General features: G+C 68.7%; 93 protein-coding genes and 2 tRNA genes. 37 read left to right on the top strand and 58 right to left on the bottom strand.

Going from position 1 to position 107,885, the window contains the following annotated elements:
- Nucleotides 1-17 precede the first annotated feature (17 nt).
- Genes DEIPH_RS19440 through DEIPH_RS17475 form a run of 3 tightly spaced genes read right to left on the bottom strand, consistent with a single transcriptional unit; the run spans nt 18 to nt 3,022 of the window.
- On the bottom strand, nt 18-290 hold the full coding sequence (locus DEIPH_RS19440; RefSeq protein ID WP_200868193.1) for a type II secretion system protein: 273 nt from the start codon (nt 288-290) through the stop codon (nt 18-20).
- Nucleotides 291-752: a pilus assembly FimT family protein gene (locus DEIPH_RS17480; RefSeq protein ID WP_034360723.1), complete on the bottom strand. Its 462-nt coding sequence runs from the start codon at nt 750-752 to the stop codon at nt 291-293.
- A complete protein-coding gene (locus tag DEIPH_RS17475) occupies nt 752-3,022 on the bottom strand; it encodes a hypothetical protein (protein WP_034360721.1) in 2,271 nt (756 codons plus the stop codon). Before DEIPH_RS17475 ends, DEIPH_RS17480 begins: the two co-directional genes overlap by 1 nt.
- Nucleotides 3,023-3,195: 173 nt before the next feature.
- Here DEIPH_RS17475 and DEIPH_RS17470 point away from each other — a divergent pair, with 173 nt between their 5' ends.
- On the top strand, nt 3,196-3,408 hold the full coding sequence (locus DEIPH_RS17470) for a hypothetical protein (protein WP_034360718.1): 213 nt from the start codon (nt 3,196-3,198) through the stop codon (nt 3,406-3,408).
- Nucleotides 3,409-3,462: 54 nt separating this feature from the next.
- Here DEIPH_RS17470 and DEIPH_RS17465 read toward each other — a convergent pair whose 3' ends face one another.
- The 11 genes from DEIPH_RS17465 to DEIPH_RS17415 all read right to left on the bottom strand — a co-directional run bounded on the left by DEIPH_RS17465 (nt 3,463) and on the right by DEIPH_RS17415 (nt 18,145).
- Nucleotides 3,463-4,173 carry a M48 family metallopeptidase gene (locus tag DEIPH_RS17465; protein WP_034360717.1) on the bottom strand — a complete coding sequence of 237 codons (711 nt, stop codon included), beginning with the start codon at nt 4,171-4,173 and terminating at the stop codon, nt 3,463-3,465.
- A 30-nt stretch (nt 4,174-4,203) separates the two neighbouring features.
- On the bottom strand, nt 4,204-5,076 hold the full coding sequence (ypfJ, locus tag DEIPH_RS17460) for a KPN_02809 family neutral zinc metallopeptidase (protein WP_034360715.1): 873 nt from the start codon (nt 5,074-5,076) through the stop codon (nt 4,204-4,206).
- A gap of 309 nt (nt 5,077-5,385) precedes the next feature.
- Nucleotides 5,386-8,808, bottom strand: coding sequence for an efflux RND transporter permease subunit (locus DEIPH_RS17455; RefSeq protein ID WP_081790989.1), 3,423 nt, complete (start codon nt 8,806-8,808; stop codon nt 5,386-5,388).
- Nucleotides 8,805-10,109, bottom strand: coding sequence for an efflux RND transporter periplasmic adaptor subunit (locus tag DEIPH_RS17450; protein ID WP_034360713.1), 1,305 nt, complete (start codon nt 10,107-10,109; stop codon nt 8,805-8,807). The genes DEIPH_RS17455 and DEIPH_RS17450 overlap by 4 nt, the downstream gene beginning before the upstream one ends.
- 5 nt (nt 10,110-10,114) lie before the next feature.
- Nucleotides 10,115-11,152: a TolC family protein gene (locus tag DEIPH_RS17445; protein WP_034360711.1), complete on the bottom strand. Its 1,038-nt coding sequence runs from the start codon at nt 11,150-11,152 to the stop codon at nt 10,115-10,117.
- Complete coding sequence (locus DEIPH_RS17440) at nt 11,149-12,645, bottom strand: TolC family protein (protein WP_034360709.1); 1,497 nt, start codon at nt 12,643-12,645, stop codon at nt 11,149-11,151. Before DEIPH_RS17440 ends, DEIPH_RS17445 begins: the two co-directional genes overlap by 4 nt.
- An 80-nt stretch (nt 12,646-12,725) precedes the next feature.
- Nucleotides 12,726-13,319, bottom strand: coding sequence for a TetR/AcrR family transcriptional regulator (locus tag DEIPH_RS17435; RefSeq protein ID WP_034360707.1), 594 nt, complete (start codon nt 13,317-13,319; stop codon nt 12,726-12,728).
- A 106-nt stretch (nt 13,320-13,425) separates the two neighbouring features.
- On the bottom strand, nt 13,426-14,397 hold the full coding sequence (csaB, locus tag DEIPH_RS17430; protein WP_034360705.1) for a polysaccharide pyruvyl transferase CsaB: 972 nt from the start codon (nt 14,395-14,397) through the stop codon (nt 13,426-13,428).
- Entirely contained in the window at nt 14,394-16,301 is a 1,908-nt protein-coding gene (locus tag DEIPH_RS17425; protein WP_407636521.1) for a DUF5693 family protein, read from the bottom strand. The genes csaB and DEIPH_RS17425 overlap by 4 nt, the downstream gene beginning before the upstream one ends.
- A gap of 97 nt (nt 16,302-16,398) precedes the next feature.
- Nucleotides 16,399-17,013: a uridine kinase gene (gene udk / locus DEIPH_RS17420; protein WP_034360703.1), complete on the bottom strand. Its 615-nt coding sequence runs from the start codon at nt 17,011-17,013 to the stop codon at nt 16,399-16,401.
- A gap of 97 nt (nt 17,014-17,110) precedes the next feature.
- On the bottom strand, nt 17,111-18,145 hold the full coding sequence (locus DEIPH_RS17415) for a Glu/Leu/Phe/Val dehydrogenase family protein (RefSeq protein WP_034360701.1): 1,035 nt from the start codon (nt 18,143-18,145) through the stop codon (nt 17,111-17,113).
- A 244-nt stretch (nt 18,146-18,389) separates the two neighbouring features.
- On the opposite strand from DEIPH_RS17415, the gene DEIPH_RS17410 reads away from it, so the two are divergent.
- The 4 genes from DEIPH_RS17410 to DEIPH_RS18950 all read left to right on the top strand — a co-directional run bounded on the left by DEIPH_RS17410 (nt 18,390) and on the right by DEIPH_RS18950 (nt 25,243).
- Nucleotides 18,390-19,931: an E3 binding domain-containing protein gene (locus tag DEIPH_RS17410; RefSeq protein ID WP_034360699.1), complete on the top strand. Its 1,542-nt coding sequence runs from the start codon at nt 18,390-18,392 to the stop codon at nt 19,929-19,931.
- 423 nt (nt 19,932-20,354) lie between these two features.
- Nucleotides 20,355-21,569: an adenylosuccinate synthase gene (locus DEIPH_RS17405; protein WP_034360697.1), complete on the top strand. Its 1,215-nt coding sequence runs from the start codon at nt 20,355-20,357 to the stop codon at nt 21,567-21,569.
- 286 nt (nt 21,570-21,855) lie between these two features.
- Nucleotides 21,856-22,467 (top strand): GTP cyclohydrolase I FolE, encoded by a 612-nt coding sequence (gene folE, locus DEIPH_RS17400; RefSeq protein ID WP_034360696.1) that lies wholly within the window; start codon nt 21,856-21,858, stop codon nt 22,465-22,467.
- An 82-nt stretch (nt 22,468-22,549) separates the two neighbouring features.
- Nucleotides 22,550-25,243 (top strand): HD domain-containing phosphohydrolase, encoded by a 2,694-nt coding sequence (locus tag DEIPH_RS18950; RefSeq protein ID WP_081790987.1) that lies wholly within the window; start codon nt 22,550-22,552, stop codon nt 25,241-25,243.
- 15 nt (nt 25,244-25,258) lie between these two features.
- Here the strand turns inward: DEIPH_RS18950 and sufU are convergent, their stop codons facing one another.
- Both sufU and DEIPH_RS17385 read right to left on the bottom strand, forming a co-directional pair.
- The gene (gene sufU, locus DEIPH_RS17390; protein ID WP_034360694.1) at nt 25,259-25,702 is read right to left on the bottom strand and encodes a Fe-S cluster assembly sulfur transfer protein SufU; all 444 of its coding nucleotides are present in this window, start codon (nt 25,700-25,702) and stop codon (nt 25,259-25,261) included.
- Nucleotides 25,703-25,707: 5 nt separating this feature from the next.
- On the bottom strand, nt 25,708-26,901 hold the full coding sequence (locus DEIPH_RS17385) for a M20 family metallopeptidase (protein WP_034360692.1): 1,194 nt from the start codon (nt 26,899-26,901) through the stop codon (nt 25,708-25,710).
- A gap of 144 nt (nt 26,902-27,045) precedes the next feature.
- On the opposite strand from DEIPH_RS17385, the gene DEIPH_RS17380 reads away from it, so the two are divergent.
- Both DEIPH_RS17380 and DEIPH_RS17375 read left to right on the top strand, forming a co-directional pair.
- Nucleotides 27,046-27,261, top strand: coding sequence for a hypothetical protein (locus tag DEIPH_RS17380; RefSeq protein WP_034360690.1), 216 nt, complete (start codon nt 27,046-27,048; stop codon nt 27,259-27,261).
- 157 nt (nt 27,262-27,418) lie between these two features.
- Nucleotides 27,419-28,624: an NAD(P)/FAD-dependent oxidoreductase gene (locus DEIPH_RS17375; RefSeq protein ID WP_034360688.1), complete on the top strand. Its 1,206-nt coding sequence runs from the start codon at nt 27,419-27,421 to the stop codon at nt 28,622-28,624.
- A gap of 144 nt (nt 28,625-28,768) precedes the next feature.
- Here DEIPH_RS17375 and DEIPH_RS17370 read toward each other — a convergent pair whose 3' ends face one another.
- The 5 genes from DEIPH_RS17370 to DEIPH_RS17350 all read right to left on the bottom strand — a co-directional run bounded on the left by DEIPH_RS17370 (nt 28,769) and on the right by DEIPH_RS17350 (nt 33,521).
- Complete coding sequence (locus tag DEIPH_RS17370) at nt 28,769-29,230, bottom strand: GNAT family N-acetyltransferase (RefSeq protein WP_235183287.1); 462 nt, start codon at nt 29,228-29,230, stop codon at nt 28,769-28,771.
- Between the two features lie 338 nt (nt 29,231-29,568).
- A complete protein-coding gene (locus DEIPH_RS17365) occupies nt 29,569-30,783 on the bottom strand; it encodes an erythromycin esterase family protein (RefSeq protein WP_034360684.1) in 1,215 nt (404 codons plus the stop codon).
- Between the two features lie 164 nt (nt 30,784-30,947).
- Nucleotides 30,948-32,174: a vWA domain-containing protein gene (locus tag DEIPH_RS17360; RefSeq protein ID WP_034360682.1), complete on the bottom strand. Its 1,227-nt coding sequence runs from the start codon at nt 32,172-32,174 to the stop codon at nt 30,948-30,950.
- Complete coding sequence (locus DEIPH_RS17355) at nt 32,171-33,049, bottom strand: AAA family ATPase (protein WP_051517491.1); 879 nt, start codon at nt 33,047-33,049, stop codon at nt 32,171-32,173. Before DEIPH_RS17355 ends, DEIPH_RS17360 begins: the two co-directional genes overlap by 4 nt.
- A 7-nt stretch (nt 33,050-33,056) precedes the next feature.
- Nucleotides 33,057-33,521 (bottom strand): SRPBCC family protein, encoded by a 465-nt coding sequence (locus DEIPH_RS17350; protein WP_034360681.1) that lies wholly within the window; start codon nt 33,519-33,521, stop codon nt 33,057-33,059.
- Nucleotides 33,522-33,608: 87 nt separating this feature from the next.
- Here DEIPH_RS17350 and DEIPH_RS17345 point away from each other — a divergent pair, with 87 nt between their 5' ends.
- Nucleotides 33,609-34,238 carry a nucleotidyltransferase family protein gene (locus tag DEIPH_RS17345; RefSeq protein ID WP_034360679.1) on the top strand — a complete coding sequence of 210 codons (630 nt, stop codon included), beginning with the start codon at nt 33,609-33,611 and terminating at the stop codon, nt 34,236-34,238.
- Between the two features lie 432 nt (nt 34,239-34,670).
- On the opposite strand, the gene DEIPH_RS17340 is transcribed toward DEIPH_RS17345, so the two are convergent.
- From DEIPH_RS17340 to DEIPH_RS17325, 4 genes are read right to left on the bottom strand one after another with little or no spacing between them, the layout of a single operon-like run.
- Entirely contained in the window at nt 34,671-35,561 is an 891-nt protein-coding gene (locus tag DEIPH_RS17340) for a cation diffusion facilitator family transporter (protein WP_034360677.1), read from the bottom strand.
- Complete coding sequence (locus DEIPH_RS17335) at nt 35,558-36,316, bottom strand: CHAD domain-containing protein (protein WP_034360676.1); 759 nt, start codon at nt 36,314-36,316, stop codon at nt 35,558-35,560. The genes DEIPH_RS17340 and DEIPH_RS17335 overlap by 4 nt, the downstream gene beginning before the upstream one ends.
- Nucleotide 36,317: 1 nt before the next feature.
- Nucleotides 36,318-37,136: a metallophosphoesterase gene (locus tag DEIPH_RS17330; protein WP_034360674.1), complete on the bottom strand. Its 819-nt coding sequence runs from the start codon at nt 37,134-37,136 to the stop codon at nt 36,318-36,320.
- Nucleotides 37,133-37,396, bottom strand: coding sequence for a hypothetical protein (locus tag DEIPH_RS17325; protein ID WP_034360672.1), 264 nt, complete (start codon nt 37,394-37,396; stop codon nt 37,133-37,135). Before DEIPH_RS17325 ends, DEIPH_RS17330 begins: the two co-directional genes overlap by 4 nt.
- A gap of 136 nt (nt 37,397-37,532) precedes the next feature.
- On the opposite strand from DEIPH_RS17325, the gene DEIPH_RS17320 reads away from it, so the two are divergent.
- Nucleotides 37,533-38,423 carry a metallophosphoesterase gene (locus tag DEIPH_RS17320; RefSeq protein ID WP_034360747.1) on the top strand — a complete coding sequence of 297 codons (891 nt, stop codon included), beginning with the start codon at nt 37,533-37,535 and terminating at the stop codon, nt 38,421-38,423.
- A gap of 19 nt (nt 38,424-38,442) precedes the next feature.
- Here the strand turns inward: DEIPH_RS17320 and DEIPH_RS17315 are convergent, their stop codons facing one another.
- The 4 genes from DEIPH_RS17315 to DEIPH_RS17300 form a co-directional block, all read right to left on the bottom strand.
- Nucleotides 38,443-39,558, bottom strand: a complete 1,116-nt coding sequence (locus DEIPH_RS17315; protein WP_034360670.1) for an HD-GYP domain-containing protein — start codon at nt 39,556-39,558, stop codon at nt 38,443-38,445.
- An 87-nt stretch (nt 39,559-39,645) separates the two neighbouring features.
- Complete coding sequence (gene glyA / locus DEIPH_RS17310; RefSeq protein WP_034360669.1) at nt 39,646-40,884, bottom strand: serine hydroxymethyltransferase; 1,239 nt, start codon at nt 40,882-40,884, stop codon at nt 39,646-39,648.
- A gap of 68 nt (nt 40,885-40,952) precedes the next feature.
- Complete coding sequence (locus tag DEIPH_RS17305; protein ID WP_051517490.1) at nt 40,953-41,471, bottom strand: hypothetical protein; 519 nt, start codon at nt 41,469-41,471, stop codon at nt 40,953-40,955.
- A 47-nt stretch (nt 41,472-41,518) separates the two neighbouring features.
- Nucleotides 41,519-42,976 carry a potassium/proton antiporter gene (locus DEIPH_RS17300; RefSeq protein WP_034360667.1) on the bottom strand — a complete coding sequence of 486 codons (1,458 nt, stop codon included), beginning with the start codon at nt 42,974-42,976 and terminating at the stop codon, nt 41,519-41,521.
- 225 nt (nt 42,977-43,201) lie between these two features.
- Here DEIPH_RS17300 and pheS point away from each other — a divergent pair, with 225 nt between their 5' ends.
- The 3 genes from pheS (at nt 43,202) to DEIPH_RS17285 (ending at nt 47,309) form a co-directional block, all read left to right on the top strand.
- Nucleotides 43,202-44,221 carry a phenylalanine--tRNA ligase subunit alpha gene (gene pheS / locus DEIPH_RS17295; protein ID WP_034360743.1) on the top strand — a complete coding sequence of 340 codons (1,020 nt, stop codon included), beginning with the start codon at nt 43,202-43,204 and terminating at the stop codon, nt 44,219-44,221.
- A 61-nt stretch (nt 44,222-44,282) separates the two neighbouring features.
- Nucleotides 44,283-46,742, top strand: coding sequence for a phenylalanine--tRNA ligase subunit beta (locus tag DEIPH_RS17290; protein WP_034360665.1), 2,460 nt, complete (start codon nt 44,283-44,285; stop codon nt 46,740-46,742).
- Between the two features lie 300 nt (nt 46,743-47,042).
- Complete coding sequence (locus DEIPH_RS17285) at nt 47,043-47,309, top strand: hypothetical protein (protein ID WP_034360663.1); 267 nt, start codon at nt 47,043-47,045, stop codon at nt 47,307-47,309.
- Between the two features lie 115 nt (nt 47,310-47,424).
- Here the strand turns inward: DEIPH_RS17285 and DEIPH_RS17280 are convergent, their stop codons facing one another.
- Complete coding sequence (locus DEIPH_RS17280; RefSeq protein WP_034360661.1) at nt 47,425-48,426, bottom strand: NUDIX domain-containing protein; 1,002 nt, start codon at nt 48,424-48,426, stop codon at nt 47,425-47,427.
- A 40-nt stretch (nt 48,427-48,466) separates the two neighbouring features.
- Here DEIPH_RS17280 and DEIPH_RS17275 point away from each other — a divergent pair, with 40 nt between their 5' ends.
- Nucleotides 48,467-49,759 (top strand): O-acetylhomoserine aminocarboxypropyltransferase/cysteine synthase family protein, encoded by a 1,293-nt coding sequence (locus DEIPH_RS17275; protein WP_034360659.1) that lies wholly within the window; start codon nt 48,467-48,469, stop codon nt 49,757-49,759.
- A gap of 23 nt (nt 49,760-49,782) precedes the next feature.
- Here the strand turns inward: DEIPH_RS17275 and DEIPH_RS17270 are convergent, their stop codons facing one another.
- A complete protein-coding gene (locus DEIPH_RS17270) occupies nt 49,783-50,469 on the bottom strand; it encodes a TM2 domain-containing protein (RefSeq protein WP_034360657.1) in 687 nt (228 codons plus the stop codon).
- A gap of 76 nt (nt 50,470-50,545) precedes the next feature.
- Complete coding sequence (locus DEIPH_RS17265; RefSeq protein ID WP_034360655.1) at nt 50,546-51,394, bottom strand: methyltransferase domain-containing protein; 849 nt, start codon at nt 51,392-51,394, stop codon at nt 50,546-50,548.
- A gap of 73 nt (nt 51,395-51,467) precedes the next feature.
- Between DEIPH_RS17265 and DEIPH_RS17260 the strand changes: the two genes are divergently transcribed.
- Complete coding sequence (locus DEIPH_RS17260; RefSeq protein WP_034360741.1) at nt 51,468-52,136, top strand: cysteine hydrolase family protein; 669 nt, start codon at nt 51,468-51,470, stop codon at nt 52,134-52,136.
- Between the two features lie 57 nt (nt 52,137-52,193).
- Here DEIPH_RS17260 and DEIPH_RS17255 read toward each other — a convergent pair whose 3' ends face one another.
- Nucleotides 52,194-53,276 carry a bifunctional nicotinamide-nucleotide adenylyltransferase/Nudix hydroxylase gene (locus DEIPH_RS17255; RefSeq protein WP_051517489.1) on the bottom strand — a complete coding sequence of 361 codons (1,083 nt, stop codon included), beginning with the start codon at nt 53,274-53,276 and terminating at the stop codon, nt 52,194-52,196.
- A gap of 107 nt (nt 53,277-53,383) precedes the next feature.
- On the opposite strand from DEIPH_RS17255, the gene DEIPH_RS17250 reads away from it, so the two are divergent.
- The 11 genes from DEIPH_RS17250 to DEIPH_RS17200 all read left to right on the top strand — a co-directional run bounded on the left by DEIPH_RS17250 (nt 53,384) and on the right by DEIPH_RS17200 (nt 69,931).
- On the top strand, nt 53,384-53,881 hold the full coding sequence (locus DEIPH_RS17250; protein ID WP_034360653.1) for a YbjN domain-containing protein: 498 nt from the start codon (nt 53,384-53,386) through the stop codon (nt 53,879-53,881).
- 81 nt (nt 53,882-53,962) lie between these two features.
- Nucleotides 53,963-55,018, top strand: a complete 1,056-nt coding sequence (locus DEIPH_RS17245) for a PP2C family protein-serine/threonine phosphatase (RefSeq protein ID WP_034360651.1) — start codon at nt 53,963-53,965, stop codon at nt 55,016-55,018.
- A 74-nt stretch (nt 55,019-55,092) separates the two neighbouring features.
- Nucleotides 55,093-55,470: a RidA family protein gene (locus DEIPH_RS17240; RefSeq protein WP_034360650.1), complete on the top strand. Its 378-nt coding sequence runs from the start codon at nt 55,093-55,095 to the stop codon at nt 55,468-55,470.
- Between the two features lie 122 nt (nt 55,471-55,592).
- On the top strand, nt 55,593-56,378 hold the full coding sequence (locus DEIPH_RS17235) for a PSP1 domain-containing protein (protein ID WP_051517488.1): 786 nt from the start codon (nt 55,593-55,595) through the stop codon (nt 56,376-56,378).
- 446 nt (nt 56,379-56,824) lie between these two features.
- Nucleotides 56,825-60,208, top strand: a complete 3,384-nt coding sequence (locus DEIPH_RS17230) for a helicase-related protein (protein ID WP_034360646.1) — start codon at nt 56,825-56,827, stop codon at nt 60,206-60,208.
- 30 nt (nt 60,209-60,238) lie between these two features.
- A complete protein-coding gene (locus tag DEIPH_RS17225; protein WP_081790986.1) occupies nt 60,239-64,219 on the top strand; it encodes an Eco57I restriction-modification methylase domain-containing protein in 3,981 nt (1,326 codons plus the stop codon).
- 66 nt (nt 64,220-64,285) lie between these two features.
- Complete coding sequence (locus tag DEIPH_RS17220) at nt 64,286-66,067, top strand: GmrSD restriction endonuclease domain-containing protein (RefSeq protein WP_034360644.1); 1,782 nt, start codon at nt 64,286-64,288, stop codon at nt 66,065-66,067.
- A gap of 154 nt (nt 66,068-66,221) precedes the next feature.
- Entirely contained in the window at nt 66,222-66,458 is a 237-nt protein-coding gene (locus DEIPH_RS17215) for a hypothetical protein (RefSeq protein ID WP_034360642.1), read from the top strand.
- Between the two features lie 427 nt (nt 66,459-66,885).
- Complete coding sequence (locus tag DEIPH_RS17210) at nt 66,886-67,821, top strand: hypothetical protein (protein ID WP_034360640.1); 936 nt, start codon at nt 66,886-66,888, stop codon at nt 67,819-67,821.
- Complete coding sequence (locus DEIPH_RS17205) at nt 67,818-68,582, top strand: ATP-binding protein (protein WP_034360638.1); 765 nt, start codon at nt 67,818-67,820, stop codon at nt 68,580-68,582. The genes DEIPH_RS17210 and DEIPH_RS17205 overlap by 4 nt, the downstream gene beginning before the upstream one ends.
- Nucleotides 68,579-69,931: a P-loop NTPase family protein gene (locus DEIPH_RS17200; protein WP_034360636.1), complete on the top strand. Its 1,353-nt coding sequence runs from the start codon at nt 68,579-68,581 to the stop codon at nt 69,929-69,931. Before DEIPH_RS17205 ends, DEIPH_RS17200 begins: the two co-directional genes overlap by 4 nt.
- A 113-nt stretch (nt 69,932-70,044) precedes the next feature.
- On the opposite strand, the gene DEIPH_RS20360 is transcribed toward DEIPH_RS17200, so the two are convergent.
- Nucleotides 70,045-70,392 (bottom strand): helix-turn-helix domain-containing protein, encoded by a 348-nt coding sequence (locus DEIPH_RS20360; RefSeq protein ID WP_152545015.1) that lies wholly within the window; start codon nt 70,390-70,392, stop codon nt 70,045-70,047.
- 111 nt (nt 70,393-70,503) lie between these two features.
- Between DEIPH_RS20360 and DEIPH_RS18945 the strand changes: the two genes are divergently transcribed.
- From DEIPH_RS18945 to DEIPH_RS17175, 4 genes are all read left to right on the top strand, one after another.
- Nucleotides 70,504-71,112: an HNH endonuclease gene (locus DEIPH_RS18945; protein WP_161636092.1), complete on the top strand. Its 609-nt coding sequence runs from the start codon at nt 70,504-70,506 to the stop codon at nt 71,110-71,112.
- Between the two features lie 172 nt (nt 71,113-71,284).
- On the top strand, nt 71,285-71,506 hold the full coding sequence (locus tag DEIPH_RS17185) for a helix-turn-helix domain-containing protein (RefSeq protein WP_034360634.1): 222 nt from the start codon (nt 71,285-71,287) through the stop codon (nt 71,504-71,506).
- Between the two features lie 53 nt (nt 71,507-71,559).
- A complete protein-coding gene (locus tag DEIPH_RS17180) occupies nt 71,560-72,762 on the top strand; it encodes a tyrosine-type recombinase/integrase (RefSeq protein WP_034360632.1) in 1,203 nt (400 codons plus the stop codon).
- A gap of 69 nt (nt 72,763-72,831) precedes the next feature.
- Nucleotides 72,832-73,056, top strand: coding sequence for an aldo/keto reductase (locus tag DEIPH_RS17175; protein ID WP_034360630.1), 225 nt, complete (start codon nt 72,832-72,834; stop codon nt 73,054-73,056).
- Between the two features lie 43 nt (nt 73,057-73,099).
- Here the strand turns inward: DEIPH_RS17175 and DEIPH_RS17170 are convergent, their stop codons facing one another.
- The 8 genes from DEIPH_RS17170 to DEIPH_RS17135 all read right to left on the bottom strand — a co-directional run bounded on the left by DEIPH_RS17170 (nt 73,100) and on the right by DEIPH_RS17135 (nt 85,409).
- Nucleotides 73,100-75,712, bottom strand: coding sequence for a right-handed parallel beta-helix repeat-containing protein (locus DEIPH_RS17170; RefSeq protein ID WP_034360628.1), 2,613 nt, complete (start codon nt 75,710-75,712; stop codon nt 73,100-73,102).
- The gene (locus tag DEIPH_RS17165; RefSeq protein ID WP_034360626.1) at nt 75,705-78,293 is read right to left on the bottom strand and encodes a variant leucine-rich repeat-containing protein; all 2,589 of its coding nucleotides are present in this window, start codon (nt 78,291-78,293) and stop codon (nt 75,705-75,707) included. The genes DEIPH_RS17170 and DEIPH_RS17165 overlap by 8 nt, the downstream gene beginning before the upstream one ends.
- Before the next feature lies 1 nt (nt 78,294).
- A complete protein-coding gene (locus DEIPH_RS17160) occupies nt 78,295-78,900 on the bottom strand; it encodes an OmpA/MotB family protein (protein ID WP_034360623.1) in 606 nt (201 codons plus the stop codon).
- Between the two features lie 16 nt (nt 78,901-78,916).
- Entirely contained in the window at nt 78,917-80,152 is a 1,236-nt protein-coding gene (locus DEIPH_RS17155) for a hypothetical protein (protein WP_034360621.1), read from the bottom strand.
- A 3-nt stretch (nt 80,153-80,155) separates the two neighbouring features.
- Complete coding sequence (locus DEIPH_RS17150; protein ID WP_034360619.1) at nt 80,156-83,368, bottom strand: tubulin-like doman-containing protein; 3,213 nt, start codon at nt 83,366-83,368, stop codon at nt 80,156-80,158.
- Between the two features lie 4 nt (nt 83,369-83,372).
- Complete coding sequence (locus tag DEIPH_RS17145) at nt 83,373-83,699, bottom strand: hypothetical protein (RefSeq protein ID WP_034360616.1); 327 nt, start codon at nt 83,697-83,699, stop codon at nt 83,373-83,375.
- Between the two features lie 3 nt (nt 83,700-83,702).
- Nucleotides 83,703-85,043, bottom strand: coding sequence for a hypothetical protein (locus DEIPH_RS17140; protein WP_235183286.1), 1,341 nt, complete (start codon nt 85,041-85,043; stop codon nt 83,703-83,705).
- 289 nt (nt 85,044-85,332) lie between these two features.
- Nucleotides 85,333-85,409, bottom strand: a tRNA-Pro gene (locus DEIPH_RS17135).
- Nucleotides 85,410-85,476: 67 nt separating this feature from the next.
- On the opposite strand from DEIPH_RS17135, the gene DEIPH_RS17130 reads away from it, so the two are divergent.
- A complete protein-coding gene (locus DEIPH_RS17130; protein ID WP_034360614.1) occupies nt 85,477-86,727 on the top strand; it encodes an aminopeptidase in 1,251 nt (416 codons plus the stop codon).
- Nucleotides 86,728-86,778: 51 nt separating this feature from the next.
- Here the strand turns inward: DEIPH_RS17130 and mgsA are convergent, their stop codons facing one another.
- The 4 genes from mgsA to DEIPH_RS17110 all read right to left on the bottom strand — a co-directional run bounded on the left by mgsA (nt 86,779) and on the right by DEIPH_RS17110 (nt 89,015).
- Nucleotides 86,779-87,189 (bottom strand): methylglyoxal synthase, encoded by a 411-nt coding sequence (gene mgsA, locus DEIPH_RS17125; RefSeq protein WP_034360611.1) that lies wholly within the window; start codon nt 87,187-87,189, stop codon nt 86,779-86,781.
- Nucleotides 87,186-88,112 carry an ROK family protein gene (locus DEIPH_RS17120; RefSeq protein ID WP_034360609.1) on the bottom strand — a complete coding sequence of 309 codons (927 nt, stop codon included), beginning with the start codon at nt 88,110-88,112 and terminating at the stop codon, nt 87,186-87,188. Before DEIPH_RS17120 ends, mgsA begins: the two co-directional genes overlap by 4 nt.
- A gap of 118 nt (nt 88,113-88,230) precedes the next feature.
- Nucleotides 88,231-88,515, bottom strand: a complete 285-nt coding sequence (locus DEIPH_RS17115) for a hypothetical protein (RefSeq protein ID WP_034360607.1) — start codon at nt 88,513-88,515, stop codon at nt 88,231-88,233.
- Entirely contained in the window at nt 88,512-89,015 is a 504-nt protein-coding gene (locus DEIPH_RS17110; RefSeq protein WP_081790983.1) for an acyl-CoA thioesterase, read from the bottom strand. Before DEIPH_RS17110 ends, DEIPH_RS17115 begins: the two co-directional genes overlap by 4 nt.
- 52 nt (nt 89,016-89,067) lie before the next feature.
- Here DEIPH_RS17110 and DEIPH_RS17105 point away from each other — a divergent pair, with 52 nt between their 5' ends.
- Together DEIPH_RS17105 and cutA are read left to right on the top strand one after the other, a co-directional pair.
- On the top strand, nt 89,068-89,448 hold the full coding sequence (locus DEIPH_RS17105) for a cell division protein FtsB (RefSeq protein WP_235183285.1): 381 nt from the start codon (nt 89,068-89,070) through the stop codon (nt 89,446-89,448).
- Nucleotides 89,449-89,534: 86 nt separating this feature from the next.
- Nucleotides 89,535-89,855, top strand: coding sequence for a divalent-cation tolerance protein CutA (gene cutA / locus DEIPH_RS17100; protein ID WP_034360603.1), 321 nt, complete (start codon nt 89,535-89,537; stop codon nt 89,853-89,855).
- A 94-nt stretch (nt 89,856-89,949) separates the two neighbouring features.
- Here cutA and DEIPH_RS17095 read toward each other — a convergent pair.
- Together DEIPH_RS17095 and DEIPH_RS17090 are read right to left on the bottom strand one after the other, a co-directional pair.
- Nucleotides 89,950-90,025: transfer RNA gene (locus DEIPH_RS17095), tRNA-Trp, on the bottom strand.
- Nucleotides 90,026-90,114: 89 nt separating this feature from the next.
- Nucleotides 90,115-90,336 (bottom strand): hypothetical protein, encoded by a 222-nt coding sequence (locus tag DEIPH_RS17090; RefSeq protein WP_034360600.1) that lies wholly within the window; start codon nt 90,334-90,336, stop codon nt 90,115-90,117.
- An 83-nt stretch (nt 90,337-90,419) separates the two neighbouring features.
- Here DEIPH_RS17090 and nth point away from each other — a divergent pair, with 83 nt between their 5' ends.
- The 5 genes from nth (at nt 90,420) to DEIPH_RS21000 (ending at nt 97,194) form a co-directional block, all read left to right on the top strand.
- Nucleotides 90,420-91,091 (top strand): endonuclease III, encoded by a 672-nt coding sequence (gene nth / locus DEIPH_RS17085; protein ID WP_034360597.1) that lies wholly within the window; start codon nt 90,420-90,422, stop codon nt 91,089-91,091.
- A gap of 34 nt (nt 91,092-91,125) precedes the next feature.
- Nucleotides 91,126-92,355: an MFS transporter gene (locus DEIPH_RS17080; RefSeq protein ID WP_034360596.1), complete on the top strand. Its 1,230-nt coding sequence runs from the start codon at nt 91,126-91,128 to the stop codon at nt 92,353-92,355.
- 35 nt (nt 92,356-92,390) lie between these two features.
- A complete protein-coding gene (locus tag DEIPH_RS17075; RefSeq protein ID WP_034360593.1) occupies nt 92,391-93,107 on the top strand; it encodes a zinc ribbon domain-containing protein in 717 nt (238 codons plus the stop codon).
- Nucleotides 93,108-93,432: 325 nt separating this feature from the next.
- Complete coding sequence (locus tag DEIPH_RS17070) at nt 93,433-96,483, top strand: adenosylcobalamin-dependent ribonucleoside-diphosphate reductase (RefSeq protein WP_034360590.1); 3,051 nt, start codon at nt 93,433-93,435, stop codon at nt 96,481-96,483.
- Nucleotides 96,484-96,486: 3 nt separating this feature from the next.
- The gene (locus tag DEIPH_RS21000) at nt 96,487-97,194 is read left to right on the top strand and encodes an SLATT domain-containing protein (RefSeq protein WP_152545014.1); all 708 of its coding nucleotides are present in this window, start codon (nt 96,487-96,489) and stop codon (nt 97,192-97,194) included.
- A gap of 159 nt (nt 97,195-97,353) precedes the next feature.
- Here the strand turns inward: DEIPH_RS21000 and DEIPH_RS17065 are convergent, their stop codons facing one another.
- The 10 genes from DEIPH_RS17065 to DEIPH_RS17020 all read right to left on the bottom strand — a co-directional run.
- On the bottom strand, nt 97,354-98,598 hold the full coding sequence (locus DEIPH_RS17065; RefSeq protein ID WP_034360587.1) for a DUF790 family protein: 1,245 nt from the start codon (nt 98,596-98,598) through the stop codon (nt 97,354-97,356).
- Nucleotides 98,585-99,988, bottom strand: a complete 1,404-nt coding sequence (locus tag DEIPH_RS17060; RefSeq protein WP_034360585.1) for a DEAD/DEAH box helicase family protein — start codon at nt 99,986-99,988, stop codon at nt 98,585-98,587. Before DEIPH_RS17060 ends, DEIPH_RS17065 begins: the two co-directional genes overlap by 14 nt.
- A 69-nt stretch (nt 99,989-100,057) precedes the next feature.
- Nucleotides 100,058-101,191: a PQQ-dependent sugar dehydrogenase gene (locus DEIPH_RS17055; protein ID WP_034360581.1), complete on the bottom strand. Its 1,134-nt coding sequence runs from the start codon at nt 101,189-101,191 to the stop codon at nt 100,058-100,060.
- Between the two features lie 240 nt (nt 101,192-101,431).
- The gene (gene der, locus DEIPH_RS17050) at nt 101,432-102,757 is read right to left on the bottom strand and encodes a ribosome biogenesis GTPase Der (RefSeq protein WP_034360579.1); all 1,326 of its coding nucleotides are present in this window, start codon (nt 102,755-102,757) and stop codon (nt 101,432-101,434) included.
- A 228-nt stretch (nt 102,758-102,985) separates the two neighbouring features.
- Nucleotides 102,986-103,786: a class I SAM-dependent methyltransferase gene (locus tag DEIPH_RS17045; protein WP_051517485.1), complete on the bottom strand. Its 801-nt coding sequence runs from the start codon at nt 103,784-103,786 to the stop codon at nt 102,986-102,988.
- A 171-nt stretch (nt 103,787-103,957) separates the two neighbouring features.
- Nucleotides 103,958-105,799, bottom strand: a complete 1,842-nt coding sequence (locus DEIPH_RS17040; RefSeq protein WP_051517484.1) for an ABC transporter ATP-binding protein — start codon at nt 105,797-105,799, stop codon at nt 103,958-103,960.
- Between the two features lie 140 nt (nt 105,800-105,939).
- Nucleotides 105,940-106,665: a c-type cytochrome gene (locus tag DEIPH_RS18940; protein ID WP_152545013.1), complete on the bottom strand. Its 726-nt coding sequence runs from the start codon at nt 106,663-106,665 to the stop codon at nt 105,940-105,942.
- Between the two features lie 62 nt (nt 106,666-106,727).
- Nucleotides 106,728-107,120: an MGMT family protein gene (locus DEIPH_RS17030; RefSeq protein WP_235183284.1), complete on the bottom strand. Its 393-nt coding sequence runs from the start codon at nt 107,118-107,120 to the stop codon at nt 106,728-106,730.
- A complete protein-coding gene (locus tag DEIPH_RS17025) occupies nt 107,110-107,595 on the bottom strand; it encodes a DinB family protein (RefSeq protein WP_034360574.1) in 486 nt (161 codons plus the stop codon). The genes DEIPH_RS17030 and DEIPH_RS17025 overlap by 11 nt, the downstream gene beginning before the upstream one ends.
- On the bottom strand, nt 107,592-107,885 hold a 294-nt coding region (locus DEIPH_RS17020), incomplete at its 5' end, for an MqnA/MqnD/SBP family protein (protein WP_034360572.1). The genes DEIPH_RS17025 and DEIPH_RS17020, both read right to left, overlap by 4 nt.

The following is a 107,885-nucleotide window of genomic DNA, read 5'->3' as shown; positions in this document are numbered from 1 at the left end:
TGCGGCTCCGTGTCGTCTTAGCGGTGCTCGCCCATAACCTCACCAGGCCCTAAACGGCGTTTGTAGTTGGTCTGGACTGACCAGGCATTGCGGACATTTTCCATAACCTGCTGGGCATTAGAAGTCGTGTCCAGTTGTTTCTGGGCCTGCCGGTTGAGACTCAGGGAGCCTGTCAATGTCGCGGTCAGGACCGACGTTAAGATTCCCAGGAGTGCAATAGCGACCAGAATCTCAAGGATGGTAAAGCCCTGCTCTGTGTATTTAGATTGCCTTGCGTTGCCGATTGCCATTCAGGAACCCGCCTTGGTTAAGATGACCTTGCCCGTCACACCGACAATCCTGACTTCAAGATCGCCGATGCCATTTGTAGGACTCTTGATGGTGAAGACGCTCCCTGTCGCGCCCAATTCGCCGTAAGGCGCCTGATAGGTGATGGTCGTCGTTGCGCCACTGCCACAGTTGGTCTTGCAGACCATAGTGACATTGCTGGGGAGCGTTTTGGCTACGCCACTGGCCGTGTATGCCGCACTGGCGGTGCTTGTTGGAAGGATGAGCGAGGTATCTGCGCTCCCCCGCTGCGCCTGCGAACGCGCCCGCCGGAAATCGGTGGCGACCTGGGTAGCGGCCTCACGCAGTTCGGCGGTGCGAATGCTGCGGACAAGGCCCCACCCGAAGATGCCCATGAGAATACCGACAATGGCAAGGACGACGAGGACTTCGAGCAGAGTGAAACCAGTCTGGGCACGGCGCATCAGAAGGCCGTCGCCTTCACGTTGATGGGAATAATATTAAACAGGCGGTTGCTTGAAATCTCGGAGGCTGCCTGAATGTCCCAACGCGGCGAGACAGGGAAGAAGGGTGGCGTGATCCCACTGTTCAGACGGCTATCGTACGTGAAGTCTCTTCCGTACCCGGTATCACCACCATTGCCACCATAGGTGCCGAAAGCGCCGTACCAGTTTTCGATCAGGCTGCCGATCAGTTTAATATTACCGTTCTGAGTACGCGTATTGTAATTCTCGACAGTGGCCTGCCCGGTGCTGGTAATCATGGCGGCATGGATATTCAGGTTTTTGGGTGCCGGATCCCTGAAAATGATGTCGCCGCCCTGGCTGTAAATGCCAAGAACATTGGCAGGTTTACGGGTGCAAGGTGGAGTTGCCTTTGTTTCGGAGAAGGTGCAGGGGGTTTCCGACATGGTGAGGTCCGAGGAAATGCTGATGTCATCTGAGGCGGCCAGTGTGATTTTGGAAAAGGAGGCCAGCGCAGGCGGGGCCTTACTGATGGCACCCGTGGTATCATTGCCGCTTCGGGCGGGGCCTGACACATTGGAGAGATTGGGCGCATAGATCACGCCATTGAAATTGGTCCTCACGGTAGTTGCACTGCTCCAGCTTCCGTTGGCGGGCTTCTTCTTGAGAACCATGTCGGGTCCATAACGGTACTCTTCGCTTACTAGAGTTTCGGAAGGCACATTATAACAGTTGACTGATCTTGTTTGATAACGAGTTTTTCCCGAGACTTTGACGGTTTGCCTAGCGAGATTGCCTTCTATGTAATCGGGTGTGTTATTATAGATAGCAGTGGGGACATACTTGCTGCCTGATTTCTTGTCTGCGTAAGACCAAGAGCCAGTAGTGCATTTCCGAGTGGTGCTGATCTCCTTTCTGGTTAATGTGATGTATTGGTAAATGTTTCCAGAGGTTTCGGTCCATTTCCCGTTGGCGTAAGTGCTGAGTGTGTTTCCACTCGCGTCGGCCGCCTTCATGGTCAGGGACTCAACAGAAGCAGCGAAATAAAGCCCATTTTCCTTGGCCGCCGCGATCTGGTCGTTCTCATTCTCTGGCAAGGGCTTGTAGGCCGCCGTAAAGTCCGTCTTGGCGTAGTTGATCTTGGTGGCGTCCTCCGTGCTCTTGACAAAGTTGACCGTTCTTGGCGACGCTGCGACAAGATTGGCAATAGCTTTGTCGCGTTCCTCATCACTATCGGCCGAGCTGGGGGGTGTCTGTGGGCCAGACAGGCCCCTGATATAAACGCCTGGTGTCTTACTACAGTCGCCGCTGTCTGGTCGGCCATTCTCTGGCAAATCAGTACATCCGACGCTGCTCACCTTATCGAGGAAAGTCGCACTGGAACTGCCATCAAACAGAAATTTCTCGTTGGTATGAATCGAGCCGTCGAAACGTTGGCTTGTGAAGTTCACGCCTGGTGCCCCTGCCGCGACATATGTCTCGTTGGCATCCGGTTTGGCACGGTGATGGTTGGTCATCAGCACATCTTCAAGCAGGTTGGGCAACTGAACTTCGATCCACCAGATCCCGTCACTGGCACGCGAAGCCGCCAGAACGCGCTGCGCAGCATTTTCCTGACCTTTTGCTTTGGCATTCAGGACACCGAAGTAGAAACGGTAACGGGCGGGCGTCAATTGGACAGCGCGCAGGGCACGGATATTCAGTTTCCAGTTTGTTCCGCTTTGCTCTGTGGTCAGGAGTGCCGTCCACCAGGCCTTTAGGACATCTTCGTCGTCAGTATCGGAGGGTCGGTCCCCTGAAAGTTCCAGTGTTTCATAAGCTTCTGGTGTCACAATATCCGCCAGCAGCTGGAACTGATTTGGGTTATTCACGTTGGCGTTGACCGTACACTGCTTGGCATCAGTGAAGGTTTCCGCGTCTTGGTCGGAACGTGCTGTGTTGAATTCTGTAATTGATGTCCAGGGATTTGTGGAAGCATTGTAATTGCAGAACTGCTCGGCGTAGGTCTGTAACTCTGCCTTGGTGGTGGCTGGAGCAACAAGGATATTTGTAATAGTAGTTCCATTTGGTCCAGGGCGGGTTGGACTCAGAATGGTCTGATAATCACGCAGCCGGCGCGTGATCACCGCCATTTGTGACTCCGCTGCATACTGCGCCTTCAACGTGGCCGCCTGATCGGCTGTGTTCTGCCGGCTGCTCAGGCCCAGGCGCAGCGTGGCGGCCAGAATGCCTGCCAGCAACAGCAGGGTGAACAGGACGACAATGATCATGGCCGCCCCTTCTGTAGAACGTGAGCCTCTCATACAGCCCAGTTTGCGGGGGCGGGGGGCCGGGGCCTATCCCCTGAATTGGGGTGCGGGTGAAGACCCCTTCACGCTGTTCACGTGTCCTCCGGACCAATTCGGGCCAGACTGCCCCCATTCCCACCCCAGGAGGTGCCCCCATGACCGGACCCTACGACCGTCCCCCCGCCCCCGCGTCCGAACCGACCGACACGCCCGCCCCGCTGCCCGAACGCCTGCCGGGCGGCACCGAACCCGGTCCCATCATGGACCCGCCCATGAATCCGGACCTGCCGGGCATGCCGGTGCCGACGCCGACCGACAACCCGGATACGCCGGGCCTGCCGAGTCCGACCCCGATGCCCGCAATGTAGACCGGGAACAGGAGCAGAGAACTGTCGGTTGCACAGTTCTCTGCCCTTCTGTTTTTACAGGCGTACCAGTGTCTGCCCGTGTTCCCGCAGCCAGCTGCGCCACCTCGTGTGGTCAGGCATGTGGCGGGCGACATGTGCCCAGTAGCGGGGCGAGTGGTTGAGTTCGAGAAGGTGCGCGGCCTCGTGCAGGGCGACGTAGGCGGCGACCTCGCGGGGAGCGCGGGCGAGTGCCCAGTGCAGGCGGATGTCACCCCCGGCAGTGCAACTGCCCCAGCGGGTGCGAGCGCCGGTCAGTCGGACCTGCCCCAGCCGGTCACGGGCACCCAGGGCATCCGCGTAGCCCTCCGTCAAGGCGCGCAGTTCAGGGAGGGCGGCGCGGCGATACCACACCTCGACCTGACGGGCAATCCCGGTGGGGTCGGCGGGGGGCAACTGCACCTCTGACCCGCAGCGGGTCGGTGTGCGCAGGCCGGGTGTCAGGCGCAGCGTCAGTGTTTCGCCCAGAAAGGGGAGTGGCGAGCCGTCGGTCAACGGCGGTGGGACCACCGTCCGCGCCGCGTAGGTGGTCAGGTGTTTTTCCGCCCAGCCCCGCTTCGCCTCCACGAACTCGTGGATCAGGGCCAGCGGGGTCCGGGCCGGTGCATAGACGGTGACGCTGCCGGTCTGGACCCGCAGGGCCAGGGTGCGCCGCCGGGGGCTGCGTTTCAGCTCCACGGGCACGCCCCCGACCGTCCAGTGGGGTCGGGGGCGCGTGGGGGCCGTCATGCGCGTATAAAAGCCCAGCGGGAAGCCGCGTTACAACTGCCCGTAGTTCTGGTTGAAGGTGTCGCAGTCGTTGGGGTTGCCGCTCTTGAAGCCCTTTGTGAACCAGCTCACGCGCTGCTGGCTGCTGCCGTGGGTAAAGGAGTCGGGCACCACCCGGCCCTGCCCGGCGCGCTGAAGGGTATCGTCCCCGATGGCGGCGGCGGTGTTGATGGCCTCGCGCACATCGGTCTGGGACAGGTTGGCGAGGCTGGAGACGTGGTTGCCCCACACCCCCGCAAAGCAGTCGGCCTGGAGTTCCAGCCGCACGCTGTAGGTGTTCGCCTCGGCCTCGCTGCGCGCCTGCTGCTGCGCGCGCGTCACCTGATCCGCGATCCCGAGTTCGTTCTGGACGTGGTGCCCGACCTCGTGCGCGATCACGTAGGAGTAGGCGAAGTCGCCCCCGCCGCCGAGCTTGCGGGTCATCTCGTTGAAGAAGCTGGTGTCGAGGTACACCTTCTGGTCGGCCGGGCAGTAGAAGGGGCCGACGGCGCTGCTGGCCTGACCGCAGGCCGTGTTGATGTAGCCGCTGTACAGGTGCAGTTTGGGCGGGGTGTACGTGCGGCCCGCCTCCCGGAAGATGCCTGCCCAGACCTGATTGGTGCTGCCCAGAATCCGGTCCACGAAATCAAATGTCTCGTCGGGCTGTCCTGATGCGGCCCCGGATTGGGCCGGGGTCTGATTCTGGCTCTGGGTCGTGGTGTCGCCTCCGCCCAGGATCGCGCCGGGGTCGATGCCGAAGAACAGGGCGATCAGGGCGATCACCAGACCGCCGATGCCGCCCACCGCGATGCCACCGCCGGGCAATCCCCCACCCCGGCCGTCCTCGACCCCGCCCCCACTGCTGGGAAGGTTTTTCCAATCCATAGTGCCCTCACTCCTTCTGCTGCCCGGTTGCCCCGGCGCGGCCCTCTGTTTCCCGGTCGTCTGGCTGCATTCTAGGGGCGAGGGTCTGACCCGGTCTTGAGCGAAGCTGCACCAAAGGTCAATGGAAAACCGCTCCTGCCGGGGGAGGCAGAAGCGGTGGGAAGGCGGTGGGTTCATACGGATTCCGGCCATTCCGTTAGCCTTCGGTGTTTTCCCGAAGGCTAACGGAATGGCCGGAATCCGTAGTTTTTCCTTCTCCCTCCGGTCAGGTTGAACAGTTATGCAATAACTGTTCAACCGGAATTCGTATCAGTCCCCGGCGGGCGCGAGCGTGGGCGCGGCTTCCGGCTCGCGGGGCTGCTGACGGCGCCGCTCGAACTGGTAGAAGACGCTGGGTACTACGTAGAAGGTGAGCAGCGTGGACGTGATCACCCCGCCCAGAATCACGATGCCCAGGCCCCGGCGGAACTCGGCCCCGTCGCCCTGCCCGAACACCAGCGGGATGCTGATAACCAGCACGGTCAGGGTGGTCATGATGATCGGGCGGAAGCGCAGCTCGGCGGCCTCGATCAGTGCCTCGCGCAGCGGCAGCGACCGCATCCGCTCGGTCACGAACTCCAGATAGAGAATCGAGTTCTTGGTGGACAGGCCCAGCAGGATCACCATGCCCAGCACCGTGATCACGTCGAGATCCACCCGGAAGAGGTGCAGCGTCCACAGCGCCCCCACGATGGCGAGCGGCACCGGCAGCAGCAGATAGACCGGGTAGCGGAACGAGTTGAACTGCGACCCCAGCACCAGATACGTCAGCAGCACGGCCAGCACCAGCACGATGGGGCCGTAGAACACCAGATCGGCGGTCAGCCCGGAGCTGCCGAAGGAGCTGGCATTGCCCAGCGTCACGTTGTCGGTCAGTAAGCCCGCCTGCTGCACCCGGTCGGTGATGGTCTTCTGGTAGGCGAAGGGGTTGGGGCCGCCCTTTTTCAGGTTGATGTTCAGGGTGGCAGTGTAGGCCTTGTTCAGGCGGCTGAGGGTGGCGGGGGCCTGCCGGAGCTGGAAGCTGCCCAGACTCGCCAGCGGCAGGTTCGCGCCCAGGGCCTGCGAGTACACCGTCTGCGACAGCAAGCTCTGCTCGCCCTGCACCTGCGCGGGGTCGAGCCGCACCACGATGTCCACACTGCGGTCGGCGTCGCGCAGGGTGCCCGCCGTGGTGCCCTCGTTGTAGGTGCGCAGGGCCTGGGCCACGTCGCCCGCGCTCAGGCCGCTGCCCGCCAGACGGCCGGGGTCGGGCACGAAGGTGCGTTCCTGGCGGGTGGCGCTGAGACTGCTTTCCAGCGTGGTGATGTTGGGATCCTGCGAGAGCAGGCGCACCACCGCGCGGTTGCGTTCGGCCAGGAGCGCCTGGTTGGGGGCCGTCAGCGCGAGGCTGAGGTCGTAGCTGCCGCCGGGGCCGGTCTGCTGGGTCGCCACCCGCACCTCCGCCCCCGGAACGGTCGCCGCCAGCCGTCCCAGATCGGCGGCGTAGCGCGCCGTCAGGGTCTCGATGCCGGGGCGCTGCTCCTTGGGCACCAGCGTCAGGGTCAGGCTGGCCGTGTTGGCGTTCGTGCCGCCCAGCACGCCGCCCGCACCCACGCTGGTCTGCACCAGTTTCACTTCCGGGCGTTTCAGCAGGTTTGCCTCGATGCGCGCGGTCAGGGCGTTCGTGCGGGCCAGGTCGGTGCCGGTGGGCAGTTCCACGTCCACCATCAGGATGCCGCTGTCGCTCTTGGGCACGAAGGCGAACCCGAGGCCGCGCATCGCCAGCGGCACGCTCAGCAGGAACAGCCCCGCGATCAGCATGACCACCCAGGGCCGCTTGAGCGCCGTGCCCACGCTGCGGGCGTAGGCGCGGGCAGTGCCCATCACCGCGCGGTTGGTCAGGCCGTGCAGCGTGCCCGTCACGGCTTCCAGCAGGGCCAGCAGCACCGTCAGGAGGTAGCGGACCAGGGTGAGCAGCACGGGCGCGAGCAGCACGGCCAGGAGGGCCACCGCCGGGGTCGGGAGAGCGGTGGCCCGGTCCAGCGCCAACCACCCGGCGGCCCCCGCCAGCGCCAGCAGCAGCAGGCCCGGCAGCGTGCGGACGCCGGTCAGCGCCTCGCGGAAAAAGCGCGGCAGACGGGCCAGCACGCCCGGCACCTGTGCCCAGCGCAGCGGCTCGGGGTCGCGGGTGTAGGCCATGCGGACGGTCAGGAACAGCAGGCTTTCGAGCCAGCTCATGGTGATCGCGGCGGCCAGCCCCAGCCCGAACTGGCTGAAGAACTGCCCCAGGATGCCCGGCATGAAGCTGAGCGGAATCAGCACGGCCAGCAGCGAGAAGGAGGCGGCGGTGACGGCGGAAAAGACCTCGGAGCCGCCCAGCAGCACGCTCCGCAAGAGGCTGTACCCCATGTCGCGGTAGCGCTGCACGTTCTCGGCGACCACGATGGAGTCGTCCACCACGATGCCGATGGCCACGATGATCGCCAGCAGCGACACGATGTTGAAGGTGAAGCCCAGCAGGCCGTACAGCAGCGGCGCGGCGCTGATCGAGATCGGAATCGCCAGAATCACCGCGAACACCGTGTTCAGGCGGCCCAGGAACAGCAGCACGATCACGCCGACCGCCGCGATGGCGATCAGGAACTCGCGGAAGGTGTCGTTGACGGTGGCGAGCGTCTCGCGGGTCGTGTCGCTGGCGAGGGTCAGCGTGTACCCAGCGGGGAGCGGCTGCGCGGTCATCGCCTGGCGAACCGCGTCGGCCACCGCCACGCTGTTCGTGCCGCTGGCCTTGCGGACATTGAGCAGCACGGCGGGCTGCCCGTTCACGCGGGCGTAGCTGGTCGCGCGGGCGGTCGTGTCACGCACGCTCGCCACGTCCGAGACGCGCAGGCCGGAGGCGGGGTCCACCACGATCCGTTCCACGTCACTCAAAGAGGTGGGCGTGTTGCGGGTGGAAAAGCCCACCGTGTTCCCGTCCTGCGTGAGGCTCCCGGCGGGCAGGTCGAGCGCCGACGCCTGGATGGCCCCGGTCACGCGGGCGGGCGCGAGGTTGTACGCCTGGAGCCGGGCGGGATCGAGCAGCACCTGAATCTGCCGCTCGGGGCCGCCCGACACGCTCACGTCGGCCACGCCCGTCACACGCTCCAGCCGGGGCACCAGCGTGTCCTCGGCGTAGGTGGTCACGTCGGCGGCGCGGCCACTGCCGCCCAGCAGCGCCAGCGTCAGGATCGGGGTGGCGTTGGGGTCGAACTTCTGCACCACCGGGGCCTCGGTGCCGTCGGGCAGGGTCGCGCGGATCGCCGCCACCGCCTGCGAGACGCTGTTGGCCGCCGAGTCGATATTGGTCTTGTCGGCAAAGGTGATCACGACCGCCGACTGGTTGCTCACGCTGGTCGTGTTGATGTCCACCACGCCGCCCAGCGTGCTGACCGCGTCCTCGATCCGGCGGCTGACCTCGCGGTCCACCTGGTCAGGCGTAGCGCCGGGATAGGCCGTGCTGACCGCCAACACCGGCACCTCGAAATTGGGCAGCAGTTCCACCCCCAGCCGCGAGGCCGAGATCAACCCGAACAGCACCGCCATCACAAAGATGCCGATGGAAAAGACGTAGTTGCGGACGCTGAAGCGGACCGCCGGATGCACGGCGGGTTCGGGCGTGCCGTCGGGCAGGGTGCCGCGTGGGGCGCTGAATTCCGGAGGATCGTGGGTGCTCATGAGCTTCCCCCCGCCGCTTCCCGGATGCTCGCGCCGTCTTGCAGGCTGGCGGGTACCGGTGAGATGACGTGCGCCCCGGCCTCCACACCGCGCACCGCGACCCGCCCCTGGGACTCCGCCACGACCGTGACGGGCACCCGGCGGGCCACCCCGTCCGCAGCGACGTACACGGCGTTCTCGCCGCCGTCCACCTGAATGGCGGCGGTGGGCACCAGCACGCCGCCCCCCAGTGTGGCGCGGTAGCGGACCTGTGCCGTGCCCCCGACCGGCAGCCCCGCGCCGCCCTGCACCCGCGCCGTCACCGGCACCAGCCGGTCGGTACCCGCCACGCCGCTGACGTCCTGCACGGTGGCGACGTAATTCACGCCGCCGTAGGTCAGGTTGAGTTTGGTGCCGGGCGTCAGCGCGCCCGCGTCGGCAGGGGACACATTGAAGGTGGCCTTGAGGCTGCCCTCCTCCACCAGCCGGAAAACGGGGCTGCCCTGCCCGGCGAACTCCCCGACCTCCACCGCCAGCGACACGATCACGCCCGCGAAGGGGGCCTTGACGGCGGTCCGCGCCAGATTCTCCTCGGCCTGGCGCACCCCGGCCTGCGCACTGTCGAGTTGCGCCTGAAGCAGCGCCACGCTGCCCTGCCCGCCCTTGCCGTTCTGCGCGAGGGTGTTGCGGGCCTGCGCGAACTGGCTCTCGGCCTGCGCCTCCGCGCTGCGGGCGGCGGTCAGGTCGGCCTGGCTGATGCCGCCCAGGGCATAGAGGTTCGCGGCGCTGGCGGCGTCCTGCCGGGCTTTCTGGAGGTTGGCCGCCGCGGCGTCCACGGCCGCCTGGAGCGAGCCGGTCGCCTGGGTGGTATTGGTACGGGTCTGGTCGAGGTTGATCTGGGCCTGCCGCACCTGCGCGCGGGCATTGTCGAGCGCCTGCCGCTGCTGCGTGTCGTCGAGCTGCACCACGACCTGCCCGGCCCGCACCTGTTCGCCCTCGCGGGCCAGCACGCGGGTCACGGTGCCGCCCGTCTGCGCGGCCACGTTGCTGTCGCGGTCGGCCTTCAGGGTGGCGGTGGCGGTGCGCGTCACGGTCAGGGTGCCGGTGCGCGCCGGGGTGGTCTGCACCGCGAGCGCGGTGGTCTTGGCGGGCGCGGCGTCGAGGTTGTTCTGGGCCGCAGGCTTGGCCACCTGGCCCTGTTCCTGCTGGGTCTGCCCCTGCTGAGTCTGGCCCTGCTGGCCCTCCTGTTTGCCCCCCGGCGAGCAGGCCGCGAGCAGCAGCAGGGTGAGGGGCAGGGCCGCCCGGAAGGTGAGGCGCGGCATCCCCCTCACCGCACCAGTCCGGTCACGTCGGTCCCGGAGGCGACGGAAAGGGCGGCCAGCGCGCGCCAGAGGTTGTCCTGCGCCTGCGTCACGCCGAAGGCGGCCTGCTGCGCCTGCACCTGCGCCTGCTGCACGTCCACGGCGGCGGCGGTCCCGGCCTTCAGGCGGGCCTGCGCCTGCATCAGCGTGCTCTGCGCGTTGGTCACCTGCTGGCGGGCGAGGTTCACCCGTTCCTGGGCGTCCTGCACGCTGCGGAAGGCGTCACGGACCCCGGTGGCCGCGCCGCGCTGGGCGGTGTCGAGGTCGCGGCGGGCGTTGTCGAGCGCGGTGCGGGCATCCTGGAGGGTGCGGACCGGGGTGTAGTCGTTGTCGGCGATGCGCACCTGAAGCGTCGCGAACTCGGCCCCCTGCGCGGCCTGGACCAGCGTGGGCAGGCGTTTTTCCAGCCCGCTTTGCAGGGTCGCCAGCGTCACGCTCAGCTTGGGTGGGGTGGGTGGCGCGGCCAGGCGCAGGTCCGTCCCCACATTCAGGCCCAGCGTGCGCGCCAGCTGCGCTTCCAGCACGGGCAGCTGCGCGCGGGCGTCGGAAAGTTCCTGGCGGTTCTGGTTCAGGCTGGTCTGTGCCCGGTTCACGTCGAGCTGGGTGGCGACCCGGGCTTGCAGGCGGGCGCGGGCAATCTGGAGGCTCCGCTCGTCGAGGTTGACCTGCGCCTGGTTCAGGGTGATGCGGCCGTCCGCCTCGTAGGCCGCGAGGTACTGCGTGATCACCGTCTGCGCGACGTTCAGTTTGGTGCCGGCCAGGGTGGCCTCGGCGGCAGCCGCTCCCTGCTGCGCCTGCGTCAGGGTGGTGATGATGCTGCTGGGGTCGGCCTGCGCCGAACGCAGCGTGGCCTGGGCCTTCTGGAGGTTGGCGCGCGCGGTGGTCACGTCGGGACCGCTCGCCAGCGCGCGGCTGACGGCGTCGGGGAGGGTGAGGCTCACGGTCTGCGCCGAGGCGAGGGGAGCGGCGAGGGCCAGGATCAGGGTCAGCGGGAGATGGTTCATGGGCGGGCCTCCGGGGCGGGGGTCGGTGTGAGAGGTGCGGGTGTGAGAGGGGCAGGGGTCAGCAGGGTGGGATCGAGTTCGCCGTTGGCCTGGCTCAGGCGCAGCGAGGCGAGGGTCGCCTGTACGCTGGCGTTCTCCAGCCCGAGTTGCGCCTGGGCCGCGTTCAGTTCGGCGCTCTGCACGTCCAGTTCAGTCGCCAGTCCGGCGGCCAGCCTGGCCCGCGCGGTGGTCAGCGCCGCCTGGGCACGGGTGAGCGCGTCCCGCTGACTCTCCAGGGTGTCGAGCGCACTTTGCAGGTCGGCATACCGCTGCCGCACCTCCAGGTCCACACTCTGCCGGGCCGTCTCCAGCGCCACCTGCGCGAGGTCCACGCCTACCCCGGCGGAGGCGAGCGCGGTGCGTTTTCCGCCGCCGACCACCGGGAAGTTGCCGCTGAGGGTCAGGGCCACGCCGCTGGGCCGCTCGCCGGGGTCACGCAGCGGCACGCTGACCTGCCCGGCCAGCACGCCGGTCTTCACGTTCAGGCTGCCGCCGATCACGCGGCCCGCCTGGCTCTGGGTGCCGGTGGTGGCCAGTTCCCCGTACTGCACGCTGGCGGTCAGGTCCGGCAGCCGGGCGTCGAGCTGCGCGGCCTGCTGCTGCGCCCGCGCGTCCGCGAGGTCGTTCTGGGCGCGGGCCACTTCCGGGCGGGCGGTCAGGGCGCGGGCGATCAGGGGGTCGAGGGGGCCGGGCGTCTGTGGCGCGGCGGGTAGGGAGCCGAAGGCGGCGGCGCCCTCAGGCAGCGTGACCGACTGGCCCAGCAGGTTCGCCAGTCCGCGCGCGGCGAGATCCACATTCGCGCGGGCCTGCCGCTGCGCCGCCTGGGCCTCGCGGAGGGCATCCTGGCGGGCCAGCAGCCCTTCGGCAGTCAGCACGCCCGCCTCGCGCTGGGCCTGGGCGGCGGCGAGCTGCCGCTCGGCCAGCGCCAGTTGCGCCCCGGCCAGCGCGAGGCTCGCCGCGGCGTTCCTGGCCCCGTAGTAGGCCTGCACCGCGTTCACGCTGGCGCTCAGGCGGGCGGCCTGAAGATCGGCGGCGGCGCGGTCCAGCGCCCGTTCGGCGCTGCGGACGGCTTCCCGCGCGGGCGACCAGGGCAGCACACTGGCGGACGCCTGCGCGGTCACGGTGGTGCCCAGCGTGGTGTTGCCGGAGGCCAGCGGAAAGTTGACGGCGCTCACGTCCGCGCCCACCGTCACGTTCAGCCCGGCGCGGGCACGCGCACTCTCCAGCGCGAGCTGCGCGCTGCGGTACTGGAGATCGGCGCTGCGCCAGCCGGGACTGGCCCGCAGCCGCGTGAGCGTCTGCGCCAGGGTGAGGGGGGCCGGTGCGGCGGGTGCCGCCGCAGCGGGTGCCGCCGCAGCGGGCGCTGGGGCAGGCGGTGTCCCCTGGGCGGCGGCGGCGGGAGAACCGAGCAGCGCCAGCGAGAGCAGTAGAAAGGCGGGCGGGGGAGAACGCATAGAGAACCTCGGGAGGACAGCGGGAGAACGGGTTAAGGAGTGGACACTTACTTATTCAGTCTGAGTACGAGAGTCGCGGCTCAGGGTTCCAGGCCGGGCCACAGCACGTCCAGCAGGCTGCGGACGAAGCGCCCGGCGTCCAGCGGTTCGCGGCCCGCCTCGGGTGTCATCAGTTCGCGGTGGACATAGTGCGTCAGGGTGCCCATCAGGGTCAGGGCGGTCACGTCGGCGTCAATGGGCCGGACCCTTCCCAGGGCGACCTCCGCGCGCAGGTAGGCGGCCAGGGCGTCCGCGTCCTGGCGCATGGGGTTGCCCAGGCGTTCGAGCATCGGGTTATGGGCGGGGGCGTGGCCGCGCGAGAAGATCAGCATCAGGTTCGGCACGATGCGCCCGGCGGTGTCCAGAAAGCGTTGCGCGGCCCGTTCCAGATTGCGCCGCACGTCGCCCCTGCCGACCAGCCCCGGCAATTCCTCGCGCCAGGCCGCGTAGTCGCGCAGGCCGACGACCTCCTCGAACATGTCCTCCTTGGTGGCGAAGCGTTTGAACAGCGTGCCTTCCGAGATGCCGGCGCGGCGGGCGATCTCGGCGGTCGTGGCCGAGAAGCCCTGCTCCAGAAACACCTCGCGGGCCGCCGCCACGATCTGTTCGTCGGTGATGGTGCGGGGGCGGGCCATAAGTGAGTAAATACTCGTTAATCAGGGCGGACTGCTGTGGGGCAGGACACAGTAGGCGGGACGCGGGCAGCGGGAGGAGGACGGGACCTGCCCGGCGCCCCACCTCCTAAGGGGCCAGGGCGCGCGTGAAGCTCTGCCGCGCCCGCGCCTTCATCGCGGCCACCGCGTCCCAGTCTGGAGCGGTGCGGGCCAGAGCCTGCGTGGAGACGGCTTCCGGATTCAGGGCCGTGGGGTGCGTGGGGGCGGCGGCGTCCGCACAGAACCCCTGCACCTTGGGGTCGTAGCTGACGCCCGCGAAGGGCACCCCTGCGGCGGCGGCCAGAATCAGCGCGTGCAGACGCACGCCCACCACGAAGCCGGCCCCGGCGATGGCGTCCAGAGCCGCCTGCGGGTCGCGCGGACTCAGCACCTCGTCCGCGCCCAGGCTGCGGGCCGCCGCGTCATCGTGGTCGGGCATGAAGGCCAGGGCCGTGACGTGGCGGCCCTCGGCCCGCAGCCGGGCGGCGACGGCCTTCAATCCCCCCATCGCGTCTGTCACGTCCCCCCGTGGGGCGAGGATCACGCGGTCAGGGTCGCGGTTCAGGCCCGGTGTGGGCGAGAGGAGCAGGGCCGGGTCACCGCCCAGCTCGCCCTCCAGTCCCAGCGCGCGCAGCGTCTCCAGGCTGCCCCGGTCACGGACGATCACCCGGACGCCTTTCAGGGCCGCCGCCACCCGGCGTCCCCCCGCCTCCGACAGCGGGCCGATACTCTGGTTGAAGACCACCACGCGCTTGCCCAGCAGCCGCGCGGCGCGGATCACGCCCAGGTAGTAGCTCAGGGTGCGGGCGCTGGTCCGGTCCTGCAAGAGGCCCCCACCTCCCGACAGCACCACCTGCGAGCGGGAGAGCGCGCCCAGCAGCGCGGCGGGCTGCATCCGCGCGGCGCTTTCGCAGCCGTAGGCGTGGGCCGTCTCGGCAGGCGTGTTCGACAGCAGCAGCGGCACGGCCCCCTGTGCCCGGAGTTCGCGCGTGATCGCCAGGGCGATCGCCTCGTCGCCGGCGTTGCCGAAGCCGTAGTAGCCACTGACGGCGACCCTCACGCCTGGGCCTCGTGGGCGCGGCGCGTGCCGAAGGTGGTCCAGAACTTCAGCAGGAACTTCACGACCGGGATGGCGATCAGGCCCAGCAGCAGGCCCGCGCCCAGGCCGATAAAGCAGCGGGCGGCGCTGATCAGCAGCGGCGTGTGGAAGTGCGAGAAGGTGTTGAGGATGCTGGCCTGCCCGACCACGCCGCCCAGAATGAGCAGCAGGCTGAAGTAACCCGGCAGCACGCCGCTGAGGCCCACCAGCGCCAGTGGGTGCCCGGCGAGTTCCTTGAAGCGCGGGCGGATGATGGAATCCTGAAGTTCCTGGCGCACCTGCGCCTCGGTGCTGCTGACGCCCAGGCCGGTGCTGTTGCCGCGCCGCAGGAAGACCAGCGCGAAGACGCCCAGCCCCAGCGCCATCACGCCGATGTCGCCCAGCCGCAGGGGCGTGCTGTACAGGTCGCGGGCCGTCTTTCGGATGTCCTGGCGCGGCAGGAAGCTCAGGCCCACGAACAGCAGCGGCACCAGCAGCGTCAGGCCCACGCCCCGGAAGGGTTCCAGCCCCAGCACGCTGTCCCGGTTGGCCCCCAGCGCCGAGACGAACAGCACGCCCGCCAGCGAGAGGCCCGTCGCCAGGAACCAGTCGGTCACGCGCGAGCGGCGCAGCACCAGCCCCAGCGCCGGGAAGGTGATCGCGGCGATCAGGGCGAAGCCCTCAAAGGGCCGCAGCCCGTTCAGGCCCAGCGCCGCCAGCCCCGCCAGCCCCGCGACCACCAGCCCCAGCCGGGGCAGCGGGTAACTCAGGCCCAGCAGCAGCAGCGCCGCCAGCGGCCCGAACAGGCACAGGGCGCGGAGCGTGTCGTTCGGCGCAAAGGCCGTGACCACCGGCATCCCGACCTGCACGCCGGAATGCTGAAGCAGCTCGCCGGTGCGCTTCAGGAAGGCTTCCGTCTCGTACACGGTGGGGAAGGGCCGCAGGTACAGCAGGCGCTGGCTGCGCTCGCGGGCGGCCAGGCCGTACTTGCTCGCCACCTCGTCCGGCCCCAGGCGGTTTTGCCAGCTGGGATTCAGGGCGAACATGCGCGCGCCGCCGTGCGTCTCGACCAGGGTGTCCAGGCCGCGCTGGGGCGAGCCTTCGATCAGGGCGGGCAGGCGGTTGCCCAGCCGCTCGTCGATCTTCGCCAGGCGCTCGGGGGTCCGCGCCCCGATCACCTCGTCGCCCGTAAAGGCCACGAAGGGCACGTCGGGCCAGTCGGCCCCCGGCTCGCGCACGGCCTCGTCGTCGTAGGGGCGGTAGACCACGACCAGGCCCTGCGCCTTGAGTTGATCGATCAGCGCCCGGTTCGGTCCGGCGGGCAGGAAGTCCGGGTCGGTGGGCCAGGCCAGCCACGTCTGCCCGGCCACCGTGGCCGTGCGGGTGGGGATGGTGTAGCGTCCGGGCAGGGTCCGCAACGCCGCCTGCCCCTGCGGCGTCAGCGCCCGCAGATACACCCACTGCGGGTTCACGCCCGCGCCGGGGTTCTCGGCGGCCAGGTCCGACCCCCGGCGCTCGTACAGGTCGCCGCGCTGCACCAGGTTGCCGATCACGTCCTCGTAGACGGCCACGCCGTTCACGCCCAGCGCCTTGTATTTGTCCAGCAGCGCCTGGGGCGTGAGGCCCACCCGCTGCGCCTGCACCGCCATCGCCGGGTAGTCCATCACCAGCGCGGCCGTCTTCTGGGCCTGCTCGAACTGCACCCGTTGCCAGGCCAGCACCAGTGCCGGCAGTAGCGCCAGCAGAATCACCGCCAGCAGCGGCGCCGTCAGCCGGTGGCGGGTGGGGGGCGGCGCGTCGGGTGCGGCGGCGGCAAGCGGGCCGGGCGCGGCCCCGGGGGACAGGTTGGACGGACGGGACGGATTCGGGTCGGTCACGGAAGACATCCTAAGAGGGGAGGGGAAGGGGAAGGGCCGGGGGAGCGTGCTGCGCCAGCCTGAGCGCCGGGGCCGGGGGCCGTCGTCCTCCAAAAGAAGGAAGCCCTCAGATGGTGGTGCGGATCCGCGCGGCGAGCATGTCGAGCGCGGGTTCGTTCATGCCGCCGTGCGGAATGATCACGTCGGCGTAGCGCTTGGTGGGCTCCACGAAGCTGAGGTGCATGGGCCGCACGAACTCCAGATACTGCGTGATCACGCTGTCCAGCGTGCGCCCGCGCTCCTGCGTGTCGCGCATCAGGCGGCGGATAAAGCGCACGTCGGCGTCGGCATCCACGAAGACCTTGAGGTGCATCCGCTCGCGCAGTTCCGGGTCGTACAGCGCGAAAAAGCCCTCCAGCACCACCACGGGCGCGGGCAGCACCGTGGCCGCCTCCCGCGAGCGCGTGTGCTGCGTGAAGTCGTACTCGGGCATCTCGATGGGCACGCCCGCCAGCAGCGCGTCCAGATGCTCGCGCAGCAGCACCCAGTCGAAGGCCGCCGGGTGGTCGTAGTTCGTCTTCAGCCGCGCCTCGAAAGGGATGTCGTCTTGCGCCCGGTAATAGTTGTCCTGGTTCAGCACCGCCACGCCGCCCGCGCCCACCGTCTCGATCACCCGCCGCGTCACGGTGGTCTTGCCGCTGCCCGAGCCGCCCGCCACGCCGATCACGAAGGGGGAGGTCATGCGCGCCTCGCGGCGGGGTTGTGGGCTGTGGGCTGTGGGGTGTGGGAAAAAATGGGGGGTCTCCCTACAACCCACAACCTCCGACCGACAACCCCCCTCATGCCCCCCGCCCCAGGCTGCCGATCAGGTCGATCCGCCGCTCGGCCATGCGCCGCGCGACGAGATGCGGCGGTTTGCCGACCTGTTCCGCGACGCCCGTGATGCGGGCAACCGTGGCGTACACGCGCTCGGCGGCCTGCTCGGGGGTGAGGGTGGTCGCGGCGGCGATCAAGCCCGCCGCGTTGATGGCGAAGTCGGGGATGTACATGATCCCGGCTTCCTTGACGGCCGCCTCGCCCCGGCGCGAGAGGGGGTGGTGTTCGCCGCCCGCGATCAGGCGGCATTGCAGCCGGGGCACGTCCACGCTGTGGATGCTGTGCCCGTACCCGCAGGGCGCGAGGATGTCGCAGGGCACGTCGAGCAGTTCGCCGACCCCCACGACCGTCACGCCGCCCTGTTCGTCCGCCAGTGCCTGCGCGCGCTCTGGCCGCTCGTCCGCGACCGTGAGGCGGGCGCCCTCGCGCTGGAGGTGTTCGGCCAGCGTGCGGCCCACGGCGCCGACGCCCAGAATCGCCACCCGCACGCCGCGCATGCTCTCGCTGCCCAGGGCCGAGCGGGCGGCGGCCTTCATGCCCCGGTAGACGCCGTAGCCGGTCACACTGCTGGTGTCGGTGTTCACGCCCAGCGTGGCGGGCGTCTCCTGCGCCACAAAGGCGATGTCGGCGGGCGTCACGCCGATGTCCTCAGTCAGCACCACCTGCGACTCCAGCGGGCGGACCTTGCGGCCCAGCGCGCGGAACAGCGCCTCGCGGGCATGCGGGTCGTCCACCCCGGCTTCCGGCATCAGCAGCACGCAGGCCCCGCCGCCGTAGTTCAGGCCCGCCAGCGCGGCCTTGAGGGTCAGGCTCTCGCTGAGGGCCAGCGCCCCCTTGAGCGCCTCCTCCTCGGCCATCGGGCGCAGCCGCACCCCGGCGATGGCCGGTCCCAGCACGGTCGAATGCACCGCCAGGGCCGCTTTCAGGCCGCTGGGGGCGTGGTGGAGTAACGTCAGGGCCTCGTGCCCGCGCGCCTGCATCTCCTCGAATATCTGCATCGTTCTCCCTGGCACACGGCCGCCCTTTCAGAGGGCCATGTGGCAACCTCCCGAGCCTACCACCCGGCCGCCGGAGCAGAACGCGGGGTGCGCCGCCTTCCCGCGTCCGCCCCTTGAAAGAAGCCTGTCAGGGCCGAAGCGTCACTCTGACACCCATGCCACAGCGCACCCGCGTAAGACGGAAAGACCGCTCCGGCGACGGGCACATGACCCCGACCAGGGGCGCGCAAAGGGGGAAATGAAGATGGAACGAATTGCTCCGCTCGCCAAGATTCTGGCGGAAGCGAACGGGATCGACTGGCGGCACCTGGACGGCAGCGGCGAAAGCGGCATGATCGTCGAACAGGACATCCTGAATTACCTGTCGCGCGTGATGAGCGGCGAGGAAGAACCCCCCTCCACCCCGGTCGACGCCCCGCCCCCCGAGTGGACCGGCACCGAGCTGCCCGCCGGGGCCGGACTGCTCGCGCCGGGCATGCCCAGCATGGACATGCTCAGCAGCGCCGGCGTGGATTCGGACCTCGCCGCGCTGGTCGGTCAGCCCCAGGCTCAGGTGGCCCAGGCCGCCCCCGCCAGCCTTGACGACGACCTGGAGTTCGAGCTGGAAGAAGACGAGGACCCGCTGGCCGCAGCCCCCGCCGAGATGCCGACCGCATTTCAGCCGGCCCCGGTTCAGCCCGTGGCTGTCCAGGCCGACCTTGCCGCCCCTGTGGCCGAAGTGGCCCCGGCGCCCCGCCCGGCTCCGGAAGTGGTGCCCCCCGCCCCCCGTCTGGAGGAGAGCACCCCCCTGCCCAGCGTGGCCGCCAGTGTGGGCCGCCCCGACGTCGTTCCGGCAGCGCGGCCAGAACCGGTCGCGGCCCAGGCCCCGGCTGCCGGCGGCGTGATGGCGGGGCTGGGCAGCCTGCTGTCACGTCTGTATCAGCAGCCCGCCGCCCAGCCCGCTCCGGCCCCCACCCCGGCGCCCGCCGAGCCGGTGCAGCCCGCCCCGATGCCTGCGGCGTCCATGCCTGTTGCGCCGGTGCCCGCCGTACCGGAGACGCCCCTCACGGCGCAGGCCCCTGAAGTGGTGGCTCCCGAAGTGCTGGCCCCCGAGCTTCCGGCGGCTGAGCTTCCGGCCACCGAGGTTCATGACGTGACCGAGGTGACGGAGGAGGAACTGGCCCTGTTGGTGCCTGCCGCCACCCCGGAACCCGCGCCCGCCCCGTCGCAGACCCCAGAACAGATGCCGGCCCCCCAGATGCCGGCGCCCGCAGCGGAGGCAGTGGAGGAACCCGAGGCTCCGGCCCCCGCCCCACTGCCCCTCGTGGCCGGCGAACGTCCGCGCGAGGCCGTGTGGTTCGGCACCTACCTGCGCCGCGACGCGAACCTGGCCCCCGCCACCGAACTGCGCCGCCAGCTCGCCGCCGCGCTCGGCCAGGAGGTGCCCCTGGCCCTGCTGGTGGCCCGCGCCGCCCAGCGCTATGCGGACAGCCTGGGCCTGGACACGGTCGCCGTGCAGGACCTCGCGGCGAACCGCGCCCGCACCGTGCAGCCGGGCAGCCTGCGCGACGCCCTTTCCGCCCTCGCGACCGACCATGAAGGCACGTCGGGCCTGCTGGTCACCGATGCGGGGGCACTCGACCTCGACGACCTGCACCTTCCGCACACCGTCACGCTCAGCGTGGGCCGTGTGCAGGACGGCTGCGCGGCCCTGAGCCTCAACGGTGATGTGGACGCCGCCCAGGCCGCGCGGTTCCTCGCGAACGTGGCCGGAACGCTCGAAGAGCCGATCATTCTGGTGATCTGATCCGGGTTCCGGTTGAGCAGATTGGGACCCTGTTCAATCCGGCTGGCCTCGGAGCGTTGCGGGGCGGTCCCTCAGCCTCCACCCGTGGGCAAAAAGCAGGAAGCTTCGGCTGTGGCCGGGGCTTCCTTTGCCGTGGGCTGTTGCTGTGACTTGAGAGCTGAAAACTGGCCGCGTTCTGGACAGGTCAGGCCCCCTGGCTCTGCGCGCCGGGGTACACTCAGGTACGGTGCTGCGCGCCGTGCTTTTTTTTGCCTGCGGGCAGGGAAGGGCCAGTCTGGGCGCGCGGCGGGAGGCTGACGGAATGGACTCCGGTTCCTGAGCAGTTTCGGAAAAACACCTCACTGTTCATCCACCTCCGTCCACTCCGTTGGAGTGACACTCGCTTCGCTCGGCTGGCCTAGAAGCCCAGCATCAAGGAGAATCATGCCTGGAATTGCAATCATCGGCGCGCAGTGGGGGGACGAGGGCAAGGGGAAGATCACGGATTTCCTGGCCCCGCAGGCGAACTATGTGGTGCGCTATCAGGGCGGCGCGAACGCCGGGCACACCGTCACGGCGAAGGGCCAGACCTTCAAGCTGAACTTGCTCCCCAGCGGCGTGCTGCATCCCGGCACCGTCAGCGTGCTGGGCGACGGCATGGTGATCGACCCCGAGAAGTTCCTGGCCGAGCGCCAGAACCTGCTGGACGGCGGCCTGAATCCGGAATTGCGGATCAGCGACCGCGCGCACCTCGTTCTGCCGCATCACAAGTTCGTGGACGGGCGGAGGGACTTCGTGGGCACCACCGGGCGCGGCATCGGCCCCGCCTACGCCGACCGGGCGCGGCGCGTGGGCATCCGCTTCGGTGACCTCGCGGATGAGGGCGTGCTCCGCGAGCGCGTGGAGCGGCTGCTGGAAGCCAAGCCCAACTCCACCCGGGACGCGGGGTGGACCAGCGTGACGGACGCCCTGGGCTACCTGCTGCCCATCCGTGACGCGCTGCTGCCCTTTGTGCAGGACACCGGCGCGCAGCTCCGACAGGCCATCAATGACGGCGAGAACGTGCTGTTCGAGGGCGCCCAGGCCACCCTGCTCGACCTCAACTACGGCACCTATCCCTTCGTGACCAGCAGCCACCCGACCGTCGGCGGCATCCTGGTCGGTGCGGGCGTGAACCACAAGGCGATTGGCAAGGTGTACGGCGTCGCCAAGGCCTTTAATACGCGCGTCGGCCACGGTCCCTTTCCCACCGAGGTGTTCGGGGAGATGGAAACCCGCTTGCGCGGCGACGGCACCAAGCCCTGGGACGAGTTCGGCACCACCACCGGCCGCGCGCGCCGGGTGGGCTGGCTGGACCTTGAGCTGCTGCGCTACGCCGCAGACGTGAACGGTCTGGACGGCCTGGTCATCAACAAGATGGACATCCTGGCGGGTCTGGACACCGTGAAGGTCTGCGTGGCCTACGACGCGGCGGGGGGGCCGGTCTACCGGGAGCTGCCCGGCTGGGCCACCACCGACGGGGCCGACAGCCGCGAAGCCCTGCCGAAAGAAGCGCAGGCGTATCTCGACCTGATCGAGGAAACCGTGAACTGCCCGGTCGTGATCTTCTCCTGCGGCCCGGCCCGCGAGCAGACCTACGGCGCCGTGAGCTGGGCGTGAGCGAAGCTGTCCCTGTCCGTTCCCGGGCATCAGCTGCCAGCGGGAAGGCTGACGCGGATGGCCGGGCACTGACGGCTTTGTCCCACAGTCCCGCGCCCCTGCGCCCTCTAGAGCATTTGTCAAAAAGAGACCTACTTTTTGACCGAGCGGAGCGAGTGAAAGAGGAAGAGCGTTTGGGAGAATGGAACCGCTGGAGGCGCTTTCCCTCCAGCGGTGTAATTCGGACAAATGCTCTAGACTCGGCCTGATTCACTCGTGCTCTGCGGCACGGGAAGGAGCTGCCCCCTTGACTGTCCCCCCCACCATCAGCGCCGCTGAGGAGAAGCAGGAAGTGCCGGGCCTGAGTGGCCTGACCTACGACTGGCTGAGCGCCATCGGCGAGGACCCCGAGCGCGAGGGCCTGCAAAAGACGCCCCACCGGGTGGCGAAAGCCTGGGGCTTTCTGACGGCGGGCTATCACAAGTCGCTGGCGGACGCTGCCGGTGACGCCGTGTTCGAGGCCGAGGGCAGCGAGATGGTGATCGTGAAGGACATCGAGTTCTATTCGATGTGCGAGCACCACATGCTGCCCTTTTACGGCCGCGCCCATATCGCCTATATCCCCGACGGCAAGATCCTGGGCCTCAGCAAGTTCGCCCGGATCGTGGACCTGTACTCGCGCCGCCTGCAGGTGCAGGAACGCATCACCACGCAGATTGCCGACGCGGTGGGCGAACTGCTGGCCCCCAGGGGCGTGGCCGTCCTGATGGAGGGCGTCCACCTGTGTATGGCGATGCGCGGCGTGCAGAAGCAGAACTCCAGCACCACCACCAGCGCCATGCGCGGCCTCTTCAAGGAGGACGCCCGCACCCGCGCCGAATTCATGAGCGCCGTGCAGAACACGTTGCGCAGCCGCTGACGCCTCCGGCCCGCGCATTTCAGGAAGAATAAGGGCCTGACCACCGCTCCCTTTTCCTTTCTGCCGCCCGGGGTGTCCCTGAATGCTGCTCAATCTCTGTTTGCTGGTCAGTTGTGCGTTTCTCCTGAGTCTCACGTTCCGCGAGTGGCCGGTGCGCCCGCGCCTGAGTGAGGACGCGCTGCGGGTGGTGCTGGCGGCGGTGATCATCTGCCTGCTGATGGTCTATTCCGCGCCGTTCGGCCCCTTCAGGGTGGACCTGCGCTTCGTGGTGGTCGCGCTGGTCACGCTGCGCTACGGCGTGGGCGTGGGCGTTCTGGCGTTCCTGCCGGCCCTGGCCCTGCGGTTTCTCGAAGACCGGACGGCGGCTGGCGTGGCGGCCGTGAACGGCCTGAGCGTGGTGCTGCTGACCGGCTGGCTGCGCCCGCACTTGTCGGTGCCGCGCCTGACCCTGCGTCAGCTGTGGCTGGCGCCGGTCCCGTTCCTGGGGCTGAGCCTGGCGCTGCTGCTCACGCCGCAGGGCCGGGGCGTGTTTCCCGTGGTGTATCCGCTGGGGCTGTCCTTCAGCGCGCTGGGTCTGGTGATCGCGCTGGGCATTTTCCAGTCGCGGCTGCGGCTGCTGCGCCTGACGCACCGGCTCCGGGCCGAGGCACTTTCCGACCCCCTGACCGGCCTGGGCAACCGGCGGCGCTTCGACGCCGACCTGATGGCGTTGCCGGCGGGGCGTCAACTGGTCCTGCTCGACGTGGACCACTTCAAGGCCGTGAACGACCTGTACGGTCACGCGGCCGGGGACCGTGTGCTCGAACAGATGGGGCGGCTGCTGCGCGAGCAGGCCCCGGCGCACCTGCGCGCCTACCGCATCGGCGGCGAGGAATTCGCGCTGCTGGCCGACACGGGGGGCGAGGAACAGACCCGCGCCCTGGTCGAGGAGGTGCGCCGGCGCGTGCCGCAGATGTTGGTGGGGCACATCGGGGGCGTCACCCTGTCGGCGGGCATGAGTACCCGCCGCCCGGACGACACGCCGAGCGCCCTGTTTCAGCGTGCGGATGAGGCGCTCTACCTCGCCAAGACGAACGGCCGCGACCGGCTGGTGACCAGTGAGGCGGTCACGCGCGCCCCGGCCCCGCTGGAGGCGGCAGAGCCCGGGTCGGCGGGCACACCGCTGCAACCCCTGCAACCCCGCCATTCGCTGTGGCGCGCCCTGAGAACCACCATCGCCCTGCTGGGCGAGCGGCGCACCCTCGGGGACGAGGACTGGCAGGAACTGCTGCACCTGGCGGTCGCGGCGGTGGACGGGGCCGAGGCCGGTTCACTGAATATTCGCGAGGGCCGGCGCTTTCGCATCTGTGCGGCCGAGGGCTTCGCGCCCGGGCTGCTGGGCGTGCGCATCGAGGAGGCGGCCCAGCTCGACTGGTATGGCCGTTCCCGCGAGGAGTGGCAGGCCGGGGCTGCCCGCGTCCTGAAAACCGATGAGCTGCGGCGGGTCTATGCCAGCACCGACCCCGTGTTGCGGGACGCCGGTTCCGTGTTCGAGCGGGCCGGTCAGCGCAGCGAGATCCGCGCGGACCTCTGCTTCCCCGTCGTTCTGCGCGGCGACGTGGTCGCGCACCTGAACTTCGACAGCTTCACCTCGGAAGACGCCTTTACCTGGCAGAGCGTGGAGATCGCGGGGCTGTTCGCGCAGCAGTTCGCGGCGCTGCTGCACCTTCAGGAACGCTGGCGGGAACTGGACCTGCTGGGCCAGCTCCACGCGAAGGTCGGCACGGACCCGCAGGGCCGGTCCGCCGAGGTTCAGCTGACCGAGACGGCCGTGGACCTGTTGCAGGCGGCCCAGGCCACCCTGCTGCGTTACGACGCGGCCGGGGACCAGCTGGTCTCGGCCGCCACCGAGGGGACCTACCGGGAGCTTGGCCCGGTGTGTCTGCCCCGGGGCCAGGGCGTGTCCTGGGAGGCGCTCGCGACGGGCCGGGTGGTGCGCGTGGCGAACACGCGGGGTGACGGGCGCGTGTACCGCCGGGACCGGCTCGCGGGCGACGCCATGATGGCGGTGCCGCTGCTGGACGGCGACCATCAACCGCTGGGGGTTCTGGTCCTGACCCGTGACGCGTCCCGTCCCTTCCTGCCGGACGACGAGAGCCTGGCCCTGCTGCTCGCGAGCGTCGCGGCCCGGATGTTCGAACGGATGGCCTACCTGGCGGGGCTGCGGGCCACGCTGGAAGCGGCCCTGACGACCCTGGGGGTCGCCCTGGAAGCCCGCGATTTCGAGACCCAGGGCCACACCGAGCGGGTGCTGCGCTACGCCGAGCGCTTCGGGACCGAACTGGGCCTCTCCGAGGACCGCCTGACGGCCCTGCGTCACGGGGCCATGCTGCACGACATCGGGAAGCTGGGCATTCCCGACGCGGTGCTGCTCAAGCCGGGTGCCCTGACCCCCGGGGAGCGCGAGGTGGTCGAGGGCCACGCCGTGATCGGCGCGGCGCTGGCCGACCGCATTCCGTTTCTGCACCCCGAGGCCCACGGCGTGATCCGCTCGCACCATGAACGCTGGGATGGCCGCGGCTACCCTGGCGGCCTCGGCGGCGAGGACATCCCCCTGCTGGCCCGCCTGTTCGCGCTGTGCGACGTGTACGACGCGCTGGTCAGCACCCGCCCCTACAAGCAGGCCATGCCGCCCGAACAGGCCCTCGGCATCCTGCGCGCCGGGCGCGGCACACAGTTCGACCCCGAGCTGACCGATCTGTTCGAGCAGCTGTGGCACGCGGGCGCGTTCCGCTGAGGGCGGGCGGCGCGCTTACACGGTTCCCGTCGCCTCGCCCGGCAATCCTTCGCCCAGCGCCGCTTCCAGCGCCCGCCACGCGAGCAGCGCGCATCTGCGCCGCGCGTGCAGGCGGCTGACACCCGCCAGCGCCAGCAGGTCGCCCAGGGCCGGGTCGGGCGCGGCCTCGCCCAGCACCATCGCGCGGTAACGGGCGGCGAGGGCGCGCGCTTCCTCCAGGGGCTTGCCGGTCAGGGCCTGGGTCATCAGGCTGGCGCTGGCCTGACTGATCGCGCAGCCGCGCCCGGTGAAGCGCACATCCAACAGCCGCCCGCCCTCCACCCGCGCCCAGACCGTCACCTGATCGCCGCAGCCGGGGTTGTCGAGCGCCGCGTGGGGCGCGCCCGCGATCTCGCCCCGGCCACGCGGGTGCCCGGCGTGGTCGCTGATGATCTGGCGGGCGAGGGCCTCGGGGAGCATGGGGCCTACGCCTGCTGGCCCGACTCCGGCACCGTCAGGCGCAGGGCGGCGGCGTGCAGCATCCGCGCGCCCGTCTCCAGGCTGGCCTCGTCGAGCGTGAAGCGGGGGTGGTGGTGCGGCCAGCGGCTGTCGGCGGGGTCGCTGCCCGAGCCGACGTTGAAGTACGCGCCGGGAGCCTTTTCCAGGTAGGCGCTGAAGTCCTCGCCGCCCATGGTGGGCTGGGCGTCCTGGTAATGCTCTTCGCCCACCGTCTCCAGCGCGATCTCCTTGAGCTGCGCGGCCACCCAGTCGGTGTTGATGACGGGGCGGTAGCCGAACTCGTACTTCAGGTCGTAGGTCGCGCCGTGGGCCTCACACACGCCCTTCACGACCCGCTCGATCAGCCCCGGCGCGCGCTGGCGCAGTTCGGGGTCGAAGGTCCGCACCGTGCCCTGGAGGACCGCCGTATCGGGAATGACGTTGTGGGTGGTGCCGCTCTGGAAGGTGGTGATGGAGACCACCAGCGCGTCGAGCGCCGCCACATGACGGCTGACCACATGCTGAAGGTTGGTGACGACCTGCGCGCCCACCGCGATGGGGTCCACCGCCTGCTCGGGGTGCGCGCCGTGCCCGCCCTTGCCCTTGATGGTGAGGCTCAGCGTGTCGGGCGCGGCCATGAAGGCCCCCGGCTTCACCACGACCAGTCCGGCGGGAAGCTGGCTGTTGAGGTGCAGGCCCGTCACCACGTCCACGCCCTGCATCAGGTCCGTGGCCATCACCAGTTCCTCCGCGCCGCCCGGCCCGATCTCCTCGGCGTGCTGGAAGATCATGCGGACCTCGCCCGGCACCTCCTCCGGGTGTTCGGAGAGCAGCCGCGCCACGCCCAGCAGAATGGCGGTGTGCCCGTCGTGCCCGCAGGCGTGCATCACGCCCGCCCTTTGCGAGCGGAACTCGAAAGTGTTCTCCTCCTGGATGGGCAGGGCGTCGATGTCGGCGCGCAGCAGGACCGTCCGGCCCGGCTTGCCCCCCTTCAGCACCGCCAGCACGCTGGTCGCGGTGGGGCGCGTCACCGTCAGACCGAGCATCCGGCGCAGCTCGGCCTCGATATAGGCCGCCGTCTCGTGTTCCTCGAAGCCGACCTCGGGGTGCATGTGCAGGTGCCGCCGCCACGCGACGAGCTGGTCACGGAGGGCCGTCACCCGGTCCACGGTCTGTGTCATGCCTCAGTGTAGGCGCTGGCCGCCTGTCCGGCACAGGCCCAGGTCGGCCCTGCCGGACAGCCCCGCGAACGGTGAACGGGCCGCAGCCGCGCCCCCGGCAACTTTTCTGCCCGAAGTGGCGTAATGGCAGGTATGAAAGCAGGTATGAAAAAGGCCCGTTCCCGCAGCAGCGGCAAGCTCGGCAAACTGATGCTCTATGCGCCCCTCGCGCTGGAACTCCTGACGCTGGTGCGCCGCAACCAGAAGGCCAAACGCGGCAAATACACCAAACTCCGCAAACGCGACCGCGCCTTCGATTTCCTGCTGGGGCAGGCCGAGCGCCGACTGGGCGGCAAGAAGACCGCGCGCCGCCGGTTCTGATCCCCCGCCGTCCTGCAAACGCCCTGGCCTGCCCGCCGGGGCGTCTGCATTCGGGGGGGCTGCGTTCATTCAGGGGGCTGGCTCTGGGGCGGCCCTTCCCGGAAGCTTCCGCTTCCGTACAGTCTGCCCACGGTTCAGCTCGCTAGATTCAGGCTCTATGGACCTCCGCAGCGGCACGGCCTTCTGGCCCCTCAAGAACGGCCTGATGCACACCTATCCGCCCCTCCTGGCTGGCGAGCGCGCTGACGTGCTGGTGATCGGGGCGGGCATCACCGGGGCGCTGCTGGCCGACGCGCTGAGCGGGGCCGGGCTGGACGTGGTGGTGCTGGACCGCCGCGACGCCGCCTCCGGCAGCACCAGCGCCAGCACCGCCCTGCTGCAATACGAGATCGACACCAACCTGGTGGACCTGCGGGGCATGATCGGCCAGCCTGACGCCGACCGCGCCTATCAGCTGTGCCGCGAGGCCATCGACCACCTGGAGGCCCTGACGCGCGAGCTGCCCGACGACTGCGGCTTTGCCCGGCCCGGGAGCCTCTATTACGCCTCGGGCCGCCGGGACGCCCGGACACTGCGTGAAGAACACGCCGCCCGCGTGCAGGCCGGGCTGGAGGTGGAGTTTCTGGAGGCGCGCGAGGTCCGGGAGCGTTTCGGTCTCAGCGCCCCCGCCGCCCTGTTCAGCCCGGCGGGGGCGTCGTTGGACCCCTACCGCCTGACGCAGCACCTGCTGTGGCGGGCGCGGTCGCGCGGCGCGCGGATTCACGACCGCACGGAGGTCACGCGCCTGGACGAGCGCGCCCACGGCTATGCGGCCCACACCGACCGGGGTGCCCAGGTCCAGGCCCGGCACGTGATCGTCGCCGCCGGGTACGAGGCGGCGCGGTTTGCCGGGCGGCAACTGGCCCAGCTGAAAAACACCTACGCCCTGATCACCGAACCGCTCGCGCCGGAGCAGCAGCCCTGGCCGACCGGCTGCCTGCTGTGGGAAACGGCCCGCCCCTACCTGTACGCCCGCACCACGCCCGACGGGCGCATCCTGGTCGGCGGCGAGGACGACGACCACCAGAGTCCGGCGCGGCGGGACCGGGCACTTCCGGCCAGGCAGCGCCGGCTGGAGCGCAAGCTGGAGAAGCTGCTGCCGCACCTGAAGCCCGAAGTCGGCTATGCCTGGGCAGGCACCTTCGGCGAGACGAAAGACGGCCTGGCGTTCATCGGGCCGAAGCCGGGAAATCCCTGCCTGCTGTTCGCGCTGGGGTACGGGGGGAACGGCATCACCTATAGCGTGCAGGCGGCGCGGATGCTGACGGACCACCTGCTGGGGCGGCCCGTGCCGGACATGCGGATTTTCCGGCTGGACCGCTGATACGGTTCCCGGCTCGCTCCGCTCGAGTTGAACAGTTTTTGTCACTGTTCAACCGGAATTCGTATGAGGCTGCGCCGGGCCAGAGGGCGCAGGCCATAAGGGAGGGGGGCCGGGGGGTTCCGGCCGGAAGCGGGGGGACAGGCTTCAGCCGGGCTTCAGGGCCAGCGCGTAACACAGGCTGTTCTCGACGCCCACGTAATAGCCGTAATTGGGAATGCGCGTGAAGCCCGCCCCCTCATACAGCGCGAGGGCCGCCGCCTGCTGGTCGCCGGTTCCCAGCACCAGCCGCGCGTACCCCTGCGCCCGTCCCCACTCGGTCAGCCCGCGCAGGACCTGCCCGCCCAGGCCGCGCCCACGGGCCTGCGGGACGGTGTACATCCGCTTGATCTCCGCCGTGCCCGGGTCCAGCCGCTTGAGTGCGCCGCAGGCCAGCAGGGCCGGACCTTCTTCCACGGCCAGCAGGACGCCGCCTTCCCCGGACAGAATCGCCGGGTCGAACGGTTCGGTGCGCGCTTCCGTGTCGTTGTAGAGCGCCCGCAGCTCACGTTGCTGGGCATCCATCAGGGCAATGACGCGCCTTTCGGTGGGTGGCAGGGCGATCAGCACAGGCACCCTTCACTGTACCGGCAGCACGGGGGAGAGGGTGACGCCCCAGGCCGTCTGTACGCCTGCCGCGACCGGAATCAGCAGGTATGTACACGAAGGCCCAGAACAGGTTCACCCGGGTGTGCCGACGCGTGGGCCGTGGCGCGGGTGTCGCCAGTGTGCCTGGGGACCTGAGACCAGCTTGCTCTGCTTTCAGAACATCGGGCAAGGCACCGGCTGTTCTTCCGTCGCCGCAAGCCGAGGGGTTCTTATTCTCGCTTCCTGTGCAAAAGGACGCGCCTGGGCACGCCTGCCCGCTCCGCTCGCCTCCGACTCACCTGAAGTTCGTATAAGCGGCTTCAGTCTCCAGCGTTCTGCACGAAGAGCAGGCCGTCCGTGAGGGACAGATGTTGCCCTTCAAAGGGGAAAGACCCGGCCTGCGCAGGAACGTCCGTTCTTACGGCCAGTTGTTCCGGGAGGGCGGTGCTCAGTTCTCGGGCGCTGAATAGGGTGGCCGGGGAAAGGGCCATCAGGGCGCCTGCCAGGGTGGCCGGGGCAGGTTCCCCGATGGCTCTTGCCGGCGCTGTGCCCAGGTCACTCGCAATGAAGGCGTACCGCTGGCCGAGGCGGGTGCTGACGTGCGCTCCGGCGCTCCACCACTCCAGGCGCAGGCCGCGCATCTTCATCGCGCTGAGGTTGCGTTGCAGGTGGGAATTATGGGCAAACACCAGGGTCGGCCCGCACTGCTGTTCCCGCCCGGCAATGGCGCTGAGGTGGTCGGCCATCAGCAGGTCACGCAGGGCCAGCATTCGCGCCACGCGGTTAGGCGCGGGGGTGGCCATCACCGCGTGGTAACGCAGCAGGCCGGTCGCCGTGCGGGCATGCAGCTCCGCTTCCCAGAACCCAGGTCGGGCGGCCAGCCCCGGCGTTTCGGTCTGCAGGAGGCTGGAGAGGTCGTCCGCCAGCAACCGGAGGTGCCGCGCCTCGGCGCTGTTGCCGATGGATCGTGCCGCGTCCATCCCGGCTGCCGGGTCAGTCCAGCGGGCTTCTTCACCGCACAGGTGTTCCAGGGTGGCCGTGTCCACAGGCAACCTGCCCAGATGCACGGTCAGGAAGGCGTGCAGGGCAAGCAAGCTGGCCTGCGGGCTGGCCGCCCACAGATTCTCCAGGGGCGCGTCAAAGCCGTAGAAGCGCAGGTGGTCGGTGCTCTCGCGGCCAGCATTGAAGGCCCTCATCCACTTGACCAGTTGCCGGTTGGCCGAAATGGCACCGAAGCCGTGGCTGAAGCCCGTTCGCATGACCTCATCCAGGGTGCCCTGGCCCGACGTGACGTGGGCATTCACCCGTAAACCGGCGATGATGTCGCTTTCAAGAGCGATGGAACGGAAGCCGTGCTCTTCGACCAGTGTGCGGAAGATGCGGTTGCGCCAGGCCGGAAAGACGTCGAGGCCATGCGTCGGTTCTCCCAGGGCCAGCAGTTGAGGTGCGGTAGGCAAGGTGCCCAGAAAGGAAGCGAGGGCCGGACGCGGCTCGGTCATGTCCCAGCCGGTCTGAAGTGGGGGTTGTTCTGGCATGGCGGACTCCTCTGCCACAGGGCGCGCCCGCTCTGGCTCCACCAGCATTCCTGTGCAAGATGTGAGGACCCTTACGAGGTTACGTTTATTGAGTCTTAAGTTCTTGGAAGGTCGTTCTGCCCGTGGCCGCGTCCTTGCCCCTTCCCCTGCCTATCGCCCCCTGCCTATCGCCGCAGCCGCCGCCCCAGTGCGTGCAGGTCCCCCAGGCTCCCGGCGGGCAGGAAGGCGTCGAGATGGGGTAAGGCCGCCTGTACCGCCCGCTGGACCGGCTGGTAACCGGGTAGGGCAGCCAGCGGCGAGAGCCACACCAGCAGGCCCGCCCGTGCTCTCAGGTCCCGCAGGGCGCGGATCAGCACTTCGGGGTCGCCCGTGTCCAGGCCGTCGCTCAGAATCAGGACCACCGTGTCCCGGTTGAGGCGGTCCCGTTCCTCGCGGGCCAGGCGCAGCAGATTGTCCCCGATGCGGGTGCCGCCGCCCCAGGCCGCGCCCAGGTCGGGCAGGGCGAGGGGCTGGCCTGGCCCGGCCCGGCGCAGGTGCGGGGTGAGGCGCGTCAGGCCGGTGCTGAAGGCATACACTTCCACCCGCCGCGCCCGCAGATGCAGCGCAAAGGCGAAGCGCAGCAGCAGGGCCGCGCTCTGGCCCATGCTGCGGCTGCCGTCCAGCATCAGCAGAAAGCGGGGAGCGCGGCGCGGGCGGCCCAGCCATTTGAGCAGGGCCGCGTCTCCGGCCGTGCGGGCGGCCGCGCGCAGGGTGCGGCGGGCATCGAGTTTCGGGCCGTGGGGCCGGGGCCGCAGCCGCCGTGCCCGCCCCAGCTCTACGGCACGAATCAGGGCGGAGGCGGCGCGCAGCAGTTCCGGCAGGTCGTCCACCTCGGTCTGCACCCGGCCCCCGGCGCCTGCATGGGGACTGAGCCGTGCCCGGAGAACCTGGGGCGGCGTGTCCGGGTCGTCCGGGGCGTTCTCCAGCGCCCTTCCCGGGGCCTGCGGGGATATGGCGTCCTCGTCTGCCGGGTCTTCCCCGGAGGATTGCGGGTGCCCCTGGACTGGCCCGGTCTTTTTCCCTGCCCGGGCCGTCGGTTCCGGGGGCGACGGCTCTCCCGGCGCGGCCTGTCCGCCCGGAGCGGGGGGGAGAGGCGGCGGGGGCAGCTCTGCCGGGCGGCGGAAGAAGGCGCCGAACTCCGCGTCGAACACCCGCGCCTCTGCCGGGCTGGTGGTGAGCACCGCCCGCAACGCGTCCTGCACCTGGGCCACCTGAAGCACGTCCACCGCCTGCACGGCCCGCAGCGCGTCGCGGATCTCTCCCGGCCCGATCAGAAAGCCGTGCCGGAACCGCAACTGTGCGGCAAAAGCCCGCACCTGCGCGCTGAGTTGGGCAAGGCCGGGGGAGGTCACGCCCCGGCGTTGTGCGCCGCGATCCGGTCCAGGGTGGGGCGCGCGAGCCGCTGGTCCTCGTGCAGTTTCAGGACGGCCCCCAATGTCGCCTCCAGCGCGGGGGCGTCGAGCCAGTCGCGGTGCAGGGCCAGCAGCGCGGCGGCCCAGTCGAGGGTTTCGGCCACGCCCGGCGGTTTGCCCAGCGGCAGGGCGCGCAGGGCGTGAACGGCGGCCGTGACCTGCCGCGCCAGCGCCTCGTCGATGCCCGGCAGCCGCGCCCGCAGGATGTCGAGTTCCTGAGCGGCGCTGGGGTACTCGACCCACTGGTACAGGCAGCGGCGGCGCAGCGCGTCACTCAGTTCGCGCGAGCGGTTGCTGGTCAGCAGGACGTGCGGGCGCGCGGTGGCCCTCAGCGTGCCCAGTTCCGGCACCGTGACTTGCCACTCAGCCAGCAGTTCGAGCAAAAAAGCCTCGAAGGCCTCGTCCGCGCGGTCCACCTCGTCGATCAGCAGGACGGGCGAGGTGGGTTGCCGGATCGCCTCCAGCAGCGGGCGCTGCATCAGAAACTGGGGGCCGTACAGGTCCTCATCGGTCACGGGCCGCCCCCCGGCCTCGGCGGCGCGCAGGTGCAGGAGCTGCCGGGCATAGTTCCACTCGTAGAGAGCGGCCTGCGCGTCCAGCCCCTCGTAACACTGGAGGCGGATCAGGCGCGTGCCCAGCACCTCCGCCAGCGTCTTGGCCGCCTCGGTCTTGCCGACGCCCGCCGGACCTTCCAGCAGCAGCGGTTTACCCAGCGCCACCACCAGCCGCAGCGCGGTGACGAGCGCGTCTCCCGCCACATAGCCGCGCTCCCGGAAGGCGGCCGCCAAGTCGAGGGGCACAGGCGGGTCGGTCACCCCCGGATCACGCCAGGGTTCCGGCGCTGGCCCCGACCTGCGCGCTCATGTTCTGGAAGGTCTTCTGGATCAGCTTCTGCGCCTGCACGTCCAGCACGCGCCCGCCCACCGTCGCCACCGGGCCGCGCATGGTCGCGTCGCCGGTCCAGTCGAGGGTGGTGGTGCCGTCGCCGTTGTCCACGATGTTGGCCCCGGCGGTCATGTCGACCACGCTGCCCAGGCCGCCGCCCTGTACCTTCACGTTCACCCGGTTCTGCGCCTCGTCGGGCTGCACCTCGATCTTGAACCTGAACTTGCCGCGCACCATGCCCACGCCCACCTGCACGGTCGCTTCCAGGTGGGTTTGGTCCTTCACCACGACCTCCTGCACGTCCGGCAGGCAGCGCGCCACCCGCTCGGGGTCCTGCACGAAGGCCCACACCGCCGCCGGGGGCGCCTGAACCTGTTCCTGACCGCTGTAACTGAGTTTCATGGGGAACCTCCTGGGAAGAAGCTGCGTTGCCGGACGGCCTCTATTCTGCCCCAGCCGGGGAGGTCGTGGGGCCGGTACACTCCGAACATGCGCCCACCTTCCTCCGGCCCGGTCGTGGGCGTGCTGCTGGCGGCAGGCCGGGGCACCCGCATGGGGCAGCCCAAGCAACTCGCGTCCCTGCGCGGGGTGCCGCTGGTGCGTCATGCCGCGCTCGCGCTGGCCGGGGGCGGCTTCGAGGTGCTGCTGGCGGTGGTGCCTCCCGGTGAGGTGGGCGCGGGCGTGCGGGCGGCGCTGCGGGGGCTGCCCTTCACTTTTGCGCAGAACCCCGACCCGGCGCGCGGGCTGGCGGGGTCCTTCCGGGCCGCCGCCGCCGCTCTGCCCGCAGGGGTGAGCGCCGCCCACTTCGCGCTGGCGGATATGCCGCTGCTGACGGGCGAGGTGCATGCGCGGCTGCTGGCCGCCTTCCGCGAGACGGGCGCCCCCCTGGTGCTGGCCGAGTACGGTGACCCCGGCCGCGAGGCCGTGCGCGCCCCACCGCACCTGTTCCGCGCCGACCTGCTGCCCGCCCTGCGCGCCCTGCCCGATGCCGACCACGGCCCGCGAATGCTGCTGCGGCAGGAGGCGGGGCAGGCGGTCACGCTGCGGTTTCCCGCCGCCCTCCTGGCCGACGTGGACACGCCGGAGGACCTGGCGCGGCTGGAAGCCGGGCAGGCCTAGTACACGGTCAACCGATTTTCTGGGAGCTGGATGATGAGAAACAAATTGCTAGAGGTCGTTCGGGACAGCGGATACGTTCTCATCGTTCAAGTAGCCACCCTGCTTTGATCGCTTGACGATGTACTAGTGGATGACCACAGCGATGTGGAGGCATTTCCTTTTGCTCCTCCCCCTTGAGGGGGGAGGCCGGGAGGGGGTGAACGGGCAAGGCCTCCCAGAAAAATAAGGATGCCCTTGCCTGTGGTCATCCACTAGAGCATTTGTCCGAATCACACCGCCATGGGGAAAGCACCTCCAACGGTTCCATTCTCCCAAACGCTCTCCCTCTTTCACTCGCTCCGCTCGGTCAAAAAGAAGGTCTCTTTTTGACAAATGCTCTAGGCAAGACCTGGGCCGACCTTTTCGCCCCTCGCTTTGCTTTGCACCAGGGCCTTACGGGTGCAGGTGCTCTGGGTGCCCCGCGTGCAGGCCCTCCGGTTCGACCTGCACGGTCGTATGTTCGATGCCGTAGCGTTCCGCGACCTCGTGGACCTGCGGCAGCAGGCCCGCCGGGGCCTCGGCGCTGACGAGGTGGGCGGTGAGGTTGTGTTCGCCGCCGGTCACGCTCCAGACGTGCAGGTCGTGGACCTCCCGGACCCCCGGCAGGGCGCGCAGGTCCGCGCGCAGGGCATCCAGGTCGAGGCCCTCCGGTACGCCTTCCAGCAGCACGTTCACGCTGGCTCTGAGCAGCGTCCAGGTGCGCGGCAGCACCCATAGGCCGATCAGGGCACCCAGCACCGGGTCCACCCAGGTCAGGCCGGTGAAGCGGATCACAAGCGCCCCGACGATCACCGCGACCGACCCCAGCAGGTCGCCCAGGACTTCCAGATACGCGGATTTCACGTTGAGGCTGCCCGCCGCGCCCCCGGCCAGGATGCGGGCGCTGATCAGGTTGACGGTCAATCCCAGCACCGCCACGACCAGCATCGGGGTCGTTTGCACGGCCACCGGGTCACGCAGCCGCCCGTAAGCCTCCACCAGAATGTAAAGCCCGATGGCGAACAGTGCGCCGGCATTCAGGGCCGCTGCCAGAATCTCGCTGCGGCGGTAGCCGAAGGTGCGTTTGCGGTCGGCGGGCCGCTGCCCCATGCGGATGGCGAAGAGCGACAGGGCCAGCGCCGCCACGTCCGTCAGCATGTGCCCGGCATCCGAGAGCAGCGCGAGGCTGCCCGAGAGGAAGGCGAAAACCACCTCCACCCCCAGGAAAGTCCCGGTCAGGGCCAGCGCCAGGCCGAGCTGACGGGCATTGGCGTTCGCGCCGTGGCTGTGGGCGTGTTCGCTCAAGTCACCACTTTCTCGCTGTCCTGGCGGGGGGGTGTGGAGAGCGGCTCGGCTAGGGCCGCGACCAGGGCCGGGAACAACTCGCGCACCTGCGCCCGCGCCGCCTGCCGCGTGGCCTCCTCGCGGGCGATCAGGCGGGCGCGCTCGTAGCGCAGCAGGTCGGGGTCGCCGTGCAGAAGGCCCAGCACCACCTCGGCGTCTTGCAGGCGGCCCAGGGCGTCCAGCGTGCCCGTCAGCACGGGCGGCACCTCGCCCAGCAGGTCCAGGGTGTAGCGGTACCGCTTCAGGCGTTTGCGCCAGGCGTGCCACAGTTCGGGGTCTTCCGAGGCCAGCGCCGCCTCGCCGTCCCGCAGGAGGCGCTGGCCGTCCTTCCTGGCCAGCCGCCGCGCCCGGCCCTTCCAGCCCCGGTGTAGGTCATAGGCCTTGGGGCGGTCCGGCCAGACGGTCTGCGCCAGCAGCGCCGCGCGCCGCTCGGCCCAGGTCCGGTCGAAGTAGGCGAGGGTCTGCGGCTCGGCGCCCAGTTCGGTCAGCGCCTCCCGTAGATGTCCGCCCGCCACGTCGTGATCGCGCAAGGGCGCGGCGGCGCGGCGCAGGTCGCGCCAGGCACGCTCGGCCTTCTGGCCGGCCCGCGCCACCCGCAGCTCGGCCTGTGCCCGCCGCGTCAGCTTGCGGGCGGCATGGACGGCCTGCGGGTCGCCCGCCCGCAATTCGTCCCACAGGAGCTTGAGGCGGCGGGCCGTCCGGCTGTGCTGGGTCATCTCAGGGCCTCCCGGTCAGGGTGATGGTGTGCAGGGGCAACGGTTCCCCGAAGGCGGGATAGCGCCGCGCCGCCCCCGGCTGGCCGGGTCCTTCCAGCACAGTCACTTCGGGCCGCCCCGTCACGTCGACCGCCAGCAGCGCGAGGCGGCCCGTCTCGTAGGCCCCCAGGTCGAGGTACACGTGGCGGCCCAGCCGCACCGGAACGCGGACGGGGGTGTGCCCGTGCACGCTGTACGTCACGCCTTCGGGCAGCGGGAAGGGTCCCTCGAAGGGCCGCAGCCACAGCGCCGCCGACTCCGGGCTGGGGTACTGCGGGTGCTTGACCGGGGGGCTGGCGTGCGCGACCAGCACGCTCGCTTCCCCGGGGGGGGCGCGGTGCAGCTGGCCATCCGCCGTCACGTACACCACCCGCACCAGCGCGTCCAGATACTCGGCCAGCGTGGGCGGGAACGTTTCCAGGGTCAGGCGGCCCACCTCGCGGCGCACGCTCTCGCCGCCGTTGCCCATCCACCACCCGAAGCCTTCCAGCGCCCGGCGTTCGTCGGCGGGCGCGCGGGAGGTCAGATACTGGCGGTACCACTGCAACCCCTCCTGCGCCATGCGCTCGTGGTTGCCCATCAGCAGCGTCGCGCGGCCCTGGCGGTGCAGGTCCAGCAGCAGCTCGGCGCACCGCAGGCTGTGCGGCCCCCGGTCCAGCGCGTCACCCAGGCTGAGCAGGTGCGCGTCCGGGCCGAAGGTGGCCTGCACGTAGGCGACCGCCTCCGCCAGCAGGTCGGCCCGCCCGTGCAGGTCGGGCAGGACGATGACCGGGCGCGTCACGGCTGCTCCTCTCCCGGCGCGTCCGCGAAGTCGAGGAGCGTCTGTTTGCTCCGCTCGCGCAGCAGCCGGGCACCGTCGGGGTCTGGGGTAAAGGTCACGCCCCCGCCCGTCACCGTGACCCGGTAGGCCGCGCCGTCCTGCACGTCCGGCAGCCACTCGGCGGGCAGCTGATACGTGCGGCCCCGCGCGTCCTCCACGTCTGCCAGGCCTGCGTCCTCGTCCAGCATGTCCACCACCAGAAGGTCACCCGCCCACGTCATACCGGCAGTCTAGCCCCTGGGTCCGCCGCCGGGCCGGAAGGCCAAGAAACAGCGAAACCGGCGGCTGGTGCGGCCCGGCCGGTTCCTGCACCTTTTGGCGGACGGTGATCTCATGCCCGGCCGTTACCTTGCGGGCATGGACCCCGCACCGTCCCCAGCCACGCACCTGACCCGCCGCCGCCTGCTGCGTGGCCTGCTGGGGGGTGGTCTGGCCGTGGGGGCGCTGGGCGGCGCGGGGCTGGCGCAGGCGGCACGCTTCGGGGTGGTCCGCGAGCAGGCCGCGCTCCCGGGGCTGCGCTCGCCCCTGCGCGCCGCGTTCCTGACCGACCTGCACTACGGCCTCTATGCCTTTGCGGGCAGCGTGCGGGCCTGGGTGGACGCCGCGAACGCCGAACGCCCCGACCTGATCCTGCTGGGCGGGGACTTTCTGGACCTGCGCCCGGACGCCGACCCCGCGCCGCTGCTGACCGAACTGGCCCGCCTGCGGGCGCCGCTGGGCGCGTTCGGCGTGTGGGGCAACCATGACTATGGCAGTTTCGGGCGCTCCGACGCGGAGAGGCGGGGGCTGCCCGGTTCCGGCTGGCAGGCCCGCCAGCAGGAGCTGACCGCCGCATTCGCCCGCTCCGGCGTCACCATCCTGAGGGACGCGGGGCGCGCCGTGCGGGACGACCTGTGGCTGGGCGGCGTGGACGACTTCTGGTTCGGGCGGCCCGACCCGGCGGCGGCCCTGGCCGGAGCCGGGGAACGGGCCACGCTGCTGCTCAGCCACAACCCCGATCTTCTGCCCGACCTGCCTGGTCCGGCGGGGCTGGTCCTGTGCGGGCACACCCACGGCGGTCAGATTCGCCTGCCGCTGTTCGGCGCGCCTGTCGTGCCCAGCCGCTACGGCCAGCGCTACGCGATGGGCTGGGTACGCGGCGCGTATGGCACGCCCGCCTATGTCAGCCGGGGCCTGGGCACCAGCGGCGTGCCGCTGCGCAACCTGTGCGAGCCGGAGATCACGCTGTTCACGCTGACGCCGGCCTGAAAGCTCCCGGCCTTTCCGGTCACGCGCTCGCGGCGACCCTGTCCCCTTCCAGCAGCCCCAGCAGCGCCGTCACGACCACCGGGTCGAAGTGGCTGCCACTGCGCTGTCCCAGATAGGCGGCGGCCTCCGCAGGGGTCCAGGCGTGCTTGTAGGGCCTGACGCTGGTGAGGGCGTCGTACACGTCGCAGGCGGCGAAGATGCGGGCGTGCAGGGGAATGGCCTCGCCGGATAGGCCGCCCGGGTAACCGCTGCCGTCCCAGCATTCGTGGTGTCCGGTGATCACGTCGAGTGCCGCGCGGGGCAGAAAGGAGAGCTGCGCCGCCAGCCGCGCGCCCTCGGTGACGTGCGCCTGCATGCGGGTGCGGGCCTGCGGGTCCAGCACGCCGGGATGGTGCAGGATCTCGTCGGGAATGGCGATCTTGCCGATGTCGTGCAGGTAGGCACCCCAGCGCAGGTCGCGCAGATCGTTGCCCTCCAGCCCCAGCGCCCGGCCCAGGCGCAGCGCCAGCCCCGTGACCCGGTCGGTGTGCCCGTAGGTCTCGGCATCCCGGGCCTCCAGCAGCAGGCCCAGGGCGCGCAGGGCGCACTCGTGGGCGTCCCGCTCGCGTTCTTCCGCGTCCAGCCGCGCGGCCAGCAGGGTCAGCAGGCCGGTGACGCTTCTCATCAGCTGCCGCTCCTCCCCCGACCAGGGATGCGGCGTGAACACGTGGGAAAGCAGCGTGCCCACCAGCCGCCCTTCCTGGTCGCGCACGGGGGCGGCGGTCAGCGCCAGCACGCCCAGGTCGGCAAAGCCCGCCGCCTGCGGGTCGGTGCGGGTGTCCTCGAAAAACAGCACGCCGCCCGCTTCCTGCAAGGCGCTCACCAGCGGCAGCTCGGGGGGCAGACCGTGCGCGATCAGCGCCTGAAGCGGTCCTGGCGGCAGGTCCCCGCTGGCCGCCCGCGCGTGGTAGGTCAGCGTGGTATCCCGCAGCTGAAAGTAGCCGGCCCCCACCGCCGCCGTGTGGCTCACCAGTGCGTCCAGCACGGGCTGCATCGCGCTGCCCAGGTCGGGCGCGGTCAGGCCCAGGCGCGTCAGGTGCAGGGACAGGTCATGCGGCGGGGCAGAGCCTGCACGGGAGGCGGTGACGGCAGTCATGGCCCGCAGCCTAACGGGAGAAATCTCACAAAAAACTGGCAGAGAAAAAGCCCAGGGCGAACCTGGGCCGTGGGAGCGGCAACCGACTCAGGGCAGCGGGAAGCCTCCCGCGAAGGCGTGGACCTCGGCCTTCACGTCCTCGCCCTTCAGCGCGCGGTCGATCAGGTCCGCGATGGTCGGCATGTCCGTTTCCGTCATGCCGCGTGTGGTGACGGCGGGCGTGCCGAGGCGGATGCCGCCGCCGTGCAGGATCTTTTCGGTGTCGTAGGGCAGGGTGGATTTGGAGATGGTGATGGCATTGGCGTCCAGCCGTTTGGTGGCCTTGGTGCCGTTGAGGCCCTGGGGGCGCAGGTCCAGCACGAAGAGGTGGTTGTCGGTGCCGCCCGACACCACGCGGTAGCCCTTGTCCTGAAACGCCTGGGCCAGCGCCTGCGCGTTCCGGATGATCTGCGCGGCATAGTCCTTGAACTCGGGTTGCAGCGCCTCCCCGAACGCGACGGCCTTGGCGGCGATCACGTGTTCCAGCGGCCCGCCCTGATAGCCCGGAAAGACGGCCCGGTCGATCTTCGCGCCGATCTCGGGATCGTTGGAGAGGATGATGCCGCCACGCGGGCCTCTGAGGGTCTTGTGGGTGGTGCTGGCGACCACGTGCGCGTGCGGCAGTGCGTTGGGGTGCAGCCCCGCCGCGATCAGCCCGGCGATGTGCGCGATATCGGCAAACAGGATCGCGCCCACCTCGTCCGCGATCTCCCGGAAGGCCGCGAAGTCGATGATGCGGCTGTAGGCACTGGCCCCCGCGATGATCATCTTCGGCTGGTGCTCGTGCGCGAGGCGGCGCACCTCCTCCATGTCGATCAGTTCGGTGTCGGGGTTCACCTTGTACCCGACGATTTTGTACCGCAGCCCCGAGAAGTTGACCGGGTTGCCGTGCGTCAGGTGCCCGCCGTGCGAGAGGTCCATGCCCAGCACGGTGTCCCCCGGCTCGATCAGCGCGTTGTACACGGCCAGGTTCGCGCTGCTGCCCGAGTGCGGCTGCACGTTGGCCCACTCGGCCCCGAACAGCTGCTTGACGCGCTCGATGGCGAGGCGCTCGACCTCGTCCACCACCTCGCAGCCGCCGTACCAGCGTTTACCGGGATAGCCTTCCGCGTACTTGTTGGTCAGGACGCTGCCCTGCGCCGCCCGCACCTCGGCGCTGCAAAAGTTCTCGGAGGCGATCAGTTCCAGGCCCACGCGCTGGCGCCCTTCCTCCTGCGCGATCAGCTCGAAGACGGCCGTGTCACGGACGGCGGCCTGCACGGGGGTGGACGGCTCGGCGGTGGTCATGGGGGTACGGTAACACCCGCGCCGGGGGGTGAAAGTGGGGCTGTCTCAGCAGTGGGGACGGGCGAGCGCTACCGGCAGTGGTTCACGGCCTGAAGGGCCTGGGGCAGCCCCCTCACCGGGAAGGTGTAGGTGAGTTCGCGCCCGTCGCTGCGCTTCACGCGCATCAGGACCTTGCTGCGCGCCGACTTGAAGGCCCCCAGCAGCTGCGGGTCGAGTTCGTCGGGAACCGCCAGGGCCGTGAGAACGGGCTTGTTTTCCTCGCCTATCCAGACTGTCGGCACGGTCCGCGCCGCGAGGGTATCCACGCGGTAGACGATGTCGGGGGTCGTCCCGGCCTTGTAGTCGGCCAGGGTGTACAGCGGGTCTTTGGTGTAGAGATAGAACACGGCGCCGCCCTGCTGGCAGGACAGTTCCACGTAGGTCTTGTTCACCGTGTCGTTGACCTCGTCCAGAAAGACGCTGCTGGTGTTGGCGCCAGTGATGGGGTCCCTGGACTTGCTGTAGGACACGGTCGTCCCCGGAACGTAGGTGTCCGCGAGCGCCGCACTCGCCAGGACGGTCAGGAGCAGAGCCGCACCTTTTCGCATGACGCGAGCATACCTGCCCGGCTGGCCCCGCCGCGAGCAGCTTTGCTTCACGCCCCCAGCCGCCGCCGCACCTCGCGCAACTCGTCCTCGCGGGCCAGCACTTGCAGGCTGTCGCCCGCCTCCAGCCGCGTCGCGCCCTTGGGAATCAGGAACTCGCCGCCCCGGTGGACCAGGATCACCAGGGCATCCGGGGGCAGGTGCAGGTCGAGGATGCGCCGGCCGTCCGCCTCGCTGCCCCGCTGCACCTCGACCTCCACCATCGCGTTCTTGCTGTGGCCGGTGGGGGTGTAGGTGATCGGGTTCACGCTGGGCACCGGCAGGGCCTCGCGCAGCCCCAGCAGGCGGGCCACCAGGGTCAGGGTGGTGCCCTGGAGCAGCACGCTGGTCAGCACGATGAAAAACACCACATTGAAGAGCGTCTGCGCCTGCGCCGCGCCCGCCAGCAGCGGAAAGGTCGCCAGCACGATGGGCACCGCCCCGCGCAGGCCCACCCAGGCGACCATCGTCTTCTGGTTGAGCGGCATGGGGGAGGCCGCCAGGCTGAGAAACACGGCCACGGGCCGCGCTGCGAAGACCAGCACCAGTGCGCAGGCCAGCGCCAGCCCGGCGGTGGGCAGCAGCTCGCGCGGATTGACCAGCAGCCCCAGCGTGAGGAACATCGCCACCTGCATCAGCCACGCCAGCCCGTCGTGAAAGGCCAGCAGGCTGCGTTTATGGATGAAGTCGGCGTTGCCCAGGATCACGCCCGCGATGTAGATCGCCAGAAAGCCGCTGCCCCCCGCCACCGCCGCCCCGCTGAAGATGGTCAGCGCCAGCGCCAGTGACAGGACCGAGTACAGCCCCTCGAACTGGAGTTGCAGGCGGTTGAGCAGCCACAGCGCCGCGCGGCCCAGCAGCACGCCCGCCAGCGCGCCGATCAGCATCTGCCGCAAGAAGAGCGGCACGATCTCCAGCACGCCCATGCCGGGATGCGCGATCAGTTCCAGAATCCCCACCGTCAGAAAGACGGCCATCGGGTCGTTGCCGCCCGACTCGAACTCCAGCAGCGGGGCCACGTCGCCCTTCAGGCCCAGCGCCCGTTCCTTGAGCACGCTGAAGACCGCCGAGGCGTCGGTGCTGCTGACCACCGCGCCCAGCAGCCAGCCCGCCAGCCAGGGCCACCCCAGCGCGTAGTGCGCGAAGGCCGCCATGATCCCAGCCGTGATCAGCACGCCCAGCGTCGCCAGGCTGAGGCCGCGCCGGATCACGGGCCGCGTCTCGCCCCAGTGGGTGGTCAGCCCGCCCTGAAACAGGATGAAACACAGCGCCACCGTGCCCAGCACCTGCGCGAAGCGGTAGTCGCTGAACTGGATGCCCAGCCCGTCGGTGCCCGCCAGCATCCCCACGCCCAGAAACAGCAGCAGGCCCGGAATGCCCAGCCGCCCGCCCAGTCGGCTCACCACCAGGCTGACCAGCAGCAGCACGCCCGCTGCGAGCAGATAGATCTCCGCGTGAGCTTCTCCCATCGGGCCTATGGTTTCACAGGTCTGCGGCGGCTTGGGCGGGGCAGCGGTTGACCCTCTGTGCGCGGCCCGCTACCCTGGGCCTTATGTTGCGCTCCGGTACACCTTCGCCGTTTAGCGGCTGCCGGGGCACGCCCGTCTGACCTTCAGGCGCAGCGCGACACCCCGCCCCCTTGCTGTGGCGGGGATTTTTTTATTCCGACCGGAGACACCATGCCAGAAGACAACCTGCAACAAGAAGCCCTGCAAGCCATCCAGGCCGCCCCCGACCTGGGCACCCTGCAAGCCGTCAAGACGCGCTATGTGGGCAAAAGCGGCCTCGTGACCAAGGAACTCGGCAGCCTCGGCAAGCTCCCGCCCGAGGAACGCAAAAGCCGGGGCGCGGAGATCAACGCCGTGCGTCAGGCCATCGATACGGCCTTGGGCGAGCGCGAGGCGGTGCTGAAACGCGCGGCCCTCGACGCCCGACTCGCCTCCGAGGCCATCGACGTGACCCTGCCCGGCCTGGGCCTCCCGGCGGGTGGGCTGCATCCCATCAACCGCGTCTACGACGACCTGACGGCCATCTACGAGCGCCTGGGCTATACGGTGATCGAGGGGCCGGAGGTCGAGGACGAACACCACAACTTCGAGGCCCTGAACGTGCCCTGGTACCACCCCGCCCGTGACCTGCAAGACACCTTCTGGCTGGAAGACGGCCGCCTGCTGCGGACCCACACCAGCCCCATGCAGGTGCGCTACATGGTGGACCACGAGCCGCCCCTCAAGATCGTGGTGCGTGGCAAGGTCTACCGCTACGAGGCCACCGACGCCACCCACGAGGCGATGTTCCACCAGCTCGAAGGTCTGGTGGTGGGCGACGGGATCAGCATGGCCGACCTCAAGGGCACGATTGCCGAGATGGCGCGCGGGCTGTATGGGCCTTCAGCAAAGGTGCGCTTTCAGCCCAGCTACTACCCCTTCGTCGAACCCGGCGCCGACTTCGCCGTGTGGTGGGACAACCCGCGCGGCGAGAGCAAGTGGCTGGAGCTGGGCGGCTGCGGCATGGTCCACCCCAACGTCTTCAAGGCAGTGGACGACCTGCGCGAGGCGGCGGGCAAGGCGCGCGTGTACGAGGGCAAGACCGGCTTTGCCTTCGGCTTGGGGCCGGAGCGCATCGCCATGCTGAAGTATGGGATTCCCGATATCCGCTACTTCTACGCGAACGATCCGAGGGTGATCGGGCAGTTCCGGGGGGAGCTGGGGTGAAGGGGGGCGGGCCACCAAACAACATCGCTTCCCGTTCCCCTCATCCCTTCCGAGGTTCCCCATGAAACTCCCCTACTCCTGGCTTCAAGAACTCGTCCCCCAGCTTCCCCCCGCCCCCGACCTCGAACCCGTCCTCGCCAGCATGGGCCTGCCGCTGGAGGGCATCGAGGAAGTCCCCGCGCCCGCCGAAGGCGTCGTGCTGGCCGCCGTGACTGCCGCCGAACCCCTGGAAGGCACCCAGCTCACGCGTCTCTCGCTGGACGTGGGGCCGCACGGCGCGCGCACCATCGCCTCCGGTGCGCCCAACGCGGTCGGCCTGAGCGCCGGGACGATGGTCGCCCTGGTCACGCCCGGCACGCGGCTGGGTGACGTGGAATACGGCGTGCGCGCCATGCAGGGCGTCGAATCCTGGGGCATGGCGGCCAGCGCGAAGGAACTCGGCATCGGTGAGGCCAGCGCGGGCCTGCTGCTGTTCCCGGCGGGCACGGCGGCCCCCGGCACGCCCCTGCGGGAGCTGTGGGCCGCCGACCGCGTGCTCGACGTGGAGGTCACGCCCAACCGCGCCGACGTGCTGAGCGCCCTGGGCCTCGCGCGGGACCTGGCGGCCTTCCTGGGGCTGGCCCTGGTGGAGCCGGAAGCCGGGCCGCAACCCAGCGGCGAGGGCGAGATTCGCGTGGTCCTCCCGCCGCGCGGCGTGACGCTGGAACGTGATCCCTCGCAGAAACTCCGCTTCGGCTGCGACCACTTCGCCGCCCGGACAGTGAGCGGCGTGCAGAACGGCCCAAGCCCGCTGTGGATGCAGCGCCGCCTGACCCTGGCCGGAATGCGCCCGATCGACCTGATCGTGGACACCAGCAATTACGTGATGCTCGAACTCGGCCAGCCGACGGCGCTGTACGACCGCCGCGACGTGCAGGGTGACCAGATCATCGTGTCCTTCGGGCTGCGGCAGGGCGAGACCGTCCGCGACCTGCTGGGCGGCGAACACACCGTCGGCCCCGAAGACCTCTTGATCCGCGACGGGCGCGAGGTCCAGATTCCCACCGTCGCGGAAGCGTTCGCCACGGCGGGCGAAGCCCAGCCGGGCCAGGGCGTGCTGGGCATCGCGGGCATCGTGGGCGGCGATCACGGGCACGTGCGGGCCGACACTGAAGACGTGGTGATCGAGTCGGCGCACTTCGACCCGGTGTTGCTGCGCCGCACCAGCACCCGCCTGGGCCTCAAGACCGACGCGGTCTACCGCTACGAGCGCGGCGTGGACCCCCTGCTGGCCCCGCGCGGCGCGAACCGGGTGGCGGGCCTGCTCGCGCAGCACGGCGGCGGGCGGCCCTTCCCCGGGGCCACGGTCGTCGGTCAGCCGGACCTTCCCGGCCCCATCGAGGCGACCGGCGAGCAGATTCGCGCGTTGCTGGGCATGGAGGTCGGCACCGATGAGATGGCGGCCCTCCTGACCCGCCTGGGCTGCGGCGTGGAGCGGGACGGCGACCACCTGACCGTCACGCCCCCTTCCTGGCGCGTGGACTTGAGCATCTGGCAGGACCTCGCGGAGGAGGTGGCCCGGCTGCACGGCTACGCCCACCTGCCCGAGACGCTGCCCACCCTGCGCGTCCACACCAGCAACCTGGGGGCCGAGCGGGCCAGCCAGGAGCGCGCGACCCTGCGCCGCACCCTCAGCGGCCTGGGCTTTCAGGAGGTCGTGACCTACACCTTCACCAGCGACGAGGAGGCGGGGAAGGCACGCAGCGAGCGCCCCGGCGTGCGCCTGCGCAATCCCCTCACCGCCGACCGGACCGGCATGCGGACGGCCCTCTACCCCAGCCTGCTCAAAGCCGCGCAGGCCCACCCCAAAGGTGAGCGCGCGCTGCTGTTCGAGATCGGGCGGATTTTTCCGGCGGAGGGCGAGCAGGAGCGCCTGGGCCTGCTGATGCGCGGCCCGCTCGCGCCGCAGACGCACGCGCCGGGCGTGGCGGGAAACTTCCGGGCCTTCCGGGGCCTGGCAGAAGCCTTCGCCGCCAGTCTCGGCGCCGAGCTGGACGTCCGGCAACGGCGCGGCGACGCGGTGCCCCCCGCCCTCCACCCCGGCATCGCGGGCGAGGTCGTGTGGAACGGGCAGGGCGTGGGCTGGCTGGGCGCGCTGCACCCTGAGATTGCGCAGGCGTTCGGGCTGAAGGGCGACACCTTCCTTCTGGAAGCTGGCCTGCCGCTGCCGGGCCGGGCCTGGGCGTTCCGTGACCCCAGCCGCGCCCCCGCCGCCTGGCGTGACTTGGCGGTGATCGCCCCCAACGCAGCCAGCTACGGCGACATTGCGGCGCTGCTGAGGCGCGAGGCGGGCGAGTTGCTCGAGAGCGTGGAGCCGTTCGACGTGTATGAGGGTGCGCCCATTCCCGAGGGGCAGCGCAGCTTGGCCGTGCGTCTGGTCTTCCGGGGCGCACGGACCCTGACCGACGCCGAGGTGGACCCGGTGATGGACCGCCTGATTCAGGCGGTGCGCGCGCAGGGCTGGAGCATCCGCGAGAAGTAGCCCTGCACCTGTCATACGGATTCCGGCCCCAGCCGTTAGCCTTCGGGAAAGCGCCGAAGGCTAACTCCATTCTGGAATCCGTCCTTTTTCCTACTCCTTCCAGAGCATTTGCCATAAGAATGCGGTGGTGTTCCGCGTTCGTTGGCCGAGCGGAGCGAGCGAATTCAGGAAGAGCATTGGGCAGAATGGAGGCACCTGGGGCGCCGTTCCCCGGGGGCCGTAATTCTGCCCAATGCTCCAGTTGGGTTGAACACTTATGCCATAACTGTTCAACCGGAACCCGTATCAGGAGGTCGTCCCATGCCAGCCAGTACCACCGGAACAGGGCTTGAACGTCTGGCCGTCCGCGTCCTGCTCAGGCTCCAGGCCGAGCCGGGCAAGTACACCGCGCGGAGCCTCGCCCGCGAGCTGGGCGAAACGGCCAACCGCGTGAACCGCGTCATCCTCGCCATTGAGGACGAAATCGGTATCGAGCGGGCCGGGGCCTACGGCGTGATCACCGTGAAGAGCCGGAACGAGACCCGAGAAGACCAGGACGTACACGACTCGGAGGTTAAACGTGCGTAGGAAGGCATTTTTCCCCCGCAAGGGGGGAGGCCGGGAGGGGGTGAACGGGCCTGGCCACCCGGAGAAACTGGCTCTCAGCCTCCCCGGTATTCTCGCCGGGTAAGTCCTGAAGACTTCAGCCGGAGGCCGGGGCAGCAACGCTCCGGCCCTTTTGCCATTCCCGCACCATCGCCCGGATGAGCGGCCCGCTGAGATCGGCCTCCGGGGGAAGGGCGCCGGGCGCGAACCAGGCCGCACCGTGAATCTCCTCGGCAGGCAGGGCCAGTGTTCCCGCGACCCCATGTGCCCGGTACAGCACGCTCACGTTGTCGATCACGTCCCCGTGGGGGTAGGTGAAGCGGTAGTCGGCCCCGGCATACAGCCGCAGCGGTTCGAGGTGGGCAGCGCTCAGGCCGGTTTCCTCGTGGAGTTCCCGGGCCGCGCACTGCTCAAGGCTCTCGCCGGGTTCGAGGCTGCCTCCGGGAAGAGTCCAGCGCCCGGTACCACCGTGCTTCAGCAGCAGCAGGCACCCCGCCTCGTCCGTCACCAGTACGTTCGCGCCGGGAGCGAAGAGGGGACGCGGGCCGACCAGCCGCCTCAACGCCAGCAGATGATTCCCGGTGGGCGGCGCGTCCGGCACGGGCAGCAGCGGCAACGGCGGCAGACCCACGCGGGCACGCAGGACATTCATGCTCACGCGGTTGATGTTGCTGTTCAGGGGCGGCAGGTCGTCCAGCGCGAACCACGCCAGGGCCAGCGTCTCGCCGCTGTCGTCCGGCACGGCGTGTGCCAGGGCCGCAGCGGGCAAGGTCCCCTGCGTCCGCAGCCCGACCAGATAGATCTCGTGCCCGTTGGGATAGCGGTGGTAGAACTCTGGTCCGCTCACCAGCCCTTCCCTCAGGTCCATCAGGGAGAGGTCCGGGCAGCTCAGGCCCGTTTCTTCCCGCAGTTCGCGGTGGGCCGCTTCCAGAAACGTCTCGCCCGGCTCCAGCCCCCCGCCCAGCACCCCCCACAGGCCGTCGTCCCCCCGCTGCTGAAGCAGGACCCGGCCCGCCTCGTCCTGAAGCAGCACGCTCACGCCGACGGAAACCAGGGGCGCGCTGCCCCACACGGCGCGCAGTTCGGACAGGTAGGACATGCCCGCCACCCTAGCGGCTCCCGGCGCGTAGCGTGGGCGCATGACGGACACCCGACCGACTGGCATCGAATGGACCGACACCGACTGGAGCTTTGAAACCGCCGCCGTGCAGACCGGGATTCCGCGCGGCCTGGGCGAGACGGTCGGCATCCCGGTCCATCAGGCCGCCGCCTTCCAGTTCAGCACCCTGGAAGAAGCACAGGATGAATTTGCCCGCAACCAGGGTCTCAGCTATGCCCGCTTGCAAAACCCCACTGTGCGCGCGCTGGAAGAGCGCCTCACCGCGCTGGAGGGCGGCGCGGCGACGGTCGCCCTCGCCAGCGGGCAGGCGGCCACCCTCACCGCCATCCTGAGTGTGTGCCGGGCCGGCGACCACGTGGTGTCCACCGCCAGCGTGTTCGGCGGCAGCGCGGGCCTGCTGAACAACATCTTGCCCCTGATGGGCATCTCGGCCACCCTCACGGAGAACACGCCGGACGCCATCGGGGCCGCCATGCAGCCGGGCACCCGCCTGGTCTGGGCCGAGACCATCGGCAACCCCGCCGGGGACGTGCCGGACCTGTCGGCGCTGGCGCAGATCGCGCACGAACACGGGGCGCTGCTGGGCATCGACAACACCTGGGGCGGCGTGGGGTACCTGTGCCGTCCGTTGGACTTCGGCGCGGATATCGTGACGCACTCGCTGACCAAGTGGGCGGGCGGGCACGGCAGCGTGATGGGCGGCAGCGTCACCGTCGGCACCCGCCACGACCTCACCCGCAACCCCATCTACACTGACGGCAGCGAGAACAGCGTGCTGAACGTGCGGGGCGCCGCAGCCCTCGCGTGGCGGCAGCGCTGGCTGGGCGCGCACCAGATGGGCATGACCCTGGCCCCCCAGAATGCCTTCCTGCTCGCGCAGGGTCTGGAGACGCTGGCGCTGCGCCTGGAACGTGAATCCCGGACGGCCCTGGCGCTGGCGCAGTGGCTGGAGGAACAGCCGCAGGTGGGGCGCGTGTCCTATCCCGGACTGCCTGGCAGCCCCTGGCATGCCCTCGCCCGGAAATACCTGCACGGCGGCTCCGGGGCGGTCCTCACCTTCGAGGTGCCCGACCCCGCCGCCTTCCTGGCCCGCCTGCGCGTGATCCGCATCGCGCCCAACCTGGGCGACACGCGCACACTGGTCGTCCATCCCTGGACCACCACCCACGGTCGTCTGCCCGAGGCCGCCCGCCGCGCCGCCGGCGTCACGCCCCAGTCCATCCGCATGAGCGTGGGCCTGGAGAGCCTGAAGGACTTGCAGGCCGACCTGGCGCAGGCGCTGGGCGAACTGGGCCAAGGGGAACCGGGCTAAGGGGAACTGCGCTAGGGCGCGGCTCAGAGCCAGGGCTTCTTGCCGATCACGTACTCCTGGTAAAACGCCTCGTCCGATTTGGTGAGGTACAGGATGCCCTCGACCAGCCCCAGCAGGCCCACCGCGCCGCCGATCAGGGCCGCCAGCGGCAGGGTGATGATCAGCCCGAACCCCAGCGTCAGCAGACCCAGGAACAGCGCCAGAATCCACACGCCGATGCTGACGCCCAGCATGATCACGCCCGGCGTGTTCATCCCCAGGTAGAACTTGTGGACCCCCAGGCTGCCCAGCACGATGCCCAGCAGCCCCGCGATCAGCCGCTTCTGCGCGATGTCGGCGGGTATGTCGGCGGAGGTCAGGGGGCGCTGCGCAGAGGGCCACCCGGACAGGTCGGCAGGCGGCGGGGCCGTCACCTGCGGGCCAGCGGGCACCTCCGGCGTCCTGGCCGTGTTCCCGGTGGCGCGGGCCACCCAGTCCCCCTCCTCCACGACCGGGCGGGGCGAGGCGCGCGGCACGTCGGGGATGCGGAGGTCATGGGCAGGCCCAGATGCAGCAGATCCAGGTGCAGCTGGTTCAGGTGCGGCAGGTCCGGTCACGGCGGACGGGGTGGCAGGGGCAGGCTCGGCGCGCAGCACCTCGTCCACCCAGGAGGGCACCTCCGGCCTGGGCGCAGGTTCGGTTCCGGGGGGTTTCTCGTCGGGGTTCGTCATGGCTTGCCTCCTTTGGCTCCCATTACGCGCGGTTGGCCCCCCGCGTTGCGTCGCCTGAAAGATGCAGCCTGCCGGCTCAGCCTTCCGGCGCACGGCCCGAGGCGACGATCACGGGCACGGGCACAGTCAGAGGCCCCTGTGTGGGTGACTTCCGGGCGAACAGTTCCCGGAGTTCCGCCAGATGCGCCGCCCGCACCCGCTCCCGCTGTTCAGGCGGCATGAGGCTCCAGACCTGGCCTTCCACCCCGGCCTCGATCTCGGCCCAGCGTGCCTGCGGCGTGGCGAAGCGGTAGGGGAGAGCGTGCAGGGCGGCGGTGGCCTCCCGGAAGCCGGCTTCCCGCAGCACCTCCTGGGCGGCTTCCGGCGTGGGGAGCCGGCCCAGCGGCGGCGCGGCGGGCTTGACCCCCTCCTGCGCCAGCCGCGCCGCCCACAACGCCGGGAGTGGCCCCAGCAGGCCCCGCGCAAAGGACGTGAAGGCCACCTGCCCGCCGGGCCGCAGCACCCGCCGCCACTCGCGCAGGGCACCAGGCATGTCCGGCACGAAGAACAGCCCCGAGGCACACAGCACCCGGTCGAAGGCCCCGTCCGGGAAGGGGAGGCGGGTGGCCTCCGCCTGCTCGAAGGTCACCTGGGGCAACCCGGCGGCCCGGCCGCGCGCCACCTCCAGCATCCGCCCGGCCACGTCCACGCCGACCACGTGCCCCCGGGGGCCAGCGGCCGGGGCGACCGCCAGCGCCACTGTGCCCGTCCCGGTCGCCACGTCCAGCACACGCTCCCCGGCTTGCACGGCCACGCCTGCCACAAGCTGCCGCGCCGCCAGGGTCAGGAAACCCAGATGGTCATAGCTGCCGGCCACCGCGTCGAAGAGGCGGGCATTCTGAAGGGTGCGCTCGTCGTCCTGCGGGGTCCTCGGCCCGGTCACCATGCGGCCATTGTCCACCACCGGCGGGCGGTCCCTGCGGTTTTCGCTGCCGCGCCGACTGTGCTATGACCTGCCCATGACCCTTCACGAGCAAGCCCGGCAGCAGGCGGATCTGTTGCAGCGGTGGATGAGCGATCTGCCCGAGCTGCCGCTGACCACCCGGCCCGAGCGTGTCGCCGTCGTATGCGTGGACCTGATCGAAGGCTTCACGCGTCAGGGCGCCCTCGCCAGTCCGCGGGTCGCGGAAATCATTCCGGGCGTGGTGGGCCTGATCCGGGGCCTGCTCGACTGGGGCGTGCCCGCCGGCAATGTCGTTCTGGTGCAGGACGCGCATCCCGCCGACGCCGAGGAGTTCCGCGCCTACCCGCCCCACTGCGTCGTGGGCACCCCCGAGGCCGAGGCGGTGGCCGAACTGCGCGCGCTGCCCGAGTTCTCCCGCTTCCGGCACTTCCAGAAAAACAGCATCGCCAGCCACACCAGCCCCGAGTTTCAGGCGTGGCTGGCGCAGGCCGACTTCGATACCGTGATCGCGCTGGGCGACGTGACCGACCTCTGCCTCTACAGCCTGGCGCTGCACCTCGTCACCTTCGGTATGGCGAACCAGAAGGACTGGAGGGTGATCGTGCCGGAGGCATGCGTGCAGACCTGGGACGCGCCGGGGCATCCGGGCGACCTGTACCACGCCCTCTTTCTGCATCAACTGGAACGCAACGGCGTGCAGGTCGTGCGGCGGCTGGATTTCTGAGGTTGGGTTTCTGAGGCTGGGCTTCTGAGCCTGCACTTCTGAACGCCCCGCCCCACCTCACCCCCGCATCAGGAAGTGCTCGATGATCGCGTGGTGGTCCTCGAAAAACAGTTCCGGCTGCGCCAGGGCCTCCGAGAGCGGCATCCAGAGGGCCTCGGCGGCGTCGGCGGCGGCCCGCAGCACCGGCAGTTGCCCGATCCCGAGGTCGAAGTGGAAGGCGTGCGTGACCGTGCGCCCGCGCTGGCTGCGGCCCGGATAGTCGAAGACCGCCTGGGCACGCACCCGCGCCGGAAGGTCCACGGCCTCGCTCAGGCCGGTTTCGCTGGCGGCGCGGCGGGCGGCGCAGGCCAGCAGCGTCTCGCCCGGTTGCAGGAAGCCGCCCGGCATGGCGAGCCGTCCGCGTCCCGGCAGCCCGGCCCGGCGCACGACCAGCACGTGCCCGCTGCGCGTCACCACCGCGTCCGCCGTCACGAACACGGGCGGAAAGGGGGCCTGTGCCCACGCCGCGCGGTACTCGCGCAGGTAGCGGTATTCGGCGCGCAGTTCCGTATCCTCGGGCGTCTGCCGGAAGGCGCTCAGAAAGGCATGGACGGCGGGCGGCACCATGCCCCGCACGGCCTCCAGACGGTCCTCGAAATAGGCGGTCCGCACGTCGGTGGCACTCAGCGGACTGACCACATGCGTGGGGATGAACTCCCAGGCCGGAAAGGAGCGCAGGTAGTAGCTGCTCTCGTCCTTGAGGTGCCCGATCAGCGCCACGTCGCCGCTGCCGTGCGTGTGCCCCGCCACCCCGGCCTGCACTTCCGAGAGCCACAGCCCCTCGTTGTAGAAATAGTCGCGCACATGCACGAACAGCACGCGGCTGCGGGGCACGCCCGCCTCCAGCAGCATCGCCGTGATGACCTCCTGCCGCTCCTCGGCGGTCCAGGGATTCCTGGTGTTGCGCGCCGCGCGGGCGCTGCCGATCACCACGATCAGCTTCTGCACGTTCTCCAGCGCTTCGAGCATCACCAGCAGGTGCGCCTGGTGCGGCGGTTCGAAGCGCCCGATGTACACCCCAAAGGTACGCCTACGCGGGCGGGCGGCTGGGGGAGAGGTCAGCGCCGGGTCATGGGGAGCAGGGTCGCGCGGCGGGATCATCCCTCACGGTGAGCGCTGGAGAAGATGTGAAGGGTGAGTCAAGGTGGCCGGACCCCGGCGGCTCAACCTGAACACACGACCGGTCCGAGACAGGGTAATGTGAGCTTATGAACAAACTTTTGCCGTTCGCTGCAACCCTTCTCCTGTCGGCTGGCCTGAGCAATGCGGGGGCGGGCGGAGCCGCCGCGCCGGTCACGGGTGGGGGGCAGGTGCAGGCCGCCACACCGGCTGCCGTGGCCGCCGTCTTGCGCGAGGCCGGGTATCAGGTCACCGCCAATCCGGCCAACCCCGACGAGGCCCCCAGCCTGACCGTCAAGGCGGGCGACTATGAACTCGACGTCTGGTTCAGCGGCTGCAAGGCGGGCAGCTGCGACCGGGTGACCGCCAGCACCAGCTGGGATTACAGCGACGACGAGGAGAATCTCGACCTGGACCTCGTGAACGAGTGGAACGGCGACTATTTCACCCAGGCTTACGTGTACGAGGGCAGCTACGTCCTCGACAGCACCTTCACCCTGAAGGGCGGCTACACCCGCGCGGCCCTGAAAGCCTGGATGGCCGACTACCTCAGCGACGCCGGGGAGTTCGAGGCCGCTCTGCCGTGATCCGGGCCTGAGGCCCGGCCCGGACCTCAGATGTGCAAAGGGTCATGCAGCCGGGGAAAAAGCTTCCCTTATATTGTTCACATGCGCGCCGCCGCGACGCCCCCCCTGTCCTCCGGGATTCTGACGGATGTGGGGCGTCAACGTCGCGTGAATCAGGACGCGGCCCTGGCGCTCGACCTGCCCCGGGGCGGGCTGTACGCGGTGGCCGACGGGATGGGCGGACACGCCGCCGGGGAACTCGCCGCGAATCTGGCGCTGGACACCCTCAGCCAGCAGTACCTCGACGGGCGTGCCCCGCCCCCCGAGCGGCTGGCGGAGGCGGTGCAGGCCGCCAACCTCGCGGTGCTGCGCCACGCGGTCGGGGAGTACGTGGGCATGGGCACCACGCTGCTGGCCCTGCTGGTGGACCGGGGCGCGGCCATCGTGGCCCACGTGGGCGACTCGCGGGCTTACCTGCTGCGAGAAGGTGAACTTCACCGCCTGACCGACGACCACTCCTGGGTGGCCGAACAGGTGCGCCTGGGCAACCTCACCGAGGAAGAAGCCCGGCACCACCAGTGGCGCAGCGTGGTGAGCAACGCGCTGGGCGGCGAGGAGCGGGTGCGGCTGGAACTGTTCGGGCTGCCGCTGCGGGCCGGGGACCGCCTGCTGCTGTGCAGTGACGGCCTGAGCGGGGTGGTGGCCGATCCTGCGCTGCTCGACCTGCTGCTGCGGCCCCAGACCCCCGACCGGGTTGCCCGCGCCCTGATCAACGCGGCCAACGATGCGGGCGGCCCCGACAACATCACCGCCGTGGTCGTGGACGTGCTGCACGACCAGCGGCCGCCGCACTACACCCTCCCGGTGCGCCAGGGCGACGGCCCGCTGTATGTGGACGTGCTGCTCAGTGCCCAGCGGGGCAGCAGCCCCCTGACCTACGTCCTGCTGATTCTCGCGTACTTCACGCTGCTCGGCGTGATGCTGATGCCCGAGTACCGCGTGGTGATCGGCCTGATCGGCGTGACGCTGCTGGTCGGGGTGGTCGTCGCGCAGCGGGTCACGCGTGCCCGCCTGGGCCGTCCCCCGCCGCGCCCCGCGCCTATCCGGGCCGCCCCGGCCCCGGGCGAGCCGCGCGAGGCCCGCAAGCCGTTCAGCTGAGGCCGCTGCCCGGCGGCTCCTTCTGCCGCCCGGGTCCGGGCCGCACAGGCCCAGTCGCGGGTACAGTGGAAGGCATGAAAGACATCGTGGAAACCCCCGCCGCGCCCGCCGCCATCGGCCCCTACAGCCAGGCCACCAGCTTCGGAAACCTGGTCATCACCAGCGGCCAGATTCCGCTGCGGCCCGACGGCAGTCTGGTCGAGGAGGACATCGCGGCGCAGACGCGGCAGGTCCTCGACAACATCAAGGCGGTGCTGGCGGCCGCCGGGACGGACCTGGGCCGCGTGGTCAAGACGACCGTGTTTCTGGCGGACATGAACGAGTTCGCCGCCATGAACGCGGTGTACGCGGAGTACTTCCAGCCGCCCTACCCCGCCCGCAGCACCGTGCAGGTGGCCCGCCTGCCCAGGGACGTGCGGGTGGAGATCGAGGTGATCGCCGAGCGGCACTGAGCGCCGGGGAGGCCTGCGCCGCTTCGTGACCCGGCTCTCGACGCCCCCGCGCCCGGCGTGACATCCTGCATGCCGTGGTTGTCCTTCCTGTCCGGTTTGAACGCAGTCCTCGCCTGCACGCGATGCTCAGCGCCGAGCCGCACGCGGTGGGGACCCGCGTCGTCGTGCAGGGCAAGCGCGGCCCCGAAATTGCCACCGTGCGCGGCGAGGGGCAGACCCCGGACGAGCAGGGCCGCTACGGCACCGTGCTGCGCGCGGCGACCCCCGAAGACCTCACCCGCTGGGAGGAGCTGCACCGCCAGGGCGAGGACCTGAAGTGGCTGCTGCGTGCCCGCGCCCGTGAGCGTGGCCTGCCCGTCAAGCTGGTGGCGGTCGAGTTCACGCTCGACGAGAGTCTGGTCACGGTCAGCTACAGCGCCGAGGACCGCATCGAGCTGGGCAGCCTGATCGGTGAGCTGCGCGCCCATACCCGCGCCCGCGTGAACTTCGCGGCGGTCGGCCCGCGCGAGCAGGCGCAGATGATCGGCACGCTGGGGGCCTGCGGGCGCGAGAACTGCTCCAGCAACCACCTCCAGGAGTTCGCCCCCGTCAGTATCAGGATGGCCCGCGATCAGCAGCTCCCGCTGAATCCCGAAAAGCTCAGCGGCCCCTGCGGTCGCCTGCTGTGCTGCCTGCAATTCGAGCACACCCAGTACCTCGACCTGTTGGGCGACCTGCCCCGCAAGAACGCCCGCGTGTGCCACACCGGCAGCGGCGCGTGCGGCAAGGTCACCAAACTGCACCCGCTGACCGGCACGGTGGACGTGCATACCGACCAAGGCATGCTGCTGGGCGTGCCCGCCGCCGAGCTGACCCGCGCGCCCGAAGCGGCGGGCGGCAAGGGCAAACGCGCAGAAGCAGACGCCTGAAGTCCCCGCGCTGTCCGGCCCCCCAGCCCTATTGATGCCAGCCCCGCCGGGGCAAGAAAAAATCCCTCCACATGGGAGGGACTTCTTCTTTCTGTGCTGGTCGAGGCGGCGAGATTTGAACTCACGACCCCTACCACCCCAAGAGGACCTGAACCTTCATGGTCCGTCCTTCTTCATCACGGAATTGCGTTAGAGACAGGCTTTCTATGCTCTGCCCATCCCAACCTGTTCTCAGAAGTCCCCTTCTGCCCCGGCTGTGTAGCACGCGTGTAGCACGCAGACAGGGCAAGGTTTTATACCTGCGCAGCAAGGTGTAGTCCTGTCCACTCCCTTTCGCACTGGGTTGCGGCTCAGACAGGCGCTGAAGTCGGGGTAGACCCAATCCCGCTGTCAGACTGCTGGCAACTCTGGCCCCCGCCCTGACCGCCCGCACTAGTATTGGCCTAGTGCCCCGGATTTTTGACAATATTGATCTGCACCTCAAGGACGCCTTACGCGACACGATGGCCCATGCCCAGCGGGCCGATTTCTGCGTGGGTTACTTCAACCTGCGGGGCTGGAAGCTGGTCGACGATCTGGTCGAGGGCTGGGCCGGGCGGGAAGATTCCCGCGTGCGCCTGCTGGTCGGAATGCAGGAACTGCCGGAAGGCGAGTTACGCTCGGCCTTGCGGCTCCTCGGTAAGCCGGAGGGCATGGACAACCGCACCGCCCTGGGGCTGCGCCGCAAGGTGGCCGAGGGGTTCCGCAACCAGTTGATGCTGGGTGCGCCCTCCAGCAGCGACGAGGCGGGCCTGCGCCGCCTGAGCCGTCAGCTCAAGTCAGGCAAGGTCCAGGTCAAGCTCTTTCTGGAATTTCTGCTCCACGCCAAGCTGTATCTGTTTCACCTACCGGGCGGGGTCACGCCCCGGATGGCCTTCGTCGGGTCGAGCAACCTGACCTTCGCCGGGTTGCAGCGCCAAGGCGAGCTGAACGTGGACGCCGCCGACCACGACGGCACCCAGAAGCTGGCCGACTGGTTCGAGGCCCGCTGGGAGAACCGCTGGGCGCTGGACATCTCGGAAGAATTGGCCCAGATCATCGACGAGAGCTGGGCCGGGGAACAGGGCCATACCCCGCACGAGATCTACCTGAAGATGGCCTACCACCTCTCGCGGGAGGCGCGCGCCGGGGTGGGCGAGTTCCGTATTCCGCGTGACCTGGAAAATGTCCTCTTTCCCTATCAGGCTGCCGCCGTGCAGATCGCCGCGCACCACCTGAACCGCCGGGGTGGGGTGATGCTGGGAGACGTGGTGGGGCTGGGCAAGACCCTGATGGCGACAGCCCTGGCGCGGGTCATGCAGGACGACCACGGCACCCGCACCCTGATTATCTGCCCGGTGAATCTGGTGCCGATGTGGGAGGACTACGTTCACCGCTACGGACTGACGGCTAAGGTCATGCCGATCAGCCGGGCGGCCCATCATCTGGCGAATACCCTGCGGTATCAGGTCGTGCTGATCGACGAGAGCCACAACCTGCGGAACTGCGAGGGCCGCCGCTACCGCGCCATTCAGGAGTACATCACCCAGAACGAGAGCAAGGTCATCCTGCTGTCGGCCACGCCGTACAACAAGGAGTTTGCCGACCTGGGCGCCCAACTGCGGCTGTTCGTCCCCGAGACCACCGACCTGGGCATCCGCCCAGAGATGCTGATGCGGGATCTGGGGGAAGCCGAGTTCACGGCCAAGTTCCAGACCCAGCCCACCACGGTCGCCGCCTTTGAGAAGAGCGAGTACGCCGACGACTGGCGCGACCTGATGCGGCTGTATCTGGTCCGGCGCACCCGCAGTTTCGTCTTGCAGAACTACACCCAACTTGATCTAGAGACGCAGCGCCGTTTTCTGACCTTCGCCGGGGGCGCGCGGGCCTACTTCCCAACCCGTCGCCCCCGCACCGTGACCTTCGCGGTGGATGAGGGGGACCCGGCCGACGCCTACGCCCGCCTGTACGCTCCGGCGGTCGTGGAGCTGATCGGCAAGCTGGCTCTGCCGCGCTACGGCCTGGGCAACTACATCAGCGAGAAGGCACGGGCCACCGCCACCCCCGCCGAACTGGAGCAACTGGGCAACCTGGGCCGCGCCGGAAAACGCCTGATCGGCTTCTCGCGCACCAACCTCTTCAAGCGGCTGGAAAGCAGCGGGGCCACCTTCGTGCAGTCGGTCGAGCGGCACGTCCTGCGAAACTACATCTTCATGCACGCGCTGGAGGCCGGAAAGCCACTGCCCATTGGTTCGCAGGGGGCCGACCTGCTGGACGAGCGGGATGACGACGCCGAGGGCCTTTTCGCGCTGGACGGCGACGTGGCGCTGGAGGGCGAGCAGCCTTCTGCCGACGCTTCCGCCGACGCCACAGACGCCGCGCTTCTTCGCAGTGAAGCCGCCTACCGGGCCAGGGCGGCGCAGATTTACGCCCGCTACGAGACGGACTACCAGAGGCGCTTCAAGTGGCTGCGCCCCGAGCTGATGACGAAGAAGCTCCACGACGCCCTGAACAGGGACGCCCGCGCCCTTCTCGGCGTTCTGAACAGTGTGGGCGAGTGGCGGGCCGAGGCCGACCCCAAGCTCGCTGCCCTGCTGACCCTGCTGACCGAGACGCACCCCACCGAGAAGGTGCTGATCTTTTCCCAGTTCGCGGACACCGTGAATTATCTGGTGGCCGAGTTGCGGCGGCGCGGAGTGGGTCGGGTGGAGGGTGTCACCGGATCAAGCCCCGACCCCAGCGCCCTGGCCTGGCGCTTCTCGCCGCAGAGCAACGGCAAGGCGTATCCCCCTGACCAGGACATCCGAATTCTAATCGCCACCGATGTGCTGTCGGAAGGTCAGAACCTGCAAGACGCCCATATCGTCGTCAATTTCGATCTGCCGTGGGCGATCATCCGGCTGATTCAGCGGGCGGGCCGCGTGGACCGCATCGGGCAGAAGGCCCCCAACATCGAGAGCTATTCCTTCCTGCCGTCCGACGGCGTGGAGCGGCTGATCAACCTGCGTGCCCGGGTGCGTCAGCGCCTGCTGGAAAACGCCGAGGTGGTCGGCACCGACGAGCGGTTTTTCGAGGACGACGAGGCGCAGAAGCTCTTCGACCTGTACCACGAGAAATCCGGCCTGCTGGATGACGAAGACGACGGCGACGTGGACCTCGCCAGCCGCGCCTTCTCGATCTGGGAAAAGGCGCTGAAGCGTGATCCGACCCTGGCCGTCCGCATCCCCGGCCTGCCCGACGTGGTGTACAGCACCAAAGCTCACCAAGCCGCCCCCGAAGCGCCCCCCGGCGTGTTGGTCTACACCCGCACCCCCAGCGGCTACGACGCTCTGGCCTGGATGGATGAGCAGGGCCGCAGCGTGACCCAGAGTCAACTGCGGATTCTGGAGGCGGCGGCCTGCGCCCCCGATACCCCGGCCCTGGAGCGTCTGCCGGAGCACCACGACCTCGTGCAGGCGGGGGTGGCGCATATCCACACAGAGGAGAGCACGGCGGGCGGGCAAGTGGGGCGGGCCAGCGGCCCCCGCGCCCGCACCTACGACCGTCTCAAGCGCTACGCCACAAACCTGGAAGGCACCCTCTACTCCTCGCCTGAACTTCTGCTCGCCGTAGACGACATCTACAAGTTTCCGCTGCGGGCCTCGGCCCTCGATACCCTCTCTCGCCAACTGCGGAGCGGCATCAGCGATGAGGGGCTCGCCGCGCTGGTGCTGACGCTGCGTGAGGACGACCGCCTGAGCCTCAAGCAGGACGAGGACGACAAGCCGAGCGAGCCGCAGATCATCTGTTCGCTGGGCCTGCGCTCCGGCTGAATCTGCCCTCCATCCCCCGAAAGGACCGCCATGACCTCTACTTCCAAGCCCACGTCACCCAAGACCCTCAGCGCCGCCGACCTCAAAACCCTGCGCGGCCACCTGCGTTCCTTCGAGTTCGCGGAAGTCATGAACCTGCTGGGGTGGAACCGTCCACGCGGGGGTATGTCCAGCACCGTCCAGGTGGGCGGCCAGAGCTACCCGCTGCGGCGGATCGCGGAGCTGGGGGGCGTGGCGGTGCTGGAAGCCGTGACCACCGACCCCGACGACGTGCTGCCCGACCACGCCGCGCGGCTGGCCGTCAGCAATGCGCTTGCTGTGACGCAGCGCGAGCACCTGCTGATCTTCGTGAACCGGGCACGCACCCAGAGCCAGTGGCTGTGGGTCAAGCGAGAGCTGGGCGAGGGCGAGAAGAAGGCGAAGGCGCAGCCCCGCACCCATACCTACGTGAAGGGTCAGCCCGACGACCTGTTCGTGTCCAAGCTCGCGGGCCTGTTCGTGGATATGGCCGAACTGGACGGAGACGGCGAACTGAAGGTCACCGAGGTCGCCGCCCGCCTCGCCGCCTCGCTGGACTCGCAGGCCGTCGTCAAGCGGTTTTACGACGAGTTCAAGCGGGAGCGCATCGCCTTCACCGAGCAGATCGAGGGCATCCCCGACGAGCGCGACCGGGCGTGGTACGCCAGCGTCATCCTCAACCGGCTGATGTTTGTGTATTTCCTCCAGCGCAAAGGCTTCTTGAACGTGGCCGGGAGCAAGAGCGGCGACCTGAACTACCTTCAGACCAAATTGAAAGAGAGCCGGGGCCGGGGCGAGGGCCGCTATTACCCCGAGTTCCTGAAGGCGCTGTTTTTCGAGGCGTTCGCCAAGCCGGACGGGGACCGCAGCCCCGAATCCGTCGCGCTGACTGGACCCATTCCCTACCTCAACGGCGGCCTGTTCCTGCCGCATCCCATCGAGGGGTGCTGGCCCGACATCTTCATCCCCGATGGGGCGTTCGACCTGATGCTGGGCCTCTTCGGGCGCTACGACTGGAATCTGTCGGAGGAGGACCGGCACGCGGGCGGCCTGGACCCGGACGTGCTAGGCCACATCTTCGAGAAGTACATCAACCAGAAGGGCTTCGGCGCGTACTACACCCGGCCCGAGATCACCGAGTACCTGTGCAAGCAGACCGTAGACCGGCTGGTTCTGGAGCGCATCAATGCCCGCAAGGGGCCGGGCGAGAGGGCCGCCACCCACCTGGGTGACGCGCTGATGAACGCCGACGCCAACCTCACCCGGCACCTGCTAACCGCCCCGGACGGGTTGAGGAGCCTGAGCCTGCTGGACCCCGCCTGCGGTTCCGGGGCCTTTCTGGTCGCAGCCCTCAAGACGCTGCTGGACGTGTATTCCACCCTGATGGGCCGCATCGACGCCTTCAACGACCCCACGCTGAACGACTGGCGCGAGGGGCTGCGCGGCGGCCACAAGAGCGCCAACTACAACCTCAAGAAAAAGATCATCACCGAGAACCTGTACGGCGTGGACATCATGGAGGAGGCCGCCGAAATCGCCAAGCTGCGCCTCTTTCTGAGTCTGGTCAGCAGCGCCAACACGCTGAACGACTTGGAGCCGCTGCCCAACATCGACTTCAACATCCTGACCGGCAACAGTCTGGTGGGCCTGCTGCATGTGGACGAGGCCGATTACGACCGCCTGAACCCGCAGCAGAGCATGTTCGAGCCGCGTTACCCCGACATCATCCGGCAGCGCCTCATCGACCTGAACAGTTACCGCCACGCCGCGAACCTCAAGCTGGGCGACCTGCGAACGCTGCGCGACAATATCGAGGCCAACCGGCAGGCGGCGCAGGCCACGCTGAACCGGCTGCTGCTGGCCGAGTTTCACCGTCTGGGGATCAAGTACGAGCAGGCCACCTGGGACGCCGCGAAGGGCAAGGAAGGCCGGGCCACCAAGCGGGCGCTGACGCTGGCCGATATCGAGGCGCTGCGGCCCTTTCACTGGGGCTTCGAGTTCAGCGAGGTGATGGGCCGGGGCGGCTTCGACGCGATCATCGCCAACCCGCCGTGGGACATCGTGAAGCCCAACGGCAAGGAGTTTTTCGAGACGCACTCGGCGTTGGTCAGCAAGAACAAGATGGGCATCAAGGACTTCGAGAAGGAACAGGGCCGCCTGCTGGAAGACCCCGCCATCCGCGCCGAGTGGCTGGCCTACCAGTCGGGCTATCCGCACGTCAGCGCCTACTACCGCGCCGCGCCGCAGTTCGCCCACCAGAGCAGCACCGTGAACGGCAAGCGCACCGGCAGCGACCTGAACCTCTACAAGCTGTTTCTGGAACAGTCCTTCCGGCTGCTGCGTGACGGCGGCGAGTGCGGCATCGTGATTCCCAGCGGCGTCTATACCGACCTGGGCGCGAAGGGTTTACGGGAAATGCTGTTCGAGCAGACCAACGTGACGGGCCTGTTCTGCTTCGAGAACGGCAGTAGCAAGGGCGTCATCTTCGAGAACGTCCACCGCTCCTTCAAGTTTGTCGTCCTGAGCTTCCGCAAGGGCGGCCACACGGCCCGCTTTCCCGCCGCCTTCATGCGCCACGACGTAAAGGACCTGCTGGACTTTCCCGGCGCGGTCGGCCTGGACCTGACGGTGGACACGGTGCGCCGCCTCTCGCCCGATTCCCTGAGCGTGATGGAGTTCAAGACCGAACTGGATGCCGAGATTGCCGAGAAGATGCTGCGTTTTCCGCTGCTGGGCGAGCAGTTGGAAGGCGTGTGGAACCTGAAGCTGGGCACCGAGTTCCACATGACCAACGACAGCCACCTGTTCCGCACTGCGCCGGGGCCGGGGCGTCTGCCGCTGTACGAGGGCAAGATGATTCACCAGTTCCGCCACGACTTCGCCGCGCCGCGCTACTGGGTGGATGAGGCGGAAGGGCGGAAGGGTGTTTTGGGGCGGACGGGGGATACGGGGCAGAAGCTGGATTTTCAGGGCTACAGGTTGGGATTCCGGGACATTGCGCGGAATACGGATAACCGGACCTTGATTACTGCTGTCATCCCCCCACAAGTGTTCATGGGCAACACCATCAATTACTCGGCCTCGGTTGACCCGGTGGAAAGCCTATTCGTGGTGTCCGTCCTCAACAGCTACGCCTGCGACTGGGTTATTCGTCAAAAGGTGTCGGCTCACGTCAACATGTTTTACGCTTACCAACTCCCCATTCCCCGTCTCACCCCTTCCGACCCCGACTTCGCCCCCATCACTCAGGCGGCGGCGCGGCTGATCTGCACGGCCCCGGAGTTTGACGAACTGGCTCAGGCGGCGGGCCTGAGCGGAAGCGCGGACGGCGTGACGGACCCGGCGGGACGGGCAGCGCTGCGGGCCGAACTGGACGGGCGGGTGGCGCATCTGTACGGCCTGACCGAAGCCGAGTTCACGCATGTCCTGGGAACCTTCCCACTGGTGGCGCAGGAGGTCAAGGACGCGGCGCTGGCGGCCTACCGTGCGCTGAGGCCACCGGAGGGCGACCCCGAAACGGTCCGCATCGCGGCGGGCGGCGAGGGACACAAGGCGGAGTTCAAGGAGACGTTCGCCTGGGATGTGCGCGGCCAGAAGCAGGCCGATTACCTCAAGGCCGAGGTCTTCAAGACGGTGGCGGCGCTGGCGAATGCCGAGGGCGGCACGCTGCTGATCGGCGTGGACGATGCCGGGCGCGGTGTGGGGCTGGACGCCGACCTGGCCCTGCGCGGCAAGAACGAGCGTACGCCGGACAAGTTCGAGTTGTACCTGCGCCAGCAGTTGCGGGCCGCGCTGTCGCCGGACGTGGGCGTGTGGGTCCGCATCTCCTTCCCGGTATTGGACGGTCATCAGGTGTGCCGGGTAGACGTGCAGGCCGCGCCGGAAGAGGTCTGGCTGGGCGAGAAGTTCTGCGCCCGGATGGGCAACGAGTCGCGGTCGCTGGCGGGGGCGGACCTGACCCGCTACGTGCGGGGGCGCTGGCCGGGGCGGTAACGCAGGGCCTCCCGCCTGTTGACCGGACCTCGACTTCCGCTCCCGATTCACCGGAGGAATTTCCCGATGACCACCTCATTCACACCCGACAAGAAAGCCCTCCCGGACATGCTGAAGGCGGTGGCGGCGGGCAAGATTCAACTGCCCGACTTCCAGCGCGGCTGGGTCTGGAACGACGACCACATCCGCAGCCTGCTCGCCAGCGTGTCGCTGTCGTACCCCATCGGCGCGGTGATGATGCTGGAAACGGGGAACCCGGATGTGCGCTTCAAGGTGCGGTCCCTGGAAGGCGCACCGACGCCCGCGTCCCAGTCCCCCGACCACCTGCTGCTTGACGGCCAGCAGCGCATGACCAGCCTGTTTCAGGCCATCGCCAGCGGCAAGGTGGTGGATACCCGCGACGCCCGCGATAAGGACATCAAACGCTGGTACTACGTGGATATACGCTGGGCCAGCGACCCGGAGGCCGACCGCGAGGAGGCCTTTGTCAGCGTGCCCGAAGACCGCAAGCTGCGGAACTTCCGGAACGAGGTGGTGGCCGACTACAGCACGCCAGAGCTGGAGCGGGAAGCAGGGATGTTCCCCATGACGTTGATGTTCGGTGACTATGAGGACTGGGCCGAGGAGTACCGTGACCTCTCACCGGAGCACAAGCTGGTCTGGAAAGCCTTCAGGAAGGCCGTGCTGGAGCCTTTCCGGGCCTACCAGGTGCCGGTCATCACGATGGGCAGGGACACGCCCAAGGAAGCGGTCTGCCAGGTCTTCGAGAAGGTGAACACCGGCGGCGTGAGCCTGACCGTCTTCGAGTTGCTGACGGCCACCTTTGCCGCCGATGACTATCATCTGCGCGAGGCGTGGCTGGGCGACCCGGCAGAGGGGAGATCCGGCATCCAGGGCCGCCTGCACAGGTGGCCGGTGCTGGACCTGGTGGAAAGCACAGACTTTCTGCAATCGGTCACGCTGCTGGCGACCCGCGCCCGGAGGCTCGCGCAGATGGCAGAAGGCAAGGCCGCAAGCGAGGCGTCAGCGGTGTCCTGCAAACGTAAGGACATCCTGAAACTGACGCTGGACGAGTATCAGCAGCACGCCGGGAGCGTGGAGCAGGGTTACTTGCGCGCCGCCCGGTTCCTGCGGCAGCAGAGAATGTTCGTGGCCCGCGACCTGCCCTACCGCACCCAGCTTGTGCCCCTGGCCGCCGTGCTGGCGGTGCTGGGCGAAAAGGCTGACAGCGTGGCGGTGCAGGACAGGCTTGCCCGGTGGTACTGGTGCGGCGTCTTCGGTGAGTTGTACGCCAGCGCCACCGAAACCCGCTTCGCCAAGGACTTCCCTGAACTGCTGACGTGGATAGGCGGCGGAGCCGAGCCGGACACCGTGCGCGAGGCGAACTTCAACGCCGGGCGGCTGGACGCCCTCCGCACCCGCAACAGCGCCGCCTACAAGGGCGTGTACGCCCTGCTGATGCGCGACGGGGCCGAGGACTTCCGCACTGGGCAGCCTGCCACCGACACCAGCTATTTCGAGCAGAGCATCGACGTACACCACATCTTTCCGCAGAAGTGGTGCGAGGATCAGGGTATTGAGCGCAAGCGGTACGACAGCATCATCAACAAGACGCCGCTGTCTTACAAGACCAACCGCAAGATTGGCGGCGTCGCTCCCAGCGCCTACCTCGCCAGGCTCCAGCGGGACGAGACTGTATTGCCCGAGCGCATGGACGAAATCCTCGGCACCCATGTGATTGATGTGGCGGCCCTCCGCACCGACGACTTTGCGGCTTTTTACGAGGCTCGCCGCTCAGCCTTGCTAGACCGCATCGGGCGGGCGATGGGGAAAGCTGCGGTGGCGTAGGCGCTGGTCTGGCTTCCACCCGCTGGGGGGGTCCACAAATCTTCCGACGGCGTGAAGTGCTGCTTTGTAGCCTGCTTGTCGGGGAGCTGTGCATTGCGACTCGGCTCCCAACAGAACTGGGAGGTCAGCCATGGCAGGACTTCAGGAAGTCGAGATGCTCTGCATCAGAGAATTCGGAGGCGAGCGGGGCACCAAGGTCGTGGTGGTTTCACCCGGCGACTACGAGGGCTACTACGTCAACATGTCGCGTTCTGCCCGTGTGCCGGGCCGCCGGTTCAGGGGCATGGTCTACCCGACGGACAAGGTGGATGCCGACCGCAGATATTGCGTCCTGGCCGATGCCTCCGTCAAACGCGACCCCAACGCCTACGACGTACTCAACCCGGAGTAAGTACGGCGGGTCACCCCATGGGGTCACCCCCTTCAGGCCGAACGGGACGCCAGGTTGAGAACACTGCCTCGACCGCCACCAAGTCTACCCAGGGCCGCCGCGGCTCAACAGCGCGATTCTGACGGTGCCGTTTTCCCTCAGCGGCTGACAACAAGCCCACCCCACTGGGGGGAATCGCCAATTCCCTTCCTTGAATGGCGGCTTTTCGGCAATTACGTTGCTGGCCCGCCTCCGTGAGCTGGTGCCCGAAGATATGTCCTGGCAGCTGTATTCGGTGTTAGTTCCAACGCCGGAATATTGCCAAATACCATCATCTGTCTTCCTCTTTCACATTGCTGCATCTCGCATCCCAGCCCGTGCCCAGAACCCGCCCTACCTTCCTCGTGGCTCAGGCGGCGGAACCACCCCGCCGCGGCCCGAGGAGACCATGAACGGACAGAAGATCACCCCGGACGACCAGCGGAAATTCGACCCCTTCACGATGCCGCCCCTGTACATCCACTCGACGATGCGGGAGTACATCAACACTCAAAGCCTGACACCCCATTCCCTGGCGGCCCTCGTCTGGATCACCAGCCGGACCAACGGCAGTCGGGGCGAGTACTACGAAGCCGTGGGAAATATGGCGGCGGGTCTCGGCATGTCCCGGCGAAAGGCCCAGGGTGTCCTGCGTGATCTGGAGGACAGGGGCATCATCATTGGCCGCGCGCGGGCTGGAAGGGCCACCCGCTACCGGGTGCAGCCTTACGCTCAGTGGAACGGCATCATGCTGGAACTGGATGAGCAGGAAGTGCCGCCGCCCGCGCAGGACGTGCCGTGGCGTGCGTCCCAGATGCTGACGCCAGTGCAGCAGGAGCCAGCGAAGGTAAGTTCCAGCAAGGGAAGAAAAGAATGGGAAGAACCTCAACCCCCTGAGCCGGGCTGCGCCCGAAGGGACGATCTGGGGACAAGGATGCTGGAGGGCACCGCCGAGGAGAGGCAGGCTGAGGTGCGCGCGATGAGCGGCCTCCTGGCCCAGGCGATCTTCAAGGACGACGGCAGGGCACCCGACCAGGCCACTGGGCAAGCCCTCGACAGGGTCAGCCAGCGCTTGTGGCGGATGGACAACTCGATGGATGCGGCGGAATTGAAGCGCGTTCTGGACCACATCGGCGCGGACCAGTACCGGGGCCGGGTCACGCTCAACGGTGCCTTCAACAAAGTGAACGAGTATCGCGCCGAGGCGGCCAGGGCCGTCCCCCGCGCTGCTCCTCTACGGCCTGCCGACCACCAGCCCACTGGGCTGACGTTCCAGCAAAAGGCCGCCGTGAAACGTGCTGAACGCGCGAGCGTGCAGGCCGCCAAGCCGGGAGCCGCGCAATGACCGAAATCATCCTCGACATGCATCACCCCAACCCGATCCTCCGGCCCACGGTGGAAACTCGCTGTCCAGCCTGTGGCATTCTCGCCGTCTACTGGAAGCCGGACTATGACAGGCGCGAGTACGTGGCCCTTTTCGACTGCGACTGCCGGATGCAGGAGCCGTACTTGCCCTATGCCAGAAAGTTGGAGCACCATCAGCGCCTCTTCCGCAGCCGTGTGCTGATGAAGGAGCGCTTGGGCCGGGACTACTTTGCCATGGCGGGGCGAGACTACGAAGAGTCCACGAGCAACGCCAGGGTCTGCGAGACCATGGCTGGCCTCGGCGCGCGCGACCAGGTCTTCCTGCACGGAGTGGGCGGCGTGGGCAAGACCCACCTGAGCATCGTGACGGCGGTGGAACTCCTCAATCTGGGCGTCACGGTCGAATACTGGCCGGAGGTGGCTTTCCTCGCGGCGTGCCGTGAATACACCATGAGTGACTCCGCCTTCAAGGTGCCGCCCGGACGCAGCGGGCAAGTACTGATCATCGATGACCTGGGTAAGAGCAAAACCAGCGAGTTCGTCGCCCAGGTGCTGTACGAGACGCTGGAGATGAGGGTGTCCAACGGTCTGGGACTGGTCATTACCAGCAACCACTCTCCTGAGGAGGCGGCCCGGCGTATGGTAGCTGACCCGGCTAACGCCGACGCGGTACGCTCCCGCCTTGAAGCGGGACATGTTCTGGAACTCCAGGGCTTTGATCGTCGGAGGGGTTCCAGATGAGCGAGCCGAGTGCGACCACCGGTTTTCTGTCGATTGTTATGCAGATGAGCGGACAGGGTCTCGACACCCTTGAACCCCTGCGCGACGCTGTCGCACGCCTGATGCCCGAGATGTTCACTGGCGAGGAGCGGCAGCTCTTCGAGGCCGCTTGCATCCTGCTTGATCAGGGTCACCTGCCCGTGGCTCACGCCACGGCGCGGCAAGCGGGGTTGCCACCGCTACGGGCCGGGCGGATCAAGCTCCAGGGCAGAGAGTTGTATGGCAATCTGTCGGCCGCGTTAGAGGGCGTCTTGCGCCAGCACGCGCAGGCCAGCACGGTTCAACGGCTCACCGCTGCACTTCAGGCTGCCAGTAAGGGTGACCTGAACACCGCCCAGGTTCTGGCCCAGGAAGCGGCTGAAAGCACACTTTTGGGCGATCCCGCAGCCTCGCTGCGCGACTATCACGCCTACGATGTGGATGCGCTTCCCGAGCCAAGATTGATCACTACCACCCTGCACCAGCTCAACGACGACCTGGGCGGCGGGCTGGGCGCGGGCGGCACTCTATGCATGAGCCTGATCGCCGCACCCTCGGGGGTCGGCAAATCCACCTTTGTCTTCCAGCAAATCCCCCACTGGCTGCTGACGGAAAAGCACTGGGTACTGTACGCCAGCGGCGAGATGACCGCCGACTACGTCTTCGGGCAGGTAACCCGCCTCCACGCCCGCCTCAGCGAAGCGCAGTACAACCTCCGCATCCCTAAGTTCCAGAGCAGCCTCAGGCGGGGCAACGCCCAGCTTCGGCAAGCCATCGAACAAGGGCGCTTCACTGCGCTCGATGAGGACTTCACCCCGGAGAGCATCCGCGCCCTGGCCCGGATCAAGGCGCAGGAATTGAAGAAGGCGCGCGAGGCGGGGGACGCCCCCGAGACAGCCCGGCTGATCGTGATTGTTGACAACTGGGACAACCTCTTCGAGAGCTACGACTTCGGCAAGCTCCGCGAGGATCAGGTCTTTCAGCGCGAGATGCAGCGCTTCGCTCGGCAGGCATCCGAATACGGCTATCACCACATGAACCTCGCCCAGACCAACGGCGAGGCCGAGGATGCCAAGGGTCCCGCCGAGGCTCACCAGATGCAGGGCAGCAAGAAGCTCAACGCCAAGTCGAGCCACCAGATCACGCTCTACCGCGCCCGCGATGCTCAGGCCGTCGCCAAGGCACTGAGCGAGGCACACCCACCGAATTGGGTCCACCCGCAGATTGGCGTCCGCAAGGCACGCGGAGGTGGGTGCTGTGGGGTGCGCCGCTATGCCACCGACGGCGCCCTGGGGAACTGGCACGACGTGCCCAACCACTCGGAGTTTTAAACAGCAAGTTGGACACTCTATCCGGAGTGCCCTGAACTTATGGCGCGTCGGGGGCCTTTTTGCACCCTGCACGTGTGGGCACGACCGCTGTCACGGTTCCCTGGGCAAATCCTTCAGTCGTTCTCCGGCCCGGGTTGAGTCGACCGGTCACCCTCTGAGCGTTCCTCATAATCCCCCCCTACCCCCGCCCCTGTCTCCTTCATCTGCTGTTCTTCCTCGGCGTCCAGGTACTCCAGAAGGTCACCGACCTTGTACTCGCGTCCGGTGAGGGTGCGCAGGGCCGTGATCAGGGCGCTGAGAGTTTCGAGATCCACCCGCGTTGGTGGCTTGTCACTGAGCAGGCGGTAGATGGTGTTCATTCGGCCCCGCTCCGTCTCCTGAAGCATGGCCTTCGTCAGCCTGTAGCCACCCAAGCCATGCTCCTTGGCAATTTCCGGCAACTTCCAGCGGACGTGAGGCATCACCGCACGATACGTCGGGAAGGGTTGACAAACGATATTTCTGCATGTGTTAATACACGGAGCGATTAGCAGAAATGATGGACTTAGACCCAGGAGGACGACATGGAACAGGTGCGATTCTTGGAGCTGCATGGCAAGCACGCCGAGGGCGAATACGCGACGACGTTGGTTGACGCGGACGTCTACGACCGTGTGGCCCCTTACCGCTGGTACTTCGACTTCAAGCGCATCCGTGCTGTAGATGGAAGTAAGCATGGCTACGTCGCCACGCGTATCGAGAAGGCCCCCGGCCACATCGTCCGGCGGAGCTTGCACTGGATGGTGCTGGGTATCGAGGAGCTTCCGGAGGGTGTGGTCGTCGACCACATCAACGGCGACCCTCTCGATAACCGCCGCCGCAACCTGCGGCTGGTCAACCCGACCCAGAGCGCTCTGAACCGCCGGGCAGCGCGCGGCAAGAGTGGCTACCGGGGGGTCCGCCACATCGAAAAGGAAAACCGCTTCGTCGCCATTCTCAAGCTCCACGGCGAACGCGTTGACCTGGGGTCGTTCCGGTGCGCGCGGGAGGCAGCCCGGCAGTGGGACATCTTCGCCCTCCTGGTCGGCGGCGAGGTGGCAGCAAGCCAGACCAACTTCCCTGCCCAGCAGTACGCCCGCCGTGTCGAGGCGCTGCGCCGCATGCTGACCCAGAGCTGGGGCCTGAGTCACCCCATGGGGTGATCTGTGCTCCACCTGTCCTTGCCTGATTCCCTCCCGGTACTGGAAGACCCCCGCGCCGTGCCCGCCCCATCGGGAGGATGGAACTACCCCGAGGCATTCGGGAACCCAGCAGAGGATGCGGCACTCACCGGGGACAGTCGTCTCCCAGAGGTCGCGGAAAGAGGCAAGGACCATGGAATACGACAGCAGCAAAGCGGTAGCCCCCGACCTTCTCACGGCGAAGCAGGTGGCTGAACGGCTCCAGGTAGGGCGCAACCGGGTCTACACGATGGCGAACGCGGGACTGCTGCCCTCGGTGCGGATCAGCGGCACGGTGCGCTTTCCACGGGCGGGCCTGGAGCGGTGGCTCAGCGGGCTGAGCGAGGCGCAGGGACAGGTCAGGGTAAACGGCTGACAGGCCGAAAGGGGGTGAGTCATGAGGCTCACCCCCACTTCAAGGGGAAAGGCATGCCAGAGAAGCGAAACAGACGCCAGGGCAACAAACAGGGGAGCTACTGGCTCCTCAAGGACGGGCGCTACCGCTGGTCCATCACAGTCGGCACGAGTGCTGAGGGCAAGCAGCAGCGGCGGACGGGAACCGCCATCAACATCACCGAGGCGAAAAAGGCGTTAGCCCGCGCGCTGACCGACCACGAGCGGGGTCTTCTGGGGGGACCGGAACGGGTCACGGTGGGCCAATGGCTTGCCCAGTGGCTCGCCCTCAAGCGCAACCAGGTCGGGCCGACCACCTTCGAGCAGTACGAGATGTACCTGCGTCTTTACGTCACGCCGTGTTTCAAGGCGATGCGCCTGCGCGACGTCAAACCCTCGCATGTACGCCACCTGGACAGTGAGCTGCTGGGGCGGAAACGTCCCCTCGCCAGTGCCACACGGGGCAAGGTGCTGTCCCATCTGAGGGCAGCCTTCGAGATGGCGGTGGAGGAGGGTCTGATGCCCACCAACCCCGCTCGGAACGTCCGTATCAAGGCCACCTCACAGGAAGAGCAGACCCGGCGGCGCAAGGCTATGGATGACGATGAATTGCGCCGCTTTATGGAGGCTGCGGCGAAGGTGCCCCAGCACGCCCTGCTGTACACCCTGTTCTCGCTGGGACTTCGTCGGGGCGAGGCTCTGGGTCTGCAATGGCGGGATATCGACCTTGAGGCGGGGACAGTGCGGGTTGAACGCCAGCTTAAGCTGCTCGGGAACGTCCCGGTGGAAGGAGTGCTCAAGACCCAGAGTTCACGCCGCGTACTGTATATCGCCGACGATCTCAGGGCAGTCTTGCTGAACCACCGCGCGCAGGAAAAGGCCAAAGCCCTCGATCTCGGTATGGCCTGGCATGAGCAGAACTATGTCTTCACCAGTGAGGTGGCGACCCCCCTCCATCCACGGAACGTCAACCGGATCATTACGGGCGTGTGTCGGGAGGCAAACGTACCGCGTTTCAGTTCCCACTCCGGGCGGCACACCAACATCACCCAGCGTCTCAAAGCGGGGCAGCAACTGGAGGTGGTGGCAGCTATCGCGGGTCACAAGGACATCAACACCACGCTGTCCCACTACCGGGAAGTCCTCGAACAGGAGAAGCGGGCAGCCACCTTTAACCTGGGTACCCACCTGATCCGCCCGGCGAAGATGGACGCTGATCGGGTGCATGAAGAGGTATGAGGGTCAAGGCGAACTCGTCTCTCGGCCAGGACCTCGAAATACAGACTGCGTAAGCCCCCAGCTATGAGGATGAGATGCCTTCTCAAGTCTGAGGTCACCGGACGCCAGGCCATCACGCCCGCGCAGGTGGCGACGGCCTGGCTGCTGTTGCCAGGCGTGACCGCACCCATTATCGGAGCGAGCAAGCTGCCGCACCTAGAAGATGCTGTGGCGGCGCTGAACGTGAAGCTCACGTCGGGGGACCTGCGGGCACTGGAGGAGCTTTACCAGCCTCATCCCGTACTCGGCATCTGACAGCGTCCGGTGTGGCAGGAACGAAGACTGGTTCGGGTGGGCCTCAATTCAGAGCGCAGCCGTCCGGGCTGAACTCCGGCCCCTCCTGGTCAGGATTCAGCGCCGCGCTGAGGCCAGCGCCGCCGTTGCCGGAGCAAGTGTTGCCGTATCCGCTGCCGCCCGCGTTCTGCTTGTAGAAGATGCCGCCACGGGCATTGCCGGTCACCGTGTTCTCCGTGACCGTCGGCGCGGCGTCGCCCGTCACGATCAGGCCGTACAGGGCGTTGTCTGACACGGTGTTGCCGCTGAACTCGCCGGAAGACCGTTCGGCCAGCACGACTCCGCTCTGCTTGTTCCCCTGCACGGCGTTGCCCGTCAGGGTCGGCTGCGCGTTTCCCCAGGCCGAAATGCCGGGGTTGCCGTTCCCGGAAATCACGTTGTCGCGGGCGGCCCCACCGGTGTGGTCCGCGTAGGAGAGGCCGTTCTCAGCGTTGCGGCGAATCGTGTTGCCGCTGAGGGTGGGCGCGGCGTATTTGGAGAGGGCGATCCCGGACTTGAGGTTGAACTGCACGGTGTTGTTCTCGGCAAGACCACCCGCGTTTTCGGAAAAGGCCAGACCACTCTGGCGGTTTCCCTGGACGGTATTGCCGCTCAGGGTGGGTTGCGCCTCGCCCTGCACGCCCACGCCCTGGAGCGTGTTCTCCTCGATGATGTTGTCCATGACAGTGGGGCGGGCCTGACCGTAGACGGTGACGCCCCGGCCCCGGTTGCGGCGGATGCGGTTGCCGTCCAGCCTGGGCGCGGCCTGCCCAAGGACATGGACACCATGCGCGCCATTCTCCGCGATGGTGCTGCCCCGCACTTCGCCCGTCGCGTCGTCCCCGAACAGTGCGCCGCCCTCGCTGTTGCCAGTCAGGATAGAGGCCACGGCTTCCGCGTGGCTGGTGTCACTCACGTACAGCCCGAAGGCGTTCCCGCTGAGGATGACCTGCTCCAGCGCGGCGTGTCCCGCGTCCTTGACCCACAGGCCGCTGCCGTACGTCTGCTGGTCGGCATCCCGTACCGCTCCGGCCAGCGTCACGCGCCCGGCGGTCAGTGTGCCCCCTTCCTGAAGCACGGCCCGTGCAGGGGCGCTGCCCACATGAATCACGCTCAGCCCGGTCAGGCTTGCCCTGGTGCCTTGCAGGATCAGGGTGTCCTCGGCAGCGTCACTCATCAGCAGCGTGGCCTGCTGCCCCGCACCCACCAGGTTGACATCGGCTGTGAGACGCACCGGCTGGCTGAACCAGTACACGCCCCGTGCCAGCGTGACGTCTCCCCCCACGGCGAGTTGCTGGAGGACGGCCCCGGTCGCCTCCTCCCCCAGCAGCGGCAGAGTGTGCTGATCGCTGACCCAGCCGCCCTGCCCGGTCAGCGTCTGGACGTTCAGCCAGGTTCCCTGTTCGGCCAGCACGGCGAGCCGCTCACCGCGCGCGACTGTGGTCAGGACTGCGCCCGCCGTGGTCGGTGCCTGCCGCAGATTGAGGTGCGGTGTGGTCACGACAACGGTGCGCAGGACCACGGGTTCAGGCGGGGGTGCCGGGGCGGGGGGGGTGACGGCCTCCACGGGCGCGGAACCTGTCAGGCCCGCGGCCTGAACCGAGGCCGCTGCCGTGGAGGCCGGTTCCTCCCCGCTGAGGCGGAAGACGGCGGCTGTACCACCCAGCGCGAGGACCCCCAGCATTCCCATCCCCAGCCAGATCGGGAAGGCCCGCCCAGAAGGGGCCTTCCGCGACGGCTCCGCAGCCAGGGGAGCCGAAGTCAAAGGTGGCGGCGGGTTCTTTACCGGGAGAGGGGCGGGTGCGGCAAGAGGCACAGGAGAGGCGGGGGGCTCAGGCGTCTCTGCACCCGCCCGGTCCATCCCTTCCAGAACTTCAGCGGCGCTCACGGCCCGCTCGGACGGTTCGAGCGCCAGGGCCTGCGTCAGCGCCGCAGGCACGGCAGGCCGCGTTCCGGGCGGCAGGGGCGGCAAGGGAATGCCCTGGCCGCGGGCGCTGGAGGGCGGCGGCGCGTGGCCAGACGCCGCTTCGAGGAGGGTCGCTCCCAGGGCATACACGTCCGCCTGCGGACTGGGCTTCCCCCCGGCCAGCAATTCTGGCGCGGCATAGCGGGCGTCGGGGGGAGTGTCCTGCCCGGCTTCCCGCAGTGCCCGGCGACCCAGGCCGAATCCCGCCAGCACGGGCTGGCCCTGGGTGTCGAACCAGACTTCCCCGGGCGTCAGTTGCGTGTGCAGCAGCGCCTGGGCGTGAGCCGCCGCCAGCGCCCCGAAGAGGCAGCGGGTCAGGTCCTGAGCCTGCGTGGGTGGCAGGGCAGCGCCGCCCATCACGTCGCGCAGGGAGCGGCGCAACCGGTCTTCCTGCACGACCACGATCCACTCCGGCGTCTCGATCAGGTCCGTGACGCGCGGCACGCCCGGATGCTGCACCTGCGCGAGCAGCCGCGCCGACCGCAGGAACGCCTGCCGCACCCGCGCCCCCGTCGGTGTGCCCTCGTGAGGGGGCGTGAAAATAGTCAGGATCACGGCCCCGCCCCAACTGGCCTCCGCACGGTAGGTGTCCTCGTGAGGTGTGGCCGCCAGGCAGGCGCGCAGGGTATACCGGTCGGCGATCACGGTGCCGGGGGCAAGGGCTTCACTCATGGGGGGCCTCCGGGTCAGGAGAGGAGGGCGGGCGCAGGCGGGCCTGCCGCTCCTGGCGGGCAGCTGCGATCTCGGTGTGATTCAGGCGGGAGGCGAACTGCACGGTCCGCCCCGTCGCCGCCGGATGACGGATGACCGCCGCCAGCACATTCAGCTCCCGGAAAGCATTCCCGGAGGCGCGCTGGCGCAGCCATTTCACCCAGCGCCGCACCTGGGCCTGTTCCCGCAGGGCGGGGGGCGCACGCCTCAGCAGCCGCTCCAGGTGCAACAGCCGGGCGTAGGGGGCGTCAAAGGCCAGGGCTTCCAGCGTCTGCGGGGCCGTGCGCGGATGCTGCGCGACCCTCAGCCGGAAGCGTGATTGCCGCGCCAGCACCGCCAGCACTTCCGGCCCGCAGGTAGGATTTTTCAGCACACTGCCCGCCACTGTGTCCTGGGGGTCGGCGGCGAGGTGAATCTGCGCGGCCAAGGGGGTGCGCGCGTGCCGGGCGACCTCCTCCCGCACCGCCACGCCCGGCTGCCGCGCCAGGGCCGCCAGCACCTCTCCCGTGACGGCGGGGTGCCGGGTCAGGGAGAGCAGCAGCGCTTCCTCCCCGTTCACCTGCTGCGCCAGCAGGAGCATGATCTGTGGCGGCAAGTCCTCCCGCCCTACCAGCCGCTCTTTCACGGTCAGGGCGGCGTCCAGCGCCAGGGCGTGCTGGACCTCGGCGGCCAGGGCCTCACGTCCGGCGAGAGCCCGGCGCACCTCCTCCCATTCGTCCTGCGCCAGCCGCAGCAGCACCCCGGTGGAGGTGGCGGGATGCAGCGCCACCTGCTGCCGCACCCTGGGCGCGTCACTGTCCGCCAGGGCTTCCAGGGCTTCCGGGGAGGTGGCGGGGTTGCTGGCTTCCTGGTATTCCAGGCGGTGGAGGTTCGGCTTCACGTGGTCATACAGCGGGTGCCGACGGATGCCGGGCCGCAGCGGCTGTTCGGGCAATCTGCGCTGGAGGGCACCCTCCGGGGATGCAGGATTGAGGACCACCGCCAGCCGCACGTCCTCCAGCGCGTCGTCGCTGAGACTGTCCAGCACCGGGGCGGGCGTGGCGGCATTGCGGCTGAGACCCTGGCGGATGCGGGCGTCGTGCCGGGGCAGCGCCAGCAGGACTTCCGGCGGGGCGGCGGGGTCGGCGGCCAGGGCCACCCGCCCCACGGTAGGGTCAGCATCTTGCCGAAGGAGGCCGCGCTCGAACTCCGGCAACCAGGGATGCATGCTGACCTGGGCGCGCACCTGGGGACTCCGGTCGCGGGCCAGCTCACGCAGCAGCGGCAGGGGCACCTCTGCGCGGGAGGCGACGGCCAGTTTCACGTTGCGGCGGCGGGTGGCGAGCAATTCCCCCAGCCCCTGTTCCGTCACGTGCGAGAGGCGCAGCCGGGCCACCAGGGCCACGCGCTCGTTCGCGTCGCCGCTGAGCGCCCGCACCACCTCGGGCGGGGTCAGCGGATGTGCCGCAACGGCCTCGCGGGTGGCGTAGCGGTCGTCCCCGGCCAGCCGGGCCAGGGCTTCCGGTGGCGTACTGGGATTTCTCGCTGCCTGAAGGCGTACGGCTGCCTCCCCGTCGCCTGCCAGGTCGGCCAGAGTCTCCCCCGGCGTATGCGGGTGCCGCGCGACGTTTTCGCGGATGACCGCGTGATCGTCCTCGCGGGCGAGCACGGCCAGGTGTTCGGGGACGGTGTTGGGATTCTCGGCCACGGAGGCCCGGACCCACCAGTCCTGATCATCAGCGAGGGATGGCAGCAGGAAACCCGGCAGATGGGCGTTGCGGGCCAGCGCGGCGCGGGCTTCCCAGTCGCCCTCGCGGGCCAGGCGGGCGAACAGTTCGGCTTCCAGGTCGTGATGCTCCAGCCGGTACAGCAGCGTCTCGCGGGCCTGCCCGTGTGGGTGGAGCCGGTCGAGCCATTCCAGCAAGGGTACCGGCAGCAGGGGATGATGGGCGGCCAGGCGTTGCAGGGCAGGGTTCGTCCTGAGCAGGTCGGCCTCCTCGTCCGTGAACGTGGGAGGCTCGCGCCGGTTCCGCAGCTTCTCCCGGAGGTGAGGGACCAGCAGGGCTGCCTCGCCTGTGGGGTTTGCCGGGGCGGCCGTGAGCTGAGCGGTGGCAGCGCCGCGGGCATGGTGAAGCTGATAAGCCTGTCGCCGGAGGTTCCACGGCACGCTGTAATCACGGCTGAGGTACGCCAGCAGGGCTGAATCCTGCCGGGCCAGCGCGAGCAGCCACTGACCGTCGCGTCCATTTTTTACTCTAAGAACTGCCCGCGTCTGCCCCGCCATGACCAGCCGCTTGAGGGCCTCGCCGGGTGTCTCCGCGTGTGCCGCCGCGATCTGCTGCCCGAAGGGACCTTGTCGGGAGAGCCAGGCGAGGTCATGCGGCGACAACCGTTCGGGATATTCCTCGGCCATGATCAGCAGGTTCCTGAACGTTTTGCCCAGTCTGGGGTGCGCCTGAGCCGCTCGGCGCACTGAAGCATCGGAGGCGGTCGCCAGGGCCAGCAGCCGCACTTCTGAGGTGCTGTCGTGGGTCGCTTCCTGCATGGGGGTGAGCTTGCCCATATCAGTCGCCGGACTGCTGCGCGTACTCGACCACGATCTCGACGCGCTCGTTGCGGGGATCGAACTTGATTCCGGCATAGGAGGTTTGCCCACCCCGTGCGGCGACCGCCAGCCGGTTGGGACTGATGCCGCCCCGCAGGTAAAACGCCTCGGCAACGGCGCTGGCCCGCCCGGCGGACAGGCTCCAGCGTTCCGGCGTGTTTGGTTTGGAAGTCTGCGTGTGGCCCTCGATACGGACCCGTTTCCAGTGCTGGCCCTGGTCCCGTAGCACGCGCGCAAACGCCACCAGCGCTTCCTGTCCGGCGGGCGTGAGTGTGGCGGTATCGCCCACGAACATTTGCTGGGAGGAGAACACCCAGCGTTGTGCGCCGGGCGGGTCGTTGCGTTGCCCCGGCAACAGCAACAGCGGACGGGCGGGTAGCCGCGCCTGTTTGACGGCCTGCGCGACCACGTCCTGCGCCTTGCGGTAGCGCACCTGTTCCCAGCCCGCCTGCCCGACAGCCAGAATGCCTCCCACGAAGAAGATCAGCACGAACACCAGATTCAGCGTAAGGTCACTGAAGGCGATATACGGATTGGTGTCCGGGTGTAGCCGCGAACGGGTCAAGGGTCACGCCTCCGCATCAGTCACCGGCCGCCGGGGCGACGTCGCCGCGTGCCAGGGCGCGTGTAAGCTGCTCGAAGTTGCGGTCGAGGCGGGCGGCGTAGTTGCTCTGCTCCGTCTGCAAGTTCGAGCCTGCCTCCTCGAACTTCTTGCTGGCATTGCTGAGGGCGTCACCGACGGTCTGGACCCGGCCCAGTAGGGCACTCGTTTGCGTATTGATAGTTTCCTGCAAGTGTTCGACCTTGTTTGCCTGCGCCGACAGGCTTCGCTCCATCTCTGCGCTGCTGGCCCGCAGGGACGCCGCCGCGCCCTCCTGCGCCTGCACCAGATCACTGACCCCCCGGCTGAGGCCCTGGGTGAGTTGCTGAACGGAGGTGTCGATGTTGCCGAAGACCGTCTCGATCTGGGTGCTGGTCCTGGCGAGGCCATCAAGGCTTTGTCCCAGGGTGTCGCCTGCCTGCCCCAGCACGGTCTCCAGCTGCCCGGCCACCTCCTGAAGGCGCTTGTGGATGTCCTGAAAACTCTGCCCCGCGTCGCGCAGGTAGCGGCTCATGCGCTCCATCTGCGAGGTCAGGGCGCGCGGGAAGATGGCGGGCACCAGTTCCGCGTGGACGAAGGCCGAGAGTTCATCCTGAAAGGCTTCCTGCTGCCGGGCGGCGAGCGCATAGGCGATACCTGTCCCCAGGCTCAGCAGGATGCCCCATAAGCTCGCGCCGAAAGCTCCCTGCATCACGCTCATCGTCTGCCCCAGTGCGCTGGCGAGCTGCCCCGGTTCGGTGGCGCGGGCGGCATTGCGGATGGGTTCCACCAGCGTGCCGATGGACCCGGCCAGTCCCAGCACAGTCCCCAGCAGCCCAGCCAGCATCAGCAGGTTGGGAATGTTACGAACCGTGGACAGCCGCGCCTCGCTGGAGGCCACCACAGTGTCGGTGGCGGCCTGAATATCCGGCGTGGCGAGGGTGCGGGCGCGTGCGACGGCCACCACGGCCCGCCGGATGGCGCTGCTCGCCGGAAAGGTCTTCACGGCGGCCAGGGCGTCCTCGGCCATCTCGTCGGATTCGGGGGGGTCCTCGGTGTCCAGCGCCACGGCGATCTTCTCGCGCACCAGCTTCAGGCGGGTGCGTTCCTGGTGGCGCTCGCGGGCGGCCGCCAGCAGGTTCACGATGAAATACACGGTGAGGGGGGCCATCAGCAGGATCAACGTGAGCCAGCCTTCGGGGCGCAGGCTGAGCAGGGCGTGAATCAATGCCTGCATTGCTTATGCTCCGGGAAAGGGGCTGTAGGGCATGCCGAAGGGATGGTTGGCCTCTTCCGGGTACAAGTGGCACCGCAGGCCATTCTTGATGACCTCTTCCTCGGTCTTGCCGACCTCACCGCCGCATTTGATGCAGTAATACCCGTCGTAAGGCGCAGTACGGTTTTTCGGCAGGCGCTCGCCCTGACTCTTGAACAGCCCCTGAATCAGGTTTTCGTCGGGCGGGAAGGTTTCCAGCAGGGCCTGGCGCAGGTCGTCGTCGCCTGTCAGGTGGCGCAGCAGCACCGTCTCGGCGGCCTTGTCATTCCAGTCGCTGACGGCGCGGGCCTGTCCGCCCTGAAGTTGCTCGTGCAGCCACTCCACGTAGGCTTTGCGGCCCTCGTGCTGCCCGCCGTGTTCGCCCACCTTCTGGCGAATCTGCGCGTCGATGTTGCTCTTGAGATACGTCGCGGCATTGGTCAGGCTCTTGCCGAAGGCGTCACGTGGCTCAAAGGCCAGCTTGCGCGCCGCCTTGCCGAAGCGGCCCGGCAGCTTGCGGCGGCGCTTGGCGGGGTCGGCAGGTTCGCCTGCCTGGTTGGGCCAGTCCATCACCAGGTGGCCGCCCTCCAGCCGCGTGACGCCGTGCAGCGCCGAGAGGAAGATCAGGCGTTCGGCTTCCTCCAGCTCGCGGATTTCCTTGTCGTTGATGGGCGTCCAGTCGATGTCGCTGCGCTTGCGGGTGAAGTAGGTGTTGAAGCGGGTGGGCTGGCTGAACGACAGGTCGCGTACGTCGTCCGCGCCGCGCAGGGCGAAGCGGTACCACTCTTCGAGCATCACCACGCGGTAGGGATCGACGCCTTCCACCTCCCGGGCAGCGGGGTACTTGCTCACCCACGGCTGAATAGCCTTGCGGAAGTCGGGGGTCAGGTTCATGCCGACCAGCAGTTTGCGGCTGGGCAGCGGACTCATGGGATCGACCTGTCCCAGCGGCGGATTGAGACTCAGGAACAGTTGGGCGTTGCTGGCCGCGCCCATCGCCTGGCTGTTCGGGTCGAAGCTGGGGCTGCGCTTGTCGTACAGGCGCGTGATCACGTCCTTGCCCCCGCTCCGTAGGGTCTGCTCGAACGGTTCGACGGCCATCTGCTCCAGGGCGTTGAGCTGTGAGCGCTCGAAGTTGTCCTGGCCGACCGACCAGGGGCCAAGCAGCCAGTCCGGGTCGTTCACGCCCGGCAGGACGCCCTTCATCAGCGCCTCCCACGAGCGAATCAGGCGGGCGGCGTGCGTTTCCTTGGCACGGTCGTCGATGGCGAGCGCCTCCTCCTTGTCCACCGTGCCGTTTGGAGGCGCGTCGAACAGCGAGAGGCCGTTCACGTCGTTGGTGTCGTTCTCCAGCTTGGCCCGGACCTCGCGCCAGCGGTCGGCCTGGTTGGTGAGGCGCTTGCGGAGGTTGGTGAGGCGGCGGGCGACCTTCTGGGTTTCATCATCGAGGACCGTCAAGGTGCCCGGCTCGGCTTTCAGGCCGCTGCCGGTGTCGCGCAGGGCCTCCTTGACTTTATGGTTCACGCGGGCCTTGAGTTCGTCGTCCAGTGCGCGGCTGAGGGCAGGGAGCAACTGCCTGGATGCCTTGCCCTTCAGGAAGAACAGGCCCAGCAACGTATTCGTGCGGATAGCTTCCATCTGATCGATCACGCCGTTCGCCCCGCCGGTCTTGCCCTCGCCCGGCTCCCAGCCACGCAGTTCCCCGATGCGGGGCTGGACCGCTTGCAGCACACCCAGCAGCATGTTCGGTCCCTGGTCGTAGTCCAGCAAACGGCTGGAAACCAGCCCCTGCACCGCGCCCATCACGCTCTCCGCAGCACGGCGGCGGTTGTCATTGACCGTGACGTGGACCAGACCACGCAGGCCGTCCCCACGCTCCTTGCCAAACGCGCCGCGCAGTTCGTCCAGAGCCTTGCGGGCTGCCTGGGGGTTGCCGCTGCGGGCGGCCCGCATCACCTCGTTCTTCTTGGCGTCCAGGCTCGCGCGGATGGACGCGCCGCCCTCGTCGAGCAGCAGCGCCTCGGTCAGGGCAGGAATGGTCAGCCCCAGCGCGTCGAGTTCCCCGTCGGGGTTGCCCTCGTACTTGCGGTCCTTCCAGCGGTCCACGGCGTGCAGCAGCGTGCGGTACTTCAGCGCCTCCAGAATCCGGCGCATGGGGTACTCGATGGTGGACAGGCCAAAGGTCGAGAAGGCAAAGGCGCGGCCCTTTTGCACCGTGACCGGACCGGCGTTGACCATGTAAGCCATCGGGTCGGTTTCCGGCACGAACACGTTCAGGAACATGCGGTCGGCGATGGCCTGCGTGAGCCGCATCAGGTCGATGTTCTCGGTGCTGCTGGGCCGCAGCAGGTAGACCAGGTCGTAGGGCATGGCGTCGTGGGGCAGCACCGGGCTGCCTTCCGCCCTGTCGGGAAACTTGATGGTCTTGTAGCGCTCGGTGTCGGTGTGGATGTGGTACTGGTTCAGCTCGGCCAGGGCGTGGTAAGCATTGGTCTTCCAGATTTCCGCATCGGATTTCTGGGCGATGCCGAGGTTCGGGTGCGGCAGCGTGAACATGCCCAGCGTCTTTTCCTCGTTGTCGAGGATGGTCCGCAGCATGATCCCGATGTCGCTGGCCGTGCCGCTACAGGTGCCGCCGCACAGGGTACCGACCACGATCACGCGGATACCGGTCTGCCCGCTGGCCTGGTTGACCGCGAACTGCACGTTCATTTCCAGGCCCGCGTTGTTCAGGTTCAGGGCCGTCTTGGCCTGGGCGTCCGTGAGATTCCGCAGGCGGGCGACGCGCTGGGCGATGGCGTTCTTGATCTCGCTGTAGTTGGGCGGATACAGCAGCGCGAGGCGGCCCACCATGCGGATGTGCCCGGCTCCCGAGTCGATGCTTTGCGCGGGCAACTGAGCCAGCGTCTCGGCATCCGCCCAGGTATTCAGCGCGATACTGGCGTCATAGATGTCCGGACGGTGGAGCATGTCGCTCCAGGCGGTGGCGGGAATCCCCAGCGTCTTGAAATCGTCGGTGCCGTTGAAGCGGTTGGGCTTGGCGACGTCCGTTTCCACGGCCAGGAACTCCAGCCAAGGCGCACGGTGCAGCCCGCCGACCTCCCAGTCGATGCGGTCGGCCAGGGCCTCCAGAATCTCTGTGCCGGTGCTGCCCAGCCCGATCACCAGGGTCTTGAAGACCCGCATATTTTCCGCCATGAAATTACTCCTTGCCCATCCGGGTAAAGACTGCCGAGACCAGCACCGCCAGGATCAGGAACGTCACGGCGAGGGCGATCATGTAGATCAGGTCCGCCGGTCTGAAGAGAAAGTACGCGCCGCAGGCCAGCGCGACGGCGATCAGGAAGAGGGAAACCCCCATGCCCTGCCGCGCTGATTCCACTGCGCCCCGCTGACCCGCGCCGAACAGAAGGTGCGCGAAGCCCACGGCCACGGCGTACCACACCAGCAGCGTCACGCCCAGCGTGACCCAGAAGTTGACCTGGGTGTACAGCGGCACAACCTGAACGAAAATGTTGTTGAAGTCCATGATTTACGCCTCTCCCTGCATGAATGCCACGTTGACGGTGCGGGTAATCTCGCGCGGCACGCCGCCTGGCCCGCGCACTTCCCCGCTGAATTCCAGAGCGACATCCGGCTCCTGCGGGCGCAGGGGGAGTGCAGCGGTGTTGTCCACGACGACCCGGCCCCCGACGCTGCTGAGGCGCACATCCTCGTGCGTGCCACGCACCCGGATTTCCCGGCCTACCCGCGACAGTTCCGCCACGCGCTCGGGGGGCAACCCCTGCACGGGGACCACCGGCGTGTCGCCCTCGGCCACGTAGCCAGGACCGGCCAGGACACAGAAGGTGCCTGATTTCGGCAACGCGAACTGCTGGTCGCCCACCCGCAGGCTGCCGCCCCTGCCGCCCCCACCGCGCGGCCCACCAAGGAGCTTCCAGGCGGCTAAGCCTCCACCCAGCAGCAGCAGGCCAATCAGGAAGGGGGCGAAGTTGACCCCACCTCCGCCGCCGGTCGGGGGTGGGGGGGCCTCGGCGCTCAGCAGTTCCGTGCGGCTCCCCCCGGTGAGGGGTGCGGCGGTAAAGGTCTTCGGGGCGAACACCACCGCCTGCAACTGGCCCTGAACGTCACCACTGGGACGGGTGATCACGTAGGGCACGTTCAGGGTCGCGCCGTCCTGGGTGCCGCCCACCCGTGTCCAGTCCTCCAGCATCGCCTGATATTCGGGGGCGTTCGCGCCCAGCAGTTTCTCACCGCTGGCTCCCACACTCGCCGCCGTGTTGGTGAGCAGCACCAGCACCGCCCCGGCGTCCTGGCTGAACTCCTGGGTCAGTTCGGCGGCGGCCCGCTCTGTGTCGTGTCCGCCGACACTGCCCACGGCGGGCGTGGTTGGCCACAGGGCAGAGATGCGGTTCTGATCGGCGGCGCGTTCGTTGCCGACCTGTAGGGTGAGACTGGACGGCTCGCGGTACGCCCAGGGCTTCAGCTCCCAGGCGCGGGCCGTGACGCGGTCGCCGGGGACCGTCAGGCGCTGCACGAATTGGGTGGCGAGTTCACGGGCGGCCTGCGCGCCCAGCGGGTCCGCCTTGTAGTGGCCGGTGCTGAAGGCGAGGACGAAATGGGCATTGCTGCGCTCCAGATTCCCGCCCGCCGCCTCCACCACTTCCTCGACGGTGTTCACCAGCCGGGTCACGCCCGGTTCCAGACTGCTGCGGACAAGTTCGGCCTTGCCCCTGCGCTCCTGTGCTACCGCGTGTGAACCCAGCAGCGTCAGGGTCAGAAAGATGAAGGGGGCGGCGCGCCCCGGCCCGACAGTTGGCGGCGAACTGGTGGATTTTCTCCCGCCGCGCGGGGCGTTCCTCGGGAAACACATTCCTGACAGCATAAACGCTCATTAATCTGAACGCCGCCTCATTTCAGCAATGTCACATCTGAGAGCGGTGCCTCAGAAAGATGGAGCCTGAAGAGGCACCTGGAAGTGCATGAGCGCCAGGCCAAATCGCTCTCCCAGCCGCGACCCGAAAACCAGCATAGCCAAGCCCCAGATGCTCAAAGGCCGGAGGCTTGTCTGTGTAGCACGTGCGTAGCACGCAGGCTGCCTTCAGCTCCTTGAGCCATCCACTGGAAAACAAGAAAAACTCCCTCTCAGAGGGAGTTTGTGCTGGTCGAGGCGGCGAGATTTGAACTCACGACCCCTACCACCCCAAGGTAGTGCGCTACCAGGCTGCGCTACGCCTCGACGGCCAGCCACAGAACTATAGATGCCGTTCGGCCAGCCGTCAAGGGCGCGGGGCGGTCGGCGCGGTATGCTTGGCCGCGTGACCAACTTGAGTTTCGACGAGAAGCTGCGCAATTACGCGCGGCTGGCGGTGCGGGTGGGCCTGGGCGTGCGGGAGGGCCAGCGCGTGCTGGTGCAGGCCCCGGTGGACACAGCGCCGCTGGCCCGCTTGATCGTGCGCGAGGCCTACGCGGCGGGCGCGAGCTTCGTGGACGTGCGCTGGGACGACGACGACGTGCAGCTCGCCCGCTTCAGTCTGGCGCCGGAGGGGTCCTTCGAGCAGATCAGTGAGTGGCGCGTGGACGCCGAGACCGAGACGGCAGACGCGGGCGGCGCGGTGATCGCCATTCGCGCGACCAACCCCAACCTGTATGCGGGCGTGGACCCGGCCCGCGTCACGGCGCACCAACGGACGCTGGCGGCCTACCGCAAGCCCTACACGGCGCAGGTGATGACCAACCGCCTGAACTGGAACCTGATCTCGGCCCCGGTGCCCGAGTGGGCCGAGCTGATGTTCCCCGGCGTGTCCCGCGAGGAAGCGGTGCAGCGGCAGTGGGACGCCATCTTCGCCGCCACCCGCGCCGATCAGCCCGACCCGGTGGCGGCCTGGCAGGGGCATCTGGCCGACCTGAAGCGCCGCCGCGAGACCCTGACGGCCAAACAGTATGCGGCGCTGCACTTCAAGGGCGGCGAGACTGACCTGACGGTGGGCCTGGCCGATGACCATCTCTGGGGCGGCGGCGCGGCCGACACGCCCTCCGGCATCACCTTCACGGCGAACATCCCCACCGAGGAGGTCTGGACGGCCCCGCACCGGGAGCGGGTGGACGGCGTGGTGGTCAGCACCAAGCCGCTTTCCTACAACGGCGTGCTGATCAGCGGCATCCGCATCCGCTTTGAGGGCGGGCGCGTGGTGGAGGCGACCGCAGAGACGGGCCAGGACACCCTCCGGCAGATGATCGACACCGACGAGGGGAGTCACCGTCTGGGCGAGGTCGCGCTGGTGCCGCACTCCAGCCCGATCAGCCGCTCGGGCCTGTTCTTCTTCAATACCCTCTACGACGAGAACGCCGCGTCGCATATCGCCATCGGCAGCGCGTACCGTTTCAACGTGCAGGGCGGCGTGGAGATGACCACCGAGGCGTTCAACGCGAAGGGCGGCAACGACAGCCTCACCCACGTGGACTGGATGATCGGCAGCGGCGAGATGGACGTGGACGGGATCACGCAGGATGGTCAGTGCGAGCCGGTGATGCGGGCGGGCGAGTTCGTGATCTGAGGGTTGTGGGGGCAGCAGCGTGAGCCTAAAGCTCCCGCTTGCCTCCAGCCCTCACCCCACGCCCTCCAGCCCCCTCTGCGCCAGCCACAGCACCAGCGCCTCCGCGCTCGCCGGGTTGGTGGCGAGGGGGATGTCGTGCACGTCGCACAGGCGCAGCAGGGCGGACACGTCCGGCTCGTGGGGCTGTGCGGTCAGGGGGTCGCGGAAAAAGAACACGGCCAGGACCCGCTCCTCGGCGATGCGGGCGCCGATCTGCTGGTCGCCACCCAGCGGCCCCGACAGCATCCGCTCGACGGTGAGGCCGGTCTTCTGCTCCAGGATGCTGCCCGTCGTGCCGGTGGCGATCAGGTGGAACTGGCCCAGCACGTCGCGGCGGTTCAGGGCGAACAGGGCGAGTTCCAGCTTCTGGCGGTCGTGCGCGATCAGGGCCACCTGCCGCCGGTCGGAGGGGGCGGCGCTCACGCCCCTTCCTGCTGCGCCGCCAGCGCCGCCCCGATCACGCCCGCCTCGGTCCCGAGCTGGGCGCGGCGGATGGTGACGGGGGCGAAGCCGGCCGCGTACTCGTCGGCGGCGGCCTGGACGCCCTGAAAGAACAGGTCCCCGACACTGGCGACGCCGCCCCCGATCACGAAGACCTCTGGGTCGAGCAGCTTCTGGAGGTCGGCCAGCGCCACGCCGATGTGTTTGAGGGCCTGATTCACGATGCGCCGGGCGGCGGGATGCCCCTGGGCCGCCAGCGCGAACGCCTCGGCGGTGCTCACGTCGCGGTTCAGGGCGTAACTGGCGTCACGGGCGATGGCGGTGCCGCTGGCGACGGCCTCCAGCGCGCCGTCCAGCCCCGCCCCGCTCACGGGGCCGCCCGGCATCACGGTCACGTGCCCGAGTTCCCCGGCGATGCCGTGCCGCCCGCGCCAGATGCGCCCATTCAGCACGATCCCCGCGCCGATGCCGGTGCTGACGGTCACGTACACGCTGCTCCCGGTGCCGCGCGCAGCCCCCAGGTGCGCTTCCGCGAGGGCGGCGGCCTTGGCGTCGTTTTCCAGCACGATGCGCTGCCCCAGCCGGTCGCGCAGACCATCCACCAGGGGCACGTCGGTAAAGCCGTAGATGTTCGGCGCGAACTTCACCCGGGCCCGTGCCATATCCAGGGGGCCAGGCACGCCCACGCCGACCCGCGCGGCATCCGGGTGCCGGGCCTGCAAGTCCAGGACCTGCGCGGCGATGGCGTCCAGAACGGCTTCCCAGCCTGTTTCGGGCGTAGGCTGGACGCGGCGGTCGTGAAGTTCACCCGCGCGCAGGACGCCGGTGGCGATCTTGGTCCCGCCCACGTCCACACCGATGCTGACCTGAGGTGCTGCTGTTTGTGTCACTCTGCTTGCCTCCATCTCCGCTCGTGCCTTGTCGGCCTCCGGGTCCGCCCTGCTGGGAGCGGTTCCAGTCCAGAGGTCGCGGGGGCCTGCGCGTGCTGCTGGCCTGCACTGTAGCCCGCGCCACCCGGCGGCGTCAGGCGGGCGGGGGACCGTCCTCCCCGTCCCCCAGCAGCGCGAGGGCCTCGGGCAGCTGGACTTCCGGCACGTAGAGGCCCACGTCGCCCATGTAGCCGCCCGTCTCGATCTCGATGACCGGGCTGCCCATTGCCCACTGGAAGGGGGTGCGGACCACACTGACCACGCCGCCCGCCGAGAGGGTGCGCCGCCAGCCCTCGGCCAGCAGGCGCGGCAGGGTGTCCAGCCGGACCCACACGTCCCCCTGGTAGCGCACCCGGTCCTCGTACTGGGCGCGGCTCACCCGGACACGTCCCCCAGCGGGCGCGCGAGCAGGGGCGCGAAGGCGGCGCGCAGCGACTCGGGCAGGACCTCGGGGCGGTGGCCAGCGTCCACCCGCACCTGCACGGTCCGGGCAAAGGCGCAGGGCACGCCGTCCGCCGTCAGGCGTGACACCACGGTCCAGCTGGTGCGGCCCACCCGCTCCACCAGCGACTCGACGGCCACCGTCTGGCCCCACAGCACCTCGCGGCGGTAGTCGAGTTCCAGGCGGGCGATCACCGAGCGGTCGTCGCGGTCCGGCACGCCCAGTTCGCGCATCAGGATCACCCGCGACGTTTCCAGGTACTGCACGTACACGGCGTTGTTCAGGTGGCCCATCGCGTCGATGTCGCCGTAGCGCATCTGAATCTCGGCCCGGTGGGCGCGTGCCCAGTCGGGGCTGGCCCAATCGAGGCTGGCCCTGTCGGGGGCCGCCGGGGTGCCCTCGGCCGCGTGAGGCTTGGTGTGACTCATGGGGTCCATTATGCGGCGCTTCCTTTCTCCTCCTCACGCGGGGGACGCTATGCTCTGGCCCATGACGCCGACCAGCCCGCCCTCGCCGCCCCGCCGTGACCTGCGGGCGGCCTGGCGTCAGGTGCAGCGTTTGCCGGTCACGTTGATGCTGGCCAGCCTGCTGGCGGGCCTGGGCATCGTGCAGCTCACCTTTCAGCTGGGGAACCTGGCCTACCGCAGCGTCACCTGGACCCGCGAGACCCACGCCACCCAGGTCCGCATTCAGGGCCTGGAGCGTGACGTGCGCGTCTTGCAGGAGGCCGAGCGCGGCGCGAACGATCCCGCCTACCTGGAGGTTCTGGCCCGCTGCCAGGGTTTTGTGGGCGAGAACGAGGACGTGGTGGTGGCGACCGGGGCACCTGAGACGCCCGGCGAGAACTGCGCGGCCCTCCGCCTGCCTTGAGGGCCACCCCCGCCAGATGAGAAAACCCGGGATACGGGTGAGGGTTGCGGTTGTGCCCGCCTGCCCCGGCGTATGCTGCGGCCACTATGTCACTCGTCGTTCTGGTCACGGTGCCCCCCGAGCGCGCGCAGGAACTCGCCCGGACGCTCGTCTCGGAGCGGCTGGCGGGCTGCGTGAATGTGATTGGCGGCATCCACAGCATCTACCGCTGGGAAGGGGACATCGCCGAGGACCCCGAAACGCTGCTGCTGATCAAGACCACCGGGGAACGGTATCCGGACCTGGAAGCGCGCATCCGCGCCATGCATCCTTACGAAGTGCCCGAGATTATCGCGCTGCCCTTCGACCGGGCGCTGCCCGAGTTCCAGAGCTGGCTGCTGAACGCCACCGACCTGCATCAGGAGTGAGGGCCGTCCCAGTGGACCCGGCGGCCGCGGCCCTGCGCTGCCGTTCCCGTCCTGGTTTCAAAGCGAAAACCCCGCGCTAGGCGGGGCTTTATTCTGGCGGGCCCTGAAGGACTTGAACCCTCGACCTACGGTTTTGGAGACCGCCGCTCTACCAACTGAGCTAAGGACCCGGATGCGGTCTGGGCACACAGGCCCTGGCGCGCAAGCCCGCGCAGCATAGCAAAGGCCCCTGAAGCACGCAAGGGCGGCGGGGAGGCGGTTACAGAAAGCCGCCGCCCAGCATCAGCCGCAGGGCCGCCAGAGCCGCAACCACGACGTTGAGGGTGATTGCGCCCCGGTCGCGGGCCAGTGCGCCGAAGATCAGGCCCAGGACGGCGGGCGGCAGGACGACCAGCCAGTTCAGCCAGCCGAACAGCGGCAGCAGGCCCAGCAACAGGCCCAGCGCGGCGAGAATGCCGAAAATCAGGGAAAGGACGCGCATGGTTTCAGTACGGGGTGCGGGGGGCAGAAGTTGCGTCCGTCTCTCGCAGACAGGGCGGTGAGGGGAGGTGTAGGCTGCGCCGCGTGACCCGCCGCCCCCCCTCCCCACTCCGCCTGCCCAACGGTGCGAAGGCCCGCACGCCGCTGGTGCTGTCGGCGCTGGAAACGCTGTATCCCGACGCCCGCACCGAACTGGAGTTCCGCACCCCCTTTGAATTGCTGGTCGCCACCGTCCTGAGCGCCCAGGCCACCGATGTCAGCGTGAACGCCGCCACGCCCGCCCTGTTCGCCCGCTACCCCGACGCTTACGCCATGAGTCAGGCGGCCCCCGAGGACATCGAGCCGCTGATCCGCACCATCGGCCTGTACCGGGGCAAGGCGCGCAACCTCGCCGCCCTCGCCCGGCTGCTGGTCGAGCGGCACGGCGGGGAGGTGCCGAATGATTTTGACGCCGTGGTGGCCCTCCCCGGCGCGGGCCGCAAGACCGCCAACGTGGTCCTGAGCAACGCCTACGGTTATCCCGCCATCGCGGTGGATACGCATGTGGGCCGCCTCGCGCGCCGTCTGGGCCTGAGCGTGCAGACCAACCCGGACAAGGTGGAAGCGGACCTGGGGCGGCTCTTTCCCCGCGAACGCTGGGTCTTTTTGCACCACGCGCTGATCCTGCATGGCCGGCGCATCTGCCACGCGCGCAGGCCGCAGTGCCCGGCGTGTCTGATGCAGTCCTTTTGCCCGAAGGTGGGGGTAGAACCTTGACGGGCCGCTCTCTGCACTCCCGCCGGAGCCGCCCATGACCTGGAACTTTTCCCGCCAGCTGTGGCTGTATCTGGCCGCGAGTTTCACCTTCGGGCTGTCGCAGGCGTTCGCGGCGCTCTTTTTGAATTTCTACCTGCGGGCGCTGGGCCTGGGGACCGAGTGGCAGGGGCTGGTCAACGCGCTGCCCGCGCTGACGCTGGCCTGCCTGAGCCTTCCGGCGGTGGCATTGGCCCGGCGCATCAGCAACGCGCGGACGATCCAGCTGGGCAGCCTGCTGAGCGTGGTCGGCGCGCTGATCCTGGCGCTGGCGGGCGGGCCGCTGGGGGCACTGGCCGGGGCGCTGGTGCAGGGGGCGGGGGCGGCGCTGCTGACCGTCGCCGGGTCCCCCTTCATGGCGAACAACAGCGACGAGAAGACCCGCGTCACCCTCTTCAGCGTCCAGAGTGCCCTGATGACCGGCGCGGGCTTCCTGGGCAACCTGCTGGGCGGCCGGGTGCCCGAGGTGTACGCGGCGGCCACCGCGACGGCCCCCGACGGACTGGGCGCGCTGCGGGCCGCCCTGCTGGTGTCGGCGGCCTTTCAGGTGGTGGGCCTGCTGCCGGTGCTGTTCCTGCGCCCCAGTGGCAAGCCCCGCGCGGCGGGCCGTTCCTTCGCGGTGCGCGATAAGGGCACGATGGCGCGGCTGGTCGCCCCGAACGTGCTGGTGGGCCTGGGGGCGGGGGCCACCATCCCTTTCCTGAACGTGTTTATCGAGGGCAAGTTCCACGTGAATTACGCCAGCCTGGGCACCCTGTTCGCCTGGACCAGCCTGGCGACCGCCGCGACGGTGCTGGTGCAGCCCCTGCTGGTGCGGCGGCTGGGGCAACTGCCCGCCGTGCTGGTGGTTCAGGCGGCCAGTCTGCCGTTTCTGGCCGTGCTGGGCTTTGCGCCGCAGCTCTGGATGGTCAGCGCGGCCCTCTTTACGCGCGGCGCCCTGATGAACGCGGCGGGTCCGGTCTACAGCGCCTACGCCATGTCGGCCCTGCCCGACGAGGACCGCCCGATGTACTCCGCCGTCAACGTGATCGCCTGGGACCTGGGCTGGGCGGTCAGCAGCCTGCTCAGCGGCGTGGTGCGCGGCGTGCTGCCTTTCGACCTGGCCTTCCGGGCGCTGTTCGGCTGGACCATCCTGATGTATGCCGGAAGCGTCCTCGCCATCTATCTGGGGCTGTACCGCCGGGCGCGGCGGGTGGCGCTGGCCGCCGCCGCCGAAGCGCAGTCCTGACGCCCCCTCCGCCGGGCAGGGGTACACTGGCCCCGATGAGCGACACCGGACCCCTTCAGAGCCTGTACCGCGTGCAGGAGCTTGACCTGGAACTCGACCGGCTGCGGGCCGAGGAAGCCAGCATCCCGGACGCCCTGCGTGACGCCCGCGCCCAGCAGGAACGCCTGAACAACGACCTCGAAGACACCGAGATCACCCTCGAAGGCGTCGAGAAGCAGCTGCGTCAGCTGGAGCAGGACCTGGGCGGCACCCGCGAGCAGATCGCCCGCGCCAAAGAAGAACAGGAGAAGAACGCCTTCGACGCCCGCGCCCAGAGCCAGTACGGCAGCCGCATCCAGATGCTCGAGGAACGCGCCGAGGAGATGGCGGAAGACCTCACGCCGCTGCGCGAGCGGCAGCGCGAACTGGGCGAAAAGGCCGGCGGCCTGCGCGGCGAACACCGCGCCCTGCGGCCCCAGCTCGAAGAACTCGAAGCCCAGGACGCCGCCCGCGTGCAGAACCTGCGCGACCAGGGCGAGGGCGCGCGGCAGGAGCGCGCCGGACTGGTCGCCGGGATCGATTCGCGCACCGTCAAGGAATACGACCTGATCCGCAAGGCCAAGAAGGGCCTGGGCCTGGTCGAGATTCGCGGGGGCCGCTGCACCGGCTGCAACGTGATGCTCCCGGTGAACGTGCAGCAGAAGGCCGCGCAGGGCAAGTTGCCCCCGGTAAAGTGCCCCTCGTGCGGCCGCTTCCTGGCCAAGCTGGGCTGAGGGGCAGGCCGGGGGGCGACTCCCCCACTGGGGGAAGGGAGACGCGGCCGCCACCCCCACCGCCCTGGGCCTCCTGCCCCCCTGACCCGTCCCCGACGGCAAATTCTGCTGCTCCTGTCTGCCCGGCCCCGGTTTGCCCCAACGGGGCCGTATCTTGTACGCCAAAACGGCGAGGCGTACAAGCCGTTGTACCCCCTGCGCCCGGATGGTACAGTCAGCCATCTGTGAGCGGCCCCCGTCTGGGAGGCCACCTCGTCCGCTTCCGCACCGCCCCCCGGGGTGGTGAGGTGTTTTGCTGCCGCCTTGCCCTCAAGGAGTCACCCTCATGACCACCACGCCCACCTCCACCCTCAGCAACTTCGACGAGAACGCCCATCACATCGCCAAAAGGCAGTATCTCCAGGCGGGTGACGGCGATCTGGGCGGCATGTTCCGCCGCATCGCCGACTGGGTGGCGGGCGCGGAGGCCCCGGAGACACGGCTGGCCTGGGCGCAGAAGTACTACGACCTGATGGCGGAAAAGAAGTTCTGCCCCGGCGGGCGCGTGCTGGCGGGCGCGGGGACGCAGCATGGGAACGTGCTGAACTGCTTCGTGCAGGGGGCCACCGAACATGCTCCCGAGAGCTTCGACGGCGTCATGGAAGTGGCCCGGAAACTCGCCCTGGTCACCAAGGTGGGCGGCGGCAACGGCGTGAACCTCGATGTGTACACGCCCCGTGCCGAGAGCAGCCGCCCTGACGCGGGCGTGCGCGGCTGGGTCTACATGAGCGCGGCCCACCCCGATGTGGACGACTTTACCCTGGGCCTGATGCGCCCCCCCACCCAGCCCGACGGCGAAAAGCAACCCGTCGCGGTCCGCAACTGGACGCGTGTGGTGTACGGGCAGGCCATTCCCGCCGAACTGGTCGCCACGGCCCGGCAGAACGGCGTGCAGATTGTCCGGGCGCTGCCGGAGGGCGTGCGGCCCGTCGCGGACGACATGGGCGGCATCATCGACGCGGCCCGCGCGGTGGCCGAGAGCGCGAAGGTCGGCGTCGAACCCCGCATCGACCTCAGCGACATGCGGCCCGAGGGGGCGCCGATCAAGGGGTCGGGCGGCACCAGCAGCGGCCCGGTGTCCTTCCTGATGGAGATTTTCGACAACTTCCTGGAGTGGGCCAACCGGGGCGGCGAGACGAGCGGGCCGATCAATACGCTGCGCTTTGTCTATGCGCCGGTGCTGCGGGTCGTGAGGCAGGGCGGGACGAGACGTGGCGCGGGTATGGCGACCATCTCCATCGAACATCCCGACGTGCTGGACTTCCTGACTGCCAAGGACCTCGACCGCGAGGCCGCCGAGGGCGACATCTCCACCTTCAACATCTCCATTCTGGTCACCGGGAAGTTCTGGGAGACGCTGGAGCGCGACGCCCTGTGGCACGTGGCCGTGCAGGACGTGCCCGGCAAGTACTACCTGGAGCCGCAGGCCGGGATGTACGACGGTCGCCTGCCCGCCCTGCCCGACCGCGCTGAGGACGGAGCGCGCGGCGTGCCCCTCTACCGGACCGCGCCCCAGGGCCGCTACAACCCCGCCGACAAGCGCCCCGGTCTGCCCGCCCGCTGGCTGTGGGACCAGATCGCGCAGCACGCCTGGGCGACCGGCGAACCCGGCCTGATCTTCGTGGACCGCGTGAACGAATTCAGCGCGCTGAAGAACCTGGGCAAGCGGTACGAGATCCGGAGCACGAATCCCTGCGGCGAGATTCCCCTCACCGTCGGGGAACCCTGCGACCTGGGCGCGATCAACCTCGCCGCCTACGTGCAGGGCAGCACCTTTGACTACGCTGCCTTCCGTGCTGACGTGCGGACCTGCGTGCGCTTTCTGGATGACGTGCTGGACGTGAACGTCTTTGCGCTGGAAGACAACCGGGTCGCCTCGCAGGATCTGCGCCGCCTGGGTCTGGGTGTGATGGGCCTGGCCGACGCCCTGATCAAGCTGGGGTTGCGCTACGACTCGGACGCGGGGCGGCACGCCATCTCCGAGATCATGAGTGCCCTGCGCGAGGAAGCCGTCGCGGAAAGCGAGCGCCTGGGCAAAGAGCGGGGCGTGTATCCGGTCTACACGCGCAACGCCAAGAAGATTCCGCACCCGCCCCGGCGCAACGTCGCCGTGCTGACCGTCGCCCCGACCGGCACCACCTCCATGCTGATGGGGGTATCGAGCGGCATCGAACCCGTCTTCAGCCCCTTCATCTGGCGCAAGATCGGCAGCGAGTACCGCGCGTTGCTGGCTCCGCTGTTCGTGGAGCTGCTCAACCAGTACCCGGCCCCGACCGGACTCGAGAAGGACGGCGGCTGGGACTGGGACAAGGTGACGGAAGCCGTCAGCGAGAACCACGGCAGCGTCGTCGGCCTCGCCTTTATTCCCGACGCGCTCCAGCAGGTCTTCGTGTGTGCCCACGACATCAAGCCGGTGGACCATGTGCGGATGCAGGGCACCGTGCAGAAGGCCTTCGACGACGGCGGGCAGCACGCGGCCAACAGCCTCTCGAAGACCATCAACCTGCCCAACAGCGCCACCGTGCAGGACGTGCAGGACGCCTACGGCGAGGCGTACCGGACCGGCTGCAAGGGCATCACCGTGTACCGTGACGGCTCGCGGCAGTTCCAGGTGCTGAGTACCAGCAAGAAGAAGGAGAAGAAGGCGGAGGAGTCGCCGACCGAGGCCGCCGAGGTGATGGGGGAGAGCACGGTGGCCGCAGCGCCGAAGACCGAGGCCCAGACTGCGCCCGCCGTCACGCCTGCCCCGCAATCTGTCCCGGTGGCCCCACGCCCCAGCACGCCCACCGCGCCCATTTACGAGCGCCCCGCCCGCCTCAGCGGCATCACCGACATGGTCAAGCTGACTGACCCGACCAGCGGGCACCGCCGCTCCTTCCTGGTGACGGTCAACCACCTGGGCGGCAAGCCCGTCGAGGTCATGGTCATCAGCGGGCGCGCGGGCGACGAGGCCAACGCCGACAGTGAAGCGCTGGGCCGGGTGGTCAGCATCGCCCTCCAGCACGGCGTTCCCGCCCAGGCGATCATCAAGACGCTGCGCGGGCTGAACGGTGGGCTGTACGGCAGCTACAACGGCCGTCTGGTGGGCAGTAAGGCCGACCTGATCGCCGTCGCCCTGGAAACCTTCCAGAAGGACATGGACGCCGCCGCCCTGCCGCCCCTGGCCGGGGGAAGCGTGGACGTGCCCGCCGCCGCACCCGCCCTGGCGAGTGGCGTCAGCACCGAGAGCATGGACGCCATGAGCCGCGAACGCTGCCCGGTGTGCGAGGAAAAGGCCGTGATCCGGGAAGAAGGCTGCCTGAAGTGCCAGGCGTGTGGGTACAGCAAGTGCGGGTGAACGATGTTTTGGAAAAAGTCTTTTAAGACTTCTGAGAATGCTTTACCTGAAAAGTCGTTCGTAGGTTCAAAGGTAATAATCAAATTATATGAAGACGTAGATATTACCTCGAGAAATAGATTTAATGCGGCAAAAAGGTGTGACCGTTTGAACAGCCTTTCAAACTGGACAACATCCTTAATATCCTTGCTCCTTATAGCCATACCAGTGCTTCAAAACCTGAAAGTTGAACCTTTCAACTCTAGTAATCAGGCACAAAACTCGGTGAGTATAATTTTGGCCGTTTTTATACTTGTTTTCTCGCAGATACAAAATATAGAGAATTACTCCCTAAAAGCGTTTAGATATCACGAGTGTGCAATGAGGCTGACACTACTTAGGCGGGAATTAAGTGTCCACAGAGAGTCTGTAATCCAGCTCTCCTCGTACAGAGACTACGTTAGCAAGTACTATGGCATACTTAGTGAGTATGAGAATCATATAGATGCAGACTATCAACTAACCCTATGGCAAAATCAGGCTAAGGAGATTGCTAAGGCAATTAAAGAAGGGCATAGCGCGCCTAACTACCCCAAAACCTTTGGTATTAGTGATCAATGTTGGCAAGTGATGTTCTCGCGGCTTAACTACACTGCAAGATTCACGGCTGCAATTTTACTTTCACTTGTATTAACGTGGTGGTCGGTTTTTGTGTACACAACTACGGCTTAGTCGTCCTGCTCTTTTGTCCGCGTGAATGTTATATACCCTCCACCTCACTCCCGAAGGCTTTTAGCATCTCCAGCGCACGTTGGCGCGCGAGTACGCCCGGCTGGAAAAGGCCCGGCGCGTGGTGCAGGAGCAGATGGAGGCCAACGAGCAGGAACCCGCTCACGCCGCCGCCTCGCCCCCCATCATCCGCTCCGCCACCGCCAGCACGTCCTTGGGCGGTAGCACGCCCTTGAACCACACCAGCCGCTCGCCAAAGTCGCTGGGGTCCACGCCCGCGCGTTCCAGATTCAGCCGCTCGGAGACGCAGACGATCACGTCACCTCGGCCCGATTTCCTCAGCAGTTCGAATTTCTTACGCAGGTACTCGGGCCGCCAGTAGCCCACGATCTCCACCAGCACGCTGCGGCCCGACGGATGCACCAGGCGGAAATCCGGCACGATCACGCCCCCGGGCACCGGCACCAGGTCCACCTCCCGCTCCAGGGTCCAGGGCGACCCCAGCTTGCCGAAGCGGTCGCTGAAGCCCGATTCCAGGGCGCTGTCGTGCTCCTCGGGCGGCTTGTAGTGGCTCACGTAACCGTCCTCGCTGGTCAGCTCGAAGCGCCATTCATCGTCCCCGGGGTCCACCCAGGCGAGGTCCTTGCGAGGCTTGAGGGTGGCGGTCAGGTCCCACTTGGTCACGTGCAGCAGGGCCGGGAGGAACTTCGCCATTGCCAGGCCATAGCGCGTCGTCCCCCCGAAGAGGGACGTGGGGCCGTCCATCGTGAGGGTGAAGCCGTAGTCCGCGTCCCCCTCGACGGTGACCATCAGGCCGAACAGCTTGGTGTACTTCAGCAGTTGCTTGTAGCGGGCAGGCTCGTTGCGCCGGGCCGTGATGACGAGGCTGTAGGCGCGGTAGAGCATCCCCTGAGCCTGGGCGAGGTTGAAGCGCTCCAGCAGTTCAGGGGGGTCCGGCGGGTCGAAGGCCGTCAGCCGCTGCTGGTCCGGTAGGTCCGCGTACAGGAGGTCGCCCAGGTCCTCCGCCGACAGCCTCCGCTCCCCCGACAGGGCGGCGGCCGCCTGTTCGAGTACGTCGGCGCGGCGGTGGCGGCTGGGCGGGTGCGCCTGGGCGAGTTCGAAGACCTTCGCCCGCACCGCCCCCGGCTCCACGTCGCCCCCGGCCTCGAAGGTGGCGGCCCCGTTCGCCAGCAGGTGCGCCATCCCGCGAATCACCTTGAAGTCCGCCCGGCCCGCCTCCAGCGCCTTGAGGTCCTCCTCCAGGTCTGCCCGGCGTTTCCCGAGGTTGGCCTCGAAAAGCTGGATGACCGACTCGGCCAGCCGCAGGTTGTTCGTGTGCGCTTTGAGCCGCCGTGGGGCCACCAGCCCCGCCTTCACCCGGAACATCAGCAGTTCAGTCGGAAGCATTCAGGTCCTCCCAGACGGGCGTGACCGCAACAGCGCCCGGCTGCCACCGCCCGCGCCGCTGCTGGCTCACCCGCTCCTCGCTGGTGCCCTCGGTGATGACCTCGTACAGCACGGCCTGCTTGCCCTCGGCGCGGCGCAGGATGCGGCCCAGGCGCTGGATGTGCTCGCGCTCGGTCGCGGTGCCCGACAGCACGACCGCCACGCTGGCCTCCGGCACGTCCACCCCCTCGTTCAGCACCCGGCTGGTCACGATGACCCGGTAACGGCCGTCCCGGAACTTTTCGAGCAGGGCGTGGCGCTCCCTGACGGGCGTCTGGTGCGTGATCGCGGGAATCAGGAAATCGCGGCTGATGCGGTACACGGTCGCGTTGTCGTCGGTAAAGATCAGCGTCCGGTCGTGCGGGTGGTTCGCCAGCAGTTCCTCCAGCACCCGCAGCTTGCCTTCGGTCCCGTAGGCCAGGCCCCGCGCCTCCTGGTGGGCGAGCATCGCGGCGCGGCCCTGGGGAGTGCCGCTCTGCATCACGAACTGCTTCCACCCGTCCAGCGTGCCCAGCCGGATGTTGTTTCGCCGGAGAAAGTCGTTGCGGCCCCGGATCAGGTCGTCGTAGTGCCGCTGCTCGGCGGGACTCAGCCGCACGCGGATAATGACTTCCCGGTAGTCCGCCAGTGTCTCGCCCGCCAGTTCCTCCGGGGTACGGTGGTACACCACGGGGCCGATCAGGTCCTCCAGGTGCAGTTCTCGCCCGTCGCTGCGTTTGGGTGTGGCGGTCAGCCCCAGGCGGTAGGGGGCCAGGCCCAGTTCGGCCACCGCCCGGTGGAAGTCGCTGGGGAGGTGGTGGGCCTCGTCGTAGACGTGCAGGGCGTACCGTCCGGCCAGCAGTTCGGCGTGGATGGCCGCCGAGTCGTAGGTGGAGATCAGGATGGAGGTCTCGTCGCGGCTGCCCCCGCCCAGGAGTCCGATCCCGGCGTCGGGGAAGGCGGCGAGGAGGCCCGAGTACCACTGGTGCATCAGGTCCAGGGTGGGCACGCAGATCAGGGCGCTGCGGGGGGTGTCGCGCAGGGCGAGTTGCGCCACCAGCGTCTTGCCCGCGCCCGTCGGCAGGATAACCACCCCCCGCCGCCCCGCTTCCTTCCAGGCCCTGAGCGCCTCCTGCTGGTGGGAGTAGGGCTGCACTTCGCGGGCGTAGCCGAGGTCGAGCTTCTGGAAGTCCGCCGCCTCGTCCCGCACCGGGGTGCCCGCCGTCCTCAGGGCCTCCATCACGTCGCGGTAGGCCCGGCCGGGTGCCCGCCAGGACTGGCTGCGGGCGTCCCAGGTGAACAGAGGTGCGGCGGCGGGCGGCACCTCCCGCATCACGAGGGTGCCCCGGTCCAGCCGCAGGGCGTAGGTCATGGGCAACCATGCTACGGGGAGGGCGCCGGGTTCATCCCGCCCGAGGTGACGTTTCCGGCCGGCCCACGCCTACCGCCCCAGCCGCAGCACCTGCCCGCTGCCGTACTCCGCCACGTACAGCTCGCCCGCCTCGTCCTCCCCGAAGGTCGAGGGGTTTTCCACGCGGCCGATGCGGACCTTGTTCCAGTCCTGCCCGCCGGTCGGGGCCGCCCAGACCGTCCCGCTCCCGAAGTCGGCGAAGACGTACTGGCCTTTCAGGGCGGGCAGATTTTGCCCCCGGTACACGTAGCCCCCCGTGATGCTCTGGCCCTCGTCCCGCCCGTACACCAGGACCGGTTCGGTGAGGCCCTGGGTGGGGCACCCGCCGGACGGCTCGAAGCAGGTGCGGCCCTCGCGGACCCGCCAGCCGTAGTTCTCGCCGCCTTTGCTGGCGCGGGGCTGGCGGTCCACTTCCTCCCAGGCGTTCTGGCCCACGTCGGCGATGGTCAGGTCACCCGTCTGCCGGTCGAAGGAGAAGCGCCAGGGGTTGCGGAGGCCAGACGCCCAGATGTTCGGATTGGCCCCCGGCCGGTTCAGGAAGGGATTGCCGGGCGCGGGTTGCGCCGCTTCGCCGCGCACGTCGAAACGCAGCAGCTTGCCCAGCGGCGAGGCGAGGTTCTGCGCGTTGTTCTGGGGGTCGCCGCCGCTGCCGCCGTCGCCCAGGCCCAGGTACAGGAACCCGTCCGGGCCGAAGGCGAGCTGCCCGCCGTTGTGGTTGGCGTAGGGCTGTCTGGCGGTGAAAAGAATCCGGGCACTGGCCGGATCGGCCCGCGAGAAGTCGGGGGCGGCCGTGTAGCGGGCCAGCACCGTGTCCCCGTTCCGGTCGGTGTAGTGCACGTACAGGCGGCGGTTTTGCCGGTAGCCGGGATCGAAGGCGAGGCCCAGGAGGCCGCGTTCGCCCCCCGCGCTGGTCAGGGCCTGGAGGTCCAGGAAGGGCTGGGCACGCACCTGGCCCTGCTCGATCACGCGGACCTGCCCCCCCTGCTGTGCGGCGTACAGCCGCCCCGACCCGTCCCCCGCGTGGGTCAGGGTGGTGATCTGCGGCAGCCCGCTGACGAAGGGGGTGAACTTGACCTGGGGTGTGCCCGCCGTCTGCGCGTCGCAGGAGCAGAGCAGCAGGGCGGGAGCCAGGGCCAGCGCGGCGAGCAGATGAGAAGGCGTCATGCACCAGTGTGCCGGGTAGGGCCGCCAGCAAGTGTGAGGGGACGGAAGAAAGGGAACCGGAGTTGCCCCCAGTTCCCGTCCACCCCAGTCCAGGCAGGCTTATACGAACTCCGATGGAATCGTTGACGGAGTGATTCCATCCGAGCGGGAGCAGCAGCGTCCTCATGGGCGTCTGTTCGCGACGATGCGAGAAGGAGAACAGACGGGTTCCGGAAGTCAGGGAATCGGACGGAATCCGTCTTACTCTTCGGCTTCCTCGCCCTTCTTGCCCCGCTTGTACGGTCCCTTTTCCTTCCATTTCAGCCGCACCGGAATCCCCGCCAGCCCCAGGTCCTCGCGGATGCGGTTCTGGAGAAAGCCCTCATAGGCGCGCGTCACGAAGTCGGCGCGGTTGCAGAAGATGGCGAAGGTGGGCGGCGCGGTCTCCACCTGCGTCATGAAGTACATCTTGAGCTTCTTGCCGTGAAAGTTCGGCACGCTCTGGCGCATCTGCCAGATTTCCAGCCAGCGGTTCAGCTCGGCGGTGGGAATGCGGCTCTGCCACTTCTCGTGGAGCTTCATCGCCTCGGCCAGCATGTCGTGGATGCCGTAGTCGTTGATGGCGCTGGTGTACACGCGCGGCGCGTAGCTGATGTGGTGGAGCTTCTGGTTCAGGTCCTTCTCGGTGCGCTTCAGGTCCTCGTCGGCCACCAGGTCCCACTTGTTCACCACCACGATCACGGGCTTGCCGCTGTCGTAGGCGAGGTTGGCGAGCTTCAGCTCGTGGTCCCCGAGGTCGGTCGCGTTCACGACCAGCCAGATCAGGTCGCTGCGCTCGATGGCGGCCTGGCTGCGCTGGATCGCGTAATCCTCGATGGCCGTGTCGGGCTTCTTGCGGATGCCCGCCGTGTCCACCAGCACGAACCGCTGCCCGCCGTAGTCCCATTCCACGTCCAGGCTATCGCGGGTGGTGCCCGGCGTGTCGGCCACGATGGCGCGCTCGCTGTGCGTGATCGCGTTCAGCAGGCTGCTTTTTCCCACGTTGGGCCGCCCGATCAGGGAAATCCGGATGGGCGCGATTTCCGGCACGTCCTCGTCGTCGGCGGGGAGGTGTTCCATCACGCGGTCCATCAGGTCGTCGAGGCCGCGCGCGTGTTCGGCGCTGACCGGAACGGGGTCGCCGAAGCCCAGGCCCCACAGCTCGGCCAGATAGATGTCGTGTTTGGGGCTGTCGATCTTGTTGGCGACCACGACCACGGGCTTGCCCAGCTTGCGCAGCCAGTCGGCCACCTCATAGTCGGCGGCGCTCAGGCCCTCGCGCGGGTCCAGCACGAAAATCACCGCCTGCGCGCCCTCCATCGCCCACTCGGCCTTCTCGCGGATGGCCTGTTCCCACTCGTCGCCGCTCCAGAGGCCGCCGGTGTCGATCAGGGTGATGCGGTGGTTGTGGTAGAGCATCAGCCCTTCCTTGGCGTCGCGCGTCACGCCGGGAAAATCGGCCACGACGGCCTCGCGCCGCCCCACCAGGCGGTTGAACAGGCTGGACTTGCCGACGTTGGGCCGGCCCACGATAGCGACTTTTTGCATTTTGGACGCTCCTTTCGGTGTCGAACCTGCCCCGGCGTCAGGAGGAGATTCGCCGCTGCCCTCACCTCTCTGCGGAAGCGGGAAGGGCCATAGGTGAAAAAGTATAGCGTGGCTTTTCAGGTGGAAAGGTGATGCCCGCCGCCTCCCAAGCGGGCCACGCGGAGAAGGGGCTACCACCCCACGGCCATAGCAGCCTCACCCTAGCCGGGCTTGGCGATGGCGTGAAGGTCAGCGCCAGCCCACGCCCAGGAGGTGGGCGCTCATGCCCAGCAGCGCCGGGTCACGTTCCACCAGCCTCAGCGCGGTCAGCAGGCCGTCCCGCCGCAGCGGGTCGCTCAGTTCCAGCGCCGGGTCCGCCAGCAGCTTGGAGGCGGGACCTTCCAGGGCATAGAGCGTCACGTCCCGCAGCCCTGCGGCCCCCAGCTCTTCTTCCAGGTCGGCGGGATGGTGAAAGTAGGCGGTGGTGAAAAAGCCGGGGCGACCCTCGGGGTTCAGGTACAGCCCGCTGGTGTAGGCCCGCTCGCGGATGGCGCGGCTGTAGTCTTCCTCATCCAGGCCATGCTTGAAGTCCCCGCAGATCGCGGCGGCGCGCGGAATGGCCGTCACGGCGACCAGGCCGCCGGGCCGCACCACGCGCGCGGCTTCGGCCAGTGCCTTCGCCCGGTCTTCCGCCGCCATGAGGTGGTACAGCGGCCCCATCACCAGCGCGGCGTCGGCGCTGGCCGTGGCGTAGGGGAGGGCGCGGGCGTCGCCCAGGGTGACCGATGCGAGCGCGGCGAGGGCCGGGTCGGCACGCACCCGTTCGACGTGTCCCGGAATGAGGTCCAGAAAGTGGACCCGGTGGCCGAGGCGCAGCAGTTCGCGGGCATAGGCACCCGTGCCGCCGCCGATATCCAGCACCGTGGCCGGAGGTTCGGGAAGAAGGCGCCCCAGAACGTCGAGGGTGCGGGCAAATTCGAGCAGGCCCAGGCCACGGCTCAGGCGGTCATGTTCGAGGTCAAGGTCGTAGAACGCGGTGATCTCTTCCATGCCCCAGCCTGACCGCAGGACCACGGCTGGACCATACGCCAGAAGGCGGAGCCGGCCTGGGTTGTCGGCTAGAAGGCGGTTTTCCACTTCGTCGGAAATCCGGATGCATAAGTTGACTTCCCCTGCATCCCACGCTATCTTGGTTCTATCACCGCCCAAGAGGCGGCTTTTTTATTGCCCCGCTCCGACCGCCTCTCGCCCCGCTTCCCCTTCCACGTACTGCCCGGCCTGCAAGCGCCACAACTCGGCGTACTCGCCGCCCCGAGCCAGCAGGGCCGCGTGCGTGCCGTCCTCGATCAGGCGGCCCGCCTGCATCACCAGGATGCGGTCGGCCATCAGGACGCTGCCGAGGCGGTGGGTGATCAGCAGGGTGGTGCGGCCACGCGCGAGCGCGGCGAAGGCGGCAAAGACCTCGGTTTCGCTGCGGGGGTCGAGGGCGGCGGTCGGTTCGTCGAGGATCAGCACCCGGGCGTCCCGGTACAGCGCCCGCGCGGTGGCGAGCTTCTGCCACTGGCCGCCCGAGAGGTCCACGCCGCCGAACGCCTGCCCGATGCGGGTGTTCAGGCCGTCCGGGAGGCGGAGGAGAAGGTCGGCCAGACCGCTGGCCGCCGCCGCCTGCGCGAGTTTCGCCTCGTCCTCGGGGCGGCCCAGCAGCACGTTTTCCCGCAGGGTCCACTCGAAGCGTGCAAAGTCCTGAAAGACGGCGGCGATCTGGGCACGCCACGCGGCGGGGTCGAGGTCCCGCAGGTCGGTCGCCTCGTCCGGTTCGCCCACCGTGATCCGCCCGGTCGTGGGATCATAGAAGCGGAGCAGCAGCTTGACCAGCGTGGTCTTGCCCGCGCCGTTCTCGCCCACGATGGCGACCACCTGCCCCTCGGGAATGTGCAGGCTGACGCCCTCCAGCACGGGCTGGCCGTCCGGATACGCGAAGCCCACGTTCTCCAGCGTCAGGTCGAGGCGGCGGGGGAGGGGCCGGGGTGTCTCCGGCGGCGCGACGGCCGGGCGGGCGTCGAGAAAGGCGTAGAACTTCTGGAACCAGCGCAGGTGCTGGGTGCCCATCGCCAGAAACTCGATCAGGCTGCCCAGCCCCTCGCGCACCTGGGCGAGTGCGAGGGTCACCAGCACGACCGCGCCCGCCGTGAGCACCCCCTGGCCCGCCCGAGCGACCACATAGGCGAAGAGGCCCGCCGTGACCGCCAGCGCGAGCATCTGCGCGGGCAGCACGCCCAGCACCTGTTTGTTCCGCACGCCGCGCATGACGCCCTGGTACGCCTGTGCCCCCCGCACGTAGCGCCCGGTCAGGTACGGCATCAGGTCATAGAGGCGCACCTCCTTGGCGTATTCGTGGCGCATGGCGACGCGCTGGTCGTAGGCGAGTTCGCGGGCTTCCTGGGTGCGCTGGATGGTCATGCTCCAGCCCAGTTCGTAGAGCTGCATCTGTTTGCGGGCCAGCGGGATCATGCCGAGCACCACGGCCAGCGGCACCCACCACCCCACGGCCAGCAGCGCCCCCGCCACGCCCAGCACACCCACGCCCGCGCGCAGTAGCCCCAGCAGCGTGGCCGTGAGGTTGAGGGGCCGGAAGCGCGCGCCCGTTTGCAGCGTCTCCACGTCGTCGTGAAAGCGGGGGTCTTCCACCACGTCCAGCCCCGGCAGGGCCTGCATCTTCCGCATCAGGTCCGTGACCGTTTGCACCGTGAAGTGGTCGGCGGCGTAGCCTTGTAGCAGCGTACTCGCCACCGCCGTCAGTTGCGCCACCAACGCCGTCCCCGCCCACGCCAGCGTCAGGAGCGTCAGGTTGGCCTCACCCCCCGAGGCCAGCTGCGTGATGCCGTCCACCGTCCACTTGCTCAGAAAGATCGTCGCGGCGGGCGTCAGGCCCTGCACCACGACCATCAGCCCCATCAGGGAAACGATGCCGGGGGCGCTGCGAAGCAGAGAGGGCAGCGCGCGGGCCAGCACCGCGAGCAGGTCGCGGGCCGGGAGCGAATCGGTGGCAGGCACAGTTCTCACCCGGCGAGTGTAGGCACGCCGTGCACGTTCGACCGTGCCCCGACCGGCTGGTCCCCGAGCGTGACCTGTGCCACAATAAGAACACAGGAAGAGAACGCCGCCCCAGGTCAAGTGGGGCGGCGTTCTCCGGTCTTGTTGAATCAGTGCAGGGTCTTGAGGTAGGCCTGGATGTCCGCGACCTGCGCGTCGCTGATCTGCGCCGGGCTGAAGCGGGGCATGACGGGCGAGAGTTCGCGGCCCTCGGGCGTATGGCCGTTGTGGACGGCGTTCCCGAACTGCTCCAGCGTCCAGCTCGCGGGGCCGTTCGCCACGACCAGGCTGGGGCCGATGCCGCCCTCGGCGTTCGCGCCGTGGCACCCCGCGCAGTTGCTGGCGAAGACGGGCTGACCGGCCTGGGCATTGCCCGCCGCCGCGGGGGCCGCGCTGCTGTCCCCGGCCTGCTCCGTGGTGCTGCCCGTGGCCGCCGCTCCGGTGCTGGCGTTGCTTTCCGGCGTCTGGCCGGGTGCGGCCGCTTCGCCTGTGGCCCCGCCTTCCGTGCCGGTCTGGGCCGTTCCACTCTGGGAGGCCATACCGTTCCCGGTTGTGGTGGCCGTACCGCCTGCACTCGCCGTTCCCTCGGCTGCGCCCGCCTGTGCCCCGGTGGTGCTGTTCGCCGCCGTGCTGCCGCCCTCTCCGCCTGCACCGGTCTGGCCGGGCGCGACGATGGTGCCCTCGGCGCTGGGTTTGGCCTCACCCGCCGCGTTGCCCACGCGCGGCGCGATAATCAGCAGCGCCACACCCAGAATCAGCCCGAGCGTCACGCCCAGCATCCACGACGCCACGTCGCCCGCCACCCACCTGTTTTGTCTTGTTCGCTTCACCGACATGCTGCCAGCATACGCCCGGGGACCGGGGTTCCCGTCCCCGTGTTTCTTTAGAACCTCTTCCCTTACAGCAGCCGGTCCGGGCGGGCTGGCCCGTCTTCCTCCGGCCACCATTGCAGCCGGGCCAGGTCGCAGCGGCCCGCAGCGTCGAAGGTGACGCCCTCGGCCTCCAGCAGCCGCTCCTGCATGTCGCCAAACCCGAGCTTGTGGGTGCTGACGCGGCCCTGCGCGTTGATGACCCGCTGCCAGGGGTACGGTTCTGCTCCGGGCTGGGTGCCGCCTGCCAGCGTGTTCATTACGTAACCGGCCTGCCGCGCCGCGCCGGGCTGCCCCGCCAGCAGGGCCAGTTGCCCATACGTCATCACCCGGCCCGGCGGAATGCAGGCGACCAGGGCCAGCACCCGCTCGCGGAAGGTGCCGCCCACCTGCGCCCCACTCCCCACCGTCTCACTCTCCACGCAGAGGCCCCCACAGCGCGTCCTCGTCGGGGAGGGGGAAGCCGCCCATCTTCAGCGCCAGCAGCACCTGGCCCCGGTGGTGGGCGTCGTGTGTGAGCATGTGCAGCAGGAACTGGGCCGTGCTGGGATGGGAGAGCTGGCCGGTGCCCGGCGCGTTCGCCGCCGTGTTCAGAGCCGCCGTCCACACCTCGCGCAGCACCTCCGCCGCCCGCGCGGGGTCTTCCTGGGCGGTAAAGGTGCCCCAGAGCGTGCCGCTGTACAGGACCGGCAGGGGAGAGGCGGTGGACCCGTCCAGTTGCGAGAGCCATTCCTGCGTCACGCCCGCCATATGCGCGAGGTGCTGCGCGACCGTCATGCCGCCGCCCGGCGTCTGCGCCCGCATCATCTCCGGGGACAGGTGCGCGCACAGGACATCGTTCACGCGGCTGTTCGCTTCCACCGCCGCCCTCAGCACCGCTCGCGTTTCCGGGTTCATGGGTTCAGCGTACCCACAGAAGCGGACAGAACGTGTCGCCTTTCGCCGCCCGGGCCGAAGCGCAGCGGCGCATGTCCCGGCACCGCCAGCGCGGCGAACTCGTGCAGGCCCAGCCGGTCGGGCGCTTCGAGGTGATAGCGGAAGTTCCAGAGGTAATGCTGCACCACCCGTTCGGGCAATCCCAGCTTCTGCGCGTGGCGGGCCGCCACGTCCGCGAGGTGCCCGATGCCGCAGCGCCGCGCTTCCCGCATCGCCTGCACCAGTTCGGCGGGGGGGGGGGGGGGCCCCCC

This window comes from Deinococcus phoenicis, assembly GCF_000599865.1.
Lineage (GTDB): Bacteria > Deinococcota > Deinococci > Deinococcales > Deinococcaceae > Deinococcus > Deinococcus phoenicis.
The sequence above is the reverse complement of the archived record's forward strand: the minus strand, read 5'-3'. Positions and strand labels throughout refer to the sequence as shown.

Excerpts from the sequence above, each read along its gene's own strand:
- DEIPH_RS17180 (WP_034360632.1), top strand. The coding sequence starts at position 71,560 with ATGCCAGAGAAGCGAAACAGACGCCAGGGCAACAAACAGGGGAGCTAC.
- DEIPH_RS17285 (WP_034360663.1), top strand. The coding sequence starts at position 47,043 with ATGCCAGCCAGTACCACCGGAACAGGGCTTGAACGTCTGGCCGTCCGC.
- DEIPH_RS17065 (WP_034360587.1), bottom strand. The coding sequence starts at position 98,598 with ATGCTTCCGACTGAACTGCTGATGTTCCGGGTGAAGGCGGGGCTGGTG.
- DEIPH_RS17110 (WP_081790983.1), bottom strand. The coding sequence starts at position 89,015 with ATGGACCCCATGAGTCACACCAAGCCTCACGCGGCCGAGGGCACCCCG.
- DEIPH_RS17025 (WP_034360574.1), bottom strand. The coding sequence starts at position 107,595 with ATGAACCCGGAAACGCGAGCGGTGCTGAGGGCGGCGGTGGAAGCGAAC.
- DEIPH_RS18940 (WP_152545013.1), bottom strand. The coding sequence starts at position 106,665 with ATGTCGGTGAAGCGAACAAGACAAAACAGGTGGGTGGCGGGCGACGTG.
- DEIPH_RS17225 (WP_081790986.1), top strand. The coding sequence starts at position 60,239 with ATGACCTCTACTTCCAAGCCCACGTCACCCAAGACCCTCAGCGCCGCC.
- DEIPH_RS17415 (WP_034360701.1), bottom strand. The coding sequence starts at position 18,145 with ATGCAGATATTCGAGGAGATGCAGGCGCGCGGGCACGAGGCCCTGACG.
- DEIPH_RS17200 (WP_034360636.1), top strand. The coding sequence starts at position 68,579 with ATGAGCGAGCCGAGTGCGACCACCGGTTTTCTGTCGATTGTTATGCAG.
- DEIPH_RS17320 (WP_034360747.1), top strand. The coding sequence starts at position 37,533 with ATGGACCCCGCACCGTCCCCAGCCACGCACCTGACCCGCCGCCGCCTG.
- DEIPH_RS17240 (WP_034360650.1), top strand. The coding sequence starts at position 55,093 with ATGAAAGACATCGTGGAAACCCCCGCCGCGCCCGCCGCCATCGGCCCC.
- der (WP_034360579.1), bottom strand. The coding sequence starts at position 102,757 with ATGCAAAAAGTCGCTATCGTGGGCCGGCCCAACGTCGGCAAGTCCAGC.
- DEIPH_RS17055 (WP_034360581.1), bottom strand. The coding sequence starts at position 101,191 with ATGACGCCTTCTCATCTGCTCGCCGCGCTGGCCCTGGCTCCCGCCCTG.
- DEIPH_RS17090 (WP_034360600.1), bottom strand. The coding sequence starts at position 90,336 with ATGCGCGTCCTTTCCCTGATTTTCGGCATTCTCGCCGCGCTGGGCCTG.
- DEIPH_RS17165 (WP_034360626.1), bottom strand. The coding sequence starts at position 78,293 with ATGGGCAAGCTCACCCCCATGCAGGAAGCGACCCACGACAGCACCTCA.
- DEIPH_RS17305 (WP_051517490.1), bottom strand. The coding sequence starts at position 41,471 with ATGCGAAAAGGTGCGGCTCTGCTCCTGACCGTCCTGGCGAGTGCGGCG.
- DEIPH_RS17380 (WP_034360690.1), top strand. The coding sequence starts at position 27,046 with ATGAAAAAGGCCCGTTCCCGCAGCAGCGGCAAGCTCGGCAAACTGATG.
- DEIPH_RS18950 (WP_081790987.1), top strand. The coding sequence starts at position 22,550 with ATGCTGCTCAATCTCTGTTTGCTGGTCAGTTGTGCGTTTCTCCTGAGT.
- DEIPH_RS17255 (WP_051517489.1), bottom strand. The coding sequence starts at position 53,276 with ATGATCCCGCCGCGCGACCCTGCTCCCCATGACCCGGCGCTGACCTCT.
- DEIPH_RS21000 (WP_152545014.1), top strand. The coding sequence starts at position 96,487 with ATGTTTTGGAAAAAGTCTTTTAAGACTTCTGAGAATGCTTTACCTGAA.
- DEIPH_RS17245 (WP_034360651.1), top strand. The coding sequence starts at position 53,963 with ATGCGCGCCGCCGCGACGCCCCCCCTGTCCTCCGGGATTCTGACGGAT.
- DEIPH_RS17410 (WP_034360699.1), top strand. The coding sequence starts at position 18,390 with ATGGAACGAATTGCTCCGCTCGCCAAGATTCTGGCGGAAGCGAACGGG.
- udk (WP_034360703.1), bottom strand. The coding sequence starts at position 17,013 with ATGACCTCCCCCTTCGTGATCGGCGTGGCGGGCGGCTCGGGCAGCGGC.
- DEIPH_RS17335 (WP_034360676.1), bottom strand. The coding sequence starts at position 36,316 with ATGACCCAGCACAGCCGGACGGCCCGCCGCCTCAAGCTCCTGTGGGAC.
- DEIPH_RS17275 (WP_034360659.1), top strand. The coding sequence starts at position 48,467 with ATGACGGACACCCGACCGACTGGCATCGAATGGACCGACACCGACTGG.
- DEIPH_RS17220 (WP_034360644.1), top strand. The coding sequence starts at position 64,286 with ATGACCACCTCATTCACACCCGACAAGAAAGCCCTCCCGGACATGCTG.
- DEIPH_RS17290 (WP_034360665.1), top strand. The coding sequence starts at position 44,283 with ATGAAACTCCCCTACTCCTGGCTTCAAGAACTCGTCCCCCAGCTTCCC.
- DEIPH_RS17185 (WP_034360634.1), top strand. The coding sequence starts at position 71,285 with ATGGAATACGACAGCAGCAAAGCGGTAGCCCCCGACCTTCTCACGGCG.
- DEIPH_RS17375 (WP_034360688.1), top strand. The coding sequence starts at position 27,419 with ATGGACCTCCGCAGCGGCACGGCCTTCTGGCCCCTCAAGAACGGCCTG.
- DEIPH_RS17345 (WP_034360679.1), top strand. The coding sequence starts at position 33,609 with ATGCGCCCACCTTCCTCCGGCCCGGTCGTGGGCGTGCTGCTGGCGGCA.
- DEIPH_RS17365 (WP_034360684.1), bottom strand. The coding sequence starts at position 30,783 with ATGCCAGAACAACCCCCACTTCAGACCGGCTGGGACATGACCGAGCCG.
- DEIPH_RS17105 (WP_235183285.1), top strand. The coding sequence starts at position 89,068 with ATGACGCCGACCAGCCCGCCCTCGCCGCCCCGCCGTGACCTGCGGGCG.
- DEIPH_RS17060 (WP_034360585.1), bottom strand. The coding sequence starts at position 99,988 with ATGACCTACGCCCTGCGGCTGGACCGGGGCACCCTCGTGATGCGGGAG.
- DEIPH_RS17210 (WP_034360640.1), top strand. The coding sequence starts at position 66,886 with ATGAACGGACAGAAGATCACCCCGGACGACCAGCGGAAATTCGACCCC.
- DEIPH_RS17070 (WP_034360590.1), top strand. The coding sequence starts at position 93,433 with ATGACCACCACGCCCACCTCCACCCTCAGCAACTTCGACGAGAACGCC.
- DEIPH_RS17465 (WP_034360717.1), bottom strand. The coding sequence starts at position 4,173 with ATGACGGCCCCCACGCGCCCCCGACCCCACTGGACGGTCGGGGGCGTG.
- ypfJ (WP_034360715.1), bottom strand. The coding sequence starts at position 5,076 with ATGGATTGGAAAAACCTTCCCAGCAGTGGGGGCGGGGTCGAGGACGGC.
- DEIPH_RS17150 (WP_034360619.1), bottom strand. The coding sequence starts at position 83,368 with ATGGCGGAAAATATGCGGGTCTTCAAGACCCTGGTGATCGGGCTGGGC.
- DEIPH_RS17080 (WP_034360596.1), top strand. The coding sequence starts at position 91,126 with ATGACCTGGAACTTTTCCCGCCAGCTGTGGCTGTATCTGGCCGCGAGT.
- DEIPH_RS17350 (WP_034360681.1), bottom strand. The coding sequence starts at position 33,521 with ATGAAACTCAGTTACAGCGGTCAGGAACAGGTTCAGGCGCCCCCGGCG.
- DEIPH_RS17385 (WP_034360692.1), bottom strand. The coding sequence starts at position 26,901 with ATGACACAGACCGTGGACCGGGTGACGGCCCTCCGTGACCAGCTCGTC.
- DEIPH_RS17450 (WP_034360713.1), bottom strand. The coding sequence starts at position 10,109 with ATGCCGCGCCTCACCTTCCGGGCGGCCCTGCCCCTCACCCTGCTGCTG.
- DEIPH_RS17120 (WP_034360609.1), bottom strand. The coding sequence starts at position 88,112 with ATGGAGGCAAGCAGAGTGACACAAACAGCAGCACCTCAGGTCAGCATC.
- DEIPH_RS17480 (WP_034360723.1), bottom strand. The coding sequence starts at position 752 with ATGCGCCGTGCCCAGACTGGTTTCACTCTGCTCGAAGTCCTCGTCGTC.
- DEIPH_RS17325 (WP_034360672.1), bottom strand. The coding sequence starts at position 37,396 with ATGACGTGGGCGGGTGACCTTCTGGTGGTGGACATGCTGGACGAGGAC.
- DEIPH_RS17170 (WP_034360628.1), bottom strand. The coding sequence starts at position 75,712 with ATGAGTGAAGCCCTTGCCCCCGGCACCGTGATCGCCGACCGGTATACC.
- DEIPH_RS17250 (WP_034360653.1), top strand. The coding sequence starts at position 53,384 with ATGAACAAACTTTTGCCGTTCGCTGCAACCCTTCTCCTGTCGGCTGGC.
- DEIPH_RS17425 (WP_407636521.1), bottom strand. The coding sequence starts at position 16,301 with ATGTCTTCCGTGACCGACCCGAATCCGTCCCGTCCGTCCAACCTGTCC.
- DEIPH_RS17140 (WP_235183286.1), bottom strand. The coding sequence starts at position 85,043 with ATGTGTTTCCCGAGGAACGCCCCGCGCGGCGGGAGAAAATCCACCAGT.
- DEIPH_RS17235 (WP_051517488.1), top strand. The coding sequence starts at position 55,593 with ATGCTCAGCGCCGAGCCGCACGCGGTGGGGACCCGCGTCGTCGTGCAG.
- DEIPH_RS17145 (WP_034360616.1), bottom strand. The coding sequence starts at position 83,699 with ATGGACTTCAACAACATTTTCGTTCAGGTTGTGCCGCTGTACACCCAG.
- DEIPH_RS17205 (WP_034360638.1), top strand. The coding sequence starts at position 67,818 with ATGACCGAAATCATCCTCGACATGCATCACCCCAACCCGATCCTCCGG.
- sufU (WP_034360694.1), bottom strand. The coding sequence starts at position 25,702 with ATGCTCCCCGAGGCCCTCGCCCGCCAGATCATCAGCGACCACGCCGGG.
- DEIPH_RS20360 (WP_152545015.1), bottom strand. The coding sequence starts at position 70,392 with ATGCCTCACGTCCGCTGGAAGTTGCCGGAAATTGCCAAGGAGCATGGC.
- DEIPH_RS17260 (WP_034360741.1), top strand. The coding sequence starts at position 51,468 with ATGACCCTTCACGAGCAAGCCCGGCAGCAGGCGGATCTGTTGCAGCGG.
- DEIPH_RS17280 (WP_034360661.1), bottom strand. The coding sequence starts at position 48,426 with ATGTCCTACCTGTCCGAACTGCGCGCCGTGTGGGGCAGCGCGCCCCTG.
- DEIPH_RS17075 (WP_034360593.1), top strand. The coding sequence starts at position 92,391 with ATGAGCGACACCGGACCCCTTCAGAGCCTGTACCGCGTGCAGGAGCTT.
- DEIPH_RS17470 (WP_034360718.1), top strand. The coding sequence starts at position 3,196 with ATGACCGGACCCTACGACCGTCCCCCCGCCCCCGCGTCCGAACCGACC.
- DEIPH_RS17270 (WP_034360657.1), bottom strand. The coding sequence starts at position 50,469 with ATGACGAACCCCGACGAGAAACCCCCCGGAACCGAACCTGCGCCCAGG.
- DEIPH_RS17130 (WP_034360614.1), top strand. The coding sequence starts at position 85,477 with ATGCTTGGCCGCGTGACCAACTTGAGTTTCGACGAGAAGCTGCGCAAT.
- DEIPH_RS17405 (WP_034360697.1), top strand. The coding sequence starts at position 20,355 with ATGCCTGGAATTGCAATCATCGGCGCGCAGTGGGGGGACGAGGGCAAG.
- DEIPH_RS17445 (WP_034360711.1), bottom strand. The coding sequence starts at position 11,152 with ATGAACCATCTCCCGCTGACCCTGATCCTGGCCCTCGCCGCTCCCCTC.
- glyA (WP_034360669.1), bottom strand. The coding sequence starts at position 40,884 with ATGACCACCGCCGAGCCGTCCACCCCCGTGCAGGCCGCCGTCCGTGAC.
- DEIPH_RS17175 (WP_034360630.1), top strand. The coding sequence starts at position 72,832 with ATGAGATGCCTTCTCAAGTCTGAGGTCACCGGACGCCAGGCCATCACG.
- DEIPH_RS17155 (WP_034360621.1), bottom strand. The coding sequence starts at position 80,152 with ATGCAGGCATTGATTCACGCCCTGCTCAGCCTGCGCCCCGAAGGCTGG.
- DEIPH_RS17265 (WP_034360655.1), bottom strand. The coding sequence starts at position 51,394 with ATGGTGACCGGGCCGAGGACCCCGCAGGACGACGAGCGCACCCTTCAG.
- DEIPH_RS19440 (WP_200868193.1), bottom strand. The coding sequence starts at position 290 with ATGGCAATCGGCAACGCAAGGCAATCTAAATACACAGAGCAGGGCTTT.
- DEIPH_RS17045 (WP_051517485.1), bottom strand. The coding sequence starts at position 103,786 with ATGGAAGAGATCACCGCGTTCTACGACCTTGACCTCGAACATGACCGC.
- DEIPH_RS17215 (WP_034360642.1), top strand. The coding sequence starts at position 66,222 with ATGCTCTGCATCAGAGAATTCGGAGGCGAGCGGGGCACCAAGGTCGTG.
- DEIPH_RS17455 (WP_081790989.1), bottom strand. The coding sequence starts at position 8,808 with ATGAGCACCCACGATCCTCCGGAATTCAGCGCCCCACGCGGCACCCTG.
- DEIPH_RS17435 (WP_034360707.1), bottom strand. The coding sequence starts at position 13,319 with ATGGCCCGCCCCCGCACCATCACCGACGAACAGATCGTGGCGGCGGCC.
- DEIPH_RS17475 (WP_034360721.1), bottom strand. The coding sequence starts at position 3,022 with ATGATCATTGTCGTCCTGTTCACCCTGCTGTTGCTGGCAGGCATTCTG.
- DEIPH_RS17440 (WP_034360709.1), bottom strand. The coding sequence starts at position 12,645 with ATGCGTTCTCCCCCGCCCGCCTTTCTACTGCTCTCGCTGGCGCTGCTC.
- DEIPH_RS17300 (WP_034360667.1), bottom strand. The coding sequence starts at position 42,976 with ATGGGAGAAGCTCACGCGGAGATCTATCTGCTCGCAGCGGGCGTGCTG.
- cutA (WP_034360603.1), top strand. The coding sequence starts at position 89,535 with ATGTCACTCGTCGTTCTGGTCACGGTGCCCCCCGAGCGCGCGCAGGAA.
- DEIPH_RS17315 (WP_034360670.1), bottom strand. The coding sequence starts at position 39,558 with ATGACTGCCGTCACCGCCTCCCGTGCAGGCTCTGCCCCGCCGCATGAC.